The sequence below is a fragment of the Bacillus cereus group sp. BfR-BA-01330 genome, from assembly GCF_022663885.1.
GTDB classification, from domain to species: Bacteria; Bacillota; Bacilli; order Bacillales; family Bacillaceae_G; genus Bacillus_A; species Bacillus_A cereus.
Window position 1 is genome coordinate 230,687 of sequence record NZ_JAKUGK010000004.1, and the last position, 115,343, is coordinate 346,029.

The window sequence follows — 115,343 nt, forward strand, 5'->3', positions numbered from 1 at the left end:
AGAGAGCCTATTTACATCGAAGCATTAAAGAGATTACATTTTGATCGTAATAATGACGTAATATATCCAATGGAAAACCTTCAAAAAGAAAAGGTAAGCAACGTTATAAAAGAGTGGATGGAGAAACAAGTCATATTAGAAAGGAATGCTAAAAACAAGGAATTACTTAAAGTGGAGAATTTATCATTTTCATACCCTAATAAACAAAAAGTATTAGAAAATGTAAACCTTTTAATATATGAAGGAGAAATTGTGGCACTGTTAGGACATAATGGAGCAGGGAAATCAACATTAGCTCATAGTCTTATAGGTATAAACAAAATGAAAAATGGGAAAATTGCGTTAAAAGGTGAAGATATTAGTTCTTGGTCTATTCGTAAACGTGGGGAAATCATATCTTACGTGATGCAAAATCCAAATCATATGATTACACAGCCTACTGTTTTTGAAGAAGTTTCATTTACATTAACATTACATAATTTTTCTAAGGAAGAAATTAAGAATAAAGTAGAAGGGATTTTAAAAATTTGTGGTTTATATCCATTTCGTAATTGGCCAATTCAAGCACTAAGCTATGGGCAAAAAAAGAGACTAACAATCGCATCTGTATTAACAACAAATCCTAAGCTTATCATATTAGATGAACCGACAGCGGGACAAGATTATTATCATTATAAACAATTTATGTCGTTTATTAAAAACCTAGCTAAAAAGGGAATTTCATTTGTTGTTATCACTCACGATATGAATCTCGCGCTAGAATATACAGACCGTGCAGTAGTTCTACATGAAGGGAAAATTATTGCGGATAATACAGTGTTTGATGTATTAGGCGATCAAGAAACGTTACAAAGAGCCAACTTAAGAGAGAGTTCTTTAACCAAGCTTATTAAATTTAGTGGGATTGCATGTCCAGAAAAATTTATGGAGCTTTATTTAGACAGTAATAGGAGGGAGGAAGGTGCATAGTACATATTTTCATCGTATGGATGGGGTAGTGAAATTGTTTTTATTTATTTTTTGTATGACGCTTACTTTTTTGTTTTTTGATTTTCGGGTGTTGCTAATATTATTTATTATTGGGTGTATCGGACTCAGCATTGCTAAAATTCCATTTCGTAAAATTTTAATTGTTTTTAGTGTCATATTTACATTTAGTTTATTAAACTCTGTCATGATTTTATTTATTACACCAACTCATGGATCTGAATTAACTGAATCATATACCGCGTTTTTACATGTTGGATATGCAACGATTACATATGAAACATTATTTTATGCAGCTACACTTTCATTAAAGTATTTTACGTTATTACCATTTACACTTCTTTTTATTTACACGACAGATCCAAGCGAATTTGTAAGTAGCTTAAGTAAACTTGGTATTCATTATAAGATTACATATGCAATAAATATTGCACTACGTTATATTCCTGACATCCAGTCTGAGTATAAAATTATTAAACACGCGCAAGAAGCGAGAGGAGTGGCTTTTGAAAAAGGAGAAGCAAGTTTATGGGTTCGTATGAAGAACCGTGTTTTAATTTTCTGGCCACTAATCATTCATTCTCTAGAAAGAATAGATACGGTTTCAAATGCAATGGATTTAAGAGGATTTGGAAAGAAGGATAAACGTACATGGTTTTATACAAGTAAGGCGAAACGTGAAGATTTCATCGCTTTATTTGCCGGTATTTTCATATTTATTGTTGCGGTATATTTAAAATTAAACGTATTTCAAAACTTTTGGTATCCATTTTAAAGCACTCTTTAAACGAGTGCTTTTACTTATTTTTATGTAGACATGCTCAAAAAAGGGATATATACATAATGTATAATACGAACCAGTTAAAATGATCAACTACCTATTAGTTTTCAAACCAAAAGGAGGAGAAAATATGAGTTACGGTGGTTCTTGTGGTTTTGGTGGAGGTTTCGCTTTACTAGTTGTGTTATTCATTCTATTAATAATTGTAGGATGCAGCTGCTGGGGCGGAGGATACTAATTTTTAATTAGTCTTCACAAATGTAAACTAAAAAACATTGAAGATACTTATGTATCGAAACAAATAAAAAAGGAGCAACTATGCTCCTTTTTTATTTGTTTAAATGCGTATTCTCAATATATTTCGGGAACGTAATCGTTAAAGTCGTTCCTTTACTAACGATACTTCGGATTTTTAAACTTCCATGCATCGTCTCAATAATCTTAACAGCAACCATTGTACCTAAACCAGTTCCTTTTGTTTTTGTACTAAAATACGGTTCACCGAATCGATGTATTTGCTCCTGTGACATTCCAACTCCGCTATCTTCAATTCGTATTTCAACTTTACTATTATTGATAGATGAGGAAATATTTAAGGTACCACCATTAGGCATTGCTTCAATACTGTTTTTTATTAAGTTTAAAAAACATTGTTGAAAGTGCTGTTTATTACCAACAATGTTTGCCTGAGAAAAATCCTGTGTAATATGTATCGTATTCATATTACACAATGGCAATATCATATTAATAACTCGATTTAACTCTTGTTTTACTGAAATTTGATCTAATTTTTCTGGAGCAGGTTTGGCAAACGTTAAGTAATCATCGATAATTTCTTGGGCACGATTTAACTCTTCAAGTATATGTTTAATATATTCGTCTCTTGATTCAGGAGTTAAATTTTGTGTTTTTAAAAGCTGTGTAAATCCTTTTACAACCGTTAAAGGATTCCTTACTTCGTGCGATATACTTGCAGCGAGTTGGCTAACAATCTCCATTTTTTCCATTTTAATTAATTTTGAGCGCATTAATACAGCATCTTTTATAACTTCATTTATATAAACAATAAATAACATTAAAGTAGTCGGTAATACCATGAAATAAATAATATACAAATTATTCACTTCAAAATCTGATAAAGTTAATACAATTACAGTTGTAAATATTGCTAGGAAAAAGGTTAAAAACATGGAAAAAGCTACTTTAAGTTTTCTATTATATGTATTAAATTTTGAAGATGCGAGTGCTGTAACGATGAACATTATTCCGTAAACAACGACTGTTAGCATGTTAAAGCCATAAAATAAAAATCTTGTAATTAATAAAATTGTAAACAATATGATACCGACAGGGAATCCACCATAAAGCGTACCTATTATGACCGGAATTTGTCTTAAATCATGAATACAACTTTCATCCATATAGATAGGGTATCGCATACATAAAATAAGCGGGATACTAGAACAAAGGGTAATCAGTAGTATTTTATATTTCTTTAAATAGTGCCGGCTATCATATATGAAATAAAAAACAAATATACTACATAAAATGTATAGAAGATTATTTAATACGTTTTGATTAATATAAACAAAGTCCATAATATTTGCCTCGTTATTCTGAATTTACTTAACATATGTATTATACATAATAACATATGTTAAGGTGAATAAACCTTGTTAATACAAGATTAGTTTGGCTTTTTGTTATAAAATGCAAACATTTCTCAAACGTTAGCTATCCAAAGCTACTTTTACTAAAATTTTTTACTCCTTCTTCCTGCATGTTCGGTAAAACATGAGAATAAATCCTAAGAGTTAATGAAATGTCTGTATGACCTAATCTCTCACTGATAATTTTAGGATTAACTCCTTGTTTCAATAGTATAGTTGAGTGTGGATGTCTTAAATTACGAGTTTTAATTTTTTTCACTGCTGCATTTTTTATTTCCTTATAAAATTTTTCCTTGAAAGCATTTCTGCATAACCCCCCACCTGATTTATTACAATTAATTAAATCTAAATCTTGATAAGCAGAACTGATTGGTAATAAGAAACGTTTGCATGAGATTCTAAATAAATATAAAAATACTAAAGGAAAGTAAGGTATGAAAAAACAGGTGTTTCAAGAAAAGTGGACGAGCTAGGTCATGTAGTAATTCCAGTAAGAGTTTATTTGGGAAGTGGCTTTTAAAACTGATGTTGTTGAGTACATGTGGTAGTAAAAGGTAGATGGACATATGAAAAAAGTAGAAATTGATGTTAGTAGCAACAAACTTTTAATAGTTTAGGACGAAAATGTAACAGTAGTCAATCCACCAATGAGCGGATTTGGTGAGCAAGTCGCGGTTTAGATAAACGGTAAGGTTGATCGTGTAGATACTAAGTTTACTGAAAAGATAAAATGATTATTTTTAGAAAGATACCCAGACGGATTTAGTCGAGAAGCTAGTCAAAATCGCGTAGATGTGAAGTGAAAATCGTAAAAAAAAAGAGTCATGAGTGGAAAGGCTCATAGCTCTTTGTATAAGGGTAATGGTTTTATAGGTAAATATTATTATTAAATTCTAAAAAATTCAATGTTAGTAAATTAATTGGTATGTGATTTGGGTTTTATAGAAAGAGATCAGCTAACAACAGCTAGCACTTCTTTATTTTATTCACAAATAGTTCCAGTAGCTATTCCGGTTGGAGCGACACCTACTGGGACATTAGTGATAACAGTATTCGTAGCAATATCAATAACAGAAACAGTATTACTAGCTTGATTTGTAACATATGCTCGAGTGCCATCAGGTATGATGGTTACTTGATCAGGGGATAAACCAACAGAAATTGTATCAATCACAGTATTTGTCGCCACATTTATTACAGATACATTATTGCTAACTTTATTTACAACGTAAATAAGGTTTCCACCCGGTGTAATATCTATGCCAACAGGTTCGGTACCTACGTTAATTGTATTAATAACTGCATTGGTAGCGGTGTTAATAACAGAAACCGTATTGCTGTTTTGATTCGTGACATACGCACGAGTACCATCTAGTGTAAACACGATTATTCTAGGACGAATACCAACAGGGATGGTAGCAATAACTGTGTTGGTAGCAGTATTAATGACAGAAATTGTGTTGCTTAATTCGTTTGCAACATATGCAAAGGCACCATTTGGGGAAACAGTAATCCCTTGTGGAGCGATGCCAACAGGAATAGTATTAATAACTGTGTTTGTTGCCGCATTAATGACAGAAACCGTATTATTACCATGATTTCCAACATAAACAGTTGTGTTATTTGGAGAAACAGCTACACCTATTGGATTAGTTCCAACAGGAATGGTAGCGATAACAGTATTCGTAGCAGTATCAATAACGGAAACGGTATTAGAAAAAATATTAGTAACATAAGCACGAGCTCCATTTGGTGAAACTGTTACTTCAAGTGGTGCATTACCTACAGTAATTGTATCAACTACTATATTTGTTCCGGTGTTAATTACAGATACTGTATCATTTGTAGGGTCATCTATGAGTCCTGCATTTGTAGCATATACTAGGAAATTACATGCAGGTCCGGTTGGCCCGGTAGGTCCGGTAGGTCCAGTAGGTCCCGGTGGACAATCACAATCTCCAGTAGGTCCTGGTGGTCCTTCCGGTCCTTGAATACCTGGCACACCTTGAGGTCCAGTAGGTCCCGGTGGTCCTTCCGGCCCTTGAATTCCTGGCACACCCTGAAGTCCAGTGGCTCCTTCCGGTCCTTCCGGCCCTTGAATTCCTTGTACACCCTGAGGTCCAGTGGGCCCTTCCGGTCCTTCCGGTCCTTGAATCCCTTGGATACCCTGAGGCCCAGTAGGTCCAGGTGGTCCAGGAATTCCCATTCCGGTCCCTGAACCAGTAGGCCCAGGTGGTCCTGGTGGTCCTTGAATCCCTTGTACACCTTGAGGTCCTTCCGGTCCTTCTGGTCCTTCCGGCCCCTGAAGTCCTTCTACACCTTGAGGTCCTTGAGGCCCTTCCGGCCCTTCCGGTCCCTGAATCCCTGGCACACCTTGAGGTCCTTCCGGTCCTTCTGGTCCTTCCGGCCCCTGAATTCCTGGCACACCTTGAGAACCCTGAGCGCCTCTAGGTCCAGGAAATCCTCTAGGTCCAGTGGCTCCAGTCGGCCCCGGTGTTCCGATGTTACTTAATAGCGAACTATTTAAGATTCCTTGTAAAATTAAGTTGAATGTTTGCTGTAATAAGGGGTCCGATATATTTGAACAACTTATAAGTGAAGACAAGCTTTGGAATAGAAATTGGAATAATGCTGAGATTTGAGTGAGAGATGCGGTAGGTAAAGAATTAATTAATTGATTTATAGTTCTTATAACTAAATTTCTATTTGGTGTATTTGGTTGTACTGTTATTAATAAATCATTTAATGCCTGTAATGCTGATTGGAGTATTTGTATAGTTGTTGGATTTGGTGTTGTGAAAAAAGAAAGGATGGCTTGATTTAATTGATTTATTATTTGTAATAATTCTTGTTGTTGAGAATTCGAGAAAAAAACAGGTGTACAGCAATTACTTTGATCACAAGCGGATATAGAAATAAAGCAGGGTTGCTGAAATTTATCACACGAATTTTGGGAATTTGATTTTCGATTATATCTCATAAATACCTCCTTTTAAAAATTGAATATTAAGTAATTTTCGGTAAATTATTAGCAACTGAGTTTGTAGGTATATGTTTAATGTGAAATGTTTTTTCCTTCAAAGTATATGCCAATAAAATAGAGGTGTTCATATGGGATATATAACCAATACTTGGTTGTTAGGAGGATGTTGTAATCATAGGAAAGAAAATGAAGGTTACAAAGTTTATAGGCAAGCGATTGTATTTTAAAAAAGCGTTATTGTAATAAAATTTGAAGTTTATTAAAAAGAAGGAATGAAGGAAGATGTAAAAGATTTTGAAAGATCCATAAAAAAGAATTCAGTAAAACTCTGAATTCTTTTACACGTATTTTTATTTGTTAATCCATTTAGAAATAATAGGAATTTGTTGTGCCTATTAAAATATGTACTGTTGGTAATTATAACATGAAAATGGATTGTAATAGAATAATGCATAAAAAAGAACAAGTAATAAATTAAACAAAAGCTTTATTTTATTATAGATAAATAGGTGACTCAGCAATTGTGCTAGCCGAGTCACCTAGTACTATGGAACCAAATAATGTTCTTTTTCTATATGTAGTTATGTGGAGTTCTTAGAGGCTAGCCCAATAGACAGTTAAGGGATAAATAAAATCATTTTAGAGAGTTTTACATTTTATTATGTTAATGCTACAACAGCAAGAGTTAAGCCCAATGTATTTAATGTATTAGAATATGGTCCTACATTAACAGTAAGAGTACTTGTTATACCTAAAGGTGTAGTGAAAATAGCGGGTGCTGATACAGAAGTGAATCCTGCAGTATATCCCAGAGAAGTACCAGAGCCAATGATTGGATTATTATTAAGATACATAGTGATACCTGCCGAATTACCTCCTGGTTGAATGATAACTTGCACTTCATAGATTGCCAAATAGGTTCTTCCACCTTCAAGTAAAACAGTTGTTGGTGGTGTGAATGAGATTGCCGTACCATTAGAATTTACCACGGTATCTAGTGGAATCGCAGAATTTACCGAGACTATTGATGGGGTAGTTTGAACAACATTTAAACTGTTAGCCGTGGGGGATGGACAAGTGCAAGGTTTGTGAATGTTAGAGTTATTATCATTTTGGTAATTCACAAATAATCAAGCTCCTTTGCGTAAGATAATTTTTTATCCTATATAAAACGTAGCTTTTTTGTATCTAAGTTATTTTTAATAAGTTTTTAAAGATAAGTCGAATATTATTGATCAGTCAACTCTTAAAAGTATTTGATACTCTGGGATTTAAAAGTGCATCTGATAAATATATATGAATGTTTTTTTATGACATTACTGTAAGTTAGAAAACATAATAAAATAGTTATTTGAAACTGTTCATGAAAAAGAGCACCATCGAAAGTGCTCTTAGAAAATACATTTTATATTCTGCTTTGAGCTACGATTTTAATATTCTCTGGTGGAATGATATCTTGAATTTTTTCTTTTAAATCTGCTTGGACCATTTCTTCAAGATGTTCAAGTGAAACTTCAAAGTTTATACATTCCGCAGTTGCGATGCTTAATAAAGAATAATTTTCATTCTTTTTAACAACAAGATATTGCGATTGATCTGTTATTACTATACATCCTTGTTAAATGCCTAATTTACGATTGTCTTCAAAAGTCATATATGTATTAACCTACAAATTTTTTATTTTATTAATTTGTAGGTTGATACAGTTCCCCAAACGAAAAGAACCAAGTAAAAAAGTTTTTGTAGTAGACCGGCAGGTAAGGGGAAAATAAAAACAAGTGAGATAAGGATTAATATTACTATTAAGCTTAGTAAACAGAAATACGTCCATTTTCTAGTTTTTTTAAGATTCTTAGCAAAAATAAATAGTCCTGGAAATACAGTAAGCATACCTATCCAAACAAGGATAGAATGTCCAATTAGGTTTACATTTGCAGGAATTAATCCTGAAACTATAGTGGAGACTCCTATTAATAAGTATAAAAAATGTTGCTATTTTATTAATTCTAGTTTTTTCTAGATGTTGTGAAATATATAGTACTCCAATGCAAAATGTTATTCCATTAATAATAAAGAGTAAATTCATCCAAAAATGATTAGGGGAGCATATTTCATAAGGGGCTATTTCGTAGGTGAATTCTCCACAGGTTGTTACACCAAGATCACTCATTGCATGATGCAAATAGTTATAAGATGCTGTAGAAGTGAAAATAAAGAAAGGTTCAATTAAAAAGTATAGGCAAGTTGCAATCCAACTAAATAAGCCAATCCTATTTGATATATACATTAGATGCCTCCTTTGAAAAAGGTATATTTCCGTTGTAGGTGGTTGCATTATCAAAAGTGAAAAATTTCAAGTTGAGAGTCGATAACCATTTTTAATAATATAGGGTTTTCTAGACAAATGTGTTTAGCGGAAAGACGTGTGAAAAATGGATGGGGTATAACTTAACAAAATCGTTATTTAGTAGCAAATGAAAAGAGCACACTAATAAATATGATCTTTGAAAGGTTGACCTCTATTCCTGGAGGGTTTCCATACAATAATATACGCTTGTCCGGTTTAAATGTGAAAACAAATTTAAGTAAAAGAGCACATATATAAATGTGCCCTTTAAATAGGTGTCAGCCCACAAGGCCTAATTTGTAAGCTGAATACATGTGCACTCAAATAGTATATGTATTTTTTCATAAAGATGCTTAAAGAAGAAGTAATATTCTTTAAATATTGATGAGAAGGATATTTAAATTAAAAAATGTAATAAAAATTTCATTTTTTAGAAATAAGGAAATTAAAAAAGAGCAGCTAGTAAAAACTAGCTGCTCAGCCTTCGGGTATGAAGGGAAATCAGAAACTGTATATACATTATTAACGGAATATTGGGTTTTATTCAGGAGTTAGAGGAGAATGAATAAGTTTAGACCGTTCCAACTTGGTTTTGGTCTGCAACATCAGAATCAAATGTGTTTGTTGCACTAACACCGTTAAATGTATTGAGAACAAAAGCAACGTTAGATGAACCTGAACCATTATAAGCTTTTGTATTTTCTTTTGGGGAAACGTTATAAAAATCACCTAAGTTGAAAGAACCGTTACTATTTTGCACAACCATATTTCCGACAATAGATGGCATAGCTTTCACCTTCTTTCCTAGGAAGCATTTAAATTAGTATATGGTGTATGCGTCTAGTAGTTCATCTGAAACTGAGAATTTTGAAATGAAGTTTGATTGAAAACCTAATAAAATAATCCTTTTGAAATTATATAGGTACAATTCACATCTGAGCGGCTTTTTGAATGTAAGAAGGTATTAAATTGATGGAAATTCCTAAAAATGGAAAAACGTTTCGTAAGAAGGAGTGAGAGGATTGGATAATTTAAAGAAAAAGAAACTAAAAAAAGCAATTGCTCGTCGGACAAAGGTTATACAAAAATATGAGAAAGACAGAATAGATAAAGCTTGGAGGAATCTTTTTAAACAGACAAGTATAATGAAATATATATACTCCAGCTAGAAAACTAGAGGACACCAATTCATTAAAGCAGCAATTCAAGTTGTTTTAATGAATTGGTGTCCTTTTTATTTTGGAAGGGGGGAGATAGGAAAATATGAGGGCACTACAAGACTAATCACGTGAGTGGCAAAAGCAATTGAATCAAACAAGAAAGAAAAAAAGATATAGAGTTCAAGTAGTTGTGAGATAAAGTGAAAATAGAAATTGATAAGTAAAAAGATAAATAATTAAACATACGGATGTATTGAATGAAAATGAAATAAAAATTAAACAGGTATATTTTTAATTTTTAAGTTAAGTATAGAGAAGAAATGAATTATCTAGATATTAAGAAAGGATGGATTTTTATAATGAGCTCAAATGAATCAAATTTCAGTTTTACCAGTAACAAAGATATTGTAAAGTACCTTAATGTAAGAAAAGACCCTGTTGATTTAAGAGACAAAATGTTTCGGAGTTACTTGTTTAGTAATGAGGCGGATTTGCCAACGCAAGTCGATCTTCGTCCTAAAATGTCAGGTATAGTAAACCAATGGAATATAGGTTCTTGTACGGCAAATGCAATTGTTTCAGGGTTACGAGAATATCTATTATTACAATCAGGTCGTCCATTTACTTGCTTATCTCGTTTGTTTTTATATTATCATGAACGAGAAATAGAAGGACATATTCAGGAAGATAGTGGAGCGAATGTTCGTGATGGTATGGGGGTTCTTAAAAATATTGGGGTATGCCCTGAAGAGGATTTTCCTTATACTGAGAATTTTAGAGATAAGCCATCACCAAAGGCCGAATCAGATGCTGCACTTTATAAAATTGGAACCTACCATCGTATTCAAGATTTATCGGGATTAAAGGCTGCACTTGCTCATGGATTAGTTGCTGTACTTGGATTTGCTGTACCAAAATCTTTTATGTCAGAAGAAGTGAAAAAGACTGGTATAGTTCCAGTATCAGGAACAGATGATGTAATTGTTGAAGATGGTCAGCCAGCAGGACATGCTGTTTGTGCTGTTGGATATGATGATGATAAGCAAACGGTTATTATTCGCAACAGCTGGGGAGAAGACTGGGGAGATAAAGGATATTGTTATTTCCCGTATGAATTATTTAAAAATGGAATTGTGCAAGATATGTGGACAGGTCGTTAATTAGAAAAGCGATGGAAGTATGGAAACTACAAAACATGTTATACGTGTTACGGGTAGCATAAAAGAGCGTGAAAAAGATGTAGAAATAAAAGATGTAATGCATTATCATCTATTAATTAATGATATATCAGTTTTACATACAAGTGGTGTAGAGGTATCGTATAAAGGTTATGTACAAGCTATGAAGCAGCATGTGATTTCTTTTGGTAACTATGCATTCCGTCGTTTCTGAAAATGATGCACGCGTAGAAGCCCGTGATTTCTGGAACTGTGGTGACAAGAGTGCAACAGTTTGGGTGGCTGATGTAGAAGTGAAAACAATGGATGATATGCGAGCAGGTACACAGGCTTTTATAGATGAATTATGTCAATTAGGTGCTAAGAAAGTCGGTTTATATGGTGATCATCATATGTATGCACCTTTTGGGTGTGAAATATTTAAACAAAAAAGTGTTAGCAAGTTTGCAAACGAACTTGCTAACACTTATACAAAATAGACATAAATTATCACTGATATGTCTTCCTCAATAATAGCCATAATCAACTAGAACACACTAGTACGAAACGCTCATAAAACTATTTTTAATATACATGAAAATAGTATAAACTCTATATTTCTTTTAATAATTTAGGGTTATATCTTTACTGCGTTAGCTGCTTTTAACCACGCTTCGTAGAATTCTGTAACTGATGCATACCGTTCTGCGCGATCTTTATTTACAGCACCATACGCTACCTCATATAATTCCTTACTTGCTTCCCATTTTAGAAAAGAACGATCTTTTTCGCCGCCTAAAAGTGAGAAAGCCATTGCTCCCATATTAAATACATTTGTTCTTTCATCAATTATTGCGTTTAGTTCAAATTCCTCTGGTGACATAAAACGGGAGGAACCCCATAGCCGGCCCATTCTATTTATGTAAGGTTTTTTACTGTATAAATCTATATCACAAATTTTTGTTTCGTTTGTATTAAAATTATATAAAATACTACCGTCATAAAAATCTATTGCTACATAGTTTTTCTTTTCTACATAACTATGGAAAGAAAAAATGGAATGTAAGGAATGAATTCGTTCTATAGCAGATAAATGCCTAAATTTATAAAATGGTGAGTTTGGATTTTTATATTTTTCAGGAGGTGGGAAACTCCAATGCGAATGAAGACATTCACCATCAAACCAATCGAAAATTAATACATATCCAGATTGGACTGGAAAATGATTAATTAGTCTTATGAGCGATTCATGCTTTAAATCTTCATAGATAGTAACTGAATTTTTTAGCCTTTTAATAGCATCACCCGTTGTTCCTTCATATGCAATTGTTTGTGCTCCTGCGTATTTGATAAATTTCTTATGCCCATCTTTTTCTACACCAAAACTTATATTCCCTGAATCTTGCTGGTCAAAAACTGCAAATACGGTCCCTAATTTAATAAGCCAATCAAAATTATGATATTCTTTTAATTGGAATGTTACGTTATTTAACTGAATTTCGACTGAATTATCTTTCATAGATTACCTCACATTTAATATAATTAAGTTGTACATTCCACTATTCGACATATTTTATGGAAATCCTATGCTAATAATATAAAATTTTATAAATATAATGATAAATACTTATAAAGAGGTGAATACAATGGATCAACAAATTGTTATTAAAGCATATCAAAAAGACTGGGGTGAAGAGTATATAAAAGAAAAAGAGAAATTTTGTTCCTTGTTAGGACAAGAAATAATTGCTGTTGAACATATAGGGAGCACAGCAGTAGAAGGATTAGGAGCTAAACCTCTTATTGATATGATGATTGGCGTAACAGACTTGCAAATTACTGAAAACTGGATTGAAATTCTATCGGAAATTGGATATGAGTTTGTTCCAAAAGAAGCTACGAATTGGCGTTTTTTTAGAAAGGGAAAATGGAGAGCGGGTACTCATCATTTGCATGTTTATATTTATAATAGTGACGAATGGAGAAACAATATTTTATTTCGTGACTTTCTAATAAGCCATGAATGGGCACGTAAAGAATATAGAGAATTAAAAGAAATGCTTGCTATTACATATGCTTTTGATCGTGTCTCATATACAAAGGCGAAAGCGCCGTTTATTCAAAATATAATAAAGTTAGCTAAAAAAAATCAATAATAATTGTCAGTGATATTGAAATTCTCATTTTATTTTAATCTTTCTCTCATGTTCTTTTCTTTTTTATTTGATAGACTGCTTGTTACAAAGCTTTTGTGAGTAAGGAGATTAAATAAAATGGAGAAGATATTAAGAAATAAATATTTTCGTGTGTGTGTTAAAATTATGGGCATTACTATTATTATTTGTAGTGTAGTAATGCTATTTATTAATGTTATGTACGGCAATGCACTAAATGTAAAATGGTTAAATAAAAAATTAGGCTCTTTTGGTGAATATGGGGCTATTATCGCTGCCTCACTATGGTTTTTACGCCATATATGGGTGTTTTTAAAGAAGAAAAATATACAAGGATTTAAAAAAGTTAAAGAAGTGTATCTATTTGCAAAAAAGTTTCATGTATTAATTGGATACGCTATAATAGCTGTTACGATTACTCATGGTGTTTACTTTTTTATAAAAGGGAGTCCTCATATTTTACTCATATACAGTGGTATATTTTCTCTATTAGCCTTAATCGCACTAGGGGTTGTTGGGTTTTATTTACAGGAAATAAATAAGAGAGAACCATTTATGATGTATAGAAAATTGCATCAAATCATTGCGATTATATTTGGATTAGGATTATTTATTCATTTAATCGTCTAGGAGGAACTACCGTTGCAACACATTTTAATTATTGAGGATGAGGAAAGTTTAGCAGATTTTCTAGAATTAGAACTAAAATATGAAGGGTATAAAGTAGATATACAACTAGATGGAAGAAAAGGATTAAGCGCAGCACTTGAAAAGAATTACGATCTCATTTTGCTTGATTTAATGCTGCCTGGATTAAATGGACTAGAGGTATGTCGTCGACTAAGAGCGACTAAAAATACACCTATTATTATGCTGACTGCTCGTGATAGTATTATGGACCGTGTGACAGGTTTAGATAGTGGAGCGGATGATTATCTTCCGAAACCATTTGCAATTGAAGAACTGTTAGCACGTATGAGAGTGATATTTAGAAGAGAAGAACATATTGAAAACAAGCAGGTTTCATTTCTTACATTCAAAGATTTGCAGCTTCAGATTGAATCTCGAACTATAACTAAAGGAAATGAAGAAATTGAACTTACAAATAAAGAATTCGAGTTATTGCTTATGTTTATGAAAAATATTAATCGCGTACTTACTCGTGATGTTTTACTGGACCAAGTATGGGGATATGATGCAATTGTTGAGACAAATATCGTTGATGTATATGTTCGTTATTTGCGAAACAAGTTACATAGTGTAGATAAGGAGGAGTATATCCAAACAGTCCGTGGTGCGGGATATATAATGAAATGATAAAAAATATTATGTTTCGAATTCGAAATCTACCTATAAAGTGGAAACTAACACTTTGGTCCACTACACTAGTATTTATTTTGTTCATCTTATATAGTGCTTTGCAGTTTATTGTAATCAATAAGTGGACTATAGATTATGAACAGAAACAAATAAATAGGCAAGTGACGGAAATAGCGGCATATTTCCAAGATAAAAATGATACCCTTTCGAGTAAAACATTTGAAAACAGTAAAGATTTTCTAAACAATATGATTGATAAGCATCAAATGATTCGTATTATTGACATGGATGGGGGGCCGATTATTACTGTTTCACGAGATTTTAATGAAACGTGGATAAAGCCGAAACAGGTTATAAAAGATGAGTCATTTATAAAAAGGCATTTAGAAGATCGAATATTAGTTAAGCGCATACCAATTAAAACGAAAGAGTTTACTGGCACTATTGAACTTACGAAAAACCTAGAGACATTTGATTATTTATTAAAAGTTATTTTAGTGGTAATGCTTATTGCTGGAATATTTGGATTGATATTTAGTTTTTTAGGTGGGATTCTTATAACGAAGAAACTATTATCAAGTGTTCAAAATATAACAGATACGATGAAACGTATTAAAAAGAATGGACTAAATGAACGGGTTCCAGTACGAGAAAATAATGATGAGCTTGCAAAATTATCATTTCTCTTTAACGAGATGATGGATGAAGTAGAAACTTCTTTTGCACAACAGAAACAGTTTGTCGAAGACGCATCTCATGAACTAAGAACACCGTTAACAATTATTCATGGTCACTTAGCGATGTTAAACCGATGGGGGAAAAATGATCCAGCAGTATTAGATAAATCTCTTCAATCTAGTTTAAAGGAAGTAGATCGTTTAAATAAATTAGTTTCAGAATTGCTTGAACTATCAAGAGCTGAATCTGAACAAATGTATCCAATAGCAGCTGAGCCAGTCCATGTAAATAGCGTATTAAAACATGTTACACAAAACTTTATAGTAATTCAAAGTGATTTTCAATTTGATATGAGATTCGGGGATGACGAGGCTTATGTTTCAATGCCATCATCTTACTTAGAACAAATTATTATTATCATAATGGATAATGCAGTTAAGTATACAAAAGAGGTTAATAAATATATTTGCATAGAATCCAGTTTACAATCAGGGAAAGTTACAATTCGTGTAATAGATCATGGAACGGGAATACCTGAAACCGATTTACCATTTGTTCTTAATCGGTTTTACCGAGTTGACAAAGCGAGAAGTCGAAAACAAGGTGGAAACGGACTAGGTTTGTCTATTGCAAAACGACTTGTAGAAAAATATAAAGGAGCTATTAAAATAGAGAGTAAAGAAAATGAAGAAACAATCGTTACGATTACATTACCATGTATAATAAAATAAGCCTTCAAAGAAGGGGTGCGTTTTGCATTCCTTCTTTTTTTACGATCAAATCATTTTGTTTATTTCGAAATTTCTAGTACATTAAAATTATTAAGGGGGAATAATAATGAAAGCTATCGTACATCAATATAAAACTGGGTTTGACGGTGTAGAATATAAAATATCACCTGAGAGAGCACTTAATGATGGGGAAGTTAAAGTGAAATTAAAATCAGCAGGCTTAAATCATCGGGATTTATTTATTATGAATAATAGAAAAGAAATGCAATTACCTTTAATCTTAGGATCAGATGGTGCAGGTATTGTTACGGAAATTGGAAACGGTGTTTCTGATAACATATTACATACAGAAGTTATTATTAATCCTAGTATTGGATGGGAACATGCTACTGAAGTACCGGAGTTACCGGAAGTGCTAGGTGGGCCGAAAGATGGAACGTTTGCTGAATATGTAATTGTACCAGTTGAAAATGTTGTAGAAAAGCCGTCATATCTTACTTGGGAAGAATCAGGTGTTTTATCTTTATCCGCATTAACTGCATATAGAGCGCTTTTTACTAAAGGTAGATTGAAGCGCGGCGAACACGTTTTAATTCCGGGAATAGGCAGTGGTGTTGCTACATTTGCCATGTTATTCGCGAAAGCAATTGGCGCAAAAGTGAGTGTTACTTCAAGGGTAGAGAATAAAATGGAACTTGCTGTAAAATATGGTGCAGATATTTCTTTTCATAGTGCCGGAAATTGGGAAGAGAGCTTACAAGGTGAAAAAGTAGATTTAATAATAGATAGTATAGGTCCAGCAACTTTTTTGAAATATTTTGATGTATTAAAACCAAACGGAAGAATCGTGAATTTTGGTGCAAGCTCAGGAGATAAAATTGAATTACCATTACGCGCGCTATTTTACAATCAAATTGATATTATGGGAACATCCATGGGTAGCCGTGAGGAATTTAATGAGATGATAAAATTTATAGAAAAACATCAAATTAAACCAATTATTGATAAAGTTTACTCGTTAGAAGAAGCAATTCGAGCCCTAAGCCGTATGGAACATGGAGAACAATTCGGAAATATTGTACTTCAAATGAATTAAAAAATATGATTTTGCAATTAGTATATTTAAATGAACATGTTATGTATTCCAAACATGAAAAAAATACGAACCGCCTTATTATAAAGGTTTACCGGCTTTATACATAAATAGCGTATAAAATTTGTTTTATAATTGTCAAATGAGTAATAGTAAAATGAGAATTAGATGAAAAAAGTTTAAGCCCATTTTCATAATGGTATTGTATACTGTGTAAATCAAGAACACTTGTAAGTAGGGAGAGAGTATTATGAATTACACAGTATTTCAGTGGTTTAATAATTTTGCTGATTCATCCAAACTATTAGATACAATAATGGTTGCAATTACAAATAGCGCTGCATACGTAGCCATTTTATTTATGCTTATCTTATGGTTTAATAATGGAAAGAAAGAGAATGCAATTAGAAAACAATATACAGTTTTATATACGACGCTTTCGGTTATTATTGCATTAGTAGTAAATGTTCTTATACACGCCGTATATTACCATCCGCGTCCGTTCGTATCACATGATGTACACCAATTAGTACCACATGCAGCAGATTCATCATTCGTTAGTGATCATTCTGTACTTGTATTTTCAATTGCCTTCGTATTTATTCTTAGAGGAGAAAAACTGAAATATATCGCGCTCTTATGGGCAGTGTTAGTCGGTATATCACGTATGTATGTAGGTGTTCATTATCCTTTAGATATACTTGGTGCAGCTTTCATAACACTTGTTACGAGCGGTTTAGTAATGCAAAGTACACGTATGTTTGAACCAATAGCGAAATTCGTATTCAAAATGTATGCATTAGTAGCGAGACGAATTCCTTTCTTAGCAAAATATAACCATATCGCATAATTTTCTTATAAAAAGTTCCCCTTTGGAAATCCAGAGGGGAACTTTTTATAGTAAATAAGAAAAGAGTTTAGAGTGCTATGCAATCAAGTTTTGGTGAAGTTAATATTCGGAAATTTCACGCACCGTATTTTAATGAAATAAAACAAAAACAAAAAATAACAATAGTTAGTTTCGTATTGTTTTAAAGGAATTAAAAAGAAAACTTCGAAACATATAGTATCGTAAACAAAAACTACAACTTATAAAACGCATCTTCGTACGAATCCATTCCAAAAGAGAGGAGATAAGTATGCAAAAACTTCAAACGAATAAAGGCGCTCGATATATGATGATTGCTTTTATTGTTTTGTTTCTTATTATGATTTTGCGTATAGTCTATATTCAGGCAGTAGGAGTCGTGCATAATGTAAATGTAAAGGACCTCGCGGATGAACAACATAATAAAAAAGGTGTTTTAGAAGCGAATCGTGGCACTATCTATGACCAAACGGGAAAGGTGTTAGTACAAGATTCTACAACATATCGAGTTGTTGTGAATTTAAAAGGAAAAGATAAAGTGAAAAATAAAGATGAAACCGCACAACAATTAGCCGATGTGCTTGAAATTGATAAAGAAGAAGTATTAAAAAACTTTCATGAAGGGCGTACGCAAGTTGAAATTGGGAAAATTGGTCGGAACTTATCTAGGGAAAAGAAGGAAAAAATTAATGATTTAAAAATACCAGGTGTATCTTTTATGTCGGAAAAAGCAAGAGTGTATCCAAATGAAGACTTTGCATCCTATATACTTGGTTTTGCTAGACCAGATGATAAAGGGAATACGGAAGGGAAGTTTGGGCTTGAAAAGAGTTTGGATAAATATTTGCGCTCTACAAACGGGAATATAGAATATGTGGGTACACGAAGGGGAATTCCGCTTACAAATGATATAGGTAAAGTAGAACCAGCTAAAAATGGGAATAACGTATATTTAACGCTTGATAAACAAATTAATAGTTTTTTAGAAGAAGCGATGAACAAAGCGCAAGAACATTATGATCCTTCTATGTTAATTGGCATTATTGCTGATCCACAAACAGGAAAGGTTTTAGCAATGTCTAGTAAACCTAGTTACAATCCTAATGTAGGTGATATCGAATACTTTTTAAATGACCCGATTGCAAATGCATATGAACCAGGTTCAACAATGAAAGTTTTTACGTTAGCAGCTGCCATTAATGAAGGTGTATATAACGGAAAAGAATATTTTCAATCTGGAAAATATTCCGTTGGTTCCTCTGATATAAAAGACCATAATGGTGGATTTGGATGGGGATCAATTACATTTGATGAAGGTTTTGAAAGGTCATCAAACGTAGCTTTTTCTATTTTAGAAGATCAGTTACTGAAACCATATAAATTTAAGCAATATATGAATAAATTTGGATTCAATCAAAAAACAGGGATAGATTTACCTGGAGAAAGTAAAAATACTTTATTATTAAATACACAAATTCAACAGGTTACAACTTCTTTTGGTCAAGGTTCTACAGTAACTCCAATTCAATTAATCCAAGCGGCTACTGCTATAGCAAATGACGGGAAAATGATGCAACCATATATCGTTGATAAAGTTGTAAATCCAACAAACAAGGAAGTTATTATGGAAAATCAACCGAAAGAAATTGGGAATCCGATAAAAAAAGAAACAGCGGACAAAGTTAGAAGCTTAATGGAGCGTGTTATAACATCTTCAAAAGGAACTGGTACAATGTATAAAGTGGATGGTTATCCAATTGGAGGTAAGACAGGAACAGCACAAATACCGAATCCTGAAAACGGCCGATATATGGAAGGGAAAGAGAATTACATTTTCTCCTTTTTAGGAATGGCTCCAATTGATGATCCGGAGTTAATCGTATACTTAGCTATTAAGCAGCCAAAGTTAAAAGGAGATGAGTATGGAGCTCAGCCTCTTGCTGAAATATTTAAACCTGTTATAAAAAACAGCCTTGAATATTTAAAGGTGAAACCGTATACAGAAAAACAAATAGCTGATGCAGCGAAACAATCTCAATTAAAAGTACAAAATTATGTAAATCAATCGATGGATACAATAGAGAAAAGTGTAGAAAAAGAGAAGCTACAGCCGGTAATTTTAGGAGAAGGAAAAATAATAAAACAATATCCACAGTCTGGCGAGGTAATGAGTGAAGGTGATCGTATATTTTTATTAGGGAATAACGCACAAATGCCAAATGTAAAAGGGTGGTCCATGCGTGATGTTATGTATTTCTCTAAACTTTTGAAATTAGATTTGAAAACTTCTGGTACGGGTTATGTAACGAGTCAAAGTATTGAAAAAGGACAAGATTTACAAGAAGGAGATATACTAGAACTAGAATTAGAACCGCCGTTACAACCGTTAACAGAGGCGAATACGAATTAATTCAAACTTGTTGAAGAACCTACATCCAATAGGTTCTTTTTTAAAAATTTATGAGTAATTTCACGCACCGTATTTTTCAGAAAAAATAATAAATAAAATACTTAACAGTTACTAAAACAAAAAAACTTACATATATTGAAATTAGAACGATTGTTCAATTTTTGTATTAAACGATGGAAGGAGTCTACATTGAATAAAAGACGATATGATAGTGATTTAGCCAAAGAAATAATAGCAGAAAAAGCGATAGAGTTATTTTCCTTAAAAGGGTATACAAGAACCTCCATTGATAACATTGCTAAAGCCTCTGGTTATAGTAAAGGACATATATATTATCATTATAAAAATAAAGAAGAATTATTTGTTTATTTAGCTAAAGACAGTATGAAAAACTGGCATGATAAATGGGAAATAGCAGAAAAACAGTATACAAACGCAACTGAAAAATTATATGGAATGGCTAAATTTGTACTTTATAATTACAAAACGCCGTTATTAAGAGCGGGGCAAGAACTTGCCTCTGATCCGAGCACGAATCCTTCTACAGTTCAACAACTTTATGGTTTAGCTGTTGTCCCTTTAAAGGCATATCAACAAATTTTAGATGAAGGTATAAAAAGTGGTGAGTTTTATATGAAAAATGTTGAGGGTTCATGCCTTTTATTAGGTTCATGGCTAGGTGGATTATGTCAATTCATTCATTCAATTGAAATGGAGAAATTAGAAGTTTTATTTGAAGAAGCTATTAAAATTTTTTTACTCTCTATTTCAAACAAATTTATGTAGCGTGACACGCGAATTAGAACGATTGTTCAAATCCTTACACTCGTCCGTTTTCATTATATGTATAAACAACAGGAGGTTATTTATATGGATGAGCAAAAAATCGCAATTATAACTGGCGGCGCTTCTGGTATTGGTAAAGCTTTAGCCATTCAATTAGCAAATAAAGATATATTTGTAATTATCGCTGATATTAATGAAACTTGTGGCCAAGACCTTGTGAATAATATAAAAAATAATAATCAACTAGCTAGGTTCGAATATTTAGATGTTACTAACGCTGGATCCGTAGAAGAACTTATTATAAAAATAGTTAATGAGTTTGGTAGAATTGATTATATGTTTAATAATGCAGGAATTGCTATGTATGGAGAAGTATTCGATATGTCTTTGGATGATTGGAAACATATTATTGAAATAAATTTATTAGGAGTAATTTACGGAACACAATTGGCTTACCAATTCATGAAAAAACAAGGATTTGGTCATATCATTAATACTGCTTCTGCAACTGGTTTAGGACCAGCTCCCCTTTGTACCGCGTATGCAACAACCAAACATGCTATCGTAGGTTTAACAACTTCATTACATTATGAGGCGGAAGAATACGGTGTAAATGTAAGTGTGCTTTGTCCAACTTTTGTAGATACACCCATATTTGAAAAATCAATTGCAATTAATATGAATAAGAATCAAATTATAAAACAACTAAAAACAAATAAGCCAATTTCAGCTGACAAATTCGCTGAAATTGCACTGAAAGCTATTCATAAAAATAAATTAGTAATTTGTCCAATGCCATTAAAAAAAACGATGGACGTATTCTTCACTTTATTTCCTTATCTTCATAAAAAGCTAATGCGTTTCGTATGTCAAATTGGTCGTAAAGCAAAAATGACGAAAATATAAATATCTGATTATTTTTTATTTACAGTTAAATGTATATGTGATAATATGGAAAAAATCAAATGCAGTGAAGAGAAGAGTAAATAAAATGAATTTTTCACAGAGAGCTCCATTTAGCTGAAAAGGAGTAAAAATTCTTTATTGAACCAAGCCTCTGAGCAGCTCATCGGAACCTATTATTAGGGGATGGTGTGACGGGAGCTCCCGTTATAGAGCTATGGTATAAGCATGAATTAGAATGCAGTACCTGATAAGGTTAGTATGGTGACATATTAACAAACTAGGGTGGCACCGCGATGATAAATCTCGTCCCTAAGATTAAAAGTCTTGGGGGTGGGATTTTTTTATTGTTGTAAAACAATTTTGAAAGCGGGGGCCAAAAATGAAAAATTTACTTAAAGATTGGAAATATCCTTTATTACTATTGTCCGGAGTTGGTATTGCGAATTTAGGGGCATGGATTTACTTAATAGCACTGAATGTACTTGTCTATAATATGGGTGGCTCAGCCTTAGCTGTTGCTACTTTATATGTAATAAAACCATTAGCCACTTTATTTACAAACGCTTGGTCTGGGAGTATGATTGATCGTTTAAATAAACGGAAATTAATGATTCACCTCGATATATATCGTGCGTTATTTATCGCTATTTTACCTTTACTTCCGTCACTTTGGATTGTTTATGTATTCGTATTCTTTATAAGTATGGCCAGTGCAATTTATGAGCCAACTGCTATGACATATATGACGAAATTAATTCCAGTAGAGCAAAGACAACGTTTCAACTCATTACGCAGTTTAATAGGATCTGGTGCATTTTTAATTGGTCCAGCGATAGCGGGGGTTTTATTAATTGCGAGTACACCAGAGTTTGCTATATATATGAATGCTATAGCATTTTTCTTATCAGGATTCATTACATTACTTTTACCGAATCTTGATAAGAAAGAAGATTCGGATACAACTAGTAATACATTATCACTTACAGTATTAAAAAAAGATTGGAACACTGTTATAAATTTTAGTAGAAAACATGTGTATGTCGTATGTGTGTATTTCTTATTTCAAAGTATGTTCGTATTAGCAACTGCTACTGATTCACTTGAACTATCGTTTGCGAAAGAGGTATTACTACTAACAGATAGTGAATACGGTTTTCTAGTTAGTATAGCTGGTGCAGGATTTATTTTAGGTGCCGTAACAAATACAATTTTGTCAAAAAAATTAGCACCTTCATTTCTAATTGGAATAGGATCATTATTCATCGCAATTGGTTATTTAATTTATGCTTTTTCAAATGTATTTTTAATAGCTGCTATTGGATTCTTTATTTTATCTTTCTCTATGGCATATGCAAATACAGGATTTTATACATTTTACCAAAATAATGTTCCCGTTCATATAATGGGACGGATCGGGAGCATATATGGACTTGTTATTGCGTTAGTAACAATCTTTATTACAATACTATCTGGTGTTGCGACTCAGTTCATTTCTATACAACTTGTAGTTATTGTAGGGTCAGTAATAATGTTATTTATTACTATCGTCTTGTGTGTGTTTACTTTATTCCCATCACAATCTAAGTTGTATTCTACTGAGTCAATAAAGTGAAATTTTAATCAGGGGAGCATCCCCCACTGATTATCAGCCCTCACCAATCGGGCTTTTACGGGCAGCAGGGTCCCCACTTAACTTCTTTGCTTTCGCTGAATTTTGAGATGGGGGTCCTACTGCCCACAAATAGCGGAATACATTCGAAATGAACTTTGTGTTCTCATTAACAATTTATCGTATTTAATAAAAGGGTTCTTTCTCTTTTATATGGAAAAATTAATAAGGGTAAAGAACAATACCGAAAGACAAGGGTGGTTGTCGTGATAAAAACAAAAGATGAAATTAATAGAATTGTAAAAGAAATACAAAAGAAAATAGATTTCTCTGGAGTAGTTTTAGTAAAAAAAGAAAAAGACTTAATCTATGAAAAAGCAATGGGTTACGCAAACAAAAGTGAATGTATAAACAATACGATACAAACAAGATTCGGCATTGCCTCAGGATGTAAAATTTTCACTGCAATTGGAATCTGTCAATTTGTTGAAAAAGGTGTTATTTCTTTTCATACAAAATTAAAGGATTGTCTAGAGATAAAACTTCCAAACTTCGATGAAGATATTACAATACATCAACTACTAACGCATAGCTCTGGTATACCAGATTATTTTGATGAAAGTATTATAGATAACTTCGAGGATCTTTGGAAACAAACACCTATGTATCTATTAAAGAGCTTAAAAGACTTTTTACCATTATTCCAAAACAGTAATATGATGTTTGCACCTGGGAGTAAGTTTCACTACAACAACGCAGGTTTTATCATACTTGGATTAATAATAGAAGAACAGACGGGACTTAAATTTACGGAGTATATAGAAAAGAACATTTTTAATTCGATTAGCATGAATGATTCTGGCTATTTTTCGTTAGATAAATTACCAAGACGTACAGCTCTAGGATATATAAAGGACGAAACCAACCAAAATTGGAGAACAAACGCTTACTCTATACCAATAAAAGGAGGGGCTGATGGAGGTGCATATGTTACTGCACCAGACATGTTGAAATTTTGGGCGGCACTATTTAATAATGAAATTTTAGGAAAGGAATATACAAAGTTACTTTTAACTCCCCACATTCATGTAAATGATAAACAGTCTTACGGATATGGAATATGGATTGAAACACGAGAAAATAAGGTATTCAAATATCATGTAATGGGATATGATCCAGGCGTCAGTTTTCGCTCGGCCATATATCCAGAATTAGGAATCACTTTAGTTATTCCATCGAATAAAGAGGCAGGACCTGAAAAATTAATGACAGAAATAGAAAGAGCTTTTTAATTATATGGATATAAAAGAAGAGATACGAAAATAATTTAAACGGGTTTATGATTGTTTCTGTTCTGAAAAATATTTTAGTTAACGAGGAACCCTTTATTTATTAAATAAGGGGTTTTTGTAATTCTGCACAATTACATATATTTATACGGATTTTTAAATTAAAAAATATTACTATATAATTGTAAATTTAAATTATTAATTCATATGAAAGGATGTGTTAACAATTTGTATATGATCAACGGTAGTTTGTTTATTATTTTAGGGGTTATTTGTTATTTAATTGTACGTGGAATATTAATTGGTACCAAAAATAAAAAACATGTGATTTGGTGGAAAGAAATAGTAAGTTTTTTATTCGTGGTTTACATTTGTATGGTTGTTGCAGTAACTTTATTCCCTTTACCAATCGGTTTTCCTTCTAATATTGAAAATCTGAATCGCTCGGTCAATATAATACCATTTGCATCAATTATTAAAGACATCAATCAAATTGGTAGTGCTTATGATGGGGATGCCCTATTTATGATTGGTCTAATTGTAAGAAATGTAGGCGGGAATATTTTATTATTAATGCCTTTAGGATTTTTAGCACCAATTTTATGGGATAAATATAAAAAGTTCAAAAATACTATTTTATTAGGATTTACTATATCAGTTAGTATTGAATTGCTACAATTAATTCAGTCTTTATTTAGTGGAGTGGGACGTATTACTGATATTGATGATGTGATTTGTAATGTTCTAGGTTCTATTTTTGGATATTGTATTTATAATAGCTTTTTAAAAGCCATTAATAAATTTAACATTCGAGTGTTGGGTAAAACTAATTCTAAAGGTGTGGAATTAGTTGATAAATAGGAGTTTAAACGAGTTATTAAAGGCGTACGAGTAAAAAGTACGTCTTTTTATTTTATAAATAATGCTTAAGGCTGATGAGAAATCACATTTTCCATCTTACACTTGAAAGTAGCTATCGTATTTCAAGTATGGAATGAAAAGAGGAGAATATAATTTTTAAAGATAAACAAGTTTATAGGAGGATTCTAAATGGATATTTTACTTGTTGTTCTTATTATTGTTTTGATGCAAAATAAAGAACGAAAAGTGAAAATAAACCGTATTTGGCTCATTTCGGCTTTGTTGTGCTTTGTAACAATCCAGTCCATTATTCATATGGGACAAATAACTTTGCTGCAAGGACTACTGTTTGTTGTAATGCTTGGAATCGGCTTAGGTCTTGGAATTATACGAGGAAGAGCTTTAACATTTCGAGTAGATAGTGAAACAGGTCATGTACTACGAAAAGGAAATTGGGTAAGTACAATAATCCTTCTTATTATTTTAGGAGCAAAAATTATAATTAAACAAAGTATGTTTTCTGGTAGTACACACCAGACATTAATGGTTGTAACAAACGCCTTTTTATGTATTACATTAGGCACCGTGATTAGTAGACGTTATTATATTTGGAAAAAATATAATGAATTAACACAAAAAGCGTAAATACATTCATCCCTTGTTTAACATTGCTAAGAACGGTAATACTAATTAACATTGAACTTTTACAACAAGGGATGATAATATGATATACATTTACACAGATTTTGGTGGAACACATACTACCTCACTAGCTGCAGCGTATCATTTAAATAAACTACCAACGGATCGTAAGTTAACGAAAGAAGAAATTTTGAATGTAGATTACTTTAATAAATTGAAAACAGAAGATATGGGAAAAATTATTTTTCATGGAATCGATGAACATGGTCATCCTGTATATACGATTGGATGCGGCGCATCAAAAGTTGTTGTACCTGCGATGAAGCATTTAGGAGAAATCTTGCAAAAACATTATCAAAGCCATGAAAAGATTATATTTTCTAATACATCACCAACAGTGCCTTTACCGATGACTTTCGGTGGGCTGTTTTCTAGAAGGTTCCATATTGATTTTATTGGCGTACCGTTACTCGTATGGGGAGCAAAAATTTGCTGTGATAATATACAAAGGCTTGTTAGTTATACAAAAGAAGCTGGACGATTAACGAATGATTATGTAGTAATTTTAGATAATGAAACTTTTAAATAGTATATGATAAGAAGAAAATCGAGCAAATTCCTTGATTTTCTTTTTTATTTGTGAAATAGACAAGAAATAGTCACATTTAATATGCATCTACTATAGCCAAAACAATAAAGTCCTGTTACTATTACAGGGATATTCTCTTTTCATAACATAAATATATAGAAAAATTAGAAAAGAGGAATTGAATTAAGGGAGGAACAACATGAATCGTGTTGCTTGGATTACTGATAGTACAACTGCGAGTTTTAAAACAGAAGGAGATAACTTTGTTATCCCAATTGAAGTTATTATTGATGGTGTGTCGTACAAAGATTGTGAAGAAGGTGTGCGTGAGCGCGTTTATAATGCTTTGAACGAAGGTAAAACTGTCACTACATCACAGCCTAACATAGGGGAAATGGTAGAGTTATTTTCGAAATGCAAAGAAGAATATGAAGAAGGATTTGCAGTTGCTATTAGCGGAAAAGTAAGTGGAACCTATCAAAATATGAAGTTAGCTGCAGAAATGGCAGGTTTTCCATTAACGGTATTAGACAGTGAAACAACAAGTTATCCAATGGATGAACTAATTAGAAAAGCGAAATCGTTATACAATGATGGTATGACTTTACAAGATATACACAAAACATTAGTAGAGGAAAAAAGAAGACCTTTTCACGTATTCCCAAAAAGTTTAAAAGGCCTTTATGCAAGTGGGCGTGTAAAGGGAGTTCAATTTTTACTTGGAAGTTTATTAAGTGTCAACTTAATATTAGAAGTAAAAGGTGGAGAGCTTTTACTTGAAAAGAAAGTTCGTAAAATCCAAAAATGTCGAGAATATATTAAAAATGAACTTGAAAAAGAATTACCAAAAGTACTTCACATGTTCCATGCTAACGATAAAGCTGGAGCTGAAGAATGGATTGCAGATATTAGACAAGCATTCCCTGAAATGGATTTCAAATTATATCCATTACCAATTTCATTTGCGGTTCATGCAGGTGAAGGTACAATTGCAATTAGTTATTAAAGTAAAACCCGTGAATAGTTCACGGGTTTTTTATTTATAAATGGTGCACGCCATCATCAAGTTGAATTTTTATAGCACTCTAGAACGAAATTTGTGTTAACTTGAAACAAAAATCTTATTTTATCGTTTTGGGGAGCAACCACAATTCCTTGACTTGATTTGAGATTAAAAATATAAACCTTTTCCTACTGGCTGAACAGTTTCTAGTACAATATCAACCATCTCTTCATTAAGTAGGGTCCTTATAATCCAGGCTGAGAGTTCTTGAGCAGCAAAACAACCCGCAGCAGTCGAGATATTTCCTTCGTTTACGAAACTTTGCTCAATAACGTCTACATCAAATTGTTTTAGCTGTTCTACTGCGGATGGATATGTTGTAGCTTTTTTACCAGTTAGTAATTTTTTAGCTCCTAATAGTAGTGAACCAGAGCACATAGATCCTATTAATTGTCTTTGAGGATCTACATGAATGCTATTAATATATTGTTGATTTTTATATAAATCCTTTACACCTTTACCACTTGCAAATATTACAGCGTCGGCAAAAGGGATATCAGATATGCTTCCTGTCATGGGAATACGCAAGCCAGACATAGATATATGAGTTTCTTCCGTTCCTAAAAGCTGTACATCCCAATCAGAAAGACCACCGACTAAACGTACACGATTTAATAAATCCCATGGTAGAAAAACATCTATATCAGTAAAGTTATCGAAGCAGACTATTGCAATTTTCATTTTCTAACCCTCCACTTATATATATCATTTTATTTATAATATAAACATCTCCTTTTTATGTTCTATATCAAGTTATAAACCCCTGTATATTACACGTATATGAAGGAGGTGTAGTGATTTTTTAATTCCTCTAAACATAAAAAGATATAAAATCATTTTCTTGGTTTCTATCGATTTTTTGTACAAAACCAAGACCCGTAGCAACAACTCGTATGGTATTGGGTATGAGGATTTTTAAAATTCTCAGGGAAATAGGTGTAATTTATCACACATACAAATAGAAATAAAAACGTCATCCTTTCTTATAAATTCACAGATAGAAACACGTTTTTCGCTTTTAGGGGGCATTATTTCAGTAGTTTACTAATCTATATATAATATGATTTTTATAATTTCCGTAAAATAATTTTGACGTATTTATTTTTTCAATATAAAATAATATTCATCCATCCAAATTTAACCAATAGTATATAAAAGATATATCTTTAGTTTCAAGGGGAAAGGTTAATATAAAAGTAAGGAAACTAGTTACGCTTGCAGTACCATTTATGCTATTATACGTGTCAGTTCAATTAACCAGAATTCTTCAAGGCAATTTCAGCAACTGAACGAAATCAGAATGGATATTATTTTTGAAGAAAAAGTTTAAGGAACAATTGATGAGTTATACCGAAAATCGGAAATTTATAATAGAAAATAAGTTTCATATAGAGGTGAAATTATATGCCTAAAATTGACAATATGTTAGCAATTCTTTGGATGCTTCGTTCAGGTGAAAAAATTACTGCAAAACAAATTTCAGAAAAATTAGAGATGAATATAAGGACTGTGTATCGTTATATTGATACAATTTCAACTAGTGGAGTACCTATAATTTCAGAATCAGGACATAACGGCGGATACACTTTATTGAACAATTTTATTGAAGCCCCTCTTTTTTTTGATTTTGAGGAGCAAACTTCACTATTTCATGCTGCTGTTTTTGCAGAAGAAGCCGGGTATTATGGAGGTGAAGCGTTAAATAGGGCCATTTCAAAACTAAGTAAATACTCAAATCAAGAGCAGGAAACAAAGATAAATCAACATTTAACTAGTCTTGAAGTAATAAGTCGATTAAGTCCGCTCTCTATAGAAACTTTTTTGAAGGAGTTGGAGCAGGCCGTAGCTGACGGGTACTCAGTAAAAATTCTTTACCATAAAAATGGTGAAAAGAAATTAAATTATAGATTGGTCGATCCATACAGAATTATCTATTGGAATAATAAATGGTATGTGATTGGATTTTGTCATCTTAGGAATGATATCCGTAGTTTTAGAGTAGATCGAATTGAAAGTTTAATGTTAACGGAAAATAAGTTTAACCGGCCAGAAAATTTTTCAGCACGGGACTTTTTTATAAAAAGTCTTCTTCCAACTATAGAAGATAAGAAAGATATTATTTCTTTGGTTATTAATGGGGATAAAAATGTATTAGCTGATATTTGCCAACATTGGTTTTTAGGACATTATTTACAAGAACGGACTTCAAATCAAGCTGTTTTTCTTCTTGAAAAAGATATGATACATACATATGTACCTTATTTACTTTTATCGTACAATAAATCTATTAAAGTTATTGAGCCAATAAGTCTTAAGAAAAGACTTATTGAAGTTCTGTCGGAATTAATAAAATTTCATCAAGTATGATAACTTCCCTGACGTTAACTGTCAGGGAAGTTATATTATAATAGCTGTATAAATTGTGATTGGAGTGTTATTGGATGCAAACAAAAAAAGTTTTTCTATATGTATTTAATACAATGTCGGACTGGGAATATGGATATTTAATTGCTGAACTAAACTCAGGAAGATATTTCAAAAAAGATTTAGCACCTTTAAAAGTAATTACAGTAGGAGCTAATAAAGAAATGATTACTACTATGGGAGGACTGAGCATAAAACCAGATATTTCCCTTGATGAATGTACTCTTGAGAGTAAAGATCTTTTAATTTTACCAGGAGGGACTACTTGGAGCGAAGAAATTCATCAACCTATCTTGGAAAGAATTGGCCAAGCTCTAAAGATTGGCACTATTGTTGCTGCAATTTGTGGTGCAACTGATGCCCTAGCGAATATGGGATACTTGGATACTAGAAAGCATACAAGTAATAACTTAGAATATACTAAAATGGTATGTCCTAACTATAAAGGAGAAAAGTTTTATGAGTTGGGATCTGCGGTATCTGATGCGAATTTAGTTACTGCATCAGGAATAGCTCCTCTGGAATTTGCAAGGGAGGTACTGAAAAAAATAGATGTATTTACACCAGATGCATTACATTCATGGTATAATCTAAATAAGACTCATAAACCTGAATACTTCTTCCAGTTAATGAATTCAATAAAAAAATGAAATAATTAAAAAGCGCAATTTCTCTGTTTTGATTTGCAGAGAAATTGCGCTTTTTAATTTGGAATACCCTTATCATTGTAAATCGGCATTTTCCTGACGCTCCCCCTATGTAACCTTCTACAGTAATCCTACGTGTTGAACGTAATTAAATAATATCGAAAAAGCGCAGGATCAGCATCCTGCGCTTTTCTATCGTAATTCAGCGGTTTTTCTAATGACAATCTTATCAATATCATCTTCTTCATCACCAATAAATAATCCGCGTTCTTTTAAATATGCTTCAAAATATAAATCTGCTTCAGCGCGTTCGTCATATGGCTTTACAGAGAGAACGAAACCTAATTTGTTTTGTTCTTCTAAGTGAGAAGTGGAGATGTAAGCCGGTACATTATGGCGTAAAAAGAGTTCTTTAACTGGAATAATCATATCTTTCATTAATTTCGTTAGCATACCCATTTCAAACTCGAAATTAAAGCGATCTATACTAGATAAATCAGCGAATACTACACCGATAAAACCTGTATTAAATACTTCTTGATATTCTACATCTTCATCATGGCCGCCATAAAAATTCTTTTCGATTAAATAATTTACAAAATAAGCAACGCCATCACTTTGTTCAAATGGTTTCGTTGAAAGAACAAAACCAATTTTCTTTTGTTTATGTAAATACACACATGACATGTATGCTGAAATGTTATGTTCTTTAAACAAAGCGCTTGTTGCTCCAGAGAGACCATCTAATACGTGATGAACAATTTGAAGTTTTTTACGAGCGAAATAATAGGATTTCTTTTGTAACTCCAATGTATCAATAAAGACAGAGCCGATAAAGCCTGTATTTGAAATAATAGGTGCTTGCTTTTTTCTTCCTCTGCGCTTTAATGGAGCCATTGTTAAAATCATCCCTTCATGTACGTTTAAAATAAAAAAGAACATTTGTTCGTATATTTATATTTTACTATTAAAACGCTATAAAGTAAAGGGTTTTTGATGAAAATATAACAAAAAAGACACCTTATAAAAGGTGCCTTAAACGCTGTAGGGAATAGGGTTTATCCTAACTATTTATATTATGATACAGAAACAATCTCTTCTGTATCTTCTACATCTAAATGACAGTCCATAGTACGAACATCTTGATCTTCATGACTTCCGAAATAAATAGTAATTTTCATATGTATCGCTCCTTTATTCTAGGAATACCTAAAATAATTACTAGTAATGTTAATATTTATTATATACCACTTTTTTCATTCCGACAACGTTATATCATTTTTAATTATTTTAAACTATAGAGCACAATTTAAAGAGGTACTTTTTATAAAAAAAGGTAAATTTCTAATATGTTATATTTAATATAGAGGGATTCGAGTGTTACTTTTTATGAAAAGGAGAACTATTGATGAATTATAAACAACTACTACTAGAAAACTTTGCATTTAAAACTTCATATGTTGCACAATTTGTGCCCGGAATGAGTATAAAAAAAACGAAAGATTATATTGCTGTTGATTGTGGATTACCTGCCGATACATTTAATATCATCACTCTACTAAACAATAATTTAACGGAAGGGATCGAGAAATTATATAAAGAGGTAGAATACTATTATCAAAGAAATTTTCCAATGAGTGTTTGGTTATGGGATGAGGAGCAAGAGCGGGATATAAAAAGTAAGTTAATTAAAATCGGTTTAAAAGAAGTGGAACAGAATATTGCGATGGTAGCAGACTTAAAAACAATTTCCCCAACAATAAACATGCCAGTAAGTTTTACTATTCAACAAGCATCTTCACCTGGACAAATAAATAAATTTGGAGAAACGTTAGCTGATCTATTCGGTACATCAGAAGAAGGTATACATGTACAAGCATTCTATAATCAAATTTCTAATCTTGATATATGTAACAGTGAGAATCTGAAATTATTTTTAGGGTTATATGAAGGTGAAGTCGTAACTGTTGGTTCATTGATATGTTCAAAAGATAGTATTGGTATTTATGACATAGCAACGAAAGAAGGAATGAGAGGACGAGGGTTCGGATCTGCTATGTTCAATTTCCTGCTGCAAGAAGCACATAAATTTAAAAATACGTATTGTGTATTACAAGCTTCAACCGATGGAATCAATATTTATAAAAAATCGGGATTTCAAGCTATCGGCAAAATGACTGTATTGGAAAATCGACATTTAATTGAGTAAATCATTCAAGTTAAATTGTCTTTATATAGGAGCTTATAAATCGTTATGAAAAAGATATATCTCGTTACAATAATTTGTGCCTTTATAATAATAAGTATCTTTGTTTTTCAGAAAATTAATGAACATAAGTATACTAAAGCTATGAATCAATCAAATCATATAAAAAATATCGCACATAGAGGTGCTTCTGCGTTCGCGCCTGAACATACAATAGCAGCATATCGATTAGGCCAACAAATGAATGGAGATTATATAGAAATTGATCTCCAAATGACAAAAGATGGACATTTAGTGGCTATGCATGACGAAACCTTAAACCGTACAACAAATGGTACAGGGCTAGTGAAAGAGCATACATTAGAAGAAGTAAAGCAACTAAATGCAGGTTCTTTTTTTAATGAAAAATATCCGAACTTAGCAAAGAAAGAATTTGAAAATGTTAAAGTCCCAACATTAACAGAAATTATTAAAACGTTTGGGCATAATGCGAACTATTATATCGAAACAAAATCACCTAATGAATATCCAGGAATGGAAGAAAAATTATTAGAAATTATTAATCATTATGAAATACAGGATAAAGTTATTATTCAATCGTTTAGTGAAGAAAGTCTACAAAAGATTCATGGCTTAAATAGTAATATATCCTTAGTACAATTATTACCTTATAAAAAAGCAGTTCAATTAACAGAATTAGAGATAGAAAAGTATAAAACGTACTGCATAGGTCTTGGTATGAATTACAAATATATTGATTCAGATTACGTAAAGAAAATAAAGAAAAGCGGATTAGAAGTTCATCCATTTACAGTAGATAATGAAAAAGATATGAAAAAGTTACTTTCATGGGGAGTCGATGGGATGTTTACTAATTATCCGGATCGTTTACATTCAATATTATTGGATTTGAAAAGTCATGAATAAGAAGTGTTATTCATAAAGGAAAAATTTACAAAACCTGCATATTAGGATTATCAATGCAAGAAGGCATGTAGCATATAAAAAGAAAATACCAAAAACCGCAACTTGAAGACTTAGGTTGTGGTTTTTTTATTGCTTCGATTTCAACTTACAAAGTTTGAAGCTAGAAGTGAAAACCTTTTTAGCTGAATTGGCTTCCTATGTATTTGTACTTCGTATCGTTCTAGGTATATGTACAACCCGTGAGACGAGTTTTGCATAGGATAATAGAAAAGGAGATGTTGCATATTGAAATACCACAATAGAAATGTAAGTAATCTGAATAAATTAGCGGATAATACGAAAGCTGCAGCTTTTAAGTGGTATCAGTACTGTATCGACAATGGAATTGAAGTATTAATTTATGAAACAATCCGTACAGTCGAGCAACAACGTGAATATGTTCGTAAAGGAGCATCACAAACGATGCGCTCATATCACTTAGTAGGACAGGCATTAGATTTTGTTCCAATTCAGTCGAATGGTACAGAAGATTGGAATGGCTATAATAAAGAACCGTGGGCTTCAGCAATTCGTTATGCTAAACAAATTGGTTTCGAATGGGGCGGTGACTGGAAAGGATTTGTGGATAGCCCGCATTTGCAATATAACTACAAAGGGTATGGAACGGATACTTTTGGAAAAGGTGCTCAAAACGTAGTGACTCCTCCCACGTCGAATGATAATGTAGGGGTTGCTTATATTAACGGTAGTAATGTAAATTTACGAAAAGGACCTGGTACTGGATATGGCGTTATTCGTCAATTAGGGAAAGAAGAGTCCTACAAAGTATTTGGACAATCAAATGGCTGGTTAAATCTAGGTGGCGATCAGTGGGTTTATAACGATCCATCATACATTCGTTATACGGGAGGAAATGTACCAGCAACTTCACAATCATCAAACGATGGTGTAGGTGTAGTTACTATAATCGCTGATGTATTGCGTGTTCGTACCGGCCCAGGAACAAATTACGGCATTGTGAAAAACGTGTACCAAGGTGAAAAATATCAATCGTTTGGATATAAAGATGGTTGGTATAATGTTGGTGGAAATCAATGGGTTTCTGGTGAATATGTTACGTTTGTAAAGTGAAAATAAGAGCCGTCCAGTTGGGCGGCACTTTATTTTAAATATTCATAGGGCGAACACTTATAATATCATTCGTGATACATAGAGTATAATTTTTCATTCTAATAATCAGAAAGTAATCAAAATGTAATTAATTTCAACTACGCTTTTTATATTTTTTTGATACACTGGCTACGAGGGGGATACCAATTAAGGTCGGTAAAAACCAAAACCATATTGGCGGAAGTAAATTTATAATGGGAATATGGATGCCGACATTTACTAAAAGCGCGGTGACTGCACCAATATAAGAACCTAACATGCCTCTAATGTGGTGATGGAGCCAATTTTTCCAACGTTTTTTTCGTGCAAGGTATCCATAAATCGCAAATGAATAAGAGAAGATTGCTACATAAAATAAATATGCGATTTTATCCCAGTTGATAATGGATAATATTATTGCCGTAAGGGTAATGACAACATAGGATGCATGATATATTTCGCCCCATTCGGTATGTTTTCCTTTCTTCTTTTGGGCAACCATCGCTACAATACCAGTGATTAAGCATATTGTTCCAAATAGGATGTGTATGGTTAAAAGAATGTTAAAAATGCTCATAATAATTCCTCCTTTTTTATTTTTATAGTATTGCAGTATAGGAGAAAAGTTGAAAAATATAGTTAGTTCGGCTTAATATATTGAAATAAAGGTACTCCTAGAACAAAACCCAATGATTTAAATATTTAGTGAGATGATTATTATGTTAAATGAAGGAGAGACTTCTATGTTTACATCTATTACATATTTACAATCTGGCAATGAGAAACAACAAAAAATATATGATGTTTTGAATAGCCTAAACATAATGGAGGATTTAGCTTTATATAATCCCGTTCTTTGCGGGACAATCCCTATAAGAATTGATACTCCTCAATCTGACTTAGATATTGTAATGGAAGTATATAATTTTGATGTTTTTGAGCAGGAAATGAGATCTTTATATGGTTCTTATGGAGGGTTCAACATAAAAAAGAAAAAAATTAAAGGTACTGAATCGATAAAGGTGAATTTTGAATTCGAAGGTTTTGAATTTGAATTATTTGCTCAACCTAAGCCAGTGCGTAATCAAAATGCATATAGACATATGATAGTGGAGCACATGTTATTAATGCAGCACCCCCATATAAGGGAAGAAGTTATTCACTTAAAGGAACAAGGTTTAAAAACAGAACCTGCTTTTGCTCAAGTATTAAATATTGACGGAGATCCTTATGAAGAACTTATTTTATTAGGGCAGGAAATGAAATTGTGGTAAATAAGATACATAAAAAAATCCTCCAAAAACAAAAGAGGATTTTTTTATGCTGTTAACTTCCGAATTAATTCACTGAGCGATTTAATTCCGTTAGTCATTTGTTCTGGAGTAGCATATCCATATGATAAACGAATGTACTGATCTGATTCTTCTTCATAAATACGTCCCGGATTTAAAAGAATTCCTTTTGATAGTGCCTCTGAAAATAGTTTTTTCATCGGAATGTTATGTACAACCTTTAGCCATATAAAAAATCCACCACTAGGAATATCCCATGATGCAATATCTGCACAATATTTATTTAAAGCTCGTATCATTATTTGTCTTCGTTCTTTCAGGTGCATTCTTACGTTTGCTACATGTGCTTCATAAAAACCTTCATTTATCCATTTAGCAGCTACTCTTTGAGATAAAGAGCTGGATCCATAGTCTGTTTGCATTTTTATATCTGACAATCTATCAATAACAGGTTCTGGTCCGATTATCCATCCAATTCTAAGTCCTGGGCTAAGTGTTTTAGAGAGACTACCAATATATAATACATGTCCATGTTTATCCATCGACTTTAAAGGAGCTGGAGGTGATTCATCAAGCCATAACTCTCGGTAAATATCATCCTCGATGATAGGCAATTGCTCTTTTTCACATATTTTTAATATTTCTTTTCTTCGCTCTTTGGACATCAATATCCCCGTTGGATTTTGAAAACAAGGGATTGAATATAAAATATTATTCTTTTGACTATATTTAATTCGTTTTAATAAGTCGTTAGGTAAAATACCGTGATGATCCATTGATATACCTGATAAATTTATATTTGCTGATTGAAAAACATGAAGTGAATATAAGTAAGAAGGTTGCTCAAGTAAAACAGTTGATTTTCTATGTAAAAGACCAATCGATATTAATTGTAATGCTTGGAGTGCACCAGAGACTATTAATATAGAATCCGGTGATGCATGTATTCCAAATGATCTTACATATTTGCTTATTGCTTCACGTAACGGATAAATACCTTTTTGTTCTTCGTATCCGAAATAATCTAATTCCTCACTGACGTTTTTTATTATAGATTGCATAGTTTCGAGCGGGAAAAGATGAGGTGCAAGTTCACCTTTACTAAGATGGATAAGCGTTTTATTTGCTTCTGCTTCATTTATTTCTCGCACCATTAACTTACTTGGTTTATGAATACCGGCTTTTACATATTCACTCCAATCGGGCGGAGGATTAGTTGCTAATAATGACCATGTATTATTCATTACAATTGTTCCTGCTCCGATTTGTCCTTGAATTAAACCATCTGCTATAAGTTCATCTAGCGCAGTAATTACAGTACTTCGATTTACATGAAATAATTTTGCTAACTGCCGCTGACTAGGGATTTTACTTCCAATTGGCCATTCTCCGTTTTCAATTTTTTCTTTCATATAGTCTATTATCTGCTGATATTTGGGCACTTTTTTATCGGTCGTCATATAAAAAACTCCTTCGTTTATTTAAAAGATTCAAAGTGGTTGGTTTTTCCGATAAATAACTGGTTGAAGACATTGTATCAACTATTAAATATGATGAAAAGAAATAATGGGTAATTTAAAAATGGTTGGTTTTTTAGGGAAGGAGAGAAAATATGCATAATAAAAAATGGGATTTACGCATTATATGTGCTCACGCTTTTACAATTCTTATATGGGGAACTGCTTTTCCAGCAATTCGTATGGGGCTTGAATCTTATACGCCTGAACACCTTACTTTACTACGCTTATTAATCGCCTCATTTATACTTTTGTTATTTTCATTTATATACAAACTACGACTACCGGATTTAAAGGATATCCCAGCAATTTTTATATTTGGTGCTTTAGGGTTTACTATTTATCACATCGCATTAAATTACGGCGAAAAAACAGTAAATGCTGGATCTGCAAGTTTAATAATTTCAGTCACTCCAATAGTAACGGCAATTCTTGCTTCTGTTTTTTTGAATGAAAAAATGAAATTAAATGGTTGGCTTGGTGGTGTAATTAGTTTTGCAGGAATTGCCTTAATTTCATTTAGCCAGGGCGATGCTATTCAATTGAATAGCGGGGGATTATTTATATTATTAGCGGCGATTTCAGAAAGTCTATTTTTCGTTTTCCAAACATCTTACTTAGAAAAATACGGCTTCTTACCATTTACCATATATACAATTTTGTCTAGTACTGTATGTATGCTTATTTTCTTACCCGGAGTTTATCAAGAAATACTAGCAGCTCCTCTTGAAGTTAACTTGAGCGTTATATATTTAGGTGTCTTTCCAACAGTACTCCCGTATATTGCATTGGCCTATATTATATCTCGTGCTGGTGCTTCTGAAGCAACAAGTTCTCTATATTTAACGCCAATAACTGCGTGTTTCATTGCTTGGATATGGTTAGGAGAAGTGCCAACTTTAGTTTCGATAATTGGCGGAGGAATTACTATACTTGGAATTGTGATTGCTCATATACCAATATTAAGAAAAGAAAAACATAGGAATTTAGCAAATAATCAATCCGTATAATGTAATTCAATAATAATTTTATGATACTTTTTTATATAGTTTCTTTCTTATGTTGATAAATATAATATTTTGTATTTCAGTTAAATATTGTATGTTACGTTTTATGTAGTAAGCATTTTAAAAGGAGCTGACAACATAATGAATGGAAAAAGAAATATTTTTACATGTATTTCTATTGTAGGAATCGGACTAGCTAGTTTTTCTAATTCTAGTTTCGCAGCAAGTGTAACGGACAATTCAATACAAAATTCTATTCCCGCAGTTAATCAACAAGTAGCTGCTGCAAAGGAAATGAAACCATTTCCCCAGCAAGTTAATTATGCAGGTGTTATAAAACCGAATCATGTTACACAGGAAAGTTTAAATGCTTCTGTAAGAAGTTACTACGATAATTGGAAAAAGAAATATTTGAAAAATGATTTATCTTCTTTACCTGGTGGTTATTACGTAAAAGGAGAGATTACAGGTGATGCGGATGGGTTTAAGCCACTTGGAACTTCAGAAGGTCAAGGGTATGGGATGATAATTACAGTATTAATGGCTGGTTATGATTCGAATGCTCAAAAAATATATGACGGATTATTTAAAACAGCAAGAACTTTTAAAAGCTCTCAAAATCCTAATTTAATGGGATGGGTTGTCGCAGATAGTAAAAAAGCACAAGGTCATTTTGATTCTGCTACTGATGGAGATTTAGATATTGCGTATTCTCTTCTTCTTGCTCATAAGCAGTGGGGATCTAATGGAACAGTTAATTATTTGAAAGAAGCACAAGACATGATTACAAAAGGTATTAAAGCTAGTAATGTTACAAATAATAACCGACTAAATTTAGGAGATTGGGATTCTAAAAGTTCACTTGATACGAGACCATCTGATTGGATGATGTCACACCTTAGAGCATTTTATGAATTTACAGGTGATAAAACTTGGCTTACTGTTATTAATAATTTGTACGATGTTTATACGCAATTTAGTAATAAGTACTCTCCAAATACAGGACTTATTTCAGATTTCGTTGTAAAAAACCCACCACAACCCGCACCTAAAGACTTCTTAGATGAGTCAGAATATACAAATGCATATTATTATAATGCTAGTCGAGTACCTTTAAGAATTGTAATGGACTATGCGATGTACGGCGAGAAGCGAAGTAAAGTCATTTCTGATAAAGTCTCTTCATGGATTCAAAATAAAACGAATGGAAATCCTTCTAAAATTGTGGATGGTTATCAATTAAATGGATCCAATATTGGTAGTTATCCAACTGCTGTATTTGTTTCACCGTTTATTGCTGCAAGTATAACGAGTAGCAATAATCAAAAGTGGGTAAATAGTGGTTGGGATTGGATGAAGAATAAGAGAGAAAGCTATTTTAGTGATAGTTATAATTTATTAACTATGTTATTTATTACAGGAAATTGGTGGAAGCCTGTACCTGATGATAAAAAAACACAAAATCTAATAAATGATGCAATTTATGAAGGATACGATAATTAATTAAATTTGAGAATGGTTACTGAAGAAAGGAATTAGCATTCGCTAGTTCCTTTTTAATGTTTTGTAAAACATTATCCATTCTAAAATTCGCATAGATATACTTGCTTTTTTCATATACATAGTTATTGATGACTCTATGTTTTTATGAAGGGAGAGTATTTCTTGGAAAAAGTATTATTTTTCGGAGACCCAGGTATTGATGACTCATTTGCCATTATGTATGGTTTACTGCATCCCGAAATTGAAATTGTCGGTATTGTAACCGGATACGGAAATGTTGAGCATATACATGCTGCACATAATGCAGCGTATATTTTACAGTTAGCAAATAGACAAGACATTCCTGTCATTAGTGGTGCAACAAAACCACTTACAGAAGAAATCACTACGTACTATCCTGAAATTCACGGAGCAGAAGGATTAGGGCCCATCCATGTTCCAGAAAATATATTATCTATTCCAATATATAATTTCGGCAGTATTGCTGCGATTCTTATAAAGTACGGAAAAGATTTAACGATTGTTGATGTAGGAAGATCTACCTCGTTAGCAATTGCTTTTAATTTATGGAATGATTTAATGCTAAATGTAAAAGGAATCTATTTCATGGGTGGTGTTTTTTTAGAAGTAGGAAACGTTACGCCATTAGCAGAGGCAAACGTGTATGGAGATCCGATAGCAAGTAAAATTGTTTTCCATCAAGCAAAGAATTTATTCATATTCCCTTTAAATGTAACAAACAAAGCTGTGTTAACACCAAATGTATTTAACTATATTCAAGCTAATACAAAGAATCCATTTCATATGATAATGAAACCAATGTATGATTACTATCTATCCGCATACCAAAAACTTAATCCATCTATGGAAGGGCCTTTGCTACATGATGTGGTTGCAATAAGTGGATTAGTAAATCCAAGTTTTTTTGAATTTGTGCATCGTACAGTAAATGTAGATACATACGGAGATACGAAAGGACAAACATTTGCTGATTTTCGCCCTAGCTCTATATCTGATGGAGCCCATATAGCACTAGAAATAGATGAACAAAAATTCATTCAAGATTTTATGAAAATTATGTTATAAGTTGTTGTCGAAAAAGGGAATTATTTCACTACGTTGAATATAAACATACATCCTCTATATAAGGGAGCTTACAATATTGAATGTCCAGTTAAAGGTTGTTACGAGAGACAATTGGGAAGATGCATTAAAGTTACAAGTTAAAGAAGATCAAAGAAAATTTGTCCCCGCTGTAGCAGTTTCGCTTGCTAAAGTATATATAAAACCAGATGGTGACAATGTAGAGTACATACCATTTGCTATATACGATGGTGACCTTATGGTTGGTTTTGTTATGCATGCTGTTGTAATAGAGACATCGGATATGTATTGGATTAACGGATTTATTATTGATCAATCGCAACAAGGTAATGGTTATGGAAAAGCAGCATTACAAGAAAGTATTGATATAATAAAAAATACTTTTAAATCGTGTAAAGAAATAAGATTAACCGTACATAAAGATAATATCTCTGCAAAGAAATTATATGAACGATATGGTTTCATATCATTAGGACAGGAGTATGATGGTGAGCAAGTATACCGTTTATTTGTTTAACTATTAAGAAGTAAAGGTGTGAAATGAAATATGCAATTTACTGAAGTGAAAATTGAAGTGTTCATTCCTGAAGAATATATTGAAACATTAAGGGGTGAATTAAATAAAATTGGAGCATGTAAAACGGGCGAATATGACCATTGTCTTTCCTATAGTTCAGTGAAAGGATATTGGAGACCTTTAGAAGAGGCATCTCCTTTTAATGGAGAAATTGGTCAAATATGCGAAGGACAAGAATGTAAAGTTGAAATAAAGTGTAAACGATAACTTGTAAAAGATGCTCTTGAAGTTATTAATGATATTCATCCGTATGAAACACCTATGATTTATATTATACCAATACTAAATGACTATTTTGAGAAACTATACATTAAATAACTAGGAGGAATATCAATTGAAAAGTAAATTTCATCATATTGTACGAGCAGTCATGATAAAAGATGAAAAATTATTAGTTGCTGAATATATCGGCCATCATTATTTTTTACCTGGTGGCCATGTTGAAATTGGAGAATCAGCAGAGAATGCATTAAAAAGAGAGTTAAGAGAAGAACTTGGAGTAAACTGTAGTATACAACAATTTTTAGGCGTCATAGAAAATCAATGGCAAGATAAAGAAATTCTTCATCATGAAATTAACCACATTTTTGAAGTAGAGTCACAAGATTTACATACGGACTTAACACCGAAATCTAGCGAGTCTCATTTAGCATTTCACTGGATAGCTTATAATAAAAAAGCCTTAAATCATTATGAAATCATGCCAATGCCTTTAGTAAAGGAATTACTAGAAAGTAAGTTAAATGATGAACTCCTAAATTGTTGGATTAGTAATTTTTAAATCACTTTATTTATAGTAAATACGTCCATCGAATGAATATAAAGAAAATAGGCTGAAAAACAAGGTACATCACCTAGTGTAAGTTCATATTTTGTTGATGTACGCATTTAGTCTATAGTCTTGTTTCTACTTTGTTTAAAAGAATTTATTAACTTTAATATTTGGACGGAATTTACATTTATAAATGGAGGGTTTCATAATGAATCAGTTTCAACAAGAACTACAATCATTAAACCTTAATGATTATCAAACTGGCAATGTTGTGTATTGGGATCAACAACAAAGTCAATATCCATACTATTACATTCAAGACGATGCACGTCGTTGCGGCGGTTGTGGCGGTTGTGGTGGACGTTGCGGTGGATGTGGCGGTAGATGTGGTGGTTGTGCAGGTCGTTGCGGCGGATGCATAGGATGTGCAGGATGTTTCAGTTGCTTTAATTGCTGGAACTGGTGGATTATTTAAGTATAGAAAATTCAAGTTATTTTATATGAAAGAAAGGTGTAAAAACTATTTTGCACTTTTCTTTCATGCTGTAATTTTGATGTGTATTAAGGGGGATTTATTTGTATACATATGATAAGTTGATTTCTTGGGTAGAGGATATAAAAGAAAAAAATCATAGTTCTGCTACAGCACTTTGTATTATAAAAGATAATAAAATCGTACTAGAGCATTATAGTGGTTATCACTCAAATACATCTACAACCAAGAGAGTAACAGCATCTTCACAATTTAACGTTGCTTCTGCTAGAAAAAGTTATTTAGGATTAATGATAGCGTATGCGCTTTATGAGAGGAAAATAAACTCTATTGATGATGAAGCGATAAAATATTTTAAAGACTTTGATCCTGCATTGCTTAGTAAAACGACGATAAGACATTTAGTAACACATTCGCACGGATTAGAAGAAACGAGTGACAGGACAATTTTTCGTGAATTTGCACCGGGACAATCATGGGCGTATAGAGATATTAATGTAAGAATGATGACACGTCTTATTTATCAGCTATATAACAAAAGTTTTCCTGAATTGTTAAAGGAGCGTGTGTTTAAGCCTGCTAATTTTCAAGAAACAGGTTGGAGAGTTCAGCGAGATGAAAATTTAGTTGACGTTGTTAATAATCCAAATGAAGACGCAATTAGTGAAATTGGTACGGTAGATGACGGTACTGAAAAAAATTTGTTTGTCTCAGCTAGAGAATTTGCGCAGTGGGGCAATCTTCATTTAAATCAAGGTAGGATAGATGATAAACAAATTGTTCCAAAAGAAGTTATAAAAATCGCTACGAGTTTGCAAAGTCCAACATATATAAACAAAGAGCTACCACAAAATGGATTGTTTTGGTTCATCCAAAATGAGCCTGCGCAATTAAGCGAACTTGGTGAACGTGTTCCAAAAGGGTCGTATCAAATATTAGGGATTACTGGACCGACCATTTTAGTAATACCTGAATATAATGTAGTTGTTGCAAAAATGTATAACAAAAGATATAACTACGGCGGTGATAATTACTTATATTATTTACGTGAATTTAGTAATTTAGTCGCTGATACATTTAGTAACGGTAATAGGGCATAATTACTCCTATAACGAAAAGGAGTGATTGAAAGTGAAAGATAAAGTGAACAAAAATAAAAAACAAAATATAAAAGATGTAAATACAGAGCAAAATGCGATTTATAGCGATCCTAAAGATGCAGCTAATATGCAAACTGTACCGCAGCCGAAGGATTTTGATGAAATCGAATATTAATTTTTCATCCGACTATATGATGAATGAAAAATACGTCTTAAGTCTCATCACATATAAGAAATTATTTGATAACATATATACATAAGCATTTGAAAATGGCTTATCTTAACAAAGCTTTCTTTAGAAACATCTGATATAACCTGCAAAAGGCACTTCTTTATGAAGTGTCTTTTTGTGTATATGAACTTAATTACCATTTTCCGTACAGTATCTTGCAATTTATGATGGATATACTAACTGTGAAAATTCATGTCAAGATAAAAGAAGGGGACAGTTAGTATGAAACAAACTTCTATAAATCCGTTACTAATTGTTCTAGGTACAATCATTGTTCAAATTGGACTTGGAACAATTTATACATGGAGTTTATTTAATCAACCCCTTGTAAGTAAGTTTGGATGGAATCTTAATGCAGTAGCGATAACTTTCTCTATAACAAGTTTTTCTTTATCATTCTCAACTTTATTTGCAGCAAAGTTACAGAAAAAATTAGGACTTCGGAAACTTATTGCTACTGCAGGAATTGTTTTAGGACTCGGCTTAATACTTAGTTCTCAAGTTTCTTCCTTACCACTATTATATTTATTAGCTGGTGTCGTTGTTGGTTATGCGGATGGAACAGCTTATATTACATCACTATCTAATTTAATTAAATGGTTTCCAAATCGGAAAGGGCTTATTTCAGGTATATCTGTATCAGCGTATGGAATGGGCAGCTTAATCTTTAGATATATAAACGGAAATCTTATCGATAACCTTGGTGTATCACAAGCATTCTTATATTGGGGTATTATCGTGTTACTTTTAGTGTTAATCGGATCGTTCTTCTTACGTGAGGCAATTGTAAGTAATGCTGTAACTGAAACATTACACAATGACTATACTCCGCGTGAAATGATGCGAACGAAACAAGTATATCTGCTATTTTTTATGTTATTCACCTCGTGTATGGGTGGTTTGTATTTAATCAGTATGGTAAAAGATATCGGTGTACAACTCGTTGGACTTAGCGCAGCAACCGCTGCAAACGCCGTTGCTATGATTGCGATCTTTAATACAGTAGGTAGAATCATTCTTGGGACGTTATCAGATAAAATCGGCCGAATGAAAATTGTCTCTGCAACGTTTATTATTATAGGTTTGTCAGTCTTTACTTTAAGTTTTATTCCGCTAAATTACGGAATCTATTTTGCTTGTGTAGCAAGTGTCGCCTTTTGCTTCGGCGGTAATATAACTATATTCCCAGCTATTGTCGGAGATTTCTTTGGATTAAAAAACCATAGTACAAATTACGGGATTGTCTACCAAGGTTTTGGATTTGGTGCGCTTGCAGGATCATTTATTGGAGCGATACTCGGGGGATTTCAACCAACTTTCATTATAATCGGTGTTTTAAGTGTTATTTCCTTCATTATTTCAATATTAATCCGTCCACCAAATGCAGAGAAGAAAAAGGAACTAAAACATTTACATCGGAAAGTGGCGTAATACTAAAAAGAGTCCTAATATAGGGCTCTTTTTAGTATAGAGAGAATAGAGTTATTTAATTTAAAATGAAATGATTTGAGAAGCCTCGATTCGTACTAACAAAAGTAATGAAGTCATTGATAACACTTCTGAGTCATTATTTAAAGTAGCTACGATTACATTGGCTAATGGAGCTGACAATATCTCAATTTATATACCAATGTTCGCTAGTCAATCCTTGGAAGCAAATATCGTTACATTAATAATCTTTTTTTCCATGATAGCGATATGGTGTTTTATTAGCTACAAATTGATAAGAACTCCTATTCTAGTTAAAGTACTTGAGAACAATTGTCATATTATTGTTCCAATTGTTCTAATTGGTTTAGGAATGTTCATTCTTTTTCGCAGTGATACAATTGAATTATTGTACTAATATGTTGAAACTTGAATTAAAAAGAATCAAACGCGGTAAAAAGCCATACTACAGATAAAATGTAGTGCGGTTTTTTAAAATTTTAGTGAAATGAAACAGTGCACTACGACTATTAAGTTAGACAGGATATTACGATTATTAAATTGAATAGATACTTTAAAAGGAGCGTGATAATTAAAATGAAAATAGTAAAACAATGGGTCCAAGAAGATAGTGATTACATAAGAGAAAAAGCCTTCAGAAAAAATTAGTTTTATAGTGAGAAATGAAAAGGGAAAAATTGTAGGTGGAATAACTGCAATTACATTTTGGCACCACGTACATGTTGATTTCCTGTGGGTTTCTGAAGAATATAGACACGAAGGTTATGGAACCAAGTTAATAAAACTTATTGAAGAATTTGCAATTGAAAAAGGGTGTAGGTTAATTAATTTAGATACTTTATTCTAAAACTGCAAGAACGTACTTTGGATAATCTTCCTAAGGTACGTTCTTTTTTTATATCAGTAGCCTATTCTTATTAACTCCACCAATAGTGGTAAAGGCAAGACTTAACTAACTTATATATATTAAAAGGAGTTAATGGTAGAATGAATAGAAGACAGAAAATTCCTTTTATTAAAAATAGAGGAGGTACATATGAAAAAAGTTAATGTTACATACGCGATTTTGTACGATAAAACTAATGAAAAGATTTTAATGGTAAAAAACAAAGGGGAAAATGGTTCTTATTATACATTACCAGGTGGCGCAGTTAAATTAGGAGAAACATTGGAAGAAGCAGTAATTCGAGAAGTAAAAGAAGAAACAGGGTTACATATAAACGTAAAAGGGATTTGTTCTATCAGCGAAGCCTTTTTCGAGGAAAGAGATCATCATGCAATTTTCTTTAATTTTCTAGGTGAAATAATTGGCGGAGAGACATATATATCAAGGCCGAAAGAAATAGAAGAGATTACTTGGATGGAATTACATATAGCAGCTCCATATTTACGCATACCAGAACATTTACTAGATTTATTACAAAAGAAAGAAACAGTACCTTATTTTTTTAACGGAACAATCGTTCATCAATCTTCATAAAAATATTATCTCATGTAAGGCGGGGAAAAAATGGAGTTTATCGTTAATCACAAACAATTCACTCAAGCACTTTCAGAAGTCAACAAAGCAATATCAACAAAATCTTTAATTCCTATATTATCTGGTATAAAAATAACTGCAGATCAATCTGGAATTACTTTAATTGCAAGTAACTCGAATATTTTTATTGAAAAATTCATTCCTGTTTTAATTGAAGACGAAAAGATTGCAACTATTTTAAAGGCAGGAACTATTGTTGTACCTGCAAAGTATTTTATTGAAATAATAAAGAAAATGCCAAGTGATATAGCAATAAAAAGTAAGAATGAGCAAATTATTAAGATACAATCAGAAGAAATCACATTAAGTTTAAATGGATTTCCTGCAGATGAGTTTCCGAATGTACCGCTTATAGACAATCATGCAGAAATCAAAGTAGAAACAGAGCAATTGATTGAAGTATTTAAACAAACAGTCTTTGCGGTAGCAAAAAATGAATCTAGACCTGTTCTTACTGGGGTGCATATAGAGTTATCTAATAATAAGTTTATTTGTGCTGCAACTGACTCACATAGACTAGCGATACGTGAAACGCGACTTTCCTCAGATGTAAAAGCAAATTGTATTGTACCAAGCGCAACCATTAATGAACTTCTAAAATTAATGAACAGCAATTCGAAATTCGTATATATCTACCTTTCAGAGAGTCATATTATATTTACGCTCGGAACAACTACATTATATTCAAGACTAATTGAAGGGAAATATCCTAATATTTCTAACCTTATTCCAAATGATTTTAAAACGATTATTAACGTAGATAGAAAAAAGATATTACAAGGTGTAGACCGATCAAGTTTATTAGCAAGTGAATGGGCCAATAACAATGTTAACTTAGAAATCATAAACGAATCCACAATTAAAATTTCTTCAAACGCTTCTCAAATTGGGAAAATATCCGAAACGCAACAAATAGATGCGATTCAAGGTGAAAAACAATTAAATATATCTTTCGATGGGCGTTTTATGGTTGATGCTTTACGAGCAATAAAAGAAGAAACGATTACTTTAAGCTTTGGCGGTTCTATGAGACCGATATTGATTGAAGCAGGAGAACAATCTGCAGCAGTACATCTTATATCACCAGTAAGAGCTTATTAGGGATAGAGGAAGGAATTACATTATGTACAAGCAGACTTTTGTTTTATGAAATCATAAATCAATACATTATAAGAATGATGTATTAGTAAAGCAAACAGTTTACTAAATCCTACATAATATAATTCAATCATAGACAAAGCAGCAATGGTAATCTGAAATACAAAGCAAAATAATAATAACCTCAATATAAAAGCCATAGATTAATCGATATGGGGTGAGTATGATGAAGAAAATAATTGTTTTACTCATTGGTATAGTTTTAATTACTTTTGCTTTTTATCAATACAATAAAAAAGACTATGCAGCTAAAAGTACTAACTTGTATGTAGAAAACTTTAAAGGGGAAAATGACTCAATAAAAATACAATCTGCTATTAATAAAGCAGAATCTAGTAAAATTAAAACGGTATTACTTGATGATAAGAAGTATAAAATTACGTCACCAATCATTGTTAAAAAAGGTGTGAAATTATTATTTGGTTATGGATCCCAATTTGTAGTTGAGGGAAACTTTAGAGTTCTAGAACTGGAGAACAACGCATCCATTGAAGGAGCGTATATAGCTATTGACGATCCTAAATTTAGCTCTGAAGTTATTTATTTAGACGGTAAAAATAAATATTATAACACTTGGAACAAAACACAAATAAAAGATATAAATATTATCAATTGGACGGAAACGAATAAAGGTACCGGAATTTCTTTATACTCTGCTGGAAAAGAAAATGAAATTTCGTTTGTTAACTTCGAAAACATTAAAATTGTAGGAATGGAAACCGGACTAAAATTAGTAGCAAAAAAACCGAGCACCGGACAAGCTTGGATAAATGCCAATCGTTTTATGAACTTTTCTTTAGAAGACTGTGTGAATATGATTTATATGGATAGTCAAGTAACTACGCCAAATGAAATTAGTGGGAATCAATTTACAAATCTTCAAATACAGCCTTCAAATAAAACAAAAAGCATTATAAAAGTAAGTGGTCAGTATAATGAATTTCATGGGATGGTGTGGGATTTAAATAAAATAAAACATGAAAACGAACTCATTGAACTAACTGATAAAAGTATGAATACAGTGATTGAAATGTCCAGTGTACCAGCAAATAGAGTTTTAGATAGTGGGAAATCCAATATTGTGAAATAAGTTTAAATACAGAAAAAAGAGCGAATTCTTTATAAGAGGATTCGCTCTTTTTATATTTTAAAATTAAATTTCCTTCCACCAAGCGGATGAAGGATAATTTATAGATTTTAACGTAATAGATTCACCAATTTGAGGCGTTGTAATTTTAACTCCTAAACGGTTAGCTTCTTTCGTAACACGTTCTATCGGGTCACTCCATTCGTGTAATGCTAACGTAAAGGCACCCCAATGAATCGGAAGAAGTAATTCTCCTTTAACATCAATATGAGCTTGTACCGTTTCTTCAGGCAACATATGAATAGCAGACCACCTCGGATCATATTGCCCGCATTCCATTAATGTAAGATCGAATGGACCGTATTTATCACCAATTTCCTTAAAGTGAGGGGCATAACCGCTATCACCACTAAAGAAAATTTTAGTCTCTTGACCAAGAATAAGCCATGAACACCATAATGAACGATCTCTATCTGTCATACCACGTCCCGAGAAATGCCTTGCAGGCGCACATACTAACTTAATATTATCAAACGTAATTTCGTCCCACCAATTATGTTCACTAATTTTACTAGGCGAAACACCCCATTTAATAAGATATTGTGCAACTCCAGTTGGAACATAAAAGTGCTTTGCGCGATCTTTTAACTGCATAATACTTTTGTAATTCAAATGATCATAGTGATTATGAGAAATGATAATCGCATCAATTTCTTGAAGGTCATCACGTTCTAAAGAAAAAGTACCACTATAGCGTTTACTATTAAACAAAGGAAATGGGGAAGAGGCATCTCCAAACATAGGGTCTAATAATAGTTTTTTACCTTCTATTTTCAAAAGAGAAGCAGAATGGCCAAACCATGTAACACTCTCTAACGATTCATTATCTTTATTTGATAAAACGATAGGCAAATCCTTTATAGGACGCAGCTTTGATTTTATTTTAAAGTAATCCGTCATTAAACTTATAATATCTTTCGGTTTAAAACTCATATCAGTATGAATTTGATTTGTATATTTCTTATTCATTCGTTCTCCTTTTTACGATTAACAATTTATGTATGTTGTTATTGTAGCTATTTGTAGTTTAAACTATATTATTTTACCTTTCATCTAAATTGCCTTGTATTTCATAAATTCGTCAAATTCATTATTTGTATCTATAAAGTACAAATTGCACAGTGGCAGCTAAAACAAATATTAAGTACATGTAAATTGTTTTTATTTAGTAAATTCCTTCTTATACGCAACAAAGAACATACGTTTCGTTGTATGTTATAGAAGAAAATATGTCTCTAATAAAAGAAAGGAAGGAGAGGATGTAAGTGCACATAGAGCGAAAAAAGAAATCAAAATGTAAACTATCAAAATCTGAAATCATGCATTTGTATACTGAAGGGAAGAGCACCTCAGAAATCGCCATGCTTGCTAATGTGTCTGCAAGGTATATTCGTATGGTTTTATCAGACAATAACGTACCAAGACGCGCTATAGGGAGTTGGAAGAGAAAGTATGACATAACAGAAGATTATTTTAAAACGTGGTCAAAAAATATGGCTTATATTTTAGGGTTTATAGCAGCAGATGGTGTTATACAGAAAGAAAATCAATGTGTCAGTATATCTCAAAAAGAAAGTTATATTTTAGAAGATATAAAAAAAGAACTAAAAACAAACCAGCCACTTTATCAAAACAAAAAAACAGGCGTATATATGCTAAACATTAATAGCAAAGTAATAAAAGACGATCTAATGAATATTCACGGAATCATGCCATGTAAATCTTTTAACATTGAATTTCCTTTAGTACCAGAAGAATATTTACATCATTTTGTTCGTGGATATTTTGATGGGGATGGTCATGTTAACTCTCACAAATACTTTGTTAGTTTTGTTGGCGGATCATATAATTTTATGAATTCTTTTAAAGATATCCTTGAGAATAATAAATTCCAATTAAGTTTTGTTGACAAAGAAAAACAATATCGTATTTACCTAAGTGGTAAAAATAATGTTAATAAATTTTCACGGTGGATTTATAAAGATAAAGGTTTACATTTAAAGCGTAAATACAATATTTTTCAAGAAAAAGAATAATTGTAATGATAATCGAATAATTCACAAACAAGTTCAATTATAAAATTAAAATTCACGATGAATTATTAATTGAAATCAAAGTAATTGCTAAAGCAAACAAATTATAAATATAGTTTAGTCAAATTCAAAGCAACTTGTTTAAATTTAATAATTAAACAAGTTGCTTTTTATTATGTTTTATTAATGATTATTTACACTAATCCTGCATCAACGAACTATTCACTAATAAATAAAGAAAAGGGAAGTATACCAAATGAAACTAATATATAATAAGTTTATTATTTTTTTCTAGTAGACATAATATATATTATAGGCAGTTATAGAAACAAAGCAATACCAGGTATCAAAACCCAAGTAAACTATACTTAATGAGACGAAACGGAGATTTTTGGTGAGATTTACATTAAATCTTATCTAAACAAATTTCTTCAGTTTTTATCGTTTTTATTTGTTATAAATTCATCACAGCAAATCTTAATCGATAATCGCTTAAGATTTAACGAATTAAAAACATTTTTGATTGGCAAGAAATTTTTATACAGAAAAATTATTTCTATACAAAATATAAATTAGTAATTTTATTTTATGTTTTACTTAATGAATTAATTGCTATTTGCACATGTTTTACAACTTTACATTATTTGTTGTTATTTCTGTCATTTAGACTTGACTTTCATTACACTCATTGTTTTTTATTCTAGTTAACATAACTCGTATTTTTAACATAAAAAAATCCTCCTCACCTTCAGGAAGATTTTTTGTTTGCTATTATTTTATTTATATCTTCTAGTAACAATCCCAATTGTAAATGACATTGGAAAAATCTAGATTTAACAAATCTTCCTTACGTATAAAGAAATTAGCAACCCCAGAATCACCCCACATAATATTTAATGAATCGTCTGTATCGATTTGCATCAATAATATGTCATGTTGCTGGTATTTTTCTTCCCATTCCCTTGGATCTGTCTGTGTGAAAAATGGATAACCACCAATTTTATGTCCTTGATCCTTACATAAATCATCATACAGTTCGCCTAATTCTGTATTATTTTCTTCATCAACAATTTCTTCCCAATCAATGTTATCATTAAAAATCATTTCAAATCGATAATCTCTTGGTGTTACTGGTTGATATGCCAACTCAAACTTTAGTTTTGCTGCTTTGGGTATGATAAAATTCTCTAAATCTAAAGTGTTTAAATAACTAAAATCAGTAATCACCTTAGTTAAATCCGCTGTGATTGTAGAATGATAAACAATTCGAAAGTCTTTTTGGGTTGTGGGATGATCAAAATCTGCTCCAAAAAGATCTTCTTCAGCACTTATGAAAAACTGTAACATTCCATGTTGAGGCATATGTTCAATGTTTGGTATTTCTTCAAGGTTTAACTGCGCAAGTAGCATCATAGGTTGTCCGTTTGAGTCTTTAGGATGCTCTTGATCTATAGGTAAATACGGATATCCACCAAACTTACTTTCAAAAAGCGTTGTCTCTGCTAATGTTCCAGACACTTTAACATACGGTTTCACACTTTCTTCTAAAATACTACGATACTGTTCTAGTTCTTTCGGAATTTGAAGTTGATACGTATTCTTCACTATATTTGCCTCCTTTTAGTAATGAATTGAAAATGCCTAACTTAATTATATAGTAAGCGATAGCTTAATTGAAAATCGTTAAAAATCCATTTTCACCCTCATTTTTTGCGCGCTTGGTGGACAAAGTAGATTATGTTCTAATACCTTTTTATTAATAGTTCGAATTAAATCCGCTGCTTCTGCAGTATTTGTATTTTCTTTTAGCTTTTCTTTTAAATCATCAATTTCTTTTGAAAGCTCAATCCACCTAGGTAAAACATGATTATTTGCTAAAGTTCTATAAAGTTGCTTTTCAGGATTGTACGAAAGATCTTTATCAAGATTAAGAGGTTTCCCTTTACCAGGTAAATGATCAAAAGCTCCTTTCTGTTCTGCTTGTTTAACGATAGAACTAATATGATCCTCATACGTATAAGACCAAACTTTCTCATCTTTTACTAAAATCTCTTGTTTTTTTAGTTTTTTATCTAGTTCTTCTTGATTCATAGATTCTCTCTCCTTTTTATTTTCTAATGTCGTTTTTGTAAATTCTAATGCCCTTAATCCATCGAATAGCTTTTCTCGCCACCATACGCTATCATGTCCACCTTGAAACTCTTCGTAAGTGGTTTGGTATTTCTTTGCTTCTAAAGCTTTATATAGCCGTCTATTAGCCGTTAAAAGAGGTTCGTTTTCGAGTTCGCCTACTGCTATGTAAGAATGTAGATGAGTCGCATTAGAATTTATTGATGAAATTTGATTTTCAATCCAAGGAATTGTATTTTCATAATTATCCTTTTTCCAATGTACGGATCCAGACATTGACAACACATTTCCGAAAATATGTGGATTTTGAAGTGCTGCATAAAAAGCTGCTAAGCCACCAAGACTGAAACCAGCAATTGTTGTATGATTCTTTTCTTGATAAACGTGATACTTAGCTTGAATCCACGGAAGTAATTCCTTCGTTAAAAATGCATTCATTTTATCGTTATAAGTTAGCTCTTCTAATCGATCGACAGGATCTATAGCAACAGCAATGCAAGATGGGATTTCTTTTTCGTAAATTAAATAATTAAGTGTTTTTTCAATTGAAAGGCTCTGAATGAATTCCCATCAAATACAATGAGAAGTTCTTGAAGATGTGGAGTGTGAGAATAATCATGAGGCGTATAAATATGAATTTTACGTGTGTTATTTAAAATCGAACTATGAAAAGAATATGTTTCAATTCTCCCAGATGGATAATGATTTGAAGGGAAACGACTGCTATACTGCATGTCCATACTTATTTTTAACACAGACGCTTTATTGGTACCTTCTCCAAATGTATTTTTATTAAATGGGTCTAATCGATACTGTTCACTACGCTTTATCCAATTATTTTCGAAAAAATCATTTACTGTAAAATAATAAGTTGAAATAAAACTCTTATTTGTTCTAAACGTAACATACCAAATATCTGTCTGTAACAATCGTTGTAATTGATTTACAGACAGATCCCAACCAGGAAAACTACCGAATACATAAACATTTTCAGTATTTTGATCGCCTAACCATATATACGTTATAAGTTTATACTGATTATCTATAGGGCATAGTTCTATTAGTGGTGTATGATTTGATTTCATGCAAAAAAGTATAAAGAGCTTTTTCGTTTCCATTCTTTAATTGATTTTTAAGCTGCTCTAACTTATGACTAATGATCGAAGTCACCTCTCTTCCTCTTTTGTAGTACTCTATATGTAGTTTTTTCATTAGAATCCCTATATAAAAGTAGTCGTAAGTAATGTGTTTAGAGAAGTTATTGATTAGAAAAATTATCAATCGCTTGAATAGAAAGTTCCAATGATTTTATTCTTCTTTCTAAAAGTGTTCTTTGAGGACTCCCAAGCTTTGACTTATCGTAAATCTTTTCAATTGATGGAAGCAAACCAATCAGAACATTACGAGCTTCTGCTAAATCTTCTTGAGTATAATGATGAGTTTCTTGCTTCCAAACACTTTCTAACATGGCTAAGCCGATACTAGCTGCTTTGAGTCTTTTTTTCACTAAAGTAGTATTTGAGCCCTTTTGAGTCATCTGTGATAAGGCATTTTCAAGTTTACGGATTGTTGACTGTAAAGATTTTATTGATTCCAATTTATCTATTTTTGATACGTTTTCCATGTTAATGTTGTCCCTTCTGCATTGTTGACTTATTTTGTTTAAAGCTTGATTTCACTCGAAATATTTTAACATAAATAACTAACTGTATTCGAATTGGACAATAACTTAAAGGAAAACAGCTATTCCTCTCTCCTCCCCTACATCATTCTATAATATGTACTTCTTTCTTCTCGTTAGAATTCCTATATAAACTAAATGTAACCTGTACGTTTTCGCTTTTATTCAGTAAGGTAATAAAGTAATAGCTTCCTGGTCTTCTCATAACTTATGAAATCTCTATACAAAATGGGATAATTCACAATTTCTGTTTCTAGAAAACGATATTGCGGAAACCACTCAAAAAACGATTTTCTTAACCACTTTATTTGTTGAAACGTAATGTTCTGTTCGTTTCCATTTAGTATAGAATTTAAAGTAGCTGCTGTATGCATCCAATAATGATTAAAATCAGCGTTTATACAGTCATCTTCGGTAAATTTACTTTTTAAGTCTCGCTGCAATTTTGCTGTAGCACGATAAGGAAACGGTTTATGAAGTGGACTATGCATTTTCTGCAATTCCTTAAAAATAATTCGTTTTCCTAACTTCAACTTTCCACCCCTTTATTTATCTATCCAATTTAATAAGTTTTCATAATGATATTGAGCATCGATATACCCAAGATTATATAGATTAACGAGCTTTTCCTTATTTCTTTCTATTCCGCTTATAGGAAGCTGTACACTTGGTTGAATTACATAAAAATTATCTTTTTGTTCTTCTCGATTCATATAAGATATCGTCTCATTATAAAAACGATAATGGTCTACTAAATTCTCTGCGATTTTCGGATATTTTCTATATAAAATTTTAGCCAGGCCTGAAAATTTATTTCGCTGCTTCTCATATCCTTCTGGCTTTGTCATAATGACAACGTTCTTTTCATAACCATCCTTTTGGGCTTTCAAAACTGGTATAGGGTCTATAATCCCTCCATCTAATAATTTTCGATTATTATATTCTACAGCAGGTGCTATAAACGGTACAGAGCTTGAGGCGCGAATGATTTTTAAAATATCATTTCCATGTTCTGCTTTATTATAATAAATGGCTTGTCCTGATTCGCAATCAGTCGTCCCTATGACAAACTGTTCATTACATTTTAAGAAAGTTTGAAAATCAAATGGTACAATTTTATTAGGTACTTCATCAAATAAAAAATCCATTCCGAATAATTCACGTTTTCGAATTAAGTTTCGATAAGATATATACCTGTAATCTGATACTAGCTCTGTATTTACTTTCTTATTTCTACCTTTTTGACGTGACAAATAGGTTGCTCCCATACAGGCTCCAGCTGATACGCCGACTACATACGGAAAGAATAAGTTCTTTTCCATGAAATATTCGAGTACACCTGCAGTATATAAACCTTTCATTCCTCCGCCCTCTAATACTAAACCAATATTCTTCATGTTATATCCCTCTGCTTCTTTTTTCTTAATTTCATATTAGCATAAGATTTTAAGATGAGGTTATATAAACTAATTACAACAATAACCAGAAACTACTAAAGTAATGTCATAATATCTTTGTGAGTAACATGTTACAATATAAGTAATTCATTCCACATATATTAAAGGAGGAATTTAATATGGGTTTATTTAGCGGTATTTTAGGAAATGCATCAAATACGAGTTCTGAAAGTGTAGAACGTGATTTAGAGAAGATTATGCTAGATGATGAAAAAGTAGAGCATGCTTATAAATTAATTCGTGATCTAATCGTATTTACAAATCGTCGTCTTATTTTAGTAGATAAACAAGGAGTAACTGGCAAAAAAACAGAATACCATTCTATTCCTTATAAAAGTATTACACAATATAGCATCGAAACGGCTGGGCATTTTGATTTAGATGCAGAACTTAAAATTTGGGTGTCTAGTATGGAGGATCCAATTACGAAAGAATTTAAAGGTGACGATAGTATTTTAAGCATTCAAAAAGCGTTAGTAACCTTTACGACAAAGTAGTGGTTTTTGTATTTTTATTCATTTTTTAAAATTACTAACCTGAGTATTTTGGAAGAACATACATTGTTTTTGTATATTTAATCTAAAATAACATAAAAAGGTAAAGCGTATTTTATATGCTTTACCTTTCTTTTTTGTAATAAATAAGTGTAGTTTCATCATTTAATTTCTTTATAACTTCTGTTCTTTTATACTCCATCTTTTCATACAAAAAACAATTTTTCTCTTCTTCTAAAATAGTAGCAAGTTCCCAGCTCGTTGCTTCAGGAAACATTTCCTCAATTAATGTAAGTACCTTTTGGGCAATTCCTTTTCCTTGATAACTCGGGTGAATAAACATTGGACTGATCCAAAATTTAGAGGGTGTTTCTTTTTGTGAAATGCATATCGCTCCAACAAGATTCATTGCCACTATTATTTTATAGAAGCCACCGTCTACATGATTTATTCTACAAATAGTTTTTTCGATAGTTTCATTTGCTGGATTTGTTTCATAGTCTTTATATTTATGTAATAAAGGGCTAAATGAGTCTATTTGCATTTGAAATATAACTTCTGCATCACTTTCTGTCGCCTTCTCTAATGTAATCTCCATGTTACCAATTTAGTCGCTTTCTTAATGAAGTTATATGAGCTGTATGATGCCGTCCGTGCCATGCGTATAGTCCTATTGCAGCAGCAAGTTTTGTTTCACCAGTTTCAGGATGGTTAAATGTCTTTTCTAGATCTTCAATTTCTAGAGAATATAAAAGGTTAACCCATCTTTTATGTAATGAATCTAGCATTACTAGTGAAACATCTACCGGTAATTTTGAATCGGGTAACTCTGCCCACTTCTCTTCTTTATACGGCTTAATAGTGGGATTCTTTTCTGTCAGTGCTAATTTAAAGCGTATGTAGCTATTCATATGACTATCAACGACGTGATGAACTACTTGACGTACAGTCCAACCTCCAACGCGATATGGTGTATCTAACTGCTTCTGATCTAAATCTTTAATTGCCTTTGTTAGTTCATTTGGTAAATCTTCAATTTCTTGAATCCATGTATCAATCATTTCTTCAGTTATAGGACGTTTGTATGTAAATTGGCCAATTGGATAACGTAAATCATTCATGAATAAGTCCTCCTTATTATAAGCGTGAAGTATTTCTCCAAATATAGTGTACAAACTTCACATGTTCTCCATTTAATTCTACAGAAGTTGTATCTGATTCGTTTTGATAAGAAGAAAATCCGCTTTTTTCTAGTACAATTTGTGATGCGAGATTATTAGTAGTTGTTTTAGCATGAACTTCAGTAATTTCATTATTTTTCGCTACATCTAAAATTAATTTTACGGCTGCTGTAGCAACTCCTTTTTTAGTAAATTTTTCTCCGACCCGATACCCGAGCGAACTAATTCGAGTTTCCGTATCTATATCTACTAAATTGATTCGCCCTACAATTTCTTTTTCTTCATTACGAATTAAATAAAAATAAGAATCTCCATCCGCTTGTTCTATTAATAAATCGTCTAGTAGTTTTTGGAAATATTCAAATTCAAAATATTTTGAGCCACGATTTGGTACCATTGTTTCAAAAAAAGATTTATTCGTAAGTTCAAACATAAATAAATCTTTAGCATCTTGTTTCTTTAGTTGCTCTATGTATATTTCCATCCCGTATTCTCCTTCTTGATTTACTAACTGTTATACATTCTTTTTTAATCAATTATATTCCTGCTATTACTTTCGATTAAGTAATACAGATAGTAGCACTTTCGGATGAAAAAGATGAAATGGACTACGAATTAAATTCATCACTCGTACTAACCGAATATAAACATCAGAATTACTTGCGGATAGTCGATATATTTGTTTCGTATACCATAGCTGAAATTTTTGTTTTGTAGTTAATTCTCTCTTTAGTTGCGGATGACGTGATATTTCCGTTGTTGTCATATCCCATGGGGTTTCTATTATATTAGCTGCCTTTTTATAAAATTGTTGTGTAAATGTTTTATCAAGTTGTTTTCTACCTTGCAGAAGTAATTGCAACTGGTGAGCCTCCATAGCAGCAACTGATACGCCTTGGCCGAAAACGGGATCAAAACGACATTGCGCATCTCCAACAACTAATAAGCCTTCTGGTACATTATTCACTAAATCAAATCGCCGGCGTACTTGATAGGGAATTTTGTATGTCTTTATATCAGTAATTCCCTCAGCCTTGTTTAGGAAGTCTGTAACATTAGAAATTGATAGGTTTTCAGCAAAATCATAAAACTCATCATCTGTTTGTGGTGCTTTCTCGTTTGCGTATCCACTGAAAGTAACAAAATAACGATTATCTTCTATCGTTTGAATAAGAACGCCATAAGGGTTATCAGGGAAACTCGGAGACATTAACATATTACAACAGTCTAATTTCTCATTTTCTTTAAGTTTGAACATTTTCGTTGCGTAAAATAAATCAATACGAACTTTCTCTTCTTGTACTTCAATTTCGTATTCTCGTAACCACTCTATACTTTTTGAGCCAAATCCACTCGCATCAACTACAAGGTCTGCATGAACTTCTTCTTGTATGTCTGTCTCTAAATATTTAACTTTTACTCCACACACTTTGTTAAGCTTTTCATCTACCAATAACCCTTTAACCAATGTTTCATATTTAATAGTAATATTTGAAATTTGATGTATTCGTTTTTGAATATGCCATTCTAGTAAAGGACGACTTTGTTGAATCATATGTACTTCCCCTATGAACGGTTGTTTCCATAGACCGAATTGATGCCATTTCAAATCACGTGTAAAGTTGTTTATAATACTACCCGCTTCTATTAATTCATTCGTAATAGTAGGAAACAATTCTTCAATTGCTTTTTCTCCACCTTTTAATAACACGTGAGGATGATTACTTTGTGGAACTCTTTTTCTTGAAGCTTTTCCATCCCATTTTTCACCGACTTCTAAAATGATTACTTCTTTAAAAAAAGTTGATAATGCTTTTGCTGCAAACTTTCCTGCCATACTTCCACCAATAACGATAGCCTTATTAAACATATTTTCCCCCTTAATAAAAAGAGATCCTGCCTTGTATGAATGAAACAGGATCTTAAACTAATTAACTTCTTTATCATTATACTTAAAATACATCAGTAAATTGCAAAGTTAAAATTAAAATACCTAATCCCCATACGTAATACGCGAATACTTTTAAGGAGTGACGTTTTAAATATTGAATCATCCATGAAACGGCTATGTATCCAAAAAACGCTGCTGATAACGTTCCGACAATTAAAGATGTACTAGAAATAGATTCTGCTTTCCCTTGAAAAACGTCTACAAATTGCAAAATGATAGCTCCAACAATGGCTGGTGTCGAAAGTAAAAAAGAAAAGTAAGCAGCTGTTTCACGATCTAATTTTCTCCATAATGCAGCGACAATTGTCATTCCAGAACGAGAAATGGCTGGAAAAATAGCAGCAGCTTGAAATGAACCGATAATTAATGCGTCTTTATATGTTATGTCATCCATTTTTTTACGACCATTCTTTTGTTTATCTGCCATGTAGAGAAAGAATCCGGTCACTAAAAACTCCCAACCGATCGTGATTCCTGTTTTTGAAATATCTTCAAAGAAGTCTTTAAACAATAAACCAATAACAACTGCGGGTATTGTCCCAACGATAAGTAATAACATGAGCTTTGAAAATGGGTTTTTAATTAAATATATAAATTCTTTTTTGTAATAAATAAAAACCGCAAGTAAAGTCCCAATATGCAGCATCGTATCTAAAAATAAGCCAGCCTCATCTAATCGGAACAAATGCCTTCCTAAATAAAGATGTCCGGTACTACTGATTGGTAAAAATTCTGTTAAACCTTGAATTATACCTAGTATGAAAGCTTCTAACCAATTCATGATGGTCTCCTTTCTCTTTTGCTTGTACCAATATATGAGGGGTAAATTTTCGATATGAAAAAAACTATATTTCTCTATGAATTTACTTTTCATTTATGGATATATATGTAAAGAGGGTTAAGGAGGGTTATTATGTGGAAGCACACAAAATTCGGTAATGTATTACTTTGGGTGGGCCCTATCCTTGTATTTTTAGGACTATGTATGACAAATGTTATTTCAGATATTCCTTTCTTTGAGGGAAAACATAAAACGGTTGGTATTGTACTTATATTTATAGGTGTAATCTGTTTTGTTGCTGCTAATCATTTGAAAAAAGGAGAAAGATATGAAGAATAAATCTAAATAAAAAACAATCCTGGCATATTAGCTAGGATTGTTTTTTATTAATGTTGATTATTTGTAGAATACTTTATCAACGTTATATTTCGCTTTGTATTCATTAATGATATATGTTTCGTAAATTTCTCTTTCTGTTGGATCTTCTACGATACATGCATCAATGCGGTATACTTCATCACGGTGATTTTTAATTGGTGAAACATTATCTTCAAAATGCTTCTTAATACGTTGTCTAATTTTACGAGCTTTACCTACGAAAAGAAGTTCGTCATTAATATTGTAAAACATAAAAATGCCGCCTTTATCTCTAGGGAACAAGTGGAAATCGATAAATCCATTAATTGGAGTAATGATTGGCTCGTCTCCTTTAATAACTTGTTTACGTTCAGTAATTGAAACATCAGCTTCAGGAATATTAATTTTAATCAAGTTCATTCACGTCCTCTTTTATTATAAAGATAAATAATAGCATACATAAGTAAGAAAAGCTATGTTCAGAGGCATATTTCATTTTATAATTCAAATATTATAGGTGTATCATGTAAACTTTTCTTCCAAATCATATGATCGCTGGATTCTCCCCAGTAATCTTTCAATACATAGCTAGGTTTTCCAAACTTTTTCGTCCATATACTTTGCGCATTTTTATATCCACTATCTAAACAATATTCTGTTATCCCTCTGCTAAGTAATGTAAGAAACATTGTATGTAGTAATAAACTCCCTATTCCCTTTCTCTGATACTCCGGAAGTATGAATACAGTTCCTATTTCATACAAATTTTTAAGTACACCACCTGTACAACTATTAATCAATGTACTTGCTGGACCGATTTCGATTGTTCCAATGATTTTATCGTTACTTGTATCAATTGCTAATAAAAAGTAACGACCTTCTCCGTTACTATCAAAATCACTTTTCAAATACTGCTTTTTTGAGTTAATTTCATTTTCTATGTCATCCAATGATTGTGACAATCCTTCATTTTTGTATGTATTCGTAATAACGATACGGAAAAATAAATATAGTTCATCTACATCATTCAAATTCGGTCTTCTAACTGCAACGTTAGTCATGAATTCAATCTCCAATCCTCATTATGCCATTGTCAATACAACACTTTATATAATCTATTCATCATTATTCTGCAAAAACCTGCATAAATCCAACAGTATAGAAAGCTCATTATAGATATTGATAAAATAATTTTTATATCCATAGTTGTATGAACAGCAGGACTAAGTACCGGAAAACGGAAAACATCGAGAACAATCATAATACCAATAATTAGACAAGTTGCTGAAAAGGAAACAATCCAAATTCTCCTCTTTAATTTTAAAAAGGATACTCCTAAGGCTAGACCTAATAAGCCTGTAGTAAAAGGAAAGACAATTAGTTCACTTGGCTCAATAATAAATAATAGAAAAATAGTAAGAATATAAGAAAGTATTCCCTCACGAATAGAATAGAAAATAGCAAAAAAAATCGGTAATGTCGAAAATGGACTAATGAGCAAACCTATACCAGGAACTAGGTTTGCTGCTGCTTGAAACATGGTGGCTAATGTACTCATCAAAGCTGTAAGTACTAACTTATTCGCAAGGGACAATTTTCTTTTATGAACAAAGCTTATATCATGCTCTATCATCAGTTGATACCAATAACGTACAAACCGATTCATTAAAATCCCCCCTAAAGACACCTCATTCATTACTTTCTATATTATTCGTACACATACGGTTTATGAGTTACTTTCTGCAAGTTAATAGATGCTCATACATTGAAGATTTTTAGGGGGATAAGTTAAGTCGTGCGTTTTGGGAACAGAATGAATTCCTTATATTATATTTTTAGACTGATAATTTGTATCGTATTAAGGGATAATTTCAAAAATGGTACCTTTGTTAAAATCAGTTACTTTCATAGAACCGTAAACTCCTAAATATAATCTAGTTTGATTCAAATTTGTTCCTAAACTCATATAATAAGCTGCTTGCGTACCAAAATCATAATTGGTTTCAATAGCATGAAAGTCAGCATGTTTACCGTCTATACCTGCTCTAGTATACGCTAAAACACCCTTAACTGGCGGTCGAGAATCTTCTTTCTTAGCAAGGTCAGTAAACACTACGTTACCTGTTAAATTTGGAATTGAATTTCCCATATATGGCTGAACTCCTGTAAGTGAAGTTCCTCCAAACTTATCTGTTCTAGAATCTTTATGAAAATAACTAAGTAGAGGCAGAATACGCTTCACTGAAGTTTGTATTGTTTCATCATAATAAACCATTGTTCTCTCATCCAAAGTCTGATTTTCGGAACAATGTCGTATAAAAGAAGTAGGCAAATCCCCTTCCCATCCTCGCCACCCAAAATTGATAAACCCATCTTGATTGGGAGTTAATCTCATAAAATGCATTTGAACAAGTTCTGTAACCGGTATAGGTTTATATTGAACAAATGAAAAAATAGACTCTACAATATCTTGTCCGACATTTCCAGCGTATTTGATATATTGATTATAAAACCTTTGAAATGAAATGCCGGTTATATTACGTACTCCTTTTGCAATTACTGTAAGTGTTTCTTGTATAGATAAAGGAAGTTCATTAAAGCGTGTAACTACAGGAGGGTTATTTATAAATGTATTTTTACTTACATCGATTTCAATTATTTTTCCTGCTATTTCTAAATCATCTTGGCTTAAGTTAAATGGATCATAACCTGATCCGCCATCTCCATTTGTAAAAACAAGTTTTCCAGTCTCAGGTGAAAAGTTTAAACTATTGACTCCGTTATGATTAAAAAATGGTCTTCTTACATTCAGTAATGTTCGTCGCTTTTGAGCTTGACCATTAGGTTGTAAAGTCCATTCTTCCACTGTATCAATGTGATCATATTGTGTATTTCTATTAACCCACTTTAAATTTAACGTTTTAGGGTCACAAGGATTCGGTTTAAATTGCTCAGAAAATGCACCTGGTCCTTGAGTTCCAGCTACTGAATAATGAAGATAAAATAACCCATTTTGATAAAATTGTGGATGGAACGCAAGTCCTAGCAATCCGCGTTCATCATAACCGCTACTAGAAACACCTTCAAATGTACCTAATTTAATAATTTGTTGACGAATATCTAAAAATGTCTTTATAACTCCGTCCCCTATGTAAAAAATCTCTCCTAATTGGGTTGCGATAAATAGTCTTTCGGTCGATTCACCTGGAAGTATCGTTGTTTTCAATACGGTTGGTAAATTTACGTTATGAACAATGGGTCGTAAACTAACTTTAACTTTTGTCAATTAACTGTACACCCCTTTTTCTTCTTTTTATAGAAGAATATGATTAGAGTAGTTTTGTTAGTATCAAATAAGTTGTATTCCTTTTTATTACAATTTTGTATATAATATAAGTATCAATATATTAGGGGAATCAATTATGACACTCTTATTACAAATCATCTTACCACTTATATGTGCAGTATACTTATTTACCCTCTATCATAAAGGGACGTATGGATCAGCTTCATTCATTTTAGCAGTCATGATAGGAATTTTCGGTTTAGAGAATATTTTTCAATATGCTAGTCTAACAGATCATGCTATTTATCCATATTGGGGCAGTTTGAAGGCTGTTGTTATCGTTTTATCAGTCGTATTTCTATTTAAAAAAGGTGGTTTAACAGGGAAATATTGATTTTTAATGCGTTACATATTTTCTTGTTAAATTGCTTTTATTTTATAAAAGCAGAAATATTTATGTAAAAACACGAAGGGATGTGTTACATATGTCTATAAATATTATTTCAATAGTATCTATCATAATATGGATTTTGTTAATTACAGAACTTATAAAACCTTCAAAAGAACAGAATGGACGAAAAATAGTAACTTTAGTAACTGCTGGTTCCGTATCAACACTTATTTTAACGGTTTCATTTATTCAAAATATCCCGTTTTGGAATTGATAGTGATATAACTAACAAAAATATGTATAAATAAAAAGATTAGGATTCACTCCTAATCTTTTTATATTTTGAGGTAGCACCATATGCCCAGCAAGCTAAGGTCTTGAAGTAGCCCTTAAACAAAATTTTAAATTTTTCTAAAGTTATTTATGTGAATTCAAATCGTTTTCAGGAACATATGTGGTCCTTTTACAATTTGAATTTCTTTTTAAGTTTCTTATATTTTCTGTACGAACGTCTAACAATGTTTAACATAAAATACGGTATTTTAACCGGGAAAGGCAATTTATATATGAAAGGAAAATAAAAGGTGAAATATGCCTTTTCTAGGTCTCTTCACTTACTATCTTCTTTTGTTTTTAAGAAATCAGATACATCGACTACATATCCCCTTCCTTTTTCCATCATCACATTTTTCCCGTGAACATCACAAGGAGTTAACCCTTGTTCCCTCGCATACTCTAAAGCCTCATTAATATCAAGTATTACTTGCTTAGGAATTTTAATCCCCTTATGAATAGCATCGTATAAGGTAATTTCTTTTAAACGTTTCAATACTATGAAATTTTCTCCTTTATATATAAGCTTTGAATAAGAAGGATGATCTCCAATTCTTCGGTATACTTCTGACTCTTTTTCAATTCCTTCTCCTTCTCGCACGTAAACTTTCACTACCCAATCTTTGTATTCTTTGTGCATGAATACTGCGGCATAATTACCTGTTCCTAAACACTTCCAAAGTCTAGGAATATCTTTAACTACTACAGGCTCGAATTCATCCTCACTTCTGATACTTACCTCTTTTAATAATTCGTCATTTATCAATCCCACAAAACTATTTATACTCATCATTCCCACTCCGCTTTTGCTAAAAGGGGGCCCACCCACATTTTAACGAAAATATACACTAAGCGAATTTTAGCATAAAACGAGTCATTTTTCTTCTTAAAATAAAAAGCTAACTCGTTTTATTTAAACTGTTGAATACTTAATATTTATTCCGTTATTCATAGCCAAAAACCGTACGATATAAAAATATTTCTAATTATTTTCATTTTTTCAGAGTCAACTGTATAGGGCTTTTCTTAGTACAAGTTCTCTTCGTTCATTACCCATGCCAAATCTATAAAACATTGTTTAGAAGTGTAGCAAGGGTTTGTTAATGGTTCAATTCTTCTTCCACAACTATTTTTGTTAGCAAAAACTTTTATTGTTTTAATAGTCTTTTGTTTAATTCCCACAATGCTGTTTTATTGCTATCCCATTTCAAAAGCGTTACTGCTTCCTCAAAGTATAACCATTTATAATTAAAGTGTTCTTTAGATAATGATATGTTTTTTGTAGGGACTTTAACTCCAAAAGAAAATTCTTTTATTACATAAACCTCTTCTCCCCAAAGGAATCCTCCAACTACATCCTCTACTGGTAGCGAAGACACAGAATCTAATTGTATATATGGACATTCTCTTGTAATACCAGCCTCTTCAAACGCTTCCCGTTTTGCTGATTCAATAGGAATCTCACCGTCTTCTCCGCCACCAGCTATTCCTTGCCAATAACCATAATCACTTCGGTTAAAAATGGCATATTGAATAGAATCGGCAGTTTTTATATAAGGAAATATCAATACTTGATATGGCGCTCTCATTACTTAACCTCCTCTCGAAAATAAGTTTTAAATCAATATGAATAAAGAGCCGCCATCACAATTCTACATTATTAATGCAGGTTTATAATGTCGGCCCTCTATTTTAAAATAATTTTATTTTTCATAAACAGGCTTACTCTTAATAGAGGAAAAACTACTTATTCTCTGTCGAATTTGTTTAGCATGGTTTTTCATAAATGTTAGCAGTACTCCATATTATTCAATTGCGCCAGCAACGTCATAATCATTTAAATCTAATTCAATCGGTTGTCCGAGCGCTAGTTTAGCAAGTTCCGCTCCTAAGTATGGACCAGCTGTTAAACCCGAAGCCCCTAATCCATTCGCAACGAGAATTCCTTCAAATTTAGGTAGTGGTCCGATAACAGGTAAGAATCCTGGTGTGAATGGTCTGAATCCAACTCTCGTTTCAAGCATTGTAGCATTTTCTAAGCCAGGTGCAACTGCTAATGCCTTATGGAATACTTCATGTAAACCACCTGCTGTTACACGATGATCGAAACCAGTATCATTCTCATGTGTTGCACCAATTACGACATGACCATTGTCAAACGTTAAAATATATTGATCGTTTGGTGGCATAACAACTGGCATATTTTCTGTTGCTGTATTTTCAATTTGCAGATGAACAATTTGTCCTTTTTGGAATGTAACTAAGAAATTAATTCCTAATGGTTTCAAGATTTCATTCGCCCATGCGCCTGCAGTTACAATAACCTTTTCCGCTAAAATTGTTTCATCGTTTACTGTAACTCCCGTAATATGATTTCCTTCACGGACTAATATAGCATCGCCTTTTATGAAAGTTGCACCATGTTTTTTCGCAGCACTTATTAATGCATTGCGTAATAATCTTCCATTTACTCGTGCAGCACCACTAATATGAACAGAACTATATTCGTCTGATAATGCTGGGAATAATTTTTTTGTTTCTTCAGCTGATAAGCGAGTTATTTCACCAATCTCCGGGGCATCTTCACGTCGTTTATAAGCTAGCTCTTCCATTTGATCTAACTTTTTCTCGTCAGTATGTAAACTAATTGCACCTACACGATTATATCCTGTGTCAGTTTCACCGTCTTCTTCTAATTGCTGAATTAACGAAGAATAGTAACGTGCACCGCCTTTAACGATTTTATACCATGCTTTATTACGGCGCTGTGATAGCCATGGACATACAATACCTGCTCCTGCATCGGTTGCTTGCCCTAATTGTTGGCGATCCACGATAGTAACATTCGCACCTGCCTTAGCAAGATGATAAGCAGTAGACGCTCCTAAAATTCCTGATCCAACTACAATATACGATTTCATTTCAAACACCTTTTCTCTTTTGCTAATTATATAAATATAAGAACATTCCTTAGTATAATGGAAGGAATGCTTTTTTCAATGTACTCATCACAATTAATTGTTGCAGCATTGTGACTTCCTTAATCATTATTTTTTCTTCTTACGGAATAATTCAATTGTTTTGTAGCCTTGTGAAAGGATTTCTATCATTTTCTCTAGACGTTTTTCACGTGTTTTTTCTTGTTTCACAGAAAAAAGATTACGTGCCCAATCTTTTTGGTATCCAGGCGTTAAACTTTGATAAAACTTAAGTTCATTCGGATGATTAGCTAATAATGCTTCAACATCTTTAATTCGATCTGCATAATCGGCAACACATTGACTCATAGCAGATGTTTTTGTTGTTTTTTTCTTTTCACGTTTTAAACCAACAACAGTAAAGACTTCATCCATACTTACCATTCGTGCAAATTTAATATCGCTTTCTCCCACATAACCATCTTCTCCAACGTTTAATGCCGGAAACATCTCATCACGGTGAATAAACGTACTATAACGAGCATTACCTTTTTTCGGATATGCGAAGAATACGTAACCTTTTTCAATTAGTAATTCTTCATTACTAATAATAAAATTCGTTTGTTTCACCATTTCATCAAGCGTTTCTACAAATATAAAGATAGCATCGTGTTCTTTTGAGAATGCAGTTTCTTTACCTGTAAAAATGTCATAATCACTTGGTTCGTTAATAACGACCATATTTGTATACTTATTAAGTTTCAATTTATCAATAACTGACATAATAATCTTCCTTTACATTCAAAATTCATTGTACATACTTTTTCGTACTGTTCTAGTGTATTATATGTATTAAGAAAATCAAACTTTAAATCGTATTATTCTGCTGCAAAAGAACATAATTCTTTACTAGATGGGGTGGTTTTATGCCATATGTAATCCGAGATGAAGGGCTAGTTTTACAAGGGGATGATGGAAAAGAACCAATTTTTCATACATATGAAGAAGCTGAGGAAACATTAAAAACATTAACTATACCGCAGTTTCCGAAACATATTAGAAGAAAACCATTTACACCAAAAATAATAAAGATAGCCGCTTCTGAATAAGAACCCGCTATCTTTATTATTCATAACTTAATAGCAAATAAAGTATATAAAAACTCTTTATATTGATCTTCTGTAATTTCACGCTTAGTTTTTTCCCCATGAATAATTTCGGTTAAACTTGTATTCGTTAATGAAATATGGCCAGAGTTCGTCAACTTTACTGCAATTGGTCCTTTATTAAAAATAGACTTCTCATCTTCTATCACTCTTCTTTGAACATCATTTACTACTATCTCATCAATAATATGTTTATAAAAAGCATGACAAACTTTCCATTCTCCAGCAGCATCTATTCTTTCTAAAACATAATTTCCTTTATTCGTATCTTTCCGTCTCACCCGGTACGAACCATTTTTTGAAGAAACCGAATCGCCAGTAAAAGGTACAGGAACAAGAGGTACTAACGAAGCTATACCTACATCAATTAAATACTGTACATTATCATAAGTTAAAATAATTGTTATATGGCCATCCTCAAGTGCCCATGCATTTATATCGTTTTTATAAACCGTACCTAATGCCAGTTGTACATCATAGCCACAGTCTCTTAAGAAATAGTAAAAAAGAGTATTTAATTCGTAGCAAAGTCCACCACGGGAACTAGTTAAAATTTTCTCTCGTAAGTTTTCCAGAGAGATTTGATTCGTATTTCGTGCTATAACATCTAAATTCTCAAATGGTATAGTATGCGCAAACGAAAAGAGTATGGTAGGTAATTCTTCAAACGTTACATCATTACGTTTTTTAAGATTTAATCTTGTGAAAAGCTGATCTTGTAAACTTGTCATATTTAGCACCCCTTAAAAATTTATAAGTTTAAATAATATATGCTGATTGTAAATTTTAAGGGGCACTGTAACAATGTACATTTCATTTAACTGTACCGGTACAAAAATTACGATTCACATAGGAGGTGTGATTACACATGTTTTTTGTAATCACTTCTTTTTGGGGCAAATCAAAAGCTACGAATATAAATTTAATAGTTTATCTATAGGCAAATTATTACTATCACTTAAATCAACAAAATATTGAAGTTGCCACGTTTGGCTCTTTTTAGCTTGATTACTAACAGTGGTATCCCAAACAGGATAAATTCTCGTTGCCATTTTCCCTGTTTGACTTTGTGTTCTCAATATTTTTTCTTTAAGAAGAATCTCTTTAGGAAAAATAAATTGCCCTAGTTTATTATCAGCAATACAAGTGATTACTAATAAATCAGGAGCAGCTTCATAAGAGAAAGCTCTATTTCGCATATTTTCATCTTTCTCCCAAAAAGAAACAAATTGACCAATTTTATTAGGTGTAACTTTTGATTTTCTAAAACGAATGGTTTTGTTATTTAAGTGGAATAAACATCCGGCATATTCTGCGTTTTGCTTTTCTTCTTTTAGATTCGTAATCATTAAGTTGTTAGGTTTGTAAACTATATTATTTAAATTTTGGATTATATTATTAAAATTGTTCAAAAAAACTCCCCCTTTATTCATCTCTTAGTTTACCACAAACATCAGTTCTTCTATATCGTATATAATTATGAACTAAGTGAAATGGGGGAATTTAGCAGGATATAATTATTACTTTAATGTACTTAGTTTTTCAATTGCTTGTTGTTCAGTTGCTAAGTAAAAAATGTCATTCCCTTTATTACATTCATAAATAAAATCTTTTAAGCTTTTACTAGTATACATAGAGAAATCTCCAACAATAGCAATCTTTACCTTGTAGTTTATAAACTTTTGAAGGATATCGCCCGCAAGCCGTGTTTTTAGGTCAAAGAAATCTTCACTTATTAAAGATTTATGGATAATAATATGTTTCGCATCTACCTCATATTGAACTGTTGCCATAGTATCTAATGCAGACTGAACATCCGATATTAATACCTTATCGTTCCTAATGACCGCAATATTGATTCCATCGATTACTACTTTCTTTATTTCCATAGTCCTCCCCCTTTATAATTTACACAGTATGAGTAAAATTGTTTTACAAAACTTCGTATTAATCATAGATTAAATTAGCCACAGCTATTAAAATGGCCTCTATTTTTTGTTGTAAATATCTATTTTTTATTACTAATACGGTCAATGAAATTAATGATAGTTTCTCTTTTTTGTATTTTTGAATATATATATATGGAATTACTTTTACTTGTTATAAAAATATTGTGGAGTAACATAACTTAACAAACTATCCAAAGTGTTAATCTCGGCATACGGTTGTATTTTGGTAGTATTCTTGATCTTCTGAGGGTTAAACCACACACCTTTTATATTTACATTTTGAGGACCAGCAATATCCTTTTCTAAGTCATCCCCAACAAATAAAGTATTTTCCGGTTGTAAATTTAACTTATTTAATGCTAGTTCGAATATACGTTTATCAGGTTTACTAAATCCCACTTCTTCAGAAATAATGATTGTTTCAAAATACCTATTTAAATTCGTGTTAAATATTTTAGCTTTTTGCCTCTGAGTTGAGCCATTTGTTATAATTCCAACTTTAAAGTGCTTCTTTATTTGATTTAAGAAATGAATAGTATTTTGGTCTATTGAAAAACATCTAGGGAAATTATTATTCCAAAAATCTTGGATGTAATTGCGTGGCAATCTATACTTCGGCGTGAATTCATCAAACAATGATTCTAAAACTGTCGTTTTATTACTTATGCCATATTCTCTTTTATCGTATTCTTTGAATTTCTGTAACATGTTGCTTTTAGCCGAACCATCTACATTTTCATAACACTTTTCTAAAACAATTAAAAATAATGCCTCTACTGCTTTATCCCTATCAAGTAATGTATCATCTAAATCAAACAGCATCGCTTTATAACCCATCAAATCATTTCACAACCTTTCTAGCATTATATAAATCTCTCCAAGTTTGTACCTTTAAACTTTTGGTTTAGCAAGAACATTGTTATGTAGTGATTAACGATTAAATAGAAACTAGATGAAAGAAATCCAAAGTTCTTGGCACACACTCTAGTATTACGGTAGCTTCTTCTATATTGAAATTCCTTTTCCTCTTTTGGTAAAGAAGCAAAAGTATATTTTCGCGAATTTTAAGAAACTACATACATTTCACGTTATTATACATTAGTTTTTCGTAAATATTAATCGTACATCAATTCATACGATAAGTTTTTTAAAACAATTATTTCTCCATAAAAAAGTAATATAGCTAATAATATTTTTTAGTAGTAAACGTCCTATGAAGTTTACTACTGTATCTCCACATAAACTCCAGATAGTACGGCTATAATGACTACCAGAGGTGATATTATGAAAAACTATCATATTCTCGTGGTAGAGGACGATCAAGAAATTCAGGAATTAATTAAACAATTTTTAATGACACAGCATTATACAGTGGTAGTCGCTTCAGATGGACTAGAGGGTATGACACAATTTAATAAGCAATCATTTGATTTAATTCTTCTAGATGTCATGATGCCCAATCTTAATGGGTTTGAAGTTTCTAAAATGATTCGAAGTCAGTCAAACGTACCAATTATTATGCTAACTGCGTTGGAAGAAGAGGAAGATCAAATGAAAGGATTCGACCTTGGGATCGATGATTATATAACAAAGCCCTTTTCATTTCATGTTTTGATTAGACGAGTCGAAGCTGTACTTAGAAGAAGTTATGATAAAAATGTAAATAATCATTTGATATTTAAAGAAGTGCGTATCGATGTGGATGCATATAGAGTATATGTAAATGACGTTGAGATTATATTAACGACAAAAGAGTTTGAAATTCTACAACTACTATTTCAAAATGAGAGAAAAGTACTTACAAGAGAAAATATCGTAGAGAAGGTTTGGGGGTACGATTATTTTGGAGAAACACGAATAATTGATACACATATTAAAAATCTACGTAAAAAATTAGCTATCCCTTATATTAAAACAATAAAGGGTATTGGTTATAAAATTGATGAATAGTATTGTGAAACTCATGAAGATGAAGCAAATTACTTACAAACTCTTTATGACTACATCTCTCATTTTGTTATCCTTTGCAGTATTGATTTATTTAACTTTATACTTCTTTCTCCCTACGTTTTATGAGCAATATAAAACAGATCAACTTCAAACAGGGATAAACGAAATCATTGATAAATCTAAAAATCTTACGTTTCAAGATGCGATACCACTTTTTGATGAATACGCAAAAAAAAATAATGCGATGCTTTATCTTCAAAATAAAGAAGGAGTAATTATTTACTCTCCTTCATTTTCTTTTATTCAAAGTGGTACGCAAAAAACAGTAGTTACTAAAGCAACACGATTCGAGAATGCAAGTACCCTTAGCAATTCATATAACGCTACGAAACCAATTCAATTTCAAGATGGTAGTTTAACGCTTGTAGTGTTTGCTACATTTCAACCGATTGATGAAGCTTCACAGGTTTTAGTACGCTTTCTCCCCTATATTAGTATCATTGTGCTCGTTATTGGTATAGGGAGTGCTTATTTTTATTCCAGGTTTATTACAAAGCCACTTATTTATATTAATGAAGGTGCACAAAAGATGGCAAATTTAGATTTCTCCGAAAAAATTGAGGTTCGCTCTACAGATGAGTTAGGAGAATTATCTAATAGTTTGAATGACATGTCTATTAACTTGCAACAAGCTATGTTTGATTTAAAAAAAGCAAATGAACAATTAAAAAATGATATTGAAAAAGAAAGAGAAATAGAAACAAAACGCAGAGAGTTTTTTGCGATTGTAGCACATGAATTAAAGTCCCCTCTTACTGTAATGAAAGGCTACTTAGAAGGGATGATTTATAATATTGGCCCTTATCAAAATCGCGATCAATATTTAAAGAAAAATCATCAAATTATTGAAAGTATGGAACAATTAGTTCGTGAAATTTTAAGCGTATCGAAATTAGAACAACACACCTTCAAACTAAAAGTAGAGAAAGTTAATCCTTCAAAGTTAATAGGTACAATCACAAAAGATCTCGAATTTTTTGCTTCTCAAAAGAGCATCGAAATAATAAAAGAAATTGATTCTGATCTTTCTATTTATACAGATTGTGCTCTTTTAGAAAAAGCATGTAAAAATATTATTCACAATGCGGTTATGTATTCACCACATAATGAAAAAGTCTATATAAAGTTAAGTGAGGATTCGAAACAAGGTCAAATCGAAATGCAAATTATAAATACAGGTGTCAATATTAAAGATGAAGATTTACAACAAATTTTCAAACCATTTTATCGAATTGAAAAATCAAGAAATCGAAATACTGGAGGAAGTGGTTTGGGGTTATATATTGTTAAACAAATTCTTGAAACGCTAGATATAAAGTATTCAATAAAAAATATGGAACATAGTGTACAATTTTGCATGAGTATTCCATTATCTAAACACAAAAACAAACAAACTCTCCTTTAAATAGGACGAGTTTGTTTGTTTTTGTGGTAAGTATAAACTTATTAACAGGTTTTTCGTTTAATGATATATATTGCTTCTTAAATGGTAATTATCATAAGTGGTGACAAACTGTATTCAATTTACATATTTATCTTTTACTATAACAGCAAAAACGAAATTCCGCTTAGCAGCAAATTAGATTCTCTTATTTGAGATGCATTTCATCTATGAAACTGAAAAGGAAGATGAAAAATGCATATTTCCCTCCATTTTTCAGATTAATTTAAAATTCTTTTATGGTAAGCTATATGTAAAGATTAAACATAAAACATAAAGGATGATTCGTATGCAAATAAGGCCACAAGTAAGTGAATATAACTCCTATTATGCAACGTATACCAACTTAGTATCAGACGGAAATATCATACATATTCTAGAACAACAAATGAAGGAAACGAATCTCTTATTAAAGGAAATTTCTGATAGTGAGGGACTTTTCCGGTATGCTCCTACTAAATGGAGTATAAAAGAAGTAATCGGTCATATAGCAGATACAGAACGGATTATGGCGTATCGATTGCTATCAATCGCTCGAGGCGAGACAGCAGAACTTCCAGGCTATAATGATGATATGTATGTTCTTAGAGCTGCTTTTGATAAGCAATCTATGCAAGATCTTCTTGAGAATTTAATAGTTGTTCGCCAATCTACCCTGTATTTACTTAGAAGCTTAGATAAAGAAGCTTGGTCACAAAGAGGAAATGCGAATAATTCTGAAGTTACAGTTCGTGCATTAGCATACATCATTGCTGGTCATGAGCTTCATCATCTTCAAATTATAAAAGAACGTTACCTTGGTTCTGATTTATATCCAGCAACTTAACATTTGAAGAAAATGAGTCCTATTTATGTAGGGCTCTTTTTCAGTATTTATAACGGATTAGTGCTTAGAACCATGGTGATTAAATGCATTTATTTATAAAGTCCACCACATAATATATATGCTATCCCCTTTTATTCTGTACATGAATTTCTTTAGGTTGATATACTACAAACTCAATATATCTGGAAAGGTGATGATATTATGTATGAACAGCAAAATAATAGAGATAGAGATCAAAAAATGATGTTTTCTATGCAGGGAGTTCCCTCAAATAAAATTAACATGAATCAATTACCTAAATGGATTAGAATTTTTGGCTATTGTGTGTTTGGTTGGATAATAGTATTTAGTTTAATTATGATTGTAGGTTTAATTCTGCAATAACTATGTGTGATTATCCCATGATATAGGTAACCAATTATAATAAAAAGAACTTGTAGAATATCCTACAAGTTCTTTTAAAAATATTATTAAAACGGGAACGACAAACTATTTTAACATTCAGTACAGGGAGACCATTTTGATTATGGCTTGATTTTATTATAAATCAAATATAAGCTTTTGAAAGGTCTAGTTTTTGAAAAATATGTGAATTAAACAGCTACGATGTTTATATTAGATTTCATTTATGACTAACTTCTTCTTACTTAAATACACTGCACGATCTGATTTTTTAGCAACCTCCTGTGAGTGAGTCACAACAATAATGCATTTATTCTCTTTATGTGCAAGTTCTTGAAACAGTTCTATTATATCCATTGCGGTTTCTTCGTCGAGGTTTCCTGTCGGCTCATCTGCAATTAGTAAATCAACATTACACGATAGTGCTCGAGCAATTGCTACACGCTGTTGTTGTCCACCGCTTAGTTGCAGGACGTTTCGTTTCGCTTCAAGTTCTGTGAGTCCTACCCTCTCTAATAATTCTAATGCTCTTGCTGTTTTATTTTGCACTTTAACACCTGTAATTTCCATTGCTGTTAAGACGTTTTGAAGAGCGGTCATATAGGTAATTAAGTTATAAGATTGGAAAATTACAGATACATTTTGATTACGGTATCGATCCAAACCAATTTTTCTAATATCTTTGCCATTATACAGTACATAACCATTTTTAGGGACATCCAGTCCACAACCTAAACTTAGAGTTGTGGTTTTACCAGATCCAGATGGTCCTAAAATCGTGTAGAAATGTCCTTTTTGAAAAGAAAAGTTAACATTATCTAGTATCGCTACATTTTTTCCATTACTTTCATAATAATAATCCAAATTTTTAAACTGTAAAATCGTCTCCATATCGATCCTCCTCATTCATCTTTTAAAAGAATTTGTTTTGGGTTTAAACGTAGAATAGATAATGCTGGAAGAAGCGTTGCTATTATAGCAATAGCTAGTCCAATTCCACCCATTTTCCCTACATCTTCTCCTGTTACACTTACATCAATTTTATCAATCGGATCTTCTTTTTGATTTTGTAGAGTACCACCAGATCCAGCCATCATTACAGTACCATGTTGCGAGGTATCTGTTTCTTCGCTTGCAGTAGCTATTTCATTCGAAAGTAAATTATCCCCGATATATTGAGAAACTTTAGCTCCTGTTGTTATGGATAATCCAAATGCTAAAATAGCGACACATACTACTTCTACTACGAACTGTGCCATCAGTTTCCACTTTTTCTCTCCAATGGACAATAGAATTCCCATTTCTTTACGACGTCCTTTAATTGATAGCATAATGATTAATCCTAAAATAATCGCACCTGCAATCGATACAATATAAATAATCATTTGAGAAGTCGAAGAGATATTTTCGATAGGACCAATCATTTGCTTGTACAATGAATCATGCGCATCTAATTTATAATAATTAAAATCAATATTAGATTTTTTTGTTTCTTTTTTAAATGCATCAATATATTGTGGGTCATTCAAGAAATACACGACTTGAACACTACTTATACCTTGATCCACTTCTAATTTTTTCATAGTTGAATGTGGCATATATAGTTTATTAGCCGGATCCATTATAGGAGGAGCCTGTTGACTCATTGCTTGCTCATTTGTTTCGTAAATACCAATAATTTCAACCTCAAGGGTTTCCTTCTTATCCCCTGATTGCACTTTAACTTTGTCTCCTACTTTCAAATTGTTTAATTCCGCTAATCGTTTTTCCATTAAAGCTACATTCTGATTCTTCATTTGCTCTGTAATTGGTTTTCCATCAATGATTTTACTTTTTCCGTTTTTAAAGCTTTCTTGTAATGCAGTCTTGCGGACTCCCTCAATCATAAAAGAAGCATTCATATCTATTTCTGTACCAGAGCTTGAACCGCCTCGCACAGCCGCTATTCCCGCTTTACCTTTACCTTCTTCTCCTTCTGAAGCTCCTACTAGTTTAAGTCCATCAGAAATACCGAAAGTGTTAGCTATGTAATTATAGTCTTTTACATACTTGGACTTCGCTAATTGTTCTGTTTCTTTTGTATCGAGCTGCGGCGGACTTGGCATTTCTCCAGTTTCCTTAGCTTTTTGACCTAATTTGTCGAAATCAAGACCTAAAGTAACATCTGCACCAAGTTTTTTTCTCGCAGCATCCGCTGCTTTTTTTGACGCATTTTGGATTGTAAAACCTGAAAGAACCAAATTTGTAACAATCAGAAAAACTGCCATCAAAATTAATGATGTTCCTATCCTTTTTTTCATACTGAGAATTGCTCGTTTCATAAAATTCATTTTTCTTACCTCCTTGATAACTTGTATTCTATATAGGTTATCTAGAGTTTATATGGAGCTAATCGGTAGTTTAACTAGAGATATAAGGAGTTTATGTGTAGTTATTTACCTGTTCCAGAAAAGCTAGAACACAAATTCAAAAACACAGTCGTTTTTAAATTTCGGTAAGGAGTTAGTCAATCTAAGAGACTTATAGAAAAGAGAGGTTAAGCTTGATTTAATATTTGTGAATATCTATATGGGAATTGTAAGTTGTTCTTCATAGAAATTACAGCTTTTAATAAGAAAAGAAGCAAGTTAATATTCTTTTATATGGATAAGAATATTAACCTGCTTCTTAAATTTTAGTATAAATTATTTATTGTAAGCTTTATAATATAATATACAAATTTATCACCTGTTTTTATAATTCAAGCACCTACTATTAGGAAAAGAGAATATTTCCTAATTAATTTAAAACATAAATTTTGTCCATGTTTTAAACAATATGTATTTTGGAGGAGGTTAATTTGATTTTTTCAAAACTCATTGATCGGTACGCCTTATATGATTTACACAAAAAAAGAAGTGTAGCGTTTCAGTATACTTCCCTTTCTAACACTTCATTAAATATAAAGGACATAGAATCTTTTTATAAAGTAAAACCATCACATATTCATTTTGACATTAAGCATTCAAAACAGGAAAAGGAATACATGGCTGGGCAATTCAAATATAAAAGCTCAGTTCAATCCGGTGATTCACGCAACGACTCTGTAACTGGGGAATTATTCTTACATAAAAATGAAAATGCACCTCATGTTATCTTTGTTCACGGTTGGAGAATGGATTCTAACGAACGTGTGAAAAGAATATTCCACGATCATATGACCAGCCTGAAGTGGAATATGTATTATTTCACTCTACCCTATCATTTTGAAAGAAAACCCGATCAATCCTTTTTCAGTGGAGAGTATATGGTAAGTGCAAATATTGAACGAACAGTACAAGCAACTAGACAAGCGGTAGCTGATTTACGAGCTTTGATTAAATGGATTAAAGCAAATAAAAATGGTCCCCTGATTCTAATAGGAATTAGTTTAGGTGGATTTATTACTAACTTAACCTCTCTTGTTGAAGAAGAAATTGATGTGTTAGCATCCATTTTCTATGCAAATCGACTCTCTTATTCAATTTGGAATACAACTCCAGGTAAATTTATTAGAGAAGACTTGGAACATCATGGTGTAACGTATGATGATTTAATAGATTATTGGAAAATCACTGAACCGAGTCAAGCATTACCAAAAGTAAAAAAAGAAAATATTTTATTAATTTCAGGTAAGCATGATCTATATGTGCATTCTGAGGATACAGACTACTTGTGGGAATCTTGGGAAAGACCTACACGATATATTTATACATGTGGGCATGCCGGGATAGTTCTTAAACGTAAAAAAATTGCAGCTGATACTATTAATTTTATTCAAAATCGATTGAACTCCCCGCACTTATCTAATGTCGTGCCTTAAATCGCGAGATTACTAAGCACATAATCTTATACTTGTAATGTTTCATTTTAACCAATTACATATATAAATCATTGTCATGCTAATCCATACACAATAAAAAAATGAAAGATCCCCTAATGAAACATTAAAAAGGGAAGAACCTTGATGAGTTCTTCTCTTTTTGTTTGTTCTTTATTGAATTGTAATTTAATTACAGTATGTGAAATTATGCTATATTAATTTTAAAAGCAAAGTAAAGGTTGTTTTTACTTCGCTTTTAAAATTTGCAATCCTTATTAACTTTGCTCAATTCAGTATTTATTTCTACACTCTTCGCTTTTATTTAATCGGTTTTTCTGATTTTAAAACAATGGAACTTAATGCAGGAACTTTAATTTTATTGTCATGGACAACATAAAGTGGTTTACTTCCCGCCTGCTTCCCGTCTACTAGTACTTTCCAAGGCCCTTTCGATGGAAGTGTTATTTCAACCGCTTCTCTATTTGCATTGTGAGCCACCGTAAAGTATTCATTTTTATTCCCCTCTATTGTATAAGCTACCGTATTTTTCGGGGCACCTATAAATGAAACTTGTGTTTTTATTTGCGCTGCAGATGTCATTCGAAAAGCTGAGTACTTTTTGCGTAATTCTATTAAACCCTTCATATAATCTACTTCATTATTAAACGTTGCACGGCGCAACCAATCCATCTGGTTAATTGAATCTGGAGATTTGTAACTATTATGATCACCGTATTTCGTCCGCATAAACTCTTGCCCTGCATGTAAAAATGGAATTCCTTGTGATGTTAATAAAATTGAAGAAGACAATTTGTGCATTTGTTTTCGCACTTCATCATTGTCACCTGGATTAGTTAACTCAAGTTTATCCCATAATGTATGATTGTCATGTGCTTCCACATAAGTTAATACCTGTTCCGGATCTTGATAGGTAGACGAATTTGTATCGTAGTCAATACCTGCCGTAATACCTTTTTTAATACGATCTTCCATGTTTTCCTTTCCATTTATAAAACCATTTTCCTTCTCCTCAAATACACTACCTTTTAACCCATCACGTATATTATCGTTAAAATGAGCAATCCCTTTCATTTTCTCTGCGTTTTTTTGATTTGCTTTTAGCTCAGCTGCAAGAGGTGTATTTAAATCCCATCCTTCTCCGTGTAGTATAATAGAAGGGTCAATTTGATTAACAGCTTTACGTATTTCATTCATCGTTTCATAATCATGAATACCCATTAAATCAAAACGGAATCCATCTAAATTGTATTCTTTTGCCCAATATGTGACGGAATCTATCATAAATTTCCTCATCATTTTTCTTTCTGAAGCAGTATCGTTTCCTACTCCAGTTCCATTTGCAAATGTTCCATCTTCATTGTAACGATAATAATAACCTGGAACTAACTTATGAAAATTAGACTCAGCAGCGTTATAGATATGGTTATATACTACATCCATCACCACACGAAGATTATTATCATGCAGTGTTTGAACCATTTGCTTTAATTCAGTTATTCGAACAGTCGGCTCATAAGGATTTGTAGAATAGGAGCCTTCTGGAACGTTGAAATTTTTAGGATCATATCCCCAGTTATATTGCGGTTCATTTAAAGTCTCTTCATTTACAGAAGCATAATCAAATATTGGTAAAAACTGAACGTGAGTAACACCAAGATCCTTTATATGATCAAGTCCTGTTTTTACACCTTCTGGCCCTTTTGTTCCTTTTTCTGTTACACCTAAATACTTCCCTTTCTGTTTAATACCACTTTCAGATTGGATGGAAAGATCGCGTACATGTAACTCATAAATAATAGCATCTTCCGGATTTTTAAATTTTGGCTTTTTGTTTGCTTTCCATTTTTTCGGATTTGTTTCTTCTAAATTAACGACTGCACCTTTATCCCCATTTACAGAAGCAGCACGCACATATGGATCAACTGCTTCAGTCCACTTATCACCAATTTTGACCTTATACGTATAAAAGAGCCCTTTTTGGTTCCCCTTTAGTTCTGATGTCCAAGTTCCCTTTTCACCTTGTTGCATGTTTATTTCAGCACCTATTTTATCGCTCCATTTTTTATATGTAACTAACTTCGCTTCGCTTGCAGTAGGAGCCCATAAACGGAACTTTGTATGTTGCGGAGTATATGTATTTCCTAAATCGTTACCACCATAATAAAATAAATTATCAAATTCTTCGCTACGAATGACTTGACCAATTTCAGTATTCGTATCAGCTAAGTTTTCTATTTTAACTTTGTATGTTTGTTTTAAATCAATTTTCTGTTCCGTAATTATTTTGACCTTATTAGTAATATCGCCACTGTTTATATCATAAGGAGTAATATTCTTAATTTTAATGCCTTCAATTTCAATTTTCTTTTCCTTAATATTAAACGGGACATTAGTCGTTACAGTAATTTCATGGAAACTATCAATAGTTGCTTTTTGAATTGAGAGATCCGATGAAGGCTTAGAGTTATATACTTTTTCATCACCCGAAAGGATCCATACTTCAGCACGACCGTCCTTTATATTTTCAATCCAACGATCCCCACCATCTTTTTCCCATTCATTTGTTCGAACTATAAATCCTACACGATTATAGTCACCGTCTATTTTTATCTTAGCGTATTTTCCAAATTCATCTTCACCAGTAAATTCATAAGATGTACCATTTGCATTTTCTCCCCATAACCAAAGATTCCAGTCTTTTGTATTTCCAAGCTTTTCTTTGTAATGAATGATAATTTCAGTTGTTTTCGAATTTGAAACTGCCTTCACACTCTGAAAGGAGAAAACAGATGATAACATAACGATTAAAGTAAGTAATAAAACTGTTTTGTTAATTAATCTTTTTATAATTTGCATCACATACACCCTTTCTTCAAATATTACTAACGATTTATTATGCTTACACTGAATAACACTGCTTAAATTAATCTAGAAATCTCTTTTACTTCACCTCCATATCGGCTATTTTCACGTATGTATTTCAATGACCTTTTAATACGAAAACGTTTGCATTAGTACTTAAAAAAATAGATTTGTTTATGCCTTCATATATTTGTAAATACTAAAAGATCAGGGAAAACATTTTAAAGCAATCGTTTGTTATCGCTTTCATTTTATAGACTTTCTATCAAGAGGTCAATATATTATTAATTTTCTGTTTTTATATATTTTAAACCTTATTTATTTGTCACAACTTCTTACAGGTAAAGTGCCTCATTATTGCTTAGTCAGTTTATTTTCAATAATACATTGCTACGTAAAAAACAGCTAATATCCTTAAAATGACATTAGCTGTTTTTCATAATGTATTAATATATGAATGATAACTATATTTCTAAATTACTTAATTTTTGCTGCATCAAATGCTTTTTGAACTGCTTGAACTTCAGCTGTATTCGCACCATATTTATTAGTTGCCACTCGAATACATGCTGATCTCAATTCTTTGAAATTAGAAGTCATGTTTAACTCATCTGTATTTGCATAATAGAAAATATCAAACATTTTATCTTCACCAATTCCTTTAACTGTTACTCCGTTATGAGTTCCGCCTTTTGCAATCAGATACGCAACTTTATTAATAATACTTGAATTAAAATGAACACCGCCTTGATCCCATCCATTAAAATCGTTAAATTCACTGTAATCATCTGGATAAGGCACTCCAAGTGAAGATGGCACAGAAGCTGGGTTTTCCATATCACGGAAAACAGATCCCGTTTGTTCTCCCATTGTCCAGTTAAAGTTTCCATTATTTACGTATTTCTCAATAGATGTTCCCATAATATCAGATAGCGCCTCATTAATCGCACCGGATTCCCCGTAATATTCAAGATTAGATTCGCTAGAAGTAACAGCATGTGTAAATTCATGTCCAGCTACGTCATATGCTTTAACAATAGGATCGCCATATACAAGCATACTTCCATTATTAGCACTTAATGCATTCTGCCAATTTTTCGGATCATTCGTCTCTTCAGAATCCCAAGCGTGTACAACTGAAACTACCTTTTGTCCCTTATTATCAAAGCTATTACGCTTGTATTTATCTTTATAAAAATCAAATACTTTTGTTGCTAAGTAATGAGCACTTACTGCTTTTGGATCGTTAAATGTTGCCGAAGTACTTGTCGCTAATGTACCAGGATAATAGCTTTCTTCTTTAGTAATATCTCTGTAATTCACATCATATGTTTCAATGCCTTGCCCTCTTGTATAATCAGCAAGAGCATATTTGCCATTACTTTGTTTAGAGATACCAAATGAACGATTAATACCTAAATCATCTTTTCCTGTTCCTGTTAATGATGTAAGGCTGCTTTGTTTACTTTTCTTTAAGGCTCCAACTAGTTTTTCACTTGCTTTTAAGTTAGATTCTTTTACCATATTTTTTAACATATCACCATTTTGTGCATTTACTAAATAAGTACCAGAAACATAGTTTGGTGTTGCAGCTTCGAAGGTAACTTGGTATGCATTGCTAGCTTGTCCATTATTTTCATCAACAAAAATAACCTCTTTAACTTCTGGCTCAGAAATAAACTTGATATCGTTCCCGTATTTCGTATAAATATATTGTTTTGCTTCATCTTTTGATAGATTAATAGGTTTTTTCAATTCTTCTTGTTTTAAATTTTGCGCGCTATCGCCTGAAACACTTTTAATAACACCCTTATTATCTACGTGTGCAGTTAATTGATGTCCATATACTTCTTTTCCTTCGTATGTTTGCTGCATACGCACAAGTGTAGTTCCATCATACGAACCACGTTTTTGAAGGACTTTATAATCTACTCCTGCTTCTCCATTGACTTGTTTTTGGGACAGAGCTTGTTCTGTTTTCTCCTTAAGTGCATCCTTTACTACATTTTCTGGTGCCTTTTGTGACGGCTGTGTAAGTTCACCCGAACGGAACGATTCCTCCTGAATTTGAACTTGTAGTTGATCTGTTTCCTCTGCATGACCTACCCCATATGGTGCCACAGCTGTTAAAGCTAATCCTGTTGTTAATGCTACCTTAGTTAATGTCTTTTTGTTTTTCATTATTTCACCTCGTATAATTTTTGAAATAGAAAGCTTGTACAAAGTATACTGTCTATTAATGTCTAAAAAAAGAGAAAATACACAATTTATGTAACATTATGCAAAATTACATAAATTAAGGATGATGCTACAATTAAAGAACAACTCATATAAATGCATTAATTTCAATAAAAAAGAGCTCCCTAAGACGCTCACCCAATTGGTTAGTTATTAATTATCTATATTCATTGTAATAAAAGTATACTTACCTCTAAATAACAACATAAAAACCCACTCTTTACTATTGTAAGAGTGGGTTTAATGTTATTAAAATAACAATTACTATAAGAAATTTTATAATTTATATTTTTTTAGTAATCCTACTAAGTTTTTTGTAAAATTCACCTTTTGTCTTTACATGATTAAACTGATTTGGATTAATATTTGCTTTTTGTGAGAGTAATATAATCTCTTCTTTTGAAATTGAGTCTTTCGTATTTATAGATGCTATATTTGTGTATTTTCCGTCTTCTGTTTTTGGAATTTCTAAAATCCCTTTATTCACAAGATCAACTACCGCCTTATGCACTGAAGAATGTAAATCTACACCAGTAATTTTCCAATTATGCATAACTTTTGGTGTGTATACACCGTTCTTTACCTCTTTTAAATATGTAATAGCAAGGTTACGAATGGTTCCGCCTGTTTCTCCAAATGCATTCTCTTGTTTAGATGACCAAATTTGTTCAAACTTACGCCCCTCTAAAGCTCCACCTTTTGCCTGAAGAGCCTCCATTCTATATGCATTCATTCCCAACGTCATAACATCGCTCATTTTGATTGGTTTGTTTGTACGAATAGAGCGTAAATTTGTAATTCTGCTTCCATATGGTTTTGTTAAGTCAATTTCGTATTTTACGCCTCCAAAGAAATCGTTCGTACTGTATTTAGATGCACGGCGGGTTTTATCAAAGCTAACGGTTACATCTCCGGCACGAGATGAGTTAAAATATCCTGCTGCCCATTCCATATAGTCTTTTAAATCTTTTCCAGAAATCTTATATACTGTAATTTCTCCCAAGGCATATTGGTAATTGTACGCAATATCTTTTTTCTTAATAGGGCCTGTATCTAAACGGGCATAATCATTATCAATTTGATGGGCTACTACATCTGCTTTACTGTAGTAGAGCAGAACTTCATGAAAGAAATCTGATAAAGGTGTTTCTTGAATCTGAACACTTGGAATACCCTTTATTTCATTTTCAGGAACAAGATTTCTACCCTTTAATTGAGCGACTACAACATTTGCATCTCCTCTCGCATATTCGTGAAAAGGTGTTAATGTTTCTTCAAGTGTAGGATCGGATAATATCGTTGTCCCATCAGCATTTTTTACAGGTATAGCGGTAGCAGTTTTATTTTTTAAAGCCAACTTCCCATCTTGCTTTGTAAAAGTAAGGTCAATACGTGAAATATGTGTTCCATATTTATCTGGTTCTGTAATAATTACGCCATTTACAACTTCTTTTTTTACAAGTTTATGCATATGAGCCGCAAAAATAGCACTTAGTTCCGGACAAGCATTTGCAATATCTTGAACACCAGTACCAGGGATACCATTCTCATTTTCTAGTCCCATATGCATAACTCCTACCATTACATCTACTTTACCTTCTAATTCCTTAATTGCCTTTTTCGTCTCTTCTACCGGATTTTTCACCACTAAACCATTTAAGTGATCTGTCCCTTTTTCAAAATCACTAATCATTGGTGTATTCATACCAATAATCCCAACTTTAATTCCACCTTTTTCTACAATTGTATATGCAGGAAGAAAGCGCTCTCCATTTTCCTTATAAATATTTCCTGCTAACGTTTTTCCCTTATATTGCTCACTAACTTTTTTCAATGTATCTAATCCAAAGTTGAATTCATGATTTCCAAATGCCCAGGCATCATATCCCATTGTATTCATCGCTACCATCATTGGCGATTGTGGCTTATCGTTGAATAATTCTACTGAGTTTCCTTGAATTGTATCCCCGGCATCTACTAATATGGTATTTGGATTTTCTTGACGGACCTTCTTTATAACCGTATAAAGCTGCGTCAAACTTCCACTCATATTTGCTCCATCAAGCGCATAATCCCAAGGCATAAATCTACCATGAATATCTGCAGTACCTAACAATGTAATATTAACTTCAGATTCCTCAGCCTTAGAGATAGATGGTTTGACTATTACTGCCGTTCCAAGCAGTAATAAAATTACAAAGTAACATACATAGTTCTTCCATTTCATTTTTTGCATAATAATAATATTTCTCCCCTTTTTGTACTTTCATAAAGTTGCTTGAACTTTAAAAATGTAACTTATTATTCAGGAAACTTCAACTACAAAAGATAATTTTGAAGGTGGTTCTGTTGCAAAAATAAAGAGAATAAATTGCATACATCCCCTAACAGAATGGTATTTTATCATTTCCTGACAGAATACACCTTCCTTAAGGATGTGAAGTGTACTTTCAAAATAAGGACATATCATTCATCACCATTTCAATTTATTAAAACGGGCATATACAATATGTTATGATGATTATTTTTTGAATTTTGTTGCTGATTTATTTCCTTCTAAATAAAAACACTTTCAAAAAAAAATAACCCCGCTCTTCATTTAAGACGGGGTTACACTTATACAGAAAATCGGATAGTTTCATATTTTCTTAAGCTTATTGGTCACTTTCAACTAATTTCATTCTATTTTTGTTTTCTTCTGAATCAATATGAATCAACCGTTTCCCCTGTTTATAATACGTATCAATAAATAGGGAATAATTTTTACTTTTCAATTTCACAAAGCAATTTTATCTCTTTTATTTGTGAAATATGACGCTGTTCATGTAAATAAATCAATTCTATCCACTGATCAAGGGATAATTCTCCAAGAGCTGGATGCATCACTGATTTTTTCGCTAATATAGACTCATCTTCTATTGTACTCAGGAAACGCATCAATTCTTTTCTTGATTCGTTTAGCATATTGAGCATTTGCTCCACTTCAAATGGTTCTATACTTGGTTCAATCATTTCTGGAGCTATAAACTTTTTCGTTCTATCTAATAAAATAGTGTGAATTTCTTTACGCTCATTTTGGGTACTATCTAACTTTTTTAACCCTGAGGAAATAACTGTTATCACTCTCTCATCTAATAAAACTAAATGATGACAAACTTGTGCAATACTCCATTTATCCTTATCTGGTTTCCTATTAAATTGAGCATCACTCAACAAAGTAATTTCCTCAAATAATTGATCTCTCGTTTCATAAAACTTGTCATTTACAAATGTATCCATGTGGATTCTCCTTTCATTGCAACCTACATACTTAAATTTCTACGCTAGAGATATTATCTTCAAAAAAAGTTTTTCTTTCACTACTATTCCAATTTTATTTTAAAGCCACAAATGAACTTATTTGTTTTTTTATATCTTTTTAATTGGCACAAATAAATCAACCTTTAACTTTCCGTCTAGATCTTCAGCAACATTATTTAAGCAAAACTCTAAATTATCTCTATCATAATCTGCATCATACTCACTATTTGATAGCCACTCTACATACATGTATTGATACGCTTCACTTAATTTATGAGGTTCATCATAGAACTGGTATAGACCATATGTACCTCCATCTAATCTTTTAAATTGCACATCATGATACTTTTCTTTATCGAAGTTTTCAGGAATCGTAACACATGCATCATGCCGGCACTTATGACTTGCAACAAGTTCAGGATTATCTAATGATATTCCGATAAATGATTGCTCTGGTGGATACAGTTTATTTTCAATTGACCAGTTCAGTAACTTTCCCCAGTGATCTTGCGGTTCAAAGTAGCTACCAGTTCGTCTTATATACGCTACTTCTAATGGTGGTATTTTTTTATAACAACTTTCATTTACATCTTCTCCCCTATAAATATATACACTGTTTATTTAGCTTTCTTTAATATTTATTCCTTCTTAAACAAAAAGAATTTTCTAATCACATAAAGTGAAACTTTAATCAGCGGGCGATGAATTTGAATTGAAATATAATTGATTACTATTACTACTAAAGTAGTATGTACTTTCATACTTTTATTTGATTTTACATTCTTTTTAAATCGATATATTAATTGTAAGAAAATAAAAAGGTGGAGGATTTTAATTGATTAAAGGAATATACGAAGCGCATTTACCAGTGAGTAATTTACAACAATCTATCGAATTTTATGAAAAACTAGGGTTGAAGTTAGCCTGGAGCGATGAATCAACAGCATTCTTTTGGATTGAGGATGGGAAAAGTTGGCTGGGATTATGGGCGGGCTCTGAATACGAAACAAAATATCATCCTTCTTTACGTCATATTGCATTTAGAGTTTCCTATGAGGATTTAAAAGAATCATTACATTGGTTACACTCACTTCAAATTAAAGCTGTTCCGTTTGGGAGTAATGAATCTATTGAACCATTTGTCCGTCCACATCAAGGTAATGCATCTGTTTATTTTATTGATCCAGATGGTAATAGCTTAGAACTTATTTGTCATATTTTTGTACCTAACGCACTAAAACATATAACTGATAAATTATCCTTTAAAGATTGGGAGACGCTATTAGCTGACACATTTGAATGAATATTAGTTATAAATCATAATGGCTCGCTTTTATTTTTATAACATGTATAACAATCTTGAATAATAATGTCCTATCAATTTATCATTAAATAAATGTAAAAAATGACCCTATTTATTCATTTTTAATGCGTATGTATGTACATTTGTTAATTTATTCGATATATTATGGGTATTGAATGATTACGTAAAGTGTAAAGGTCGCTTATATAACACCTTATATTTTTATATCCGTGAAAACTACAAAGTGTATGAAAATCCATTTGTCAAATGAATTTAGTGCGGAAGGAGGTTTGTGGTTACTTCATAGGGTATAATAATCAGTTTTTTACTGATAAAAATATAGGAGGCGACATAATGTTTCGTACGATTTCAAATTTCATGAGAGTAGCTGAGATAAGAAGGAAAATCCTTTTTACACTAGCGATGTTAATCGTTTTTCGAATTGGCACGTTTATTCCAGTTCCTCATACTAACGCAGAGGTATTAAAAGTACAAGATCAAGCTAACGTTCTAGGTATGTTAAACGTATTTGGTGGAGGAGCATTGCAACATTTCTCAATCTTTGCTGTAGGTATTACACCATATATTACAGCTTCCATCATAGTACAATTACTACAAATGGATGTTATACCTAAGTTTTCGGAATGGGCAAAGCAAGGAGAAATGGGCCGTAAGAAATCAGCTCAATTCACTCGATACTTTACAATCATTCTCGCATTCATACAGGCCATCGGAATGTCTTATGGCTTTAATAATATAGCAGGTGGACAATTAATAACAGATCAAAGCTGGACTACATACTTATTTATTGCGACAGTTTTAACTGCAGGTACTGCATTTTTACTTTGGTTAGGCGAACAAATTACCGCTAACGGAGTTGGTAATGGTATTTCGATGATTATCTTCGCAGGTCTCGTTGCCGCGATTCCAAATGTTGCAAATCAAATTTATTTACAACAATTCCAAAATGCTGGCGATCAGCTATTTATGCACATAATAAAAATTGTTTTAATTGGACTCGTAATTTTAGCGATAGTTGTTGGTGTTATTTACATTCAACAAGCTGTACGTAAAATACCGATCCAATATGCAAAAGCTGTTTCAGGAAACAATCAATATCAAGGAGCAAAAAACACTCATTTACCGCTTAAAGTAAATAGTGCTGGTGTTATACCAGTTATCTTTGCTTCTGCATTTTTAATGACGCCGCGTACAATTGCGCAGCTCTTCCCTGATTCAAGCGTATCAAAATGGTTAGTTGCAAATCTTGATTTCGCACATCCAATTGGAATGACACTTTATGTCGGTCTTATCGTTGCTTTCACATACTTCTACGCATTTATTCAAGTAAATCCTGAACAAATGGCTGAGAATTTGAAAAAGCAAAATGGATATGTTCCTGGTATTCGTCCTGGTAAAGCAACTGAACAATATGTAACTAAAATTTTATACCGTTTAACATTTATTGGTGCAATTTTCTTAGGTGCAATTTCTATATTACCGCTCGTATTCACGAAAATTGCTACGTTACCACCTTCTGCTCAAATTGGTGGTACAAGCTTACTTATCATTGTCGGTGTAGCACTAGAAACTATGAAGACGTTAGAAAGCCAGCTTGTAAAACGTCATTATAAAGGCTTTATTAAAAAAGTGAATTAATTATCAAAAACACAGTTGGTTATTTTTCCAACTGTGTTTTTGATTTTATCAGTCCTGTAATATACAGGGCTGTTGCTTTATTAAACTACATCTCCTTCTCTAATAACCGCCCTTTTTTGAAATAAGTCCGTAGTGTTGAACGATTGGCCAAAAATACACCAATCAATATAAGACAAGCCCCCATTCCCATTGTAGGATTTAAAGGCTCTCCTAAAATGATATATCCCACAATTATTGCAATTAATGGTGATACATATAACCACGTCGATGGAAATACTGGATTTGTTTTTGATAAGAGCCAGTAATATAATCCGTGTCCACCAATCGATCCGATAAATATGAGATATAAAATAGGCCATTGCACACTCCATGAAGTTAATACGGTTACATTTGGTTGTTCTACAATAATAGATGCGATGAGTAGTAAAATCCCTCCATAAAACATTTGAATACCGTTAATAAGAAATGGTGATACATTTGATAAATCTGACAGTATTTCTTTTGAACGAATAGAGCCTATTCCGTAAAATAGCTCCCCTATAACTAAAACAATACAAGCAATACTCCATATGAAACTTACTTGTTGATGCATTCCTGGTAAAGAAACAAATATAACACCTATTAGTGCAATAACTAAAGCAACGAGTTGTTCCTTTTGTAATTTCTCCCTATTCCTCTTTGCTTGTATTAATAAAATCATCATTGGTCCCGTAGCAGAAAGAACAGCAGCTAATCCCGAAGAAATATATTGTTCTGACCAATATAAACTTGCGAATGTCATAAATGTTAAACAAAATCCAGCATACATAATACGTTTTGAAAATATATGTGGCATAATTTCTTTTCGCTTTAATTTAAAAATAATCATAAGGATTATACCCGCTAAAAAGAAACGAATTCCTGCTGAAAACAACGGTGGCGCTCCTGCTTCAATTCCAATTTTAATCGTTAAAAATGTTGTCCCGAAAATAATACATACTAAAATGTAATTAAAAATGACCATTTTACTTCCTCCTTTTTACTCTTAAAATGAGTATAGAGGCTATGGTGTATAACAGTGTATCGGTACATATAACAGTTACTTCAAGTTGTAGTTGATTCCCTATATATTTTTCGCTTTAATTAAATTAAAAAGAAAAATAGGTGAACCTATGAAGATTGTATTGCGTAAAGAATCAAACATACCGTATTACAAGCAAATATATATGCAAATTGTTGAAAGAGTACAAAGTGGTATGCTTTCACATGGTGAATCCCTTCCTTCTTTACGTTGTATGGCCACAGATTTACAAATCAATGTATTAACTGTTCGTAAAGCTTATAAACAGTTAGAAACGAAAGGGTATATACGCATCGAACAAGGAAAAGGTGCTTACATATATAAACGTGTAAAGAAAGATTTCAAACCGATACCGTATAAATGGCAACAATCAAGATCTATTAATGTTATGCGTTCTCAATATGCAATGAATAAACACCGTAAATATTATGATTTTTCACAAGCAATTCTGTATCCCCGTCTGTTACCAAATCCATTTTTGGCAGACGAAATGCATAAATTGCTGGATAAAAATCCGATGTTGTTAGCAACTTATGGGCCAGTTCAAGGCGATTATGAATTGCGAGTTGAAATAGCAAATTACTTAAATGAACACCAGAAATTAGTGACGGACCCATCTCAATTATTAATTACAAGCGGAGCACAACAAGGAATTGATTTAATTGCTCAAACATTATTAAAACCTGGAGATACTGTATTAGTAGAAAGTCCGTGTTACAGTGCCGCGCTTGATGTTTTCATCAATAAAGGTGTTCAAATCATTCCTGTTTCTCTTGATAATCATGGAGTTCGCTCCGACTTAATTGATGATATTTGTCAAAGTAAAAATCCCGTTTTATTGTATACGAATCCGACCTTCCAAAACCCGACAGGTACAGTAATGAGTAAAGAACGAAGAATGGAACTTATAGAACTAGCGGGGCTATATCAATTTTTTATCATTGAAGATGATTCTTTCGGAGAAATATATTTTGAAGATGCTATAATCCCGCCCCCAATCAAAAGTTTTGATAAGGATGGCCACGTAATATATATAAAAGGATTTAGTAAAACGTTAGCACCAGGACTGCGTATCGCGGCGCTTATTGCCGATGGTCCTATTTTTGAATGGCTATATGCAGTAAAAGGTTCAATGGATATCGGTAGTCCTTTATTAACACAAAAGGCACTTCTACCGTTTTTACGTGCAGAACGTATGAAAAACCATTTAGAAAAATTACGTACAGCTTTACAAATGAGACGTGATTTAACAATTGATATATTATCGCCATTAAAAGAACTACACTTTGAAATACCAAATGGAGGTTTTAATTTATGGGTGACACTACCTGATTCGATAGATCCCTTTACCTTATTACAAAAAGCAAATGAAGTAGATGTCTCTTTTTTACCAGGAACAGCTTGTCTATTAAACTACGAAACAAATGATAACCAATTAAGAATTAGCTATTCAATGTTAAACGAGAAAGATATGGAAATTGGATTAGAGAAATTACATGATACAATACGAAAAAGTATTTGTTAGAAGCAATATCACATTAGCCAACAATAAATAATACCCGCAAATGAAAATGTATAGTATGGGACATTATCTATTGTTGAGCTTTTTCGTTATTCAAATCTAGTTACTCTATAAGCTGTAATCTTTATTATCATTCCACTTTAACTACAATCTTTCCTCTAACATGTTGTCCTTCACTCAAAATATGAGCTTCTCGAACTCCTGCTTCATTAAATGGCACCACTTTACTTATGATTGGTTTGATTTTTCCGTTTACAATTAAAGCTGATAATTCTTCTAATTGTTTTCCATTTGGTTTTAGCCATAAAAATCCTGATTTTATTCCTTCTACTTTTTGTAGTGGTTCATGAACAATGGAAACTAGAACACCACCAGGTTTAATAATTCGAAAACTTTTTTCTTGCACTTCGCCACCTATTGTATCTAACACAATATCAAAATCTGATACTAGTTCTTCAAATTTATCTTTTTTATAATCAATAACGAGATTCGCCCCTAAAGACTGTAAAAATTCTTTATTTTTACTACTAGCAGTCGTGGCAACAAAAGCTCCAAATGATTTTGCGATTTGGATTGCCAAACTTCCAACGCCACCAGCTCCAGCATGAATGAATACACGGTCATTCTCTTTTATTTTTGCGTAATCTACAAGACTTTGCCACGCTGTAAGTCCTGCAAGAGGAATAGAAGCTGCTTCTTCGTAACTAATATTATTAGGCATATGTGATACTAAATCTAATTGTACTGCAATGAATTCAGCATAAGAGCCGCTTCCTATATTTTCAGGTTTCGTAAACACTCTACATCTTCTCCAACTTCTTCAATAACTCCAGCTACATCTAATCCTAAAGTGATTGGAAATGAAAAGCGTAACTGTTCTTGTAAGTCACCTTTTCTTATTTTCCAATCAACTGGATTAACAGATGTTGCATAAATACGTATTAATACCTCGTTATTCTTAACAACCGGTTTTAAAACTTGTCTTTCTTTCAATTCTTCAACACTGCCATATCGATCAATAACGATTGCTTTCATTTCCTCTCCTCCTTGCTGTTTATTTTAATAACATACAATTATTTCTCAAAATTTTTTGCCTTGAATTACCATATACTTATTTTTGGGGGTAATTATACAAAAAGCATTATAAAGTGAAACTTTAATCATTCCTCACCAATCGGGCTCTTACTGCCCGGCAAATAGCGGGATGAATTTCAAAAAGAATCTTACACACATCTTAGAATTATTCAAAACTGTATTATTAATTAAATTCAAAAGAAATGGGGCTAACTTTATGAGTGAAAAGATATTTAAAATAAACGGTATTGATATATGTACAGAAAGCTTCGGTAACTCTAATGATCCCGCTATTTTATTAATTATGGGAGCTACTTGTTCAATGATATATTGGGATGAAGAATTTTGTGAACAGTTGGCGAACACAGGAAAATTTGTTATTCGCTTTGATAATCGCGATGTTGGACGCTCTGTTACATATGAACCTGGCACTTCAAATTATTCAGTAACAGATATGGCTGAAGATGCAATCGGAGTATTAGACGCTTATCATATTGATAAAGCCCATCTTTTTGGTATGTCATTAGGTGGTATGATTGCTCAAATTGCCGCTGTAAAACATCCCGAAAGAATTTTGACGCTAACTTTACTAGCGACTAGTGTAATAGGATCTGATAATAATACTCGCGATTTACCCCCAATGGATGAAAGGATTTTAACACATCATGTAAAGAGCGCAAGTATAGATTGGACAAATAAAAATGATGTGGCAGAATATTTAGTTTCAGGATCTCGTCTATTATGTGGATCAGAACGAATATTTGATGAAAATAGAGTTTATACACAAGTAAAACAAGAAATAGAACGCGCAAACAATTTATTAAGTATGTTTAATCACGCTTTACTTCAAGGTGATGATGCATATGAAGGTGTACTTCACTCCATACAAGCACCAACATTGGTTATTCACGGAACAGACGATACAGCACTCCCATTTGAACATGGCCTCGCACTAATTGATGAAATTCCAAACTCAGTACTATTAACTCTTAAAGGGGCAGGCCATGAAAACCATCCAGATGACTGGGAAAGCATAATTAACGCTGTTTCTAAACATACATCTAAAATTTAGATAAATAACTAATGGAAGGGGGCACAAATTGTGCCCCCTTCTAGTTACAAACAAAAACCCATCACTGTATTCGTATGTATAGTGATGGGGACTTTTTATATTTTTCTATGTTTAAAAAAATGGACAATCTAATTGATCAACAGATTCCCATAATTTTTTTTTTGCATTTTCGGTGGATGTATTTGTGTCTAGTGTCATGTTTTTAAAAGGGTTTACTTCGACTTTTAATAAGGATGAAGGCTCCACATATAATGAGAAAACATGGCTGCTTGGTAAAGCTTTTGAAACGTCAATATCTCCAACTTGTTTAAATAGTTGCTGCGCAGCAAAAAAGAAGAAATTAGTTGGATTTGATTGTTTATTCAGCCACGCAAGCATTTCAGGTGATACCGATTTATGAATATTGATTTTTACTCGATCACCACGTTTATATCGCCTAGATCGCATACTTCCACCAACTAACTTATCGTTAAGTTTGTAAATCCTAACTCTTTTTGCTTATGCTCTCTATATTTTGGCGAACAAGTATAAACTAATAATCCTCGTGCATTTGTAAATAACGGATTATCTACAAAGATTACATTTTTGAGTCGTCCTTTTTGCTTTAAAATCATTTTTAAACTGTTTTTAATAATTACTGCACCCCCGCCATAAATAAACACGTATGGGTCGTCTTTCATATCATCAATTTTATTTATAATATCTGTTGCAACACGTGCTGCTAAACCTAATAGCGCTGGCTGTGATTCCTCAACTAATAAGGTATTTCTCGGATGCTTATCATTTAAATAAATTTGATTGAATTCTGTAATACTATCAATCGTTTTAGTTGGATACTTCCGGTTCCATCTCGTAATGATTTGTAGTAACGTCTCTTTTACACCATAAGATAAACCTTTACTTAGTTGCGGACGGAAATTCACCCCTAATGAAACGACTTCTTCTGTCGTCCCTGCACCAATATCAAAAGAGAGTAGAGTTTTATCTACAAAATCAATTTCAGAAACTTGATTTTGCTCACATTCTATTTTATGTTTCACAACATTTCCTTCTTCATCGTATACAATGCCCCACGTACCAGAAGCGCCCTCAGGCAGGCATTTACAATACTCAATTGAAACATTAATTGTCACATCGCGTCCGTTCGGATAATGGAAAATAACCTTATGATTTCCCATATAACGTTTTGCATTTTCAGCAGCTATTTCTTGTGTAATAAGCTGCATAGGAAGAGCGACAGATAAATCATAACGAATATTAATATGGCTAGAAGTTGGACTTTGACGCATAGCGCTTACCGCCAAACCTGATAGTATTGTAATAACCATTAACTCATCCGTTGACTTATTCGATTTCTTCTCTACCTCAGTACCTTTTAATTGATCTTGAATAACTTTTTCTCCAACGATGTATCGTACATTATTTAGCATTAACGATGGCGAACTTATAGTCACATCAATGTGGTTTTCTAATTCAGATAATGAAACATCTACCTCATCTAAGAGTCCTGTAGGCTCACCTATATATAAAGAATAAATACTCGGAATAAAAATAGGGTCTTGCCCTTTCACCATTAACTTCAAACCGTTGTTTCCTGCATCTGCACCAGCTTTTAAAAGTATAGACATAACTACCCCCTAAATTAATCTGACATCCCTTCCAAATATATGCGAGCCCATTCTTTTACATTCAAATGTATTGTAATTTTTTATTTATCATAAAAACAAAATATTGCATACTTACATATTGTGTGTAAAAAGTATTTGACATGACACTTTTCCAATTTTATACTTATATTTGTAAAGAGTTTTTTACAATCGAGGGGGCAATTATTTATTGAATACTAAAAAAACTATTTTTATAATCATTGTTTTAGCATTAATTGCAATACTAGTACATGGCACATATAAATACATAACTGAAGGTTCTATTTTAGGTGGTACGATTTTTGCTATTTCGTTAATACTTAGTAATTTAATTAATCACATTACTTGGGGAGATCCCCACGGTGTGTCAGAAGAAAGTCAAGATGAGATGGGACAACAAATTACATATAAAAGCTTTAAAATTGCGTATTTTGTGCTTGTAGTTGTAATGTTCCTTTTATTAATCTTCTCCGAAGGATTTTCTATGGGGGCTAATTTAGATGGAGTAAAAAACCTCCCCCTGTTCATCGCAATTTGCTCTTCATTCTTTATTTATCCTATTGTCGAACTCATAGTTGCAAAACAATATAAGTAAAAAGATGAGGTTTTCTACATGTAGAAAACCTCATCTTTTTATATTTACATACTCTCTACAATTGCTTTTAATTTATTCACAGTCCGCCAATTCCTAACTGTAGCTGGTGTATGTAACTTCTGAAACTGGTTCATTAATTTAGAATTTCGAATGCTATTTTTGAAAAATAAATAAACGACCTTCTCATCTATATAGCAATCTTCAAGTTCACTTTTAAATGTAAGCAATTGACTACTCTCTTCTTCAGAAAGTACATTAGCTAAAAAAGCAATATGAACACTTTCTCCTTCTAACAATGAATGAACTTCATATGGACATTGTTTAATAATATTTATAAATTCATCATGTGTTCTTAGCATGACTGGAACATCGAAATCAAATTCTTTTTTTATTTCAGATTGTATTTGGTCCTTTAGAAAGTTTATACCTTCCTCAGATTCGAACACAATATTACCACTTTGTATATATGTTTTCACTTGTTTTAACCCTATTGATTCAAACACTCGTTTTAAATCAGCCATTTTGATTACTTTATGGCCACCGACATTGATTCCTCTTAGTAATGCAATATAAAGTGTCATATTATCCCCCCACAGTAAAATGAACTTATCAATTGAATCGGTTTTCCCACTCATATTTCTCGGATATTTGTTTTAATTCTTCTAACATATCATGAATAGATAATACCTCAAATAAAATAATAGATTCACTTGAAAAATGGTGATGATAATGATTTGGTTTATAATCTTTTAAATCATTTTTATAACTCCAAAATTGCTTGTCTAATTCAGCAATAAGTTTGAAATGTTCCTCATCAATTTCATTACAACGGTTTCTCAATATAGCAATCATAGAATGAATTGTTCGTTGTAATATTTCTCTTTCACTTTGTGACCAGTCACAAGTCTCAATTGATACCCGAGCTAAATTATCTATATGGTAAATGATTTGCTGTAATATATGAAGTTGCTTCTGCATCGTTAAAAAGCTTCTCATTTCCTTCTTTGTATGTTGATGATATTTCCAATCTTTCTGCTCATATTGAACAAATTGTATCGCCTTATGCAATAATAAAGTCAATTTAGATAAATCCTGAGCAGTCTCCTTTTTCATACCTTTTCCTGCAACTAATGCAGGAATCCATTCTTCCATAATATTTGCTGTTTTAGCAAATAGATCCTCTGTACATCCAAAAATCATTTTCGTGTAGTGGGGTGGAAAAATGAAAAAATTCACTAAAGTAGATACTATAATACCAGTAGATGTAGTAGCTAAACGAATTAAAAATGCAGTAAAATAATGATTTGCCGTAATTGGAATCATTGCTACGGCAGTTAAAGTTGCAACTAAAGTTCCCGCATGTAACCTTAGTTTTTGACATGTAACGATCGTAAACATTGCAGCTAATGCATAAGAAATTGCTTGGTGGCCTAGGAAAAATGTGAAAGTCATGGCATATGCCGATCCAATTGTTGAGGCCGGAAAGCGAATAAGTCCTTTTTTTATTGAGTCTGTTGCAGTTGGTTCAATTGTAACAATTGCTGTTATTATAGCAAAAATAGTTGGGATGTTAAAAAAATCACAAACTAACACTGTAAGAAAAACTGCAATCCCAGTTTTAATCACTCTTCCTCCAACGATATTCCATTTTCTATCTTGATTCATTTTTTATATCCTTCATTCCGGTTTCATTTTATATACATATATTATATATTGTTAAAATAAAAAAACCTACTACTTGAATATTCAAGAGTAAGTTTTCTATCTCATTATTTCATTATAGGTAAATGCATTATTATTTGTTGGCCAATTGGTCCCATTCTTCTAAAACCTTTATCTTGGAAACCAACTTTTGCATATAAATTTTGTGCAGGAATATTTCTTTCATTCACAGCAAGTACAACTTCATTTTTTATTGGAAAATAACGTTTTACAAACTCTTCTAATAATAACAATGACTTTTTAGCGAATCCTTTTCTTTGTCTATTGTGATTAATAGAAAATGACGTTAAAAGTAAAGCATCCTCATTATCTGTGAACTCCTTTACTCTATCTCCCGTTTCCAATGCGAAAAGACCCACCGGTACCCCATTGTGATCTAAAATAACAATCACATTTTTTGTATGATCACTTTTTGCTTTCTCCAGTAATGCGCTTGGATCTGATGTAAACTGAACTTGTTCACTTGGTAAAGTAAATGTTTGTATAACTTCTTTATATTTCTCCTTATACGGAGCTAATTGAATTTCCCCTGTGTGTATGTTCATGCTAAACTCTCCCATTTTTTAGCTTATTAACTTATACCTTGCTGTGCTTTTGAATGCACTCTTCCATCTAAAAAGGTAATTTCAACAAATGAATTTGGATCGTTCCCTTTCCAAGCAAAAATTTGTTTAATTTGTGTAGAATGCTCTACCCCTTCTTCTATAAGTAAATCTCCTTCAAAACCAATTAAATCTTTCACTTCTGTATAAGTCATTCCTTCATTTATACTCGAGAAATGATTTATATTGATAGACTCTTTCTGTTGCCTTTCCATCACAGTAGAAGAAGTTGCTGTTTGGTTTTTCACTTCTTTTCTCTGTTCACACGCTGTCATACTGAAACCTAAGCATAAACTAAACAATATACATGCGCTTTTTTTCATCATAACAGTTGTCCCTCCCATGATAATTAAACCATATATTCCCTTAAAAATAAACTGAATATTTAATATTATATTTAAAAACCTCGTACAATTAAGTACGAGGCTAATTTCATTTATTCAAATGATTATTTGATTGATCATCCTGTTCTTTTCTTAACTCTTGTTCTTCATCTTTTGGTAATTGTTTATCATTATCTTTAATTGGATTCGTTTCTCTATTTTCTATCATATCATTTGGAATTTGTGGCATTACTCGGCCCACAATAGCGGCTAATTCATCTAGTATACCTTCACCTGTTTTTCCTTTTTTAATTTGCTTTCCGATTTGTTTGAGGCGTTCATACGTATCAACATCTGCTACAACGACTGCATTAGCACCGTCAGGGTCATTTTTTAAACTTTCTGCAACAGAGTATTTAATTGATTCAACTCGAGTTCGATCAAGTTTTGCTTTTACATCAATACCTACAATAGCATATTTTCCAACAACGACCGCTGTTGCATCATTCACACCTGGCACACTTGCTGCTAAATATGCTAAATGATCTGCTGCTTTTTCATTTGGCTTATTTGATTTATTCGTATAATTAACATTTTTCATTGAAACATTTTTTTGTTCCGGCTTTTCGTTTGGATTGTCTTTTTTTCCAATACTGCATCCAGTTATAACGAAGCAAAGCATCAATATATATATTAGAGTTTTCATTATTTTCACCACTTCACTATTAAGGTTTAATCATAAATTTTTTCAACAGCTTGCATTTTCTTTACCTTTTCCTCGGCCCCGCTATTAGCATTAATGAATATTTGGTACGTATCTTTTCCTAAAGTGCCTACAAATTCATAGCAAAGCACTTCATTATGCAAATCATTGACTACTAAAGCTTTACGTTCTTCCATGACTTTTACATCCGGATTGATTTTCTTTCTTGCTTCTGCTGCAGTTAGCTTTGCCGATGGAACTGTTCGCTTTTGATGTGACGCTAAGTATTCTTTTGCGGAGAACCCAACGATAGAACCATCATCTAAAGCAATTTTCATTTGGATTGCTTCTGGATAAATTCGTACTCCATTTTCATTTACTACATACGTAAATACACCAACATTATCATATTGAGAGCTATCATAAAGCTCCATATTATTAAACTTATGGTCCTTTAAAAATTTCAAACCTTTACTACCTGCATCGTTTAAACTAACTTTCTGTTCTTTAATTTCGCGGTTATTCATAACCCAAATTGGATATCCGCCTTTTCCGGTAATATCCATATAGAACTCATTGTTCGTTGCTTCATCTTTAATTTTCACACTATAGAAGGATTCTTTCGCACCTTTTCCGCTTTTCTCAACATCTACTTTTTCATTTCCTTTTAAATTCAAAAACGATTTGGCAATTTTCGCCGCTTCATCTTTAGAAATTGCCTTTCCTTCCGCTTCAAATCCACCTTTTTTATTTTTTTGCGCACTTGTAAAGGTCGGTCCGAAGTTTGTAGAAGAATATGATGTTACGTTTTTCTCTACAGTTTTCAATCCATCAATAATTGTGTTATCTGCTGGATCGCGATTTGATGCAAGTGCCATTTCTACATCCATCCAGCGTAAATTATTTTTCAAAACAAGATGTTGTACTTTTCTTAGTTCATCTTGTATATTTCCTGCATTTGAATATAAAGTTTGTAGCGTTTTATATTCTTGCTCATTTAACGGCTCTTTTTCTAAATCACGAATGGCTGCACGGTAACTGAAATCACCGATATTCGCTAAAAATTCTTCCGTTTTATTAAATGGCATTAATGTTAAAGGTAGTTGTCCTACATCTGAGCGAGCTTCAGATGTTAAACGCCATACATCCGCTAATGCAGGTGATAAAGATGATCGTGAATTCATCGCAAGTGTTGTGCCAATTTTATCGTGTAATAAATCGACTTCGTATGCTAAATCATGGAATGCACGTTGATAGCTATTTTCCGCTCGAATTAAAACCGCATTTTTCTCTTGGTGCTCTTTATAGCCCCAATAGCCTGTTCCTACTACACCGACTGTTAATAATACAATGATAATACCTCGTAACATTGTCCCACCTCCGCTCTATTTACAGAAAATATGTTTACCGATTTTTTTAATTTGTGGACGAGTCCAAATCCATTTACTAGTCGCAGTATCTGGATTGAAATAATATAAAGCATTTCCTGTTGGATCCCATCCGTTAATCGCATCTAAAACTGCTTTTTTTGCTGTTTCATTTGGTGTTAAATATATTTGTCCATCGGCTACCGCTGTAAATGCTCTAGGTTCAAAGATTACACCTGAAACAGTATTTGGGAATGACGCACTTGTAACACGGTTCAAAATAACAGCAGCTACTGCAACTTGTCCTAAATACGGTTCACCACGTGATTCTCCGTATACTGCGTTTGCCATCAGCTGAATATCATTTTGAGAATAACCGTTCGGAACATTTGTCCCTTTATTTTGAGGTGGTTTATTCTCTTGTGCAGTGCCACCACTATTTCCTTTATTCGTTGTCGTTCCTTTATTAGCAGTTGATTTGTCATACTTCGTTGCCTTCACGAGCATTTGCTTCGTTTTAGCTCCAGCTAAACCATCAACGGGTAATCCAAATTTCTCTTGAAAATTCCGAAGTGCCCAATATGTACCCCATCCGAAAACACCATCCACTTTTCCCGTATAAAACCCGTTATATTTTAAACGAGATTGCAGTTCAATAACATCTTCGCCCGATGCTCCTCTTTGAATAACTTGATTAGAAAAAGCTTCTACATTCTTTAGTTGTATACTACTGACCATTAAAGACAGTCCTATGAACGCAAGTAAAACTGCTATTTTAAACATAGCTTTTTGGCGCATAATTTTCCCTCCTTAATTATGTAAATGATTTCTTGGTTATGTTTTGTAAAAGCCTCGCTTTTATGTAAAGAAGACAAAAAAATCCAAACTAATATCGTAGAAAGAAAATGTAAACAATATAAAAAAAGGATAAAAGGAGTTCATCATGAATAATTTGTTAAAACGTGTCGCACTCGTCCTTCTGTTCCTAACAACATGTTCAAATGTATATACAGGCTCATCAATTGTTCATGCGCAGCCGCCGTATGCAAAATGGGGTAAACTTGCCGTAGAAAAGACGAAAGAACAATACCCAAAAGCAGAAATTATTGACTATCTTCATATAGGTAGAAAACCAAAAACAGTTCAAATAACTGTTGAAAAATTTAAATTGTGGTTACGTGAGAACGGAAAAGAATACGGTGTTTTTGTTGATGTAGAATTTGAAACGAAGACGGAGAAATTTATAAAGTTGTCGTTTCAGAAGACGAGTAGATAAAATGAAAGAAACCCGGCTATTTAGATTCATAACAGCCGGGTTTCTTTCATTTCTAAAATTCTTTTCTAAAGTTTCGATTCCCTAAAAATCTTACCAATATACAAATAGCACCAATTACAACTGCTATCCCTATACTGTATAAAAGTACTTTACCATATCCACCTATTCTCGGATCTAAAAATGGATATGGATACCAATTCACGATTGGACCACGTATTAAGCTATATACAACGTAAAAAAACGGGAATAAAAGCCAACTTGCAGCTTGTTTCCAAGTGATTTTCTTAATAGGTGGATTTAATATCCAATCTAAAAGCATAGCAATTGGCATGATATAATGTAACACCGTATTTACCCATGGTATTGCCGTTTGAAGTGATTCTTCTAACCCTCTTAATAATAAAAAATAAATGAGTCCAGTCGTAAGTATGTATACCGTTGCTGCACCACGAAGTATACTAAACTGTTCTGATCGACCAAATGTAGCTGTTCCGATACTACTTAAAAGGAGAATACATGCAACTAAAATGTTACTTTCGATCGTAAAGAAACTAAAAAAGTTAACTGGATTGAACGGTTTCACTTGTGCCCTGATTATGAATTGCGTAATAATGGCGCTACATACTAGAAGACTTAAACAGAATCTAAATAAAGATAAAATTTTTTCATCCTTCATACATTCCCTCCTTTTCTTATATATAATTAGAATTTCCCTGTACATGCTCAATAAATAATTTTAACGGAACGAGCCCACGTTTTGGCATATGACTACTTATAATAGATACTACTTCTAATTGAGGAATGATAACGATGTATTGTCCGCCGTATCCCATAGCGAAATATATACAATACGGTATGCGAAATCTTTCGTTATGTAATACCCACCAGTGATATCCATATGCGCCGACATGTTCATATGTTTCAAATTGCACCCTACTTGATTCTTCTAACCATTTCGCTGATACAATTTCTTTTTCACTCCAATATCCATTTTGCAAACATAATTTTCCTAATTTTAATAAATCGGTAGATTTCATTTTTATACCGAAGCCACCTACATATATACCCTGCGGATCTTGTTGCCACTCGTATTCGTTAATTTTTAATGGATCAAATAAATATTTCTTTGCAAACCGCTCTGTCGACATTCCAGTAGCTTTTTGAATAATATAGCTCAGTAAATGAGAAGAACCTGAATTATAATTCATTTTTGTAGCAGGTTCTTCAATTATTGGCTTTTCTAATATGTACTGTACCCAGTTCTCTGATTCTACAAAGTCATTTGGGAATACTACTCCATTCCCAAACTCTTTCCAGTCCTCACCAGTAGTCATTGTTAATAAGTGATATAGCGTTAAATCATGTTTTTCTCCAGGTACATTTTCAATCCACTCTGTAATTGATGTATGTATATCATTTATATAGCCCTTATCAATTGCAATACCAATTAATAAAGATATGATACTTTTTGTAATCGAATTTATTTTATATAAGTTATTTGCACATTCGGGTGTTTTATAATACTCAGTTGTTAATTCCCCTTTTTGATAAACAAGAAATGTATTCACTTTTTTCTTTTCGAATTTATTTTCTAGTTGCTTGAAATCCAAAAACTTTACCTCCATTTAAATAGTTACTCCATTTATTATATCTTGTTCCTTCATTTTAAACATAATTGTGCTCAAATAAAAATAAACCTGTCAGCCATAATGAACTGACAGGTTTATTTTTATAATTTCGTACGAACATTCCAAAGCTCTGGGAAGAATTGTTGATCAAGTACTCGCTTTAAATAAGAAACACCGGAGGATCCACCTGTACCCATTTTATGTCCAATAATTCTTTCTACTGTTTTCATATGACGGAAACGCCATTGTTGTAGCCAGTCTTCAATATCAATCAATTTTTCAGCAAGCTGATATAAATTCCAATATTTTTTCACATCCGCATACACTTCCAACCATGCTGCTTCTACTGTTGCATCTTCTTCATAAGGCTGCGTAATATCACGGTTTAACACATCTTTATGAATAGGGAATCCTTCTTTTACTAATGCTTGAATCGCGACATCATATAGACTTGGTGCATGTAGCGCTTTATGAAGTCGTGCATGTAATTCTGGATCCTTTTCATAAATTTTTAATGCGTGTGGCGTTTTATAGCCAAGTGCATACTCAATCATACGATATTGATACGATTGAAAACCTGAAGCTTGACCGAGTGAATCACGAAACTCAATATATTCTGATGGTGTTAATGTCGCAAGAATATCCCAAGATTGAATAATTTGAGACTGAACTTTTGATACACGTGCTAACATTTTAAAAGCTGGTTGTAATTTATCTTGTTTAATAGATTCAATCGCCGCATTTAGCTCATGTAAAATGAGCTTCATCCAAAGCTCACTTGCTTGGTGAATAACGATAAATAACATTTCATCATGATGGTCCGATAATCTTTTTTGAGAAGATAGTAAACTATCTAATTGTAAATACTCCCCATACGTCATATTCTCTTTAAAATCCGTATGAATCCCTTTTTCCATAATTACTTTTTCATTTTCTTTCATATTAGCCAAACGCCCCTTTTATATGATTCTACTTATATTGGTCTAATAACGGCTCGAACTGGACTTCCATCTGCATCAGTTAATGCAAGTGGTAATGCAATAAGTTCATAATCACCGTCTGCTACATGATCTAGTACGACATTTTCTAAAATATGAATTCCATGTTTAAATAATTGATGATGCGCTGCTAATTCTTTATCATCTAGCGGATCAACTGATGGTACATCTACTCCGATTAAACGAATACCTTTCTCTGAAAGAAACGACGCTATGTCCGCACGTAAATGAGGGATCACCTCTGGAAATTCTTCAGCTTTTCCATGTGAAGATGTACGTAATAATAATCGTTCTACACCTTCTAAATGAAAGCTTTCTAATTCCTTTTTCCCGATGCTTTCAAGATTAGAAACGTCAATAATCCGTGCTGGGCCAACATAAACTTGAACATCTAAATCCAATACTTTCTTTCCATCATTATCAAAATGAAATGGTGCATCAATATGAGTGCCTGTATGAATACTCATCGTTAACTTTCCGACATTTACTGAGCCACTTTCTTCTTTTGACCATGAAACTTCATACGAGAACGGTGTGTCTCCTGGCCACGTTGCAATATTATTATTTAGCGGTTGTGAAATATCAATCCACTCTGATGTTTTCATATTTATGCCACAACCTCTCGCTTATTTTCAAACTGCTTATACTCTTCATTTTTCATAATTTTCTTTAATATTTGTACAGATTTCCACACTTCTTCGTATGTGTTATATAAAGCGACCGGCGCAAGTCTCACCCCATTTGGCGCTCTAAAATCTGGAATTACTCCATTTGCTTTTAGTGCTTTACATATACGTGCTGCTTCTGCATGCTCTAAATAAATGTGCCCGCCTCGTTTTTCATCCTCTAATGGATTTCCAATTGTAAATTCGAAATCTTTTAATTCATGTCCAATTAAATTCAGCATGTATCTCGTAATATGTAAAGATTTCTCACGTAAACGCTCAATACCTGCATCTTTGAAAATTTCAAGTGAACCAATTAATGGTGCTGTACTTAAAACGTGCGGTGTACCAATTTGATAAGCACCTGCATGATCAGCAGCTGTTAATGTATGCTCCATATCAAACTGCTTATCTTTTCTAGAACTAAACCATCCAGACAACCCTGGTAGTCTATTAAAATGTTTATTATTCACATAAATTCCTGCAACGCCACCCGGTCCTGCATTTAAATATTTATAATTGCACCAAACAGCAAAATCGACATCCCAATCTTTGAAATGATGCGGAATAGATCCTATTGAATGGCATAAATCAAATCCAATGTGAATGCCGCGTTTATGAGCTTCCGTTGTTAAACGTTTCATATCAAGAATTTGACCACTTCTATATAAAACAGAAGGTAATAAAATTAAAGCGATATCATCTTCCATCGTATGGATAATATCTTCTTCAGAAAGTGTTCTACCATCTCGGCTTTTCACTCTTACTAAATGCTCCTCTGGATCTAATCCTTTTAAACGAATTTGACTTTGAAGTGCATAAATATCTGATGGGAAAGTTAATTCATCCGCAAGTATTTTTGTACGTATTCCTTTTGGTTCGTAAAACGTCGCAATAACTTGGTGTATATTTGTAGTTGTAGAACCGGTTACAATAGTTTCTTCCGGTAAAGCACCAATAAGAGGGGCTGTAAGTTTACCTAATTTCTCTGAAAGGAAAAACCACGGGTGCTCACCTTCTGTCCAGCCGTCAATGCCATACTCTTTCCACGAATCTAGCAACGTAAGTAATGATTTCTCTGCTCTTTTTGAAAGTAGCCCTAATGAGTTTCCATCTAAATATATAGTACCTTCTTTTTTATAGAATTCAGTTTGAAAATCTTTCAGTTCATCATGTTTATCACATTCAAGCGCATACTCATAAGTTGGTTGAAATGGTTCTTTATACATGGTGTCACCTTCTCTTAATTTTCTTTTTATTCTAACTAATTGAAATATATCACCTTAATTGATACAACGTCAATGATATTATGTCAGTTGACTTTATATATGAACTTCTTTTACAATACAGTTATATTTTCAGATATTTCAGTATAAAGAGGTGATTCTTTGAAAAACTCTACTCTTTCATCAAGAAAACACCGCTCCTTAGAAACGAAGAAGAAACTATTACACTCTGGTTACACTATTTTTATAAATAATGGATTTCAAAAAACGACAATTACACAAATTATTAAACATGCAGAAACTGGTTATGGAACAGCATATGTATACTTCAAAAACAAAGATGATCTCCTAATTAGTTTAATGGAAGATGTTATGAATCAATTTTATAATATTGCTGAGCGCTCTTTTTCTCCACAAACAAAAGAGGAAGCACGTATAATGATCCAAAATCAAGTTAGAGCATTCCTGCAATTAGCAGATGCAGAACGCGCTATTTTGCAAGTTGTAGAGGAAGCGATAGGATTATCAAGAGAAATACGGCAAAAATGGGATGAGATTCGGGAACGTTTTATAACAAGTATTAAACAGGATATTACTTACTCTCAAGAAAGTGGATTAGCACAACCTAATTTAAATAAAGAGATTGTAGCACGCGGTTGGTTCGCGATGAATGAATCGTTTCTTTGGACTATTACGCAAAATGATAAAAAGATTAACTTAGAGGAAATTGTGTATACGCTAACGGAGATGTATACGACCGGGTTATATAAATAACACACCTTCAATAAGTAAGGTGTGTTATTTTACATCTATAAAAATATATTATCTGGGTATGGTAGCGCTAAAGTAGGCTTTTCAGAAAATGAGAAATATTGTAGTTTTAAAGATTCACCATCTATCGATTTCAGTTTTCCACTAGTAATTTCACATTCAAACACAACAACAATATATTCTACTTGATCGCCATTCGGATATATATGACGGAACCTTTCCCCTCCAAATACCCCTTTTTGTTTTTTTACTTGCACTTTCAAACCCGTTTCTTCCCACACTTCACGAACTACCGCTTCTTCTGGAGTTTCTCCAGGCTCAATTGCTCCAGCTGGCAAACTCCAGTATTCCCCGCCAGGATATTGAAACAAAATATCTCCCTGCCCATTCTTTATAACAGCAGCTACACTCGGTATTAGAATTAGTTCATGGCCTAATTGCTCACGGATTTTTTTATAATATAGCGACATCGACATATAATTCTCTCCCACTCCAATAATAAACAACTGTATTTTCTGACACCTATTGTATAATAATACCAATAGCAATTTCTATATAGAAAGGATAAGAAAATTACTCCCCTTTATATCTGCTACACTAGATAATTTATACAGTTCTAAACCTCGCGTTTTCCATTCTTGTGAATCTTGTTTAATTATCTTTTTAAAATATTTTAGTAGTGGCCATAAAGCATACTCCTTATGATCTACATAACTAACAACATCCCATTTTAACTTTTCATTAATTTCACTCATAAGTTCGGGTATTACTACTTCACCATATTTTTTAAAACATTCATGAGTTTCTTCGTAATTTTAAAATAAAGTTTGATTAAAAATATCGTGTTAACCCGTATTCTATGGTAAATAAAAAGAATCCATTTTGAAAAAGATTGATCAAAATGGATTCTTATCCAGCAGGTTTATGTTTTGGTTTTATAAAAAAGTTTGATCATTTTCTATCAATGAAAACAATTCATTGACTATTTTTATTATGAAAAGGTCGGAGCAGGAAATTCATCAATTTTGATACGAAGTAAACTATAAGGTTTCTGTCGTAAGTCTTTTCCATAATGAAATCTAGGCTGTCGATGTAATTGGTTCACAATGACATACAAATATTGATCCGGACCAATTGAAAAAGTATCCGGCCACAAAATTCTCGGATCATGTGCGATAGTTTCCATTATGCCATTTGGCAATATCTTACGGATACTGTTGTTTTCATAATCTCCAGCATAAACAGTTCCCTTTGCATCAGTGATCATTCCATCAGACGCACCTTTTTCTCCCCAATACTCCACATGATAAGGTAAATTCATGTCCGGTATCGTTCTGTTTCTCAGGGCTTCTGTTGAGATCGAGAACAAATGCCGACTGGTTAGTGGAGCAAAAAATAATATCTTTCCATCGGGAGAAATCGCAAGACTATCAGACGCCAACCTAAATGGAGAAGTTGAACCGTCTTTGTTTCGATTCACTAAAATTTGACCTTCTACTTTCGGTAAAAAATAGGGATCGGGTGAAGTTGAATTTGCTCCATTTAACCGTCTGAACGCGTTTCCATTTGATAAATCTACGACGATAATAGCTCCTGGTCCTCTCGAAGAAGAATCCGTTATATAGGCATAACCTGCTTTTCCAACACGAAAATCAAAACGGACATCATTCAGATAAGTTGTAGGCAGGACAACATCTTCTGTAAAGGTATATACTTTTCTTATTGTATTGGTTTCTAAATCAACAGCGACTAATTTTGCTCCCCCTTTAATAGGTTCAGAAAAATTGGGTGCCGCTGTATCTAATATCCAAAGCGTTCCCCTTCCATCAGCAACTACACTTTGGACACTGATGAAAGTCATTGGGATATTCTCGGGGTTAGCTAAATTGGTTTGTAAATTAGGATAAGGCTGCAATTTATCCTCAAAAATTTCCGCCACCGTAAATTTAACATCGTCTCCCCATTTCGGAAAGCAAATGAAAATACGACCGGTTTCTGAAACAGTAACACCTGTAGGCATAGCCCCATAAAATGCATAAACTAGTTCTAAATTACCGAAATATTTTTCACTAGGTAACATAGGTTTCATAATATCCTCCTCAAGCATTCAAACGGGATATCTCCTATATATGATTTATATTTTTTCTAGTGCATGTTTCTTAATAAGTTTTTCTATACGAAAAGATGATTGAATTGATTGTTTTCGAAATTTAATAAGTCTGTCAGAAGAAAGGAAGCATTTTAATTTAAAGGTCTCCAGATGAAGTAGAATTCAATTAGCAGGTAGCGAAGTTCAATATTCCCGAATCAACGTTAAGCTGGTATAAAAAATGGGGAAATTTCCCCATTTAAATTTGTGAAAAAATGTACTTAAGCTAAACTGCCCGTTAGTTTAAGTGTAACACTTCACAAACAATATTTTGAGTATTCTTATTATTCCTGTTTCCTCAACAATCTGGCCCTTTAATTGAACAATAAAATAAAGGTGAGTACATATTAGTCATGTATAATATGCGCTCACCTTTATTTTTTTAGGATTTTTAGCTTTTAGGTCTTGATAATAATTTTTAGTGGTTTTATTAACAATTTATATTTAGTAAATGTGCTTTTCATGAATTTGATATAAGTCAAAAGAATTTCCTGTCCAATATAACTACGTATGTTAGCCCACTTCTTCTTTATCCAGTCTACTTACAATTCCAACTATAAATTTATATTCAACCCTCCTCTTCTTATCTTTCTTAAACCCCTCTTTCGTATCAAAAATAAAACAAGTTTTCCGAAACCAAATACGTATGTATAAAGACTCAAAATAAATAGGTTTTATAATTCCTCGTTCTTCAAATTCAGTTCCATCTTTATTTTCGGTTTCTGTTCGAACGAACCACCTATTCCCGATTCCAATTTCAATGTACTTCACACACTAACCCCCATTAGGAAATTTCCCTTCTAACAATTCTATTATTTCCCCGGTAAGCGCACATTCCGACAGAACATGAGCCCACAAAGAAAAAGTAGATTACAAAAATCTACTTTATAACTTATATTTTTGCATTCGTTTATAAAATGTACTACGGGGTACATCTAATAGTTTTGCAGCTAATGAAACATTTCCGTTTGTCTTTTGTAATGCTTCAATCATGCTATCACGCTGTATTTTTTCGCGAAAATGTAATGTCTGTTCTGTTTTATTTTCAACTTGTAACTCAAGTTGTTGTTGATTTCCCATCATTGTTTGTATCAAAAAAGCGACTTGTTTTTCGCATATTTCCCGTCCTTGCGACAAAATGTAAATGCGTTCTAATACATTTACTAGTTCCCGAATATTTCCGGGCCATGTATGTTGTAAAAATTGATTGCAAATACTTTTAGGAAATACAACATTCCAATTCTTCCGTTCGCAAAAGTGTTGTATAAAATATGGGATATCCTCTTTTCTTTCTAATAACGATGGAACATATAACGGATAAACGTGCAAACGATAATATAAATCTTGACGGAATTTCCCTTCTTCTACTAACCTTAGTAAATCTTTATGTGTGGCAGTAATAATACGAATATTTACTGGTACCTCTTTTGAACTTCCTATTGGAGTTATTGTGCGTTCTTGTAAAACACGCAATAAGGCTACTTGCATCTCTGGTGGTACTTCGCCAATTTCATCTAAAAACAGTGTTCCTCCATTCGCTTGTTCAAATTTCCCTTTATATCCTTGACGTCGCGCACCTGTAAACGCACCTTCAGCATAACCGAACAATTCACTTTCCATTAATTCTTTAGGCAAAGAACCGCAGTTAACAGCTATAAAGGGTCCGTCTTTTCTTGGACTATTTTCATGAATCGCTCTCGCGACATATTCCTTTCCTACTCCTGTCTCACCACATACATACACACTAGCATCAGTCGGTGAAACAAGCTTAATTTCTTCTAGTGTGTGTTGAAATGCTTTACTTGTCCCGGTAACTCCTGGAAAAGTAATTCCTTTTATAAATGTGAAAGCAGAATATGTATTCATTTGTTTGTTTTCCTTTAAATACATACATTTCCCGATCATTCTTTCATTACTATATACCGGTATTTCTAATTTAGTTTCCAATCCATGGTGCACTAAATCTTCAAGTTTCATTCTTGACCAATTAGTTACTCGTTCCCGAACGCTCTTACTCGCAGAAACGATAACATCACGATGATTACAAATAACTACTTGTTCATCACTATCAATGACATCTAAAAAACGATGGATTAAGTGTAATTCATTTTGATGAACTCTTATGCTACATTCACGTTCAATCGCATGTGCAATTGAAGTTACCATACCGAGCATATATGGATGTGAAAATTCAATTGGACAGGAGAAATCTAGAATACCAATTAATTTCCCGTCATCGTTATGAATGGGAGCAGCCGCACAACTCCAGCTATGAGATACCACGGAGTAATGTTCAGTACCACTTATCATAATAGCTTCTTCAATTTCTAGCGCTGTTCCTATTGCGTTTGTCCCCACAGCTGCTTCCGTCCATTTTACACCTTCAATAAAATTAATATGTTTCGCTCGCTTTAACGTTTGTTTATTTCCACTTAAGGATAGGACATAACCATCTGGATCGATTAATAATGCCATCATTTGTAGTTCATCAATGGTTTTTCTCATATTTTGTATTTGGGGTAATGCTATATCAAGGAAAATTTCACTCTTTTTCTTTTGTTCTCGAAAAATATGAGAAGACAAAA

At 32.5% G+C, this 115,343-nt stretch carries 112 protein-coding genes, 12 pseudogenes and 1 other annotated feature (2 of these 125 running past the window's edge); of the genes and pseudogenes, 61 read left to right on the forward strand and 63 right to left on the reverse strand.

Translation table 11 applies throughout. From position 1 onward, the window contains the following. The 3 genes from MR112_RS13115 to MR112_RS13125 all read left to right on the forward strand — a co-directional run. Positions 1 to 969, forward strand: partial view of an ABC transporter ATP-binding protein gene (locus MR112_RS13115; protein WP_001182511.1) — the 3' portion only. It extends 732 nt beyond the left edge of the window; 969 of the gene's 1,701 nt are visible here — the last part of the coding sequence; its start codon lies beyond the left edge, outside the window; it ends in the stop codon at positions 967 to 969. After that, a complete protein-coding gene (locus MR112_RS13120; RefSeq protein ID WP_000556372.1) occupies positions 962 to 1,762 on the forward strand; it encodes an energy-coupling factor transporter transmembrane component T family protein in 801 nt (266 codons plus the stop codon). The genes MR112_RS13115 and MR112_RS13120 overlap by 8 nt, the downstream gene beginning before the upstream one ends. A 136-nt stretch (positions 1,763 to 1,898) precedes the next feature. Then, positions 1,899 to 2,006, forward strand: coding sequence for a YjcZ family sporulation protein (locus MR112_RS13125; RefSeq protein WP_000120182.1), 108 nt, complete (start codon positions 1,899 to 1,901; stop codon positions 2,004 to 2,006). A gap of 91 nt (positions 2,007 to 2,097) precedes the next feature. On the opposite strand, the gene MR112_RS13130 is transcribed toward MR112_RS13125, so the two are convergent. Then, positions 2,098 to 3,366, reverse strand: coding sequence for a LytS/YhcK type 5TM receptor domain-containing protein (locus MR112_RS13130; protein ID WP_242245025.1), 1,269 nt, complete (start codon positions 3,364 to 3,366; stop codon positions 2,098 to 2,100). Between the two features lie 136 nt (positions 3,367 to 3,502). Next, a pseudogene (locus MR112_RS13135) lies at positions 3,503 to 3,808 on the reverse strand (tyrosine-type recombinase/integrase); the annotation flags it as partial. Positions 3,809 to 4,004: 196 nt separating this feature from the next. On the opposite strand from MR112_RS13135, the pseudogene MR112_RS13140 reads away from it, so the two are divergent. Further along, positions 4,005 to 4,118, forward strand: a pseudogene (locus MR112_RS13140) (DUF3954 domain-containing protein). Positions 4,119 to 4,420: 302 nt separating this feature from the next. On the opposite strand, the gene MR112_RS13145 reads toward MR112_RS13140, so the two are convergent. The 5 genes and pseudogenes from MR112_RS13145 to MR112_RS13165 form a co-directional block, all read right to left on the reverse strand. Further along, positions 4,421 to 6,418 carry a YVTN family beta-propeller repeat protein gene (locus tag MR112_RS13145; protein WP_242245026.1) on the reverse strand — a complete coding sequence of 666 codons (1,998 nt, stop codon included), beginning with the start codon at positions 6,416 to 6,418 and terminating at the stop codon, positions 4,421 to 4,423. Between the two features lie 662 nt (positions 6,419 to 7,080). Next, positions 7,081 to 7,545: a hypothetical protein gene (locus MR112_RS13150; protein ID WP_001109248.1), complete on the reverse strand. Its 465-nt coding sequence runs from the start codon at positions 7,543 to 7,545 to the stop codon at positions 7,081 to 7,083. Positions 7,546 to 7,826: 281 nt separating this feature from the next. Next, positions 7,827 to 8,030, reverse strand: coding sequence for a hypothetical protein (locus tag MR112_RS13155; RefSeq protein WP_226368797.1), 204 nt, complete (start codon positions 8,028 to 8,030; stop codon positions 7,827 to 7,829). A gap of 68 nt (positions 8,031 to 8,098) precedes the next feature. Next, a pseudogene (locus MR112_RS13160) lies at positions 8,099 to 8,708 on the reverse strand (DUF998 domain-containing protein). A gap of 631 nt (positions 8,709 to 9,339) precedes the next feature. Beyond that, on the reverse strand, positions 9,340 to 9,555 hold the full coding sequence (locus MR112_RS13165; protein ID WP_001139345.1) for a spore germination protein: 216 nt from the start codon (positions 9,553 to 9,555) through the stop codon (positions 9,340 to 9,342). Between the two features lie 235 nt (positions 9,556 to 9,790). Between MR112_RS13165 and MR112_RS13170 the strand changes: the two genes are divergently transcribed. The 3 genes and pseudogenes from MR112_RS13170 to MR112_RS13180 all read left to right on the forward strand — a co-directional run. Next, positions 9,791 to 9,937, forward strand: coding sequence for a DUF3983 domain-containing protein (locus MR112_RS13170; protein WP_141241049.1), 147 nt, complete (start codon positions 9,791 to 9,793; stop codon positions 9,935 to 9,937). 350 nt (positions 9,938 to 10,287) lie between these two features. Beyond that, positions 10,288 to 11,088, forward strand: a complete 801-nt coding sequence (locus MR112_RS13175; RefSeq protein WP_000097509.1) for a C1 family peptidase — start codon at positions 10,288 to 10,290, stop codon at positions 11,086 to 11,088. A 148-nt stretch (positions 11,089 to 11,236) separates the two neighbouring features. Further along, positions 11,237 to 11,516 (forward strand): annotated as a pseudogene (locus MR112_RS13180) (glycoside hydrolase family 25 domain-containing protein); the annotation flags it as partial. A 206-nt stretch (positions 11,517 to 11,722) separates the two neighbouring features. Here the strand turns inward: MR112_RS13180 and MR112_RS13185 are convergent. Continuing rightward, positions 11,723 to 12,604 (reverse strand): protein kinase family protein, encoded by an 882-nt coding sequence (locus MR112_RS13185; protein ID WP_226368732.1) that lies wholly within the window; start codon positions 12,602 to 12,604, stop codon positions 11,723 to 11,725. A gap of 127 nt (positions 12,605 to 12,731) precedes the next feature. On the opposite strand from MR112_RS13185, the gene MR112_RS13190 reads away from it, so the two are divergent. From MR112_RS13190 to MR112_RS13260, 15 genes are all read left to right on the forward strand, one after another. Next, a complete protein-coding gene (locus MR112_RS13190) occupies positions 12,732 to 13,241 on the forward strand; it encodes a GrpB family protein (RefSeq protein WP_139849379.1) in 510 nt (169 codons plus the stop codon). Positions 13,242 to 13,358: 117 nt separating this feature from the next. Further along, positions 13,359 to 13,889: a hypothetical protein gene (locus MR112_RS13195; protein WP_242245027.1), complete on the forward strand. Its 531-nt coding sequence runs from the start codon at positions 13,359 to 13,361 to the stop codon at positions 13,887 to 13,889. A gap of 12 nt (positions 13,890 to 13,901) precedes the next feature. After that, positions 13,902 to 14,576 carry a response regulator transcription factor gene (locus MR112_RS13200; protein WP_001163828.1) on the forward strand — a complete coding sequence of 225 codons (675 nt, stop codon included), beginning with the start codon at positions 13,902 to 13,904 and terminating at the stop codon, positions 14,574 to 14,576. After that, on the forward strand, positions 14,573 to 15,988 hold the full coding sequence (locus MR112_RS13205; RefSeq protein WP_088363816.1) for a HAMP domain-containing sensor histidine kinase: 1,416 nt from the start codon (positions 14,573 to 14,575) through the stop codon (positions 15,986 to 15,988). Before MR112_RS13200 ends, MR112_RS13205 begins: the two co-directional genes overlap by 4 nt. A 106-nt stretch (positions 15,989 to 16,094) precedes the next feature. Beyond that, positions 16,095 to 17,084 (forward strand): zinc-binding dehydrogenase, encoded by a 990-nt coding sequence (locus tag MR112_RS13210; RefSeq protein WP_088363817.1) that lies wholly within the window; start codon positions 16,095 to 16,097, stop codon positions 17,082 to 17,084. Between the two features lie 247 nt (positions 17,085 to 17,331). Beyond that, entirely contained in the window at positions 17,332 to 17,931 is a 600-nt protein-coding gene (locus MR112_RS13215) for an undecaprenyl-diphosphatase (RefSeq protein ID WP_001110118.1), read from the forward strand. 289 nt (positions 17,932 to 18,220) lie between these two features. Further along, on the forward strand, positions 18,221 to 20,359 hold the full coding sequence (locus tag MR112_RS13220; RefSeq protein ID WP_139849376.1) for a penicillin-binding protein: 2,139 nt from the start codon (positions 18,221 to 18,223) through the stop codon (positions 20,357 to 20,359). Positions 20,360 to 20,548: 189 nt separating this feature from the next. Further along, positions 20,549 to 21,145: a TetR/AcrR family transcriptional regulator gene (locus MR112_RS13225; RefSeq protein ID WP_001042674.1), complete on the forward strand. Its 597-nt coding sequence runs from the start codon at positions 20,549 to 20,551 to the stop codon at positions 21,143 to 21,145. A gap of 84 nt (positions 21,146 to 21,229) precedes the next feature. Beyond that, entirely contained in the window at positions 21,230 to 22,051 is an 822-nt protein-coding gene (locus MR112_RS13230; RefSeq protein WP_000344275.1) for an SDR family NAD(P)-dependent oxidoreductase, read from the forward strand. 55 nt (positions 22,052 to 22,106) lie between these two features. Next, positions 22,107 to 22,365 (forward strand) — a binding site (T-box leader). A gap of 65 nt (positions 22,366 to 22,430) precedes the next feature. Beyond that, on the forward strand, positions 22,431 to 23,663 hold the full coding sequence (locus MR112_RS13235; protein ID WP_226368734.1) for an MFS transporter: 1,233 nt from the start codon (positions 22,431 to 22,433) through the stop codon (positions 23,661 to 23,663). A gap of 263 nt (positions 23,664 to 23,926) precedes the next feature. Then, positions 23,927 to 24,952 (forward strand): serine hydrolase domain-containing protein, encoded by a 1,026-nt coding sequence (locus MR112_RS13240; protein ID WP_242245028.1) that lies wholly within the window; start codon positions 23,927 to 23,929, stop codon positions 24,950 to 24,952. 225 nt (positions 24,953 to 25,177) lie between these two features. Further along, positions 25,178 to 25,810, forward strand: coding sequence for a VanZ family protein (locus MR112_RS13245; RefSeq protein WP_242245029.1), 633 nt, complete (start codon positions 25,178 to 25,180; stop codon positions 25,808 to 25,810). Between the two features lie 189 nt (positions 25,811 to 25,999). Continuing rightward, entirely contained in the window at positions 26,000 to 26,455 is a 456-nt protein-coding gene (locus MR112_RS13250) for a DUF1453 domain-containing protein (protein ID WP_242245030.1), read from the forward strand. Positions 26,456 to 26,534: 79 nt separating this feature from the next. Then, a complete protein-coding gene (locus tag MR112_RS13255) occupies positions 26,535 to 27,041 on the forward strand; it encodes a DUF3189 family protein (RefSeq protein ID WP_000639421.1) in 507 nt (168 codons plus the stop codon). A 199-nt stretch (positions 27,042 to 27,240) separates the two neighbouring features. Continuing rightward, a complete protein-coding gene (locus tag MR112_RS13260) occupies positions 27,241 to 28,047 on the forward strand; it encodes a DegV family protein (RefSeq protein WP_001082413.1) in 807 nt (268 codons plus the stop codon). Between the two features lie 165 nt (positions 28,048 to 28,212). On the opposite strand, the gene MR112_RS13265 is transcribed toward MR112_RS13260, so the two are convergent. Next, entirely contained in the window at positions 28,213 to 28,785 is a 573-nt protein-coding gene (locus tag MR112_RS13265) for a DJ-1/PfpI family protein (protein ID WP_000684456.1), read from the reverse strand. A gap of 723 nt (positions 28,786 to 29,508) precedes the next feature. Here MR112_RS13265 and MR112_RS13270 point away from each other — a divergent pair. Together MR112_RS13270 and MR112_RS13275 are read left to right on the forward strand one after the other, a co-directional pair. Beyond that, positions 29,509 to 30,471 carry a helix-turn-helix transcriptional regulator gene (locus MR112_RS13270; RefSeq protein ID WP_242245031.1) on the forward strand — a complete coding sequence of 321 codons (963 nt, stop codon included), beginning with the start codon at positions 29,509 to 29,511 and terminating at the stop codon, positions 30,469 to 30,471. Between the two features lie 74 nt (positions 30,472 to 30,545). After that, entirely contained in the window at positions 30,546 to 31,178 is a 633-nt protein-coding gene (locus MR112_RS13275) for a type 1 glutamine amidotransferase family protein (protein WP_001193598.1), read from the forward strand. Between the two features lie 189 nt (positions 31,179 to 31,367). Here MR112_RS13275 and MR112_RS13280 read toward each other — a convergent pair whose 3' ends face one another. Further along, positions 31,368 to 32,072 (reverse strand): hypothetical protein, encoded by a 705-nt coding sequence (locus tag MR112_RS13280; RefSeq protein WP_000035355.1) that lies wholly within the window; start codon positions 32,070 to 32,072, stop codon positions 31,368 to 31,370. Between the two features lie 511 nt (positions 32,073 to 32,583). On the opposite strand from MR112_RS13280, the gene MR112_RS13285 reads away from it, so the two are divergent. From MR112_RS13285 to MR112_RS13295, 3 genes are all read left to right on the forward strand, one after another. Continuing rightward, entirely contained in the window at positions 32,584 to 33,384 is an 801-nt protein-coding gene (locus MR112_RS13285; RefSeq protein ID WP_242245032.1) for a GNAT family N-acetyltransferase, read from the forward strand. Positions 33,385 to 33,429: 45 nt separating this feature from the next. Then, positions 33,430 to 34,308, forward strand: a complete 879-nt coding sequence (locus MR112_RS13290; RefSeq protein ID WP_000725649.1) for a glycerophosphodiester phosphodiesterase — start codon at positions 33,430 to 33,432, stop codon at positions 34,306 to 34,308. A gap of 285 nt (positions 34,309 to 34,593) precedes the next feature. Next, positions 34,594 to 35,439, forward strand: a complete 846-nt coding sequence (locus MR112_RS13295; RefSeq protein ID WP_078187138.1) for a M15 family metallopeptidase — start codon at positions 34,594 to 34,596, stop codon at positions 35,437 to 35,439. A 133-nt stretch (positions 35,440 to 35,572) separates the two neighbouring features. Here the strand turns inward: MR112_RS13295 and MR112_RS13300 are convergent, their stop codons facing one another. Continuing rightward, positions 35,573 to 36,034 carry a DUF2306 domain-containing protein gene (locus MR112_RS13300; protein ID WP_000021744.1) on the reverse strand — a complete coding sequence of 154 codons (462 nt, stop codon included), beginning with the start codon at positions 36,032 to 36,034 and terminating at the stop codon, positions 35,573 to 35,575. 166 nt (positions 36,035 to 36,200) lie between these two features. On the opposite strand from MR112_RS13300, the gene MR112_RS13305 reads away from it, so the two are divergent. Beyond that, complete coding sequence (locus tag MR112_RS13305) at positions 36,201 to 36,731, forward strand: DUF4269 domain-containing protein (RefSeq protein WP_048656837.1); 531 nt, start codon at positions 36,201 to 36,203, stop codon at positions 36,729 to 36,731. Positions 36,732 to 36,775: 44 nt separating this feature from the next. On the opposite strand, the gene norG is transcribed toward MR112_RS13305, so the two are convergent. Further along, positions 36,776 to 38,209 (reverse strand): efflux pump transcription regulator NorG, encoded by a 1,434-nt coding sequence (gene norG, locus MR112_RS13310; RefSeq protein ID WP_078187141.1) that lies wholly within the window; start codon positions 38,207 to 38,209, stop codon positions 36,776 to 36,778. A 152-nt stretch (positions 38,210 to 38,361) separates the two neighbouring features. On the opposite strand from norG, the gene MR112_RS13315 reads away from it, so the two are divergent. The 15 genes and pseudogenes from MR112_RS13315 (at position 38,362) to MR112_RS13385 (ending at position 50,291) form a co-directional block, all read left to right on the forward strand. Next, a complete protein-coding gene (locus MR112_RS13315) occupies positions 38,362 to 39,276 on the forward strand; it encodes a DMT family transporter (RefSeq protein WP_000551622.1) in 915 nt (304 codons plus the stop codon). A gap of 138 nt (positions 39,277 to 39,414) precedes the next feature. Next, positions 39,415 to 40,776, forward strand: a complete 1,362-nt coding sequence (locus MR112_RS13320; protein ID WP_242245033.1) for a family 8 glycosyl hydrolase — start codon at positions 39,415 to 39,417, stop codon at positions 40,774 to 40,776. A 162-nt stretch (positions 40,777 to 40,938) separates the two neighbouring features. Continuing rightward, on the forward strand, positions 40,939 to 41,862 hold the full coding sequence (locus MR112_RS13325) for a nucleoside hydrolase (RefSeq protein ID WP_078187144.1): 924 nt from the start codon (positions 40,939 to 40,941) through the stop codon (positions 41,860 to 41,862). 76 nt (positions 41,863 to 41,938) lie between these two features. Continuing rightward, a complete protein-coding gene (locus MR112_RS13330; RefSeq protein ID WP_001102670.1) occupies positions 41,939 to 42,397 on the forward strand; it encodes a GNAT family N-acetyltransferase in 459 nt (152 codons plus the stop codon). A gap of 30 nt (positions 42,398 to 42,427) precedes the next feature. Continuing rightward, positions 42,428 to 42,775 (forward strand): annotated as a pseudogene (gene cutA, locus MR112_RS13335) (divalent cation tolerance protein CutA). Between the two features lie 16 nt (positions 42,776 to 42,791). Then, positions 42,792 to 43,238, forward strand: a complete 447-nt coding sequence (locus MR112_RS13340; RefSeq protein WP_242245034.1) for an NUDIX domain-containing protein — start codon at positions 42,792 to 42,794, stop codon at positions 43,236 to 43,238. 199 nt (positions 43,239 to 43,437) lie between these two features. Beyond that, positions 43,438 to 43,704, forward strand: coding sequence for a heterocycloanthracin/sonorensin family bacteriocin (locus MR112_RS13345; protein WP_001071389.1), 267 nt, complete (start codon positions 43,438 to 43,440; stop codon positions 43,702 to 43,704). Between the two features lie 101 nt (positions 43,705 to 43,805). Beyond that, entirely contained in the window at positions 43,806 to 44,822 is a 1,017-nt protein-coding gene (locus MR112_RS13350) for a serine hydrolase domain-containing protein (protein ID WP_000288897.1), read from the forward strand. A 31-nt stretch (positions 44,823 to 44,853) separates the two neighbouring features. Then, positions 44,854 to 44,997 (forward strand): hypothetical protein, encoded by a 144-nt coding sequence (locus tag MR112_RS13355; RefSeq protein ID WP_000653680.1) that lies wholly within the window; start codon positions 44,854 to 44,856, stop codon positions 44,995 to 44,997. Between the two features lie 279 nt (positions 44,998 to 45,276). Further along, positions 45,277 to 46,485, forward strand: a complete 1,209-nt coding sequence (locus tag MR112_RS13360; RefSeq protein ID WP_025687535.1) for an L-lactate MFS transporter — start codon at positions 45,277 to 45,279, stop codon at positions 46,483 to 46,485. A gap of 85 nt (positions 46,486 to 46,570) precedes the next feature. Next, positions 46,571 to 46,900, forward strand: a pseudogene (locus tag MR112_RS13365) (cadmium resistance transporter); the annotation flags it as partial. Positions 46,901 to 47,079: 179 nt separating this feature from the next. Beyond that, positions 47,080 to 47,350 (forward strand): annotated as a pseudogene (locus tag MR112_RS13370) (GNAT family N-acetyltransferase). A 189-nt stretch (positions 47,351 to 47,539) separates the two neighbouring features. After that, complete coding sequence (locus MR112_RS13375) at positions 47,540 to 47,983, forward strand: NUDIX hydrolase (protein ID WP_000757601.1); 444 nt, start codon at positions 47,540 to 47,542, stop codon at positions 47,981 to 47,983. Between the two features lie 30 nt (positions 47,984 to 48,013). Next, the gene (dnaN, locus tag MR112_RS13380; RefSeq protein WP_000394470.1) at positions 48,014 to 49,144 is read left to right on the forward strand and encodes a DNA polymerase III subunit beta; all 1,131 of its coding nucleotides are present in this window, start codon (positions 48,014 to 48,016) and stop codon (positions 49,142 to 49,144) included. Between the two features lie 223 nt (positions 49,145 to 49,367). Then, positions 49,368 to 50,291, forward strand: a complete 924-nt coding sequence (locus MR112_RS13385; RefSeq protein WP_130055546.1) for a hypothetical protein — start codon at positions 49,368 to 49,370, stop codon at positions 50,289 to 50,291. 63 nt (positions 50,292 to 50,354) lie between these two features. On the opposite strand, the gene MR112_RS13390 is transcribed toward MR112_RS13385, so the two are convergent. Continuing rightward, positions 50,355 to 51,317: an MBL fold metallo-hydrolase gene (locus MR112_RS13390; RefSeq protein WP_242245035.1), complete on the reverse strand. Its 963-nt coding sequence runs from the start codon at positions 51,315 to 51,317 to the stop codon at positions 50,355 to 50,357. Between the two features lie 296 nt (positions 51,318 to 51,613). On the opposite strand from MR112_RS13390, the gene MR112_RS13395 reads away from it, so the two are divergent. Then, a complete protein-coding gene (locus MR112_RS13395) occupies positions 51,614 to 52,384 on the forward strand; it encodes an LAGLIDADG family homing endonuclease (protein ID WP_242245036.1) in 771 nt (256 codons plus the stop codon). Between the two features lie 786 nt (positions 52,385 to 53,170). On the opposite strand, the gene MR112_RS13400 is transcribed toward MR112_RS13395, so the two are convergent. The 6 genes and pseudogenes from MR112_RS13400 to MR112_RS13425 all read right to left on the reverse strand — a co-directional run bounded on the left by MR112_RS13400 (position 53,171) and on the right by MR112_RS13425 (position 57,589). Further along, positions 53,171 to 53,986, reverse strand: coding sequence for a YwqG family protein (locus MR112_RS13400; RefSeq protein ID WP_000799806.1), 816 nt, complete (start codon positions 53,984 to 53,986; stop codon positions 53,171 to 53,173). 78 nt (positions 53,987 to 54,064) lie between these two features. Continuing rightward, positions 54,065 to 54,472, reverse strand: a complete 408-nt coding sequence (locus MR112_RS13405) for a DnaJ family domain-containing protein (RefSeq protein WP_002204774.1) — start codon at positions 54,470 to 54,472, stop codon at positions 54,065 to 54,067. 24 nt (positions 54,473 to 54,496) lie between these two features. Continuing rightward, a pseudogene (locus MR112_RS13410) lies at positions 54,497 to 55,681 on the reverse strand (alpha/beta hydrolase-fold protein); the annotation flags it as partial. Positions 55,682 to 55,769: 88 nt separating this feature from the next. Continuing rightward, positions 55,770 to 56,135: a hypothetical protein gene (locus MR112_RS13415; RefSeq protein ID WP_226368745.1), complete on the reverse strand. Its 366-nt coding sequence runs from the start codon at positions 56,133 to 56,135 to the stop codon at positions 55,770 to 55,772. A gap of 218 nt (positions 56,136 to 56,353) precedes the next feature. Further along, positions 56,354 to 56,725, reverse strand: coding sequence for a YxiJ-like family protein (locus MR112_RS13420; RefSeq protein ID WP_242245037.1), 372 nt, complete (start codon positions 56,723 to 56,725; stop codon positions 56,354 to 56,356). A gap of 12 nt (positions 56,726 to 56,737) precedes the next feature. Beyond that, positions 56,738 to 57,589, reverse strand: a complete 852-nt coding sequence (locus MR112_RS13425; protein ID WP_000789276.1) for a patatin-like phospholipase family protein — start codon at positions 57,587 to 57,589, stop codon at positions 56,738 to 56,740. A gap of 179 nt (positions 57,590 to 57,768) precedes the next feature. Here MR112_RS13425 and MR112_RS13430 point away from each other — a divergent pair, with 179 nt between their 5' ends. Next, the gene (locus MR112_RS13430; RefSeq protein ID WP_000522472.1) at positions 57,769 to 58,146 is read left to right on the forward strand and encodes a PH domain-containing protein; all 378 of its coding nucleotides are present in this window, start codon (positions 57,769 to 57,771) and stop codon (positions 58,144 to 58,146) included. Between the two features lie 121 nt (positions 58,147 to 58,267). Here MR112_RS13430 and MR112_RS13435 read toward each other — a convergent pair. The 5 genes and pseudogenes from MR112_RS13435 to MR112_RS13455 form a co-directional block, all read right to left on the reverse strand. Next, positions 58,268 to 58,741, reverse strand: a pseudogene (locus MR112_RS13435) (GNAT family N-acetyltransferase); the annotation flags it as partial. 1 nt (position 58,742) lies between these two features. Then, on the reverse strand, positions 58,743 to 59,264 hold the full coding sequence (locus MR112_RS13440) for a YfiT family bacillithiol transferase (protein ID WP_000999069.1): 522 nt from the start codon (positions 59,262 to 59,264) through the stop codon (positions 58,743 to 58,745). Between the two features lie 16 nt (positions 59,265 to 59,280). Next, on the reverse strand, positions 59,281 to 59,808 hold the full coding sequence (locus MR112_RS13445; protein WP_242245038.1) for a GNAT family N-acetyltransferase: 528 nt from the start codon (positions 59,806 to 59,808) through the stop codon (positions 59,281 to 59,283). 66 nt (positions 59,809 to 59,874) lie between these two features. Next, positions 59,875 to 61,194 (reverse strand): FAD-dependent monooxygenase, encoded by a 1,320-nt coding sequence (locus MR112_RS13450; RefSeq protein ID WP_137396759.1) that lies wholly within the window; start codon positions 61,192 to 61,194, stop codon positions 59,875 to 59,877. Between the two features lie 82 nt (positions 61,195 to 61,276). Further along, positions 61,277 to 62,056 (reverse strand): undecaprenyl-diphosphate phosphatase, encoded by a 780-nt coding sequence (locus MR112_RS13455; RefSeq protein ID WP_071713694.1) that lies wholly within the window; start codon positions 62,054 to 62,056, stop codon positions 61,277 to 61,279. A gap of 132 nt (positions 62,057 to 62,188) precedes the next feature. Between MR112_RS13455 and MR112_RS13460 the strand changes: the two genes are divergently transcribed. After that, positions 62,189 to 62,395: a hypothetical protein gene (locus MR112_RS13460; protein ID WP_000265477.1), complete on the forward strand. Its 207-nt coding sequence runs from the start codon at positions 62,189 to 62,191 to the stop codon at positions 62,393 to 62,395. 57 nt (positions 62,396 to 62,452) lie between these two features. Here MR112_RS13460 and MR112_RS13465 read toward each other — a convergent pair whose 3' ends face one another. From MR112_RS13465 to MR112_RS13480, 4 genes are all read right to left on the reverse strand, one after another. Next, complete coding sequence (locus tag MR112_RS13465) at positions 62,453 to 62,833, reverse strand: nucleotide excision repair endonuclease (protein ID WP_001048941.1); 381 nt, start codon at positions 62,831 to 62,833, stop codon at positions 62,453 to 62,455. A gap of 77 nt (positions 62,834 to 62,910) precedes the next feature. Beyond that, the gene (locus tag MR112_RS13470; protein WP_000185966.1) at positions 62,911 to 63,474 is read right to left on the reverse strand and encodes a GNAT family N-acetyltransferase; all 564 of its coding nucleotides are present in this window, start codon (positions 63,472 to 63,474) and stop codon (positions 62,911 to 62,913) included. Positions 63,475 to 63,506: 32 nt separating this feature from the next. Further along, complete coding sequence (locus tag MR112_RS13475) at positions 63,507 to 64,079, reverse strand: YybS family protein (RefSeq protein WP_242245039.1); 573 nt, start codon at positions 64,077 to 64,079, stop codon at positions 63,507 to 63,509. Positions 64,080 to 64,271: 192 nt separating this feature from the next. Beyond that, on the reverse strand, positions 64,272 to 65,699 hold the full coding sequence (locus tag MR112_RS13480) for a PQQ-dependent sugar dehydrogenase (RefSeq protein ID WP_098213694.1): 1,428 nt from the start codon (positions 65,697 to 65,699) through the stop codon (positions 64,272 to 64,274). A gap of 136 nt (positions 65,700 to 65,835) precedes the next feature. On the opposite strand from MR112_RS13480, the gene MR112_RS13485 reads away from it, so the two are divergent. Together MR112_RS13485 and MR112_RS13490 are read left to right on the forward strand one after the other, a co-directional pair. Further along, positions 65,836 to 66,093: a hypothetical protein gene (locus MR112_RS13485; protein ID WP_098213695.1), complete on the forward strand. Its 258-nt coding sequence runs from the start codon at positions 65,836 to 65,838 to the stop codon at positions 66,091 to 66,093. A gap of 91 nt (positions 66,094 to 66,184) precedes the next feature. Next, complete coding sequence (locus tag MR112_RS13490) at positions 66,185 to 66,364, forward strand: hypothetical protein (RefSeq protein ID WP_000026315.1); 180 nt, start codon at positions 66,185 to 66,187, stop codon at positions 66,362 to 66,364. A gap of 189 nt (positions 66,365 to 66,553) precedes the next feature. Here the strand turns inward: MR112_RS13490 and MR112_RS13495 are convergent. The 4 genes and pseudogenes from MR112_RS13495 to MR112_RS13510 form a co-directional block, all read right to left on the reverse strand. Then, a pseudogene (locus MR112_RS13495) lies at positions 66,554 to 67,213 on the reverse strand (protein kinase family protein). A gap of 358 nt (positions 67,214 to 67,571) precedes the next feature. Beyond that, positions 67,572 to 68,012, reverse strand: a complete 441-nt coding sequence (locus tag MR112_RS13500) for an NUDIX hydrolase (RefSeq protein ID WP_086693257.1) — start codon at positions 68,010 to 68,012, stop codon at positions 67,572 to 67,574. Positions 68,013 to 68,228: 216 nt separating this feature from the next. Beyond that, entirely contained in the window at positions 68,229 to 69,344 is a 1,116-nt protein-coding gene (locus MR112_RS13505; protein ID WP_242245040.1) for an NAD(P)/FAD-dependent oxidoreductase, read from the reverse strand. Between the two features lie 126 nt (positions 69,345 to 69,470). After that, positions 69,471 to 70,124, reverse strand: a complete 654-nt coding sequence (locus MR112_RS13510; RefSeq protein WP_000110844.1) for a YdeI/OmpD-associated family protein — start codon at positions 70,122 to 70,124, stop codon at positions 69,471 to 69,473. Between the two features lie 143 nt (positions 70,125 to 70,267). Here MR112_RS13510 and MR112_RS13515 point away from each other — a divergent pair, with 143 nt between their 5' ends. Further along, on the forward strand, positions 70,268 to 70,450 hold the full coding sequence (locus MR112_RS13515; protein ID WP_001147158.1) for a hypothetical protein: 183 nt from the start codon (positions 70,268 to 70,270) through the stop codon (positions 70,448 to 70,450). Positions 70,451 to 70,470: 20 nt separating this feature from the next. On the opposite strand, the gene MR112_RS13520 is transcribed toward MR112_RS13515, so the two are convergent. The 4 genes from MR112_RS13520 to MR112_RS13535 all read right to left on the reverse strand — a co-directional run bounded on the left by MR112_RS13520 (position 70,471) and on the right by MR112_RS13535 (position 73,293). Next, on the reverse strand, positions 70,471 to 71,238 hold the full coding sequence (locus MR112_RS13520; RefSeq protein WP_000202748.1) for an arylamine N-acetyltransferase family protein: 768 nt from the start codon (positions 71,236 to 71,238) through the stop codon (positions 70,471 to 70,473). A 177-nt stretch (positions 71,239 to 71,415) separates the two neighbouring features. Next, entirely contained in the window at positions 71,416 to 71,919 is a 504-nt protein-coding gene (locus tag MR112_RS13525) for a MepB family protein (protein ID WP_001058866.1), read from the reverse strand. A 108-nt stretch (positions 71,920 to 72,027) separates the two neighbouring features. Next, on the reverse strand, positions 72,028 to 72,396 hold the full coding sequence (locus MR112_RS13530) for a DUF4180 domain-containing protein (RefSeq protein ID WP_000403464.1): 369 nt from the start codon (positions 72,394 to 72,396) through the stop codon (positions 72,028 to 72,030). A gap of 204 nt (positions 72,397 to 72,600) precedes the next feature. Beyond that, positions 72,601 to 73,293, reverse strand: coding sequence for an HAD family hydrolase (locus MR112_RS13535; RefSeq protein ID WP_227899903.1), 693 nt, complete (start codon positions 73,291 to 73,293; stop codon positions 72,601 to 72,603). A 447-nt stretch (positions 73,294 to 73,740) separates the two neighbouring features. Here MR112_RS13535 and MR112_RS13540 point away from each other — a divergent pair, with 447 nt between their 5' ends. The 4 genes from MR112_RS13540 (at position 73,741) to MR112_RS13555 (ending at position 77,117) form a co-directional block, all read left to right on the forward strand. Beyond that, positions 73,741 to 74,406: a response regulator transcription factor gene (locus MR112_RS13540; protein ID WP_000800727.1), complete on the forward strand. Its 666-nt coding sequence runs from the start codon at positions 73,741 to 73,743 to the stop codon at positions 74,404 to 74,406. A gap of 13 nt (positions 74,407 to 74,419) precedes the next feature. After that, positions 74,420 to 75,871, forward strand: a complete 1,452-nt coding sequence (locus MR112_RS13545; RefSeq protein ID WP_227899904.1) for a sensor histidine kinase — start codon at positions 74,420 to 74,422, stop codon at positions 75,869 to 75,871. Between the two features lie 325 nt (positions 75,872 to 76,196). After that, positions 76,197 to 76,733, forward strand: a complete 537-nt coding sequence (locus MR112_RS13550; protein ID WP_227899868.1) for a DinB family protein — start codon at positions 76,197 to 76,199, stop codon at positions 76,731 to 76,733. A 201-nt stretch (positions 76,734 to 76,934) separates the two neighbouring features. Further along, entirely contained in the window at positions 76,935 to 77,117 is a 183-nt protein-coding gene (locus MR112_RS13555) for a hypothetical protein (protein WP_000273230.1), read from the forward strand. 231 nt (positions 77,118 to 77,348) lie between these two features. Here the strand turns inward: MR112_RS13555 and MR112_RS13560 are convergent, their stop codons facing one another. Beyond that, positions 77,349 to 78,026, reverse strand: coding sequence for an ABC transporter ATP-binding protein (locus MR112_RS13560; protein WP_053564280.1), 678 nt, complete (start codon positions 78,024 to 78,026; stop codon positions 77,349 to 77,351). An 11-nt stretch (positions 78,027 to 78,037) separates the two neighbouring features. Continuing rightward, a complete protein-coding gene (locus tag MR112_RS13565; RefSeq protein WP_227899869.1) occupies positions 78,038 to 79,465 on the reverse strand; it encodes an ABC transporter permease in 1,428 nt (475 codons plus the stop codon). 509 nt (positions 79,466 to 79,974) lie between these two features. Here MR112_RS13565 and MR112_RS13570 point away from each other — a divergent pair. Then, entirely contained in the window at positions 79,975 to 80,976 is a 1,002-nt protein-coding gene (locus MR112_RS13570; RefSeq protein ID WP_227899870.1) for an alpha/beta hydrolase, read from the forward strand. 318 nt (positions 80,977 to 81,294) lie between these two features. Here the strand turns inward: MR112_RS13570 and pulA are convergent, their stop codons facing one another. The 5 genes and pseudogenes from pulA to MR112_RS13595 all read right to left on the reverse strand — a co-directional run bounded on the left by pulA (position 81,295) and on the right by MR112_RS13595 (position 89,981). After that, positions 81,295 to 83,853 (reverse strand): type I pullulanase, encoded by a 2,559-nt coding sequence (pulA, locus tag MR112_RS13575; RefSeq protein ID WP_227899872.1) that lies wholly within the window; start codon positions 83,851 to 83,853, stop codon positions 81,295 to 81,297. 483 nt (positions 83,854 to 84,336) lie between these two features. Next, positions 84,337 to 86,040, reverse strand: a complete 1,704-nt coding sequence (locus MR112_RS13580; protein WP_061457318.1) for a M4 family metallopeptidase — start codon at positions 86,038 to 86,040, stop codon at positions 84,337 to 84,339. Between the two features lie 340 nt (positions 86,041 to 86,380). Then, positions 86,381 to 88,333, reverse strand: a complete 1,953-nt coding sequence (locus tag MR112_RS13585) for a bifunctional metallophosphatase/5'-nucleotidase (RefSeq protein ID WP_242245041.1) — start codon at positions 88,331 to 88,333, stop codon at positions 86,381 to 86,383. A gap of 527 nt (positions 88,334 to 88,860) precedes the next feature. Then, the gene (locus MR112_RS13590) at positions 88,861 to 89,376 is read right to left on the reverse strand and encodes a DinB family protein (RefSeq protein WP_000379366.1); all 516 of its coding nucleotides are present in this window, start codon (positions 89,374 to 89,376) and stop codon (positions 88,861 to 88,863) included. 129 nt (positions 89,377 to 89,505) lie between these two features. Next, positions 89,506 to 89,981 (reverse strand): annotated as a pseudogene (locus MR112_RS13595) (AraC family transcriptional regulator). A gap of 251 nt (positions 89,982 to 90,232) precedes the next feature. On the opposite strand from MR112_RS13595, the gene MR112_RS13600 reads away from it, so the two are divergent. Together MR112_RS13600 and secY are read left to right on the forward strand one after the other, a co-directional pair. After that, complete coding sequence (locus MR112_RS13600; protein ID WP_242245042.1) at positions 90,233 to 90,700, forward strand: VOC family protein; 468 nt, start codon at positions 90,233 to 90,235, stop codon at positions 90,698 to 90,700. Positions 90,701 to 91,054: 354 nt separating this feature from the next. Then, on the forward strand, positions 91,055 to 92,359 hold the full coding sequence (gene secY / locus MR112_RS13605; protein WP_000490135.1) for a preprotein translocase subunit SecY: 1,305 nt from the start codon (positions 91,055 to 91,057) through the stop codon (positions 92,357 to 92,359). Positions 92,360 to 92,444: 85 nt separating this feature from the next. On the opposite strand, the gene MR112_RS13610 is transcribed toward secY, so the two are convergent. Then, complete coding sequence (locus MR112_RS13610; RefSeq protein WP_000234337.1) at positions 92,445 to 93,362, reverse strand: DMT family transporter; 918 nt, start codon at positions 93,360 to 93,362, stop codon at positions 92,445 to 92,447. 148 nt (positions 93,363 to 93,510) lie between these two features. Here MR112_RS13610 and pdxR point away from each other — a divergent pair, with 148 nt between their 5' ends. After that, the gene (gene pdxR / locus MR112_RS13615; RefSeq protein ID WP_000706780.1) at positions 93,511 to 94,944 is read left to right on the forward strand and encodes a MocR-like pyridoxine biosynthesis transcription factor PdxR; all 1,434 of its coding nucleotides are present in this window, start codon (positions 93,511 to 93,513) and stop codon (positions 94,942 to 94,944) included. A 127-nt stretch (positions 94,945 to 95,071) separates the two neighbouring features. Here pdxR and MR112_RS13620 read toward each other — a convergent pair. Then, positions 95,072 to 95,976 (reverse strand): annotated as a pseudogene (locus MR112_RS13620) (NADP-dependent oxidoreductase). A gap of 256 nt (positions 95,977 to 96,232) precedes the next feature. Here MR112_RS13620 and mle point away from each other — a divergent pair. Next, on the forward strand, positions 96,233 to 97,087 hold the full coding sequence (mle, locus tag MR112_RS13625; RefSeq protein ID WP_001290785.1) for a BCA family alpha/beta fold macrolide esterase: 855 nt from the start codon (positions 96,233 to 96,235) through the stop codon (positions 97,085 to 97,087). Positions 97,088 to 97,198: 111 nt separating this feature from the next. Here the strand turns inward: mle and MR112_RS13630 are convergent, their stop codons facing one another. Together MR112_RS13630 and MR112_RS13635 are read right to left on the reverse strand one after the other, a co-directional pair. After that, complete coding sequence (locus tag MR112_RS13630) at positions 97,199 to 97,534, reverse strand: hypothetical protein (protein WP_001257760.1); 336 nt, start codon at positions 97,532 to 97,534, stop codon at positions 97,199 to 97,201. Positions 97,535 to 97,545: 11 nt separating this feature from the next. Further along, positions 97,546 to 98,715, reverse strand: coding sequence for a ParM/StbA family protein (locus tag MR112_RS13635; protein ID WP_000025622.1), 1,170 nt, complete (start codon positions 98,713 to 98,715; stop codon positions 97,546 to 97,548). Between the two features lie 208 nt (positions 98,716 to 98,923). Here MR112_RS13635 and MR112_RS13640 point away from each other — a divergent pair, with 208 nt between their 5' ends. Then, entirely contained in the window at positions 98,924 to 99,328 is a 405-nt protein-coding gene (locus MR112_RS13640) for a hypothetical protein (RefSeq protein WP_001093141.1), read from the forward strand. A 44-nt stretch (positions 99,329 to 99,372) separates the two neighbouring features. Here the strand turns inward: MR112_RS13640 and MR112_RS13645 are convergent, their stop codons facing one another. The 7 genes from MR112_RS13645 to sleB form a co-directional block, all read right to left on the reverse strand. Further along, on the reverse strand, positions 99,373 to 99,909 hold the full coding sequence (locus tag MR112_RS13645; RefSeq protein WP_000177387.1) for a DUF1697 domain-containing protein: 537 nt from the start codon (positions 99,907 to 99,909) through the stop codon (positions 99,373 to 99,375). Between the two features lie 28 nt (positions 99,910 to 99,937). Next, positions 99,938 to 100,993, reverse strand: a complete 1,056-nt coding sequence (locus tag MR112_RS13650) for an aromatic acid exporter family protein (protein WP_242245043.1) — start codon at positions 100,991 to 100,993, stop codon at positions 99,938 to 99,940. Positions 100,994 to 101,097: 104 nt separating this feature from the next. Further along, positions 101,098 to 101,610, reverse strand: a complete 513-nt coding sequence (locus tag MR112_RS13655; RefSeq protein WP_004405598.1) for a GNAT family N-acetyltransferase — start codon at positions 101,608 to 101,610, stop codon at positions 101,098 to 101,100. Positions 101,611 to 101,621: 11 nt separating this feature from the next. Beyond that, a complete protein-coding gene (locus tag MR112_RS13660) occupies positions 101,622 to 101,978 on the reverse strand; it encodes a hypothetical protein (RefSeq protein WP_000976446.1) in 357 nt (118 codons plus the stop codon). Between the two features lie 106 nt (positions 101,979 to 102,084). Beyond that, a complete protein-coding gene (locus MR112_RS13665; RefSeq protein ID WP_227899877.1) occupies positions 102,085 to 102,681 on the reverse strand; it encodes a YhcN/YlaJ family sporulation lipoprotein in 597 nt (198 codons plus the stop codon). A 26-nt stretch (positions 102,682 to 102,707) separates the two neighbouring features. Next, complete coding sequence (gene ypeB / locus MR112_RS13670) at positions 102,708 to 104,048, reverse strand: germination protein YpeB (protein WP_000943727.1); 1,341 nt, start codon at positions 104,046 to 104,048, stop codon at positions 102,708 to 102,710. Between the two features lie 15 nt (positions 104,049 to 104,063). Continuing rightward, positions 104,064 to 104,843 carry a spore cortex-lytic enzyme gene (gene sleB / locus MR112_RS13675; protein ID WP_001249063.1) on the reverse strand — a complete coding sequence of 260 codons (780 nt, stop codon included), beginning with the start codon at positions 104,841 to 104,843 and terminating at the stop codon, positions 104,064 to 104,066. Between the two features lie 145 nt (positions 104,844 to 104,988). Here sleB and MR112_RS13680 point away from each other — a divergent pair, with 145 nt between their 5' ends. Further along, entirely contained in the window at positions 104,989 to 105,321 is a 333-nt protein-coding gene (locus tag MR112_RS13680; RefSeq protein WP_048656493.1) for a DUF3889 domain-containing protein, read from the forward strand. A gap of 52 nt (positions 105,322 to 105,373) precedes the next feature. Here MR112_RS13680 and MR112_RS13685 read toward each other — a convergent pair whose 3' ends face one another. The 5 genes from MR112_RS13685 to kynU all read right to left on the reverse strand — a co-directional run bounded on the left by MR112_RS13685 (position 105,374) and on the right by kynU (position 109,841). Further along, the gene (locus MR112_RS13685; RefSeq protein ID WP_227899878.1) at positions 105,374 to 105,997 is read right to left on the reverse strand and encodes a Pr6Pr family membrane protein; all 624 of its coding nucleotides are present in this window, start codon (positions 105,995 to 105,997) and stop codon (positions 105,374 to 105,376) included. 16 nt (positions 105,998 to 106,013) lie between these two features. Then, positions 106,014 to 106,931 carry a serine hydrolase domain-containing protein gene (locus tag MR112_RS13690; protein ID WP_227899879.1) on the reverse strand — a complete coding sequence of 306 codons (918 nt, stop codon included), beginning with the start codon at positions 106,929 to 106,931 and terminating at the stop codon, positions 106,014 to 106,016. 119 nt (positions 106,932 to 107,050) lie between these two features. Next, positions 107,051 to 107,890: a tryptophan 2,3-dioxygenase gene (gene kynA, locus MR112_RS13695; RefSeq protein WP_078187600.1), complete on the reverse strand. Its 840-nt coding sequence runs from the start codon at positions 107,888 to 107,890 to the stop codon at positions 107,051 to 107,053. A gap of 32 nt (positions 107,891 to 107,922) precedes the next feature. Then, on the reverse strand, positions 107,923 to 108,552 hold the full coding sequence (kynB, locus tag MR112_RS13700) for an arylformamidase (RefSeq protein WP_000858074.1): 630 nt from the start codon (positions 108,550 to 108,552) through the stop codon (positions 107,923 to 107,925). A 2-nt stretch (positions 108,553 to 108,554) separates the two neighbouring features. Then, positions 108,555 to 109,841, reverse strand: coding sequence for a kynureninase (kynU, locus tag MR112_RS13705; RefSeq protein WP_000276299.1), 1,287 nt, complete (start codon positions 109,839 to 109,841; stop codon positions 108,555 to 108,557). A 159-nt stretch (positions 109,842 to 110,000) separates the two neighbouring features. Here kynU and MR112_RS13710 point away from each other — a divergent pair, with 159 nt between their 5' ends. Then, a complete protein-coding gene (locus tag MR112_RS13710; protein WP_000798536.1) occupies positions 110,001 to 110,612 on the forward strand; it encodes a TetR/AcrR family transcriptional regulator in 612 nt (203 codons plus the stop codon). Between the two features lie 35 nt (positions 110,613 to 110,647). On the opposite strand, the gene MR112_RS13715 is transcribed toward MR112_RS13710, so the two are convergent. The 4 genes from MR112_RS13715 to MR112_RS13730 form a co-directional block, all read right to left on the reverse strand. Further along, positions 110,648 to 111,085, reverse strand: coding sequence for an NUDIX hydrolase (locus tag MR112_RS13715; RefSeq protein ID WP_000062938.1), 438 nt, complete (start codon positions 111,083 to 111,085; stop codon positions 110,648 to 110,650). A gap of 515 nt (positions 111,086 to 111,600) precedes the next feature. Next, entirely contained in the window at positions 111,601 to 112,698 is a 1,098-nt protein-coding gene (locus MR112_RS13720; RefSeq protein ID WP_078187595.1) for an L-dopachrome tautomerase-related protein, read from the reverse strand. A 573-nt stretch (positions 112,699 to 113,271) separates the two neighbouring features. Continuing rightward, positions 113,272 to 113,529: a DUF3977 family protein gene (locus MR112_RS13725; protein WP_000873841.1), complete on the reverse strand. Its 258-nt coding sequence runs from the start codon at positions 113,527 to 113,529 to the stop codon at positions 113,272 to 113,274. 114 nt (positions 113,530 to 113,643) lie between these two features. Further along, on the reverse strand, positions 113,644 to 115,343 hold the 3' portion of the coding sequence (locus tag MR112_RS13730; RefSeq protein WP_078187594.1) for a sigma-54-dependent Fis family transcriptional regulator. Its footprint extends 151 nt past the window's final position; 1,700 of the gene's 1,851 nt are visible here — the last part of the coding sequence; the start codon falls outside the window, past its right edge; it ends in the stop codon at positions 113,644 to 113,646.

Excerpts from the sequence above, each read along its gene's own strand:
- MR112_RS13125 (WP_000120182.1), top strand. The coding sequence starts at position 1,899 with ATGAGTTACGGTGGTTCTTGTGGTTTTGGTGGAGGTTTCGCTTTACTA.
- MR112_RS13130 (WP_242245025.1), bottom strand. The coding sequence starts at position 3,366 with ATGGACTTTGTTTATATTAATCAAAACGTATTAAATAATCTTCTATAC.
- MR112_RS13145 (WP_242245026.1), bottom strand. The coding sequence starts at position 6,418 with ATGAGATATAATCGAAAATCAAATTCCCAAAATTCGTGTGATAAATTT.
- MR112_RS13165 (WP_001139345.1), bottom strand. The coding sequence starts at position 9,555 with ATGCCATCTATTGTCGGAAATATGGTTGTGCAAAATAGTAACGGTTCT.
- MR112_RS13175 (WP_000097509.1), top strand. The coding sequence starts at position 10,288 with ATGAGCTCAAATGAATCAAATTTCAGTTTTACCAGTAACAAAGATATT.
- MR112_RS13185 (WP_226368732.1), bottom strand. The coding sequence starts at position 12,604 with ATGAAAGATAATTCAGTCGAAATTCAGTTAAATAACGTAACATTCCAA.
- MR112_RS13190 (WP_139849379.1), top strand. The coding sequence starts at position 12,732 with ATGGATCAACAAATTGTTATTAAAGCATATCAAAAAGACTGGGGTGAA.
- MR112_RS13195 (WP_242245027.1), top strand. The coding sequence starts at position 13,359 with ATGGAGAAGATATTAAGAAATAAATATTTTCGTGTGTGTGTTAAAATT.
- MR112_RS13205 (WP_088363816.1), top strand. The coding sequence starts at position 14,573 with ATGATAAAAAATATTATGTTTCGAATTCGAAATCTACCTATAAAGTGG.
- MR112_RS13210 (WP_088363817.1), top strand. The coding sequence starts at position 16,095 with ATGAAAGCTATCGTACATCAATATAAAACTGGGTTTGACGGTGTAGAA.
- MR112_RS13215 (WP_001110118.1), top strand. The coding sequence starts at position 17,332 with ATGAATTACACAGTATTTCAGTGGTTTAATAATTTTGCTGATTCATCC.
- MR112_RS13220 (WP_139849376.1), top strand. The coding sequence starts at position 18,221 with ATGCAAAAACTTCAAACGAATAAAGGCGCTCGATATATGATGATTGCT.
- MR112_RS13230 (WP_000344275.1), top strand. The coding sequence starts at position 21,230 with ATGGATGAGCAAAAAATCGCAATTATAACTGGCGGCGCTTCTGGTATT.
- MR112_RS13235 (WP_226368734.1), top strand. The coding sequence starts at position 22,431 with ATGAAAAATTTACTTAAAGATTGGAAATATCCTTTATTACTATTGTCC.
- MR112_RS13250 (WP_242245030.1), top strand. The coding sequence starts at position 26,000 with ATGGATATTTTACTTGTTGTTCTTATTATTGTTTTGATGCAAAATAAA.
- MR112_RS13255 (WP_000639421.1), top strand. The coding sequence starts at position 26,535 with ATGATATACATTTACACAGATTTTGGTGGAACACATACTACCTCACTA.
- MR112_RS13260 (WP_001082413.1), top strand. The coding sequence starts at position 27,241 with ATGAATCGTGTTGCTTGGATTACTGATAGTACAACTGCGAGTTTTAAA.
- MR112_RS13265 (WP_000684456.1), bottom strand. The coding sequence starts at position 28,785 with ATGAAAATTGCAATAGTCTGCTTCGATAACTTTACTGATATAGATGTT.
- MR112_RS13270 (WP_242245031.1), top strand. The coding sequence starts at position 29,509 with ATGCCTAAAATTGACAATATGTTAGCAATTCTTTGGATGCTTCGTTCA.
- MR112_RS13275 (WP_001193598.1), top strand. The coding sequence starts at position 30,546 with ATGCAAACAAAAAAAGTTTTTCTATATGTATTTAATACAATGTCGGAC.
- MR112_RS13280 (WP_000035355.1), bottom strand. The coding sequence starts at position 32,072 with ATGGCTCCATTAAAGCGCAGAGGAAGAAAAAAGCAAGCACCTATTATT.
- MR112_RS13285 (WP_242245032.1), top strand. The coding sequence starts at position 32,584 with ATGAATTATAAACAACTACTACTAGAAAACTTTGCATTTAAAACTTCA.
- MR112_RS13290 (WP_000725649.1), top strand. The coding sequence starts at position 33,430 with ATGAAAAAGATATATCTCGTTACAATAATTTGTGCCTTTATAATAATA.
- MR112_RS13300 (WP_000021744.1), bottom strand. The coding sequence starts at position 36,034 with ATGAGCATTTTTAACATTCTTTTAACCATACACATCCTATTTGGAACA.
- MR112_RS13305 (WP_048656837.1), top strand. The coding sequence starts at position 36,201 with ATGTTTACATCTATTACATATTTACAATCTGGCAATGAGAAACAACAA.
- norG (WP_078187141.1), bottom strand. The coding sequence starts at position 38,209 with ATGACGACCGATAAAAAAGTGCCCAAATATCAGCAGATAATAGACTAT.
- MR112_RS13315 (WP_000551622.1), top strand. The coding sequence starts at position 38,362 with ATGCATAATAAAAAATGGGATTTACGCATTATATGTGCTCACGCTTTT.
- MR112_RS13320 (WP_242245033.1), top strand. The coding sequence starts at position 39,415 with ATGAATGGAAAAAGAAATATTTTTACATGTATTTCTATTGTAGGAATC.
- MR112_RS13345 (WP_001071389.1), top strand. The coding sequence starts at position 43,438 with ATGAATCAGTTTCAACAAGAACTACAATCATTAAACCTTAATGATTAT.
- MR112_RS13360 (WP_025687535.1), top strand. The coding sequence starts at position 45,277 with ATGAAACAAACTTCTATAAATCCGTTACTAATTGTTCTAGGTACAATC.
- MR112_RS13375 (WP_000757601.1), top strand. The coding sequence starts at position 47,540 with ATGAAAAAAGTTAATGTTACATACGCGATTTTGTACGATAAAACTAAT.
- dnaN (WP_000394470.1), top strand. The coding sequence starts at position 48,014 with ATGGAGTTTATCGTTAATCACAAACAATTCACTCAAGCACTTTCAGAA.
- MR112_RS13385 (WP_130055546.1), top strand. The coding sequence starts at position 49,368 with ATGAAGAAAATAATTGTTTTACTCATTGGTATAGTTTTAATTACTTTT.
- MR112_RS13390 (WP_242245035.1), bottom strand. The coding sequence starts at position 51,317 with ATGAATAAGAAATATACAAATCAAATTCATACTGATATGAGTTTTAAA.
- MR112_RS13405 (WP_002204774.1), bottom strand. The coding sequence starts at position 54,472 with ATGAATCAAGAAGAACTAGATAAAAAACTAAAAAAACAAGAGATTTTA.
- MR112_RS13415 (WP_226368745.1), bottom strand. The coding sequence starts at position 56,135 with ATGGAAAACGTATCAAAAATAGATAAATTGGAATCAATAAAATCTTTA.
- MR112_RS13425 (WP_000789276.1), bottom strand. The coding sequence starts at position 57,589 with ATGAAGAATATTGGTTTAGTATTAGAGGGCGGAGGAATGAAAGGTTTA.
- MR112_RS13430 (WP_000522472.1), top strand. The coding sequence starts at position 57,769 with ATGGGTTTATTTAGCGGTATTTTAGGAAATGCATCAAATACGAGTTCT.
- MR112_RS13440 (WP_000999069.1), bottom strand. The coding sequence starts at position 59,264 with ATGAATGATTTACGTTATCCAATTGGCCAATTTACATACAAACGTCCT.
- MR112_RS13445 (WP_242245038.1), bottom strand. The coding sequence starts at position 59,808 with ATGGAAATATACATAGAGCAACTAAAGAAACAAGATGCTAAAGATTTA.
- MR112_RS13450 (WP_137396759.1), bottom strand. The coding sequence starts at position 61,194 with ATGTTTAATAAGGCTATCGTTATTGGTGGAAGTATGGCAGGAAAGTTT.
- MR112_RS13455 (WP_071713694.1), bottom strand. The coding sequence starts at position 62,056 with ATGAATTGGTTAGAAGCTTTCATACTAGGTATAATTCAAGGTTTAACA.
- MR112_RS13460 (WP_000265477.1), top strand. The coding sequence starts at position 62,189 with ATGTGGAAGCACACAAAATTCGGTAATGTATTACTTTGGGTGGGCCCT.
- MR112_RS13465 (WP_001048941.1), bottom strand. The coding sequence starts at position 62,833 with ATGAACTTGATTAAAATTAATATTCCTGAAGCTGATGTTTCAATTACT.
- MR112_RS13470 (WP_000185966.1), bottom strand. The coding sequence starts at position 63,474 with ATGACTAACGTTGCAGTTAGAAGACCGAATTTGAATGATGTAGATGAA.
- MR112_RS13475 (WP_242245039.1), bottom strand. The coding sequence starts at position 64,079 with ATGAATCGGTTTGTACGTTATTGGTATCAACTGATGATAGAGCATGAT.
- MR112_RS13485 (WP_098213695.1), top strand. The coding sequence starts at position 65,836 with ATGACACTCTTATTACAAATCATCTTACCACTTATATGTGCAGTATAC.
- MR112_RS13490 (WP_000026315.1), top strand. The coding sequence starts at position 66,185 with ATGTCTATAAATATTATTTCAATAGTATCTATCATAATATGGATTTTG.
- MR112_RS13500 (WP_086693257.1), bottom strand. The coding sequence starts at position 68,012 with ATGAGAGCGCCATATCAAGTATTGATATTTCCTTATATAAAAACTGCC.
- MR112_RS13505 (WP_242245040.1), bottom strand. The coding sequence starts at position 69,344 with ATGAAATCGTATATTGTAGTTGGATCAGGAATTTTAGGAGCGTCTACT.
- MR112_RS13510 (WP_000110844.1), bottom strand. The coding sequence starts at position 70,124 with ATGTCAGTTATTGATAAATTGAAACTTAATAAGTATACAAATATGGTC.
- MR112_RS13515 (WP_001147158.1), top strand. The coding sequence starts at position 70,268 with ATGCCATATGTAATCCGAGATGAAGGGCTAGTTTTACAAGGGGATGAT.
- MR112_RS13520 (WP_000202748.1), bottom strand. The coding sequence starts at position 71,238 with ATGACAAGTTTACAAGATCAGCTTTTCACAAGATTAAATCTTAAAAAA.
- MR112_RS13530 (WP_000403464.1), bottom strand. The coding sequence starts at position 72,396 with ATGGAAATAAAGAAAGTAGTAATCGATGGAATCAATATTGCGGTCATT.
- MR112_RS13535 (WP_227899903.1), bottom strand. The coding sequence starts at position 73,293 with ATGGGTTATAAAGCGATGCTGTTTGATTTAGATGATACATTACTTGAT.
- MR112_RS13540 (WP_000800727.1), top strand. The coding sequence starts at position 73,741 with ATGAAAAACTATCATATTCTCGTGGTAGAGGACGATCAAGAAATTCAG.
- MR112_RS13545 (WP_227899904.1), top strand. The coding sequence starts at position 74,420 with ATGAAGATGAAGCAAATTACTTACAAACTCTTTATGACTACATCTCTC.
- MR112_RS13550 (WP_227899868.1), top strand. The coding sequence starts at position 76,197 with ATGCAAATAAGGCCACAAGTAAGTGAATATAACTCCTATTATGCAACG.
- MR112_RS13555 (WP_000273230.1), top strand. The coding sequence starts at position 76,935 with ATGTATGAACAGCAAAATAATAGAGATAGAGATCAAAAAATGATGTTT.
- MR112_RS13560 (WP_053564280.1), bottom strand. The coding sequence starts at position 78,026 with ATGGAGACGATTTTACAGTTTAAAAATTTGGATTATTATTATGAAAGT.
- MR112_RS13565 (WP_227899869.1), bottom strand. The coding sequence starts at position 79,465 with ATGAATTTTATGAAACGAGCAATTCTCAGTATGAAAAAAAGGATAGGA.
- pulA (WP_227899872.1), bottom strand. The coding sequence starts at position 83,853 with ATGCAAATTATAAAAAGATTAATTAACAAAACAGTTTTATTACTTACT.
- MR112_RS13580 (WP_061457318.1), bottom strand. The coding sequence starts at position 86,040 with ATGAAAAACAAAAAGACATTAACTAAGGTAGCATTAACAACAGGATTA.
- MR112_RS13585 (WP_242245041.1), bottom strand. The coding sequence starts at position 88,333 with ATGCAAAAAATGAAATGGAAGAACTATGTATGTTACTTTGTAATTTTA.
- MR112_RS13590 (WP_000379366.1), bottom strand. The coding sequence starts at position 89,376 with ATGGATACATTTGTAAATGACAAGTTTTATGAAACGAGAGATCAATTA.
- secY (WP_000490135.1), top strand. The coding sequence starts at position 91,055 with ATGTTTCGTACGATTTCAAATTTCATGAGAGTAGCTGAGATAAGAAGG.
- MR112_RS13610 (WP_000234337.1), bottom strand. The coding sequence starts at position 93,362 with ATGGTCATTTTTAATTACATTTTAGTATGTATTATTTTCGGGACAACA.
- pdxR (WP_000706780.1), top strand. The coding sequence starts at position 93,511 with ATGAAGATTGTATTGCGTAAAGAATCAAACATACCGTATTACAAGCAA.
- mle (WP_001290785.1), top strand. The coding sequence starts at position 96,233 with ATGAGTGAAAAGATATTTAAAATAAACGGTATTGATATATGTACAGAA.
- MR112_RS13630 (WP_001257760.1), bottom strand. The coding sequence starts at position 97,534 with ATGCGATCTAGGCGATATAAACGTGGTGATCGAGTAAAAATCAATATT.
- MR112_RS13635 (WP_000025622.1), bottom strand. The coding sequence starts at position 98,715 with ATGTCTATACTTTTAAAAGCTGGTGCAGATGCAGGAAACAACGGTTTG.
- MR112_RS13645 (WP_000177387.1), bottom strand. The coding sequence starts at position 99,909 with ATGACACTTTATATTGCATTACTAAGAGGAATCAATGTCGGTGGCCAT.
- MR112_RS13650 (WP_242245043.1), bottom strand. The coding sequence starts at position 100,993 with ATGAATCAAGATAGAAAATGGAATATCGTTGGAGGAAGAGTGATTAAA.
- MR112_RS13655 (WP_004405598.1), bottom strand. The coding sequence starts at position 101,610 with ATGGGAGAGTTTAGCATGAACATACACACAGGGGAAATTCAATTAGCT.
- MR112_RS13660 (WP_000976446.1), bottom strand. The coding sequence starts at position 101,978 with ATGATGAAAAAAAGCGCATGTATATTGTTTAGTTTATGCTTAGGTTTC.
- MR112_RS13665 (WP_227899877.1), bottom strand. The coding sequence starts at position 102,681 with ATGAAAACTCTAATATATATATTGATGCTTTGCTTCGTTATAACTGGA.
- ypeB (WP_000943727.1), bottom strand. The coding sequence starts at position 104,048 with ATGTTACGAGGTATTATCATTGTATTATTAACAGTCGGTGTAGTAGGA.
- sleB (WP_001249063.1), bottom strand. The coding sequence starts at position 104,843 with ATGCGCCAAAAAGCTATGTTTAAAATAGCAGTTTTACTTGCGTTCATA.
- MR112_RS13680 (WP_048656493.1), top strand. The coding sequence starts at position 104,989 with ATGAATAATTTGTTAAAACGTGTCGCACTCGTCCTTCTGTTCCTAACA.
- MR112_RS13685 (WP_227899878.1), bottom strand. The coding sequence starts at position 105,997 with ATGAAGGATGAAAAAATTTTATCTTTATTTAGATTCTGTTTAAGTCTT.
- kynA (WP_078187600.1), bottom strand. The coding sequence starts at position 107,890 with ATGAAAGAAAATGAAAAAGTAATTATGGAAAAAGGGATTCATACGGAT.
- kynB (WP_000858074.1), bottom strand. The coding sequence starts at position 108,552 with ATGAAAACATCAGAGTGGATTGATATTTCACAACCGCTAAATAATAAT.
- kynU (WP_000276299.1), bottom strand. The coding sequence starts at position 109,841 with ATGTATAAAGAACCATTTCAACCAACTTATGAGTATGCGCTTGAATGT.
- MR112_RS13715 (WP_000062938.1), bottom strand. The coding sequence starts at position 111,085 with ATGTCGATGTCGCTATATTATAAAAAAATCCGTGAGCAATTAGGCCAT.
- MR112_RS13720 (WP_078187595.1), bottom strand. The coding sequence starts at position 112,698 with ATGAAACCTATGTTACCTAGTGAAAAATATTTCGGTAATTTAGAACTA.